We start from the raw sequence: 104135 nt of genomic DNA, 5'->3' as shown, positions 1-104135 counted from the left end.
CTCGCTGGAGCACCTACTGTTACTCTTGATGAAGCTGAAAATAGAATTCGGAGAAAAATAAATGAAAAAATTTCACGTTGAGCTCCTTCCTGCAGCTTATGAGGATCTTGATGAAATCTTTGACTATATTTTATTGGATGACCTTTCAGCTGCAGAGAATATGCTCAATAGAATTATGTTTTCATTACACCACCTTGAACATTTTCCAAACTCTGGTGTCAAGTTAACAACCAAGTCACTAAAATATCATAATTTTCGTATGGTCATAATTGACCCTTACATTGCCTTTTACCGTTATATAGATGATAAGGTTTACATCTACCGCATTCTTCATGGTGCTAGAAATTATACTCAGATTCTAAAACAAATAAAGAATAAATGATTGGCAAACAGACAATTGTGTTTGATTATATGGTCACAAGGAACATTCACCAAAAGAAAAAACTGTCCATATAGATTGCTCCGTTATATGCTCTCCTTAAGGTAGACAGATTAAATAATAAAATCTGTTTACTGAAAGGGAAATATTTTTATGAGATACTTCTACTATGGCTTTTTCAAATCAACGTACCTGTCCCCTTGGTTTCGCAAAAAAGAACCCCTTTGGATTTAGATTTCTCCGCTGAGGTCCTTCTTGTCAGGTCTATTTCTTTATCTTTTCATTATCTCTATTGGTCAATTTTCGACAAAAGTTATTGAAGCAAGGTACCTGTCCCCATATTTTTCAAAAAAAAAGCGATAGGAGATTACCCTATCGCTTAAACTATACTATTTACTATTAATTATCTGCTTTAATCTCGATATAAATTACTTCATTTGAAGACTGACCTAATTGATAATCAATAATATCTCCTGTAGATAATGTTCCGCCAGTAACAACTACATCGGCACTCATATCTAAGGATGTTGTTACACCATCTTCTTTCACTACTAATACAGTACCACTTAGACCAGTAACCTCTGCACCTGTTACACTACCAGAGCCACCGCTAGTTGATGCTGGATCAACTATGAAATATCTGACATATTTTTCTGTGTCTTCTGCATCATAAACAACTTGAACAGTTGTTCCAACTTCTGCACTTCTTAGTTCAGAGAATGTCATTAATTCAATATCAGTAGTATCTGATACATCATAGATGTATCCGTCGGCAACAAGTTTCCAATCTTTAACTTCACGATCTCTAGCAACTACTTCATCTTTAAAGCTACTAGTTACAGTAAAGGATGGACCTTCATAACCTGAACCAACTACATCTTCTATAGCTTTTACATTACCATTGGAGTCAATTATTTCAAGTACTACTGCTTCTCCAGCTTTAAAGTCTTGACTATCTGTCTTAGGGTCGTCAATGTAATATGTTATTTCATCATCGCCCACTAAAGCTTTAATTCTGGTTAATTCTCCATCGCTATTTCTTCTTACTTGAGTAAGAATAGCTAGCTCTGTAGTTGTTTTTTGCATATCTGAATCTGTTAAGACTAGATATAACACTTTGGAACCATCATGGGTAATAGCACCAGATTTAAGATCAACGTCCTCTTCTAATTCACCATAGGTAATAACTTCAACGTCTTCATCATCCCAGTCACTATCAGTCCAAGTACCCCAACCATTTATGACTGCTGTATCTACAATAAATACAGGAACACTACTGCTCATTCTTTTACCTTCGATGTAAGTATCTCCTGATTCATAAGTCTTTGCAAAAGTATTATCTACATCACTAACAAAGAAACCTAATTCTACTATATCACCATTGTCATCAAGGGTAATTTCAATAACGTCACCCATAGTTGGTAAATTGAGATTACCATAAGCATCAGCATCTATGGCAGTATATGGATAAGCACTACCTACTAATGTTAAATCAGCAGCATCATCATTCCATTCCTCGTCACCATCTACTTCAATAGCTTCAAGGTCATTTAAATTAAAATCATATGTTACAACTGTTCCATTTTCATTTACGACCTTTAGTTCTGCATAAACTTTGTTTCTACTATCCTTATAACCTACCATATCTTCATACAATACAGCACCAATGGTAGTCTTGGAAACTTCACCAAGTTCACCGGCTACAAATACTGCATCGCCATTTCTATCAATGAATACTACAACATCTTCTTCTGCTTCTTGCATTTCTTCTGCTGCATCTTTATCAAAATCATCGATGTCGCCATCTTCATTGAAGTATTGAACTGCTTTTCCATCATAAGTTGTGTCATATTCAAATGACTCACCAGCAACTTCGAAATTACTTTCGAATACTTCTTCCATTTCACCTTCAACAGTCATATTGAATACTTCTGCATATTCAGCATCTTCATTATAGAATAAAATGTCGCCTTCTTCTAACTCATCTAGAGTAATAGTCATACCATCTTTTACGATTGTGTAATCTTCTGCATCAAGTTCCTCGTCATAGCCGATTACATCATAACCATCAAGTTCTTCGACTACTAAGAAATTATCCCACTGATAAGCGTCAACAAAAACTACATCGTTGTCTTTGTTTAATACAACTTTTGCATAGTCATATACGTTGCCATCTAATTCATCTACATCTTCTTCTTCGCCATTAATCCAAATAGCAACAACGTCATCTTCATCTGCAAAGTCATAGTCTTTGTCAGCAGCAACAGCTGTTAACTCGTCTTCATCAATGTCTTCTAATGCATCATAAACGATAGTGTTGTCACCATGTAATTTAATGCTTAGAACTTCATCATCATCGTTTACATAAGCTGTAACTTTAGTACCAAAGAACTTCTCATAGTCAACAGCTACTTTTAGGTCATAAGTAGTTCCACCAATTTCAATTTCATCGTCATCTAAATTGCTTGTTCTTGGAATATCTGTTACATAAGCGTTAACTTTTACTAAATCTAAAGCATCTTCTAATAAGGAAACATTTTTGGAGCGGAAACCAAGAGCATATTCATGGTCATACTCAACAACATCTTCATCTAAAGTCTTGCTTAGCATTTGGAATACTTTGCCACGCTCAATAGCTCCACTAGCATCAAAAGCAATCCCACTAGTAATTCCAAGACCTGCAGCCTTAACTAGGTAATTAGTTGGCCATGCACCTGGAAGATTGTCATTGTAACCAAGAACTCTTAAAAGAACAGTTACAACTTCAGAAGCTCTAATTTGATCGTTTGGTCTAAATGTTCCAGCTGGGTCACCCTTAACAAAACCTTGGGAAGCTGCTACATTAATCCAACCTGAGTACCAAACACCACTTTTAACGTCTGAAAACTGTGATGGTGAATTTACAAGTAAATCAGCAGCATCTTCAAAACCTGATGAGATAACTGCAATTTTTGCAAATTCTGCACGTGTAATATTATTTTCTAATCCAAAACTACCATCGGTATATCCTTCAATAAATCCTAGGTCAAACAGTCTATCAGCAGATTCTTCAGCAGAATCAGCAGCAACTGCAAGGCCAGCAAAAGCGAATAGAAGGACAGCGATTGTTAAAACAACAATTAATGATCTCTTCATATCTTTTTATTTCCCCCTTTTGTGTTTTCAAAGAACGTTTTCTCTTGCTCCGGTTTTTCCACTATTGCAACAAGACGGTTATTGAAAAGATAAGTACATTTGAATGTTTCTTATGTGAAACATCACTCCCCTCAATATTAATTATTCTCGCATTCAGCATATTAACCTAAAGGGTATATAGTAGAGCAGAAGTCAGGAGTCAGAATTCAGGAGAACCTGAAATTCTACAAACCTTATTCTGTTAACTATCGTCGTTTGGGTCAAAACACAATCTTTTTAAAACCTAAGTTATGTATTTTGTCCTACACTATTTAATACGCAGGTTGGGTCGGTTATCCCTTCAAAAAACTTCAAAGTTTTTTCATGTTTTTTTAAGTAATTCAGAATACAGAATTCAGAAGAAAACTAAGAAAAATCTTCCAACTTATTGTATTAGACAAACATACAAATAATTCCTGCTTATTATTAAAAAAGAATACAGGAGTCAGTAAAAACTTCTGAAGTCTTAGATCAACCACAGGGACAGTTCCTTGGTCTCCCCTGACGGACCTTCGCTTTGCTACGGTGACGCTTGAACCGTCCCTATGACTTCTGGCTTCTGACTAGTGCTTTTTGCCTTTTAGCCTCACTTGGATGGAGAATTTGGGTAGGGATGTCATTCTGCCTATCCTGTGGGGTTCTTTTATGAGGCGATAGAGCCACTCTAATCCTGCTTTTTGGAAGAAGATGGGTGCTCTTTTAGCTTTGCCTGATATTACATCAAGACTTCCCCCTATTCCTATAGATACGGGAACTTGTAGTTCTTTTTGGTGGTCTTTAATCCAAAACTCTTGTCTGGGTGCTCCCAGGGCTACTAGGAGAATGTCTGGTTTCTTTTCTTTTATATCCTTGAGAAGTTTTTCTTTATCAGTTTCAGATATATACCCATGACATGTACCCACTATTTTTAGACCATTATACCTTTTTTGCAGGTTTTCCGCAGCAGTTTCAGCAACTGTGGGGGCACCTCCATAAAAATAAAAGGTCCATCCCTTTTTTGCTGCTATTTCTGCCAGCTTTAGGGTTAGGTCTATCCCTGTTACCCTTTCTGGTACTGGTGCATTAAGGTAATTAGAAGCCCAAACTACTCCTGAGCCATCTGGTGTAACTAGATCTGCCTCTTTAATAATTTCTTTTAATCTGGGGTCACTTTGTGCTTTATGTATTATTTCAGCATTTAACGTGATTATGTGATGTGGTTTTCCAGATTGGATGAATTCTTCTATCTTTTTAAGAGCTCCATCCATGTCTATCCTATCCACAAGACAACCTAGAATATCTACCTTCATTTATTTCAGCACCTTCTTAGTAGAATATAGAATACAGGAGTCAGAATAAACCTTAAAAGCAAAACCTTTTATAAAAAAGGAGTCAGGAGTCAGAATAAGAGCTTACTTAAGAGCAGAATACAGGAGTCAGCATTCAGAATAAGAGCTTTAAGAGCAAGTCTTTTATTCTTCTGTATTCTGGGTGCTGTCTTCCGGCTCCTTAATAAATATCTCATCCAGTTTTTGGGTCGAGGGTATCCAGTAACTAACTCCACCTATATATTTCGGTTCTCCTGGGATCATTTGGCTGGTTACTTTTTCACTTTCCAGCTCTTTAATAGCCATACCAATGGAAACCATTTCTGCAATACTTAAATTGGTCTTTATACTGCTATTTATTTCCCCTACTAATTCTGGAATTTTAAGTGCATTTTTTAGTTTAAGCTTTTGGTTTATAAACTCCGTTATGAACTTCTGTTGACGTTCAACACGACCAACATCTCCCCTGCCATCACTACGGTAGCGGACATACTGAAGTGCTTTATCACCATTTAGCTTTTGAGCACCTGCTTTTAAATCTATGCTTTCTTCTGGATAATACATTTTGCTTTCAACGGTATATTCTATGCCATCTAGGATATCCACTACTTCTCTAAAGCTGTTAAAGTTAAGCTGGAGGTATTTATCCACCTCTACATCAAGGAATCCAGTAACTGTCTCCGTTAGGAGCCTTGCCCCTCCAAAGGCTTGAGCATGGTTAATCTTATCAGTTCCACGACCCGGTATTGCTACACGAGTATCCCTGGGGATTGATAAAAGCTTCAGCTCATGATTTGTAGTATTTAAAATTGCAAGTATTACTGTATCAGCCCTAGATGCTTCTCCTGGTCTTTCATCAGTACCAATAAGTAATATCTTTTCTATATTATCCTCTTTGTCCTTAGGAGTAAACAGCCCACCTATATCTAGAGGTTTCCCATCATCTCCCTGGGCAATACCCCCTTCGAATAAGTGGTTGGCAAAGAGATATCCACTAAATGAAAAAACAAAGACAGCAAAAACAAGAACAGCTGCAACGGCCAGCTTGTTCTTACGACTTGCTACATTTGTATGATTATCTAGATACTCATCCTCGTAGGCTAGGTCCGAGGGATATATCTTAATGTCTTCTTCCTCATTCTCATATCGAATTGGATTGCCGTCTTCGTCTATGTCTTGCCAGAAGAAGCTTTTTATTTTGTCTAATAAACCCCTTTTTTTGCGTTTCACCAAAGTCGTCACCTCAAATATCGGAAGTCAGAATAAACTTTTTAAACCCTAGATTAAAAACAGCCACGGGGACAGTTCCATCGTCTTCCCTGACGGACCTTCTCTTCGTTCGGTGACGCTTGAACCGTCCCCATGGCTTCTGTTTTCTGTATTCTGTTTCTGTATTGTAGTAATTTATTTACTGGAATTCCTTTGCCACTTCTGGCAGTTTGTTTTCGTCGGCAAGATAATACCATATGCCATCTAACTTTTGGTTTGTTCCTGGTAGTACAAGAGTTTCTATGGGCTTGCTTTTTGCCTTAGCTGCAACAGCACCAAACTTCATCAGCTCAGTTGTTGAAAAATCATGCTCAACATACTCTGTCATTGTCTGGATGATCTGAGGCACTTTTAGAACCATCTTAGGCTTAAGCAGTTCATCAGATAAAAGCTTAATAATTTCCTGCTGTCTCTTTGCCCTTCCGATATCCCCTTCACTAGTACCGCGAAAACGTGCATAACCTAAGGCATCTTTCCCATCTAATTTCTGAACTCCTGGTTGTAAATTAATACCTTCACTAGGAACATTCATGCTCACAGGAACATCTACTTCAATGCCCCCAACTAAATCAATAAGTGTTTCAAAAGCCTCAAAGTTGAATACTATATGATGATCAATCTCTATATCCATAAAGTCTTCTATAGTTTGTCTTGTTAGTTCTGCTCCACCATAAACATAGGCAGCATTTACTTTGTCATAGCCTCCCTTGATCTTTAACCTGGTATCTCTAGGTATTGACATGAGGTATACTTCCTCCCTGTCGGGCCTAAAGCTCATAAGCATTATGGAATCCGTCCTACCCCTGGAACCTTTTTCAACGTCAAGTCCTAGAATAAGTACATTCATAGGATCAATTTCTACATCCTCTTCTATTTCAGGTTCTTCATCATTACCAATATCTATTTTTTGTGTACTGTCATACCAGTAGAACAACAGACCAAACAGCATAAAAATTATAAATATAATAATACCCTTACGCATTTGGGTTAACCTCCAGTAGTTTTTTGCATTCTTTATATTAGACGTAAAATGTTCCTAAATTGTTCACGATATATTATATCATAGTTTATATTCCAATTTACATACCAGTTCTAGGGGATAATAGTTACTTGTTTGGTATTAGGATTCCAATCTACTGAGGCACCTAACTGCTCACTCACCATTCTTACTGGAACAAAAGTTCTTCCATTAGCAAGCGTGGCTGGGACATCTACATTATTTGCTTTTCCATTAATGGTTATTGTTGTGGAACTGATGGGGAACTCTATTTTTGTATCACCTAGAACATAGGAAACAGTCTTGGTAGAAGGTTCCCAATCTACTGCAGCACCTAAAGCTTCTCCTATAAATCTGAAAGGTACCATTGTTCTTCCATCTACTGTAAAAGGTGCAGTATCCAATGAGTGGGACTGCTCACCTACGGATGCTGTTTTATTATTTATTGTAAGTTTAATTGGCTGCTTAAGTCCTTTTTTTAATTCAAAAACTGTTTTCTCCAGCCGAGCAACCGCAATAGACATATTATATACTGTATTTTCAAGGGGAGTTATCCTTTCACTTATATATCTATCTACATAGGACTTAGTTACAAGGGGATCATCTTGGCTACCAGGCTCAGGGTTTGATGAGCCTACTGCGTTTCCAATAAAAGAAACTAACAATACTATTACTATGTATATGGAAAGAGATATTACGATAAAGGGCTTTTTATACAGAGTAAACACCTGCTTTCTGTGAAGCAAAAAACCTTCAGAATTCTGTTTATAATAATTCGACACGATTCTACTGTGTACCTGCAATATATTATACGAAACGCGAATTGAATTTTTAGTGGTAAAATTCTTGTCAAACTAGTATTCTTAAGGCATTATCTTGTTAAAGTATTTATTTTCACAAAGTTAAGTGCTATACTTAGTTCAGAAAGTCGACAGAGAATATTCAATATATTTAATTAGTTTTTAAATATATTTAAAAAATTCAACTCTACTGATGAAAGGAAGTGACAAGGATGACAAAAAGGCCAAATTATCTCGAGTCTAAAAGAAATAATCTTTTGAAGGATTACCATTATGCCAAAAGTACTGATAAGGTGAGAATTCTAGTTGAGATTATGGATTTAGAAGAAGAGCTTAACTATTCAAATAATCACTCACCAAAAAGAGCGGCACTTTAAGGAAAGATAGAATTCAGGAGTCAGAATACAGAATTCAGAATAAGAGCTTTTAAATCTACACAACAAATAAGCCTCAGTTCATTTTTAGCGTGAACTGGGGCTTTCTTATTGGGTGGTGATTTTATAGATTACATCTTTTAAAATATCTTCGGAGATATTTTTATCAAGAATTATTTTTTCTATATCATCCATATTCACTCCCCTAGCTATTCTAAAATGGAGTAAGAGGTTTTCTGGTGTCAAAGGAAAATCTGTATCTATATATCGAGATGATTTAATAACCAGGGCAGGAAGCTTGTAAAAATAGGTTGTTGGTCTGGTGAACTGCTCCATTAGTTGACCTAATACCGCCTGGTCCTGATCAGTTGCAGGCATTTCAAAGATGTCTTCCAGGTTAATTCTTTGGTCATCAACTATTATAGGATCAAGGATTTTATTTGCCTCTTTTAGAACTGCTTTATCCATATGTACATGGTAAGCAATTTCTATTTCAAGTAACTCCTCTAATATATCCACCAGCATATATCCATAGTCCTTTTCTGAATGCTGCTTATAAAGTCCTTGAAGGGTATAGCGTTGTCCATTGTATTCTATATATGTATTGTTGTGGAAAAAAACACTCCCAGATTTAAGGTTCTCCTTTTTATCCTTATAATCTATGCTGTATATTGCTGTCATTAATAACTTGTCCTTGTCAGCACCTATAAATAAGATATTTAGGTTATCTGTTTCCTTGTTTCTTTTGGGAAGCGGTTTCTGTTTTATTGGATCAGCAGGTGGCTTAAATTGGACAGGAAATTTTTGCTTAGGCTCTTTTTCTTGAGCTTCTGGCGAAGCGCTGTCTTCAATTACGTCTACTTCAATTTTTATATCATATTCTTGTAATTTACTTTCTTCCTGATTTTCGGGCAAACTATATTCAGGTAAAATAGACTTTTCTTCATCTATCACGTCATTTCTGTCAGAGTTATAGGGAAACACCTTCTGAAACCAATGCGATTCTGTAAGGAAGGAATGTCCCCTGTTGTACAACGTGCCGGACGTCGTAGGTAAAAGCGCGGGAACAATTAGAAAAATGGCAAGTATAAAGAAAAATTTTCTCATATAATTCTCCTTGGTAATAGACTGTTAGTAGTTAGTATGGGATATTTCGAAGAGATAAATACATCTAAAAAAGCCAGTTATCATGACCGATAACTGACTTAGTCTTTTCTGATATTTTACTAGACTAGACCAATCCTTTTGATACCATTCCGGTATCCTTTAATACATCTAGCATCTGTAAGGCTTTACCTGTACCTAAGGCTACGCAAGTAATGGGGTCATCTGCAAGGTGGATGGGAAGTCCCGTTTCTTCAACTAGAAGTTCATCTAAACCATGAAGCATAGCGCCACCACCGGTCATTACGACACCTTTATTTATAATATCTGAAGAAAGTTCGGGAGGGGTTTTTTCAAGTACTTCTTTAACGCCTGCAACTATACTTTCTACAGGTTCTAAAATTGCCTGGTGCATTTGCTTACCTGTAATGGATAATGTTTTTGGAAGTCCTGTCACTAAATCTCTTCCTCTTACGTCCATTGATGTTTCGTATCTTGGGCTTTTGGAATAGGCAGTACCAATTTGTATTTTAAGCTCTTCTGCACTTCTTTCACCTATCATAAGGTTAAACTCTCTACGTATATAACGAACTATGGCCTCGTCAAACTTGTCGCCACCTACTCGTAGTGACTTAGAACAAACTATACCACCTAGAGATAGTACAGCAACATCTGTGGTGCCACCACCAATGTCTACAACCATAGTGCCATTAGCATCGGATATATCTAGTCCTGCACCTAAAGCAGCAGCCATAGGTTCTTCTATTAGATATGCCTGCCTTGCACCAGCCTGCATTGCTGCCTCTCTAACTGCCCTTTCTTCCACCCCAGTCACTCCTGATGGGATACAAACCATTACCCTTGGTTTGAAGAAAAATCTTTTGCCACATGCCTTTTGAATGAAATACCTTAGCATTCTTTCTGTTGAATCATAATCAGCAATGACTCCTTCTTTTAAGGGTCTAATTGCTACAATGTTACCGGGTGTTCTCCCAAGCATCTTTCGTGCAGCTTCTCCAACGGCAAATATCTGTCCCGTTTTTTTGTCAATTGCCACAACTGAAGGTTCATTTAAAACAATTCCCTGTCCCTTTACAAAAACTAAAACAGTAGCAGTGCCTAAATCTACGCCTATATCAGTACCCCAGCCAAACATATTTATCTCCTTTCTGCCTAAAGCTTGTCCTTTAAGAGAATTATACTTAATTCACTAATATGACCACAATTCTCCAAAAAAAAACAAAACCCTTTAAAAAAATGGCTAGGATACATTATTTTGCTTATATTTTTTTCTAGTGGCTTCTCCGCCTCTAATATGCCTTTCAGCTTTGTTATTTTGTAATACTTTTTTTACCTCTAATGATAATTCTTCATTAATTCTAGGTAATCTCTCTGTAACGTCCTTATGAACTGTACTTTTACTTACTCTAAAAATATTTGCAGTAGTGCGGACAGTTGTGCCCTCCTTTATTATATATTTGGAAATATCCAAAACTCTTTGACGAATGTAATCTTGCATCAAAAGGGCCTCCCTCTTGGTTAGTTTTCTCTTAATCTATATGAGGAATTTGATGCAAAAAGAACAAAGAGTGGTATGAAAGTTTTTGGCTATTATGGAATTACTTAGAATTGAAGTGCGGGAGACAAACTTCAAAGACATAAAACAACCCCCATTATCCGCAGGAGGCTTGTTTCAAATATCCAATTACGCACTTTCGTTCAAAATAAGACAAACGAAAAGCTAAATCTCCAATTGTTTCAAAGACATCCCGATCAGTTTATCTGCATGATCAGCCATAAATAATGGAATATTCAGCAGATCATCATCCAGGCGCAGGTTGTTCAGCGAAAAACGGACACGAAGCTTGACCTTATCACCGTACTTCTCTTTAAACTTCTTAAGACTCTTGCTTTCCACATTGCTCTCCGATTTTACCTCAATGGGCAGAATATCATTTTCCCGCTGTATTAGAAAATCCACTTCATAACGGGGATTATCCATCGTCCAATAACGCGGTATGGCCTCAAACTGGTTTCTTAGTGCTTGCAGTACATAATTCTCGCTAAGTGACCCTTTAAATTCCACAAACAGACGATTGCCTTCGCTGAAGGCAGAGGGTGCCAAAAGGGACAAACGGCGCAGAAGTCCCACGTCCACCAGATAAAGCTTGAAGGCAGTCAGCTCGTCATAGGCCGAAATTGGCAGTCCCGGTGCACTACTGCGGTAAATTTTATAAGTCAGGTTCGCATCACAAAGCCATTGTAGAGCATCCTCATATTCTCTGGCCCGAGCGCCTTCCTTTACTACTTTATAGATAAATTTTTTATTCTCTCTCGCAAGCTGGGACGGAGTTGATTTCCATATGAGTGAAATCTTGGGAAACTCCTTAGGTTCCGGATGTTTGGCAAAATCCCGTTCGTACGCCCCTAATATATTGGAAAGCACCTGCTGCATTAGCTCAACATCACGGTCTTGTGTCCAGGACCGAACGGATTCCGGCATTCCACCTGTGACAAAATACATCTTTATCTTTTCATAAAGCGGATTGAAAAAAGCCTGTGGAATGGCTTCAAGGCTACCTAAGCTGTTCATGTAAGCAACAAGATTGTCATCACCATTAGCCATTAAAAATTCGGTAAAGGTCATCGGTCTAATTTCCAAAAAATCTACCTTGCCAACGGGGAAAGAGGCAGGCTTCGCCAGCGCAATGCCTAAAAGCGAACCTGCGCAGGCTACATGATATTCCGGTTTGTTTTCGCAGAAATATTTGAGAGTATTCAGAGCATTAGGACATTCCTGTATCTCATCGAAAACAATGAGCGTGTCCTCCGGCTTATCCGGCTTAACTGTTTGACTGCTTGCCATCATCAAGTTTTGTAAAATACGCTCAATATCCTTTGTCTTTTCAAAAAACTGCTTATATTCCGGGTGTTCATCAAAGTTAAAATAGGCAACATTTTTATAATAACGTCTACCAAATTCCTTGAGCACCCATGTCTTGCCTACCTGACGAACGCCTTTTAAAATGAGGGGCTTACGGTGCTTAGATTTTTTCCACTGCAGTAAATCCCGCAAAATCAATCTTTCCATAGCGTTACCTCCAAATTATCACATAATTATACATATTTTGCGCTGTTTTATCACGTTTTTATAAATAGTATAACCATTTATCCAATAAAAAGTCAATACATCACATAAATATTAATAATATTTAGCACAAAATTCATACTTTCATGTAGTAGTATATGTGTACATTATAAAAATGCATTGAAACATTCCTTGATAATATTATTTTGTATATTTGGAAATATCCAAAACTTTTTGACGAATGTAATCTTGCATCAAAAGGGCCTCCCTCTTGGTTAGTTTTCTCTTAATCTATCTGAGGAATTTGATGCAAAAAGAACAAAGAATGGCATGAAGGTTTTTGGCTATTATGGAATTACTTAGAATTGAAATGCGGGAGAGAGAATTCAGATAAAGGACTAAAGAGGAGGAGAGTAGATTCAGGAAAATATAAAGAAGGTACAATTGTGGAATTGTTCACAGAAAAAGGCCCGGAAAGAGAGTTTGATTATCTCTCTCCTGGGCCTTTAGTTAGTCAGCGCAGAGTTATTATTATGCAGTCGGATTGCTGTATTCTGTTTTAGGTGCTTTTGTTGTAGTCAATGGTTTTTGACTAGCTGTTGTTTAGAGGAATTCTTTTGTAGTGAGGATTAGGTCTTTTTTGTAGCCAGTTGGAAGGGCTACTCAACTTTCTAAAGGCTGCTTCCATCCAATACGTAGTTCTTCAATCTTTATCCCACTACTCCAAATCACGTACCTGTCCCCTTGATTTTCTTTATATATTTGGAAATATCCAAAACTTTTTGACGAATGTAATCTTGCATAAAAGGGCCTCCCTCTTGGTTAGTTTTCTCTTAATCTATCTGAGGAATTTGATGCAAAAAGAACAAAGAGTGGTATGAAAGTTTTGGCTATTATGGAATTACTTAGAATTGAAATGCACGAGAGAGAATTCAGAAGAAGGGCTAAAGAGGAGGGGAATAGATTCAGGAAAATATAAAGAAGGTACAATTGTGGAAATTATTCACAGAAAAAGGCCCAGGAAAGAGAATTTGATTATCTCTCTCTTGGACCTCTTCTTAGTCTGCTGACTGCAGAGTTATTATTATGCAGTCGGATTGCTGTATTCTGTTTTAGGTGCTTTTGTTGTAGTCATTGGCTTTTTGTTCAGATGATGTTAGAGGAATTCTTTTGTAGTGAGAATTAGTTCCTTTTTGCAGTCAGTTGGTAGGGCTACTCAACTTTCCACAGACCGCTTTCATCCAACTCGTAGTTCTTAAATCTTTATCCCACCACTCCAAATCAACGTACCTGTCCCCTTGATTTTCCTTCCCCTTGATTTCCCATGACATACCTAATCTTTAAAACCTGCTGTGGCATTTGATACTAATGGGAGTTATGTAACTGAAATTCTGGTTCATTCTTTACTCAGTCACACCAGCAGGTTCTCTGGAAAGCACAAGAACCGTCCATTTGGTTTTATATCATTTCTGCAGGGTTATGGATCCCCCTAAATTAACTTTTCACACAATATGCCGTCCATTTGCTTCCTTTATGCTTCTCCATATTAGCAAGCGATAAACCTAAAACTATCCAAAAAATTGGCATTATCATTACTACATCAATGTTAAATTGTCCTTGAATAATGTAGGATAAAATCATTGTGGAAAACATGATTTCTTGCTCACCTTTCCACATTCTCAAGAAAAAACTTAAAAAAGCCATATATGAAAGCATAGCAAAAATACCCATAGTAACTGCCATTTCAAGGAAGATATTATGTGCCTTATCTACAAAAAAGTTTGTTTCATTTTTTACTATTGTTAAGTTCAAATTGTCTGGGCCTATTCCAAACAACCAATGTTCTGATATGAGTTCTACTACCTTTTTCCACACAAGCATTCTATTGGACCCGGCACTATCTTCTAGTGCAATAGCTGATGTTACCTCATTCGAAATACTCAGAATTCTATTTAGTATAATGCCATCAGAAGTTGACAATAGAAAAACAGTAGTGATAAACAATACTAAAGTAACATGTAATATTAATTTTCGCTTATTAAAAATCTTTAAATAATAATATAATAAATAAATAAATGCTATACCAAAGGTTATCCAGGCACCTCGGGTTACACATACAATAAGGCCTGCATATATCATAGCTGTACTTAAAAGATATATTCTTTTGGAATAACGCATATATGAAATGATGGAAGCAGGTAAAATAAAAGCAGTATAAGTTCCCAAAAAATTAGGATTAGCCATTGTTCCAAAACTTGCGTAAGTTGCTCTGACAAGCTCATGTGGTACTATATTTAATCCGAAATGCTGTAAGAGTGCAGTAAATGAAACCAGGGAAGCACATATAATCATACTATCAATTAATCTTTTTAAATTAACATTGTTATTACTGTAGGCAAGAAAAAATAAAATAATGCAGAACAAGTAAGTACTAAACCCAGAATAACGAATACTACCAGTCCATGCCTTCATTGGTTCAATAGCTAAGATAGTTGAAAGAAATGCAAATAATATAAATAATCCTAGAGGTATTAAGGCTCGATGAGTTATTTTTGTTAAATTTTTCGCAATAAACAAAAGAGCAATCATAGAAACAATAACCAATACGATGTACCTAGGAAAGTAGAAGTAATCTATAGGATTAGGTATGACAATTAATGGGTATAAACCTAGCATAGATGCTAATATTACAACCTTACCATTCAAATATTCCACCTTCTATCATTGAGCATTGATGCAACAAAAAAGAAGCTGATTTTTAAGTTACATTTATTAATTCTATAAAAAACACACCTCTGGGTTGTTTTCGACAAAAAGAGATGAGGTGTCTGAGCTTTCTATAAAACAACCTCCCACTATTCACTATAGCAGGAGGCTAATCTTCATCCTATCTATAAAAGTTAACAGATTACCTGCTTAGCACCTTCAATGTCTGTTATAAAAGAATTACCAAGTTATAGGTAAAGAACTATCTATCGCAGCAGCATTTCCAAAAGTATCAGCAGGAATTTCAACAGCTGCCCTATAAGGCGTTGTACTACTACCGTCTCCAACTACTTTATATGTTGTGACTCCAGTTGGACCTGTAGGCCACTCTGCTAAAAATTCGCCAGTTAAATTATCAGAACTAGGCGCTGTCGGGGTAACTATAGTGGCTTGATGTTGCATAATAGCTCCATCAATTGTTCTTAAATTGGCTTCTACTGCACTTATGTTCGCCCTGTTTGTCACACTATTATAAACCGGTATTGCTATCGCCACTAAAATCCCTATAATAACTACAACTACCATCAATTCAACTAGAGTGAAACCTTTTTGACTCTTTAATTGCTTGTTAATCCAATTAAACATAAATATTAACCTCCTTGAATTTGTCCGTAGGATTATTTTCCTATGTAACATAAGTTATACATTAAATTAATTTTTTTAGACACTTAGTCCAAAAAAAATTGTCTTTATTTTAGATACTTCGTTGATACATGTTATTTTTCGCAAAAGGAAAGACCTCTCAAACCTTAATATTACAAGGAATGAGAGGTCTTTTTCTAATTCGTTACTGTTCATTACTGTTCATAGAATAGATATGTTGTGGGATCTTGATTATCTCCTTTGTGGCTAATGCTAAAATGGAGGTAGGAGTCTGGATTATTTATTTTACCTATTACTTGACCCTGCTCTAGAGTGTCACCTCTGGCAATATCCACCTCACATAAATGCTTGTACTGTGTTTGCAGGTATGAGCCATGGTCAATTGTAATAGTATATCCATCTATTTCTGTATAAGATACTGTAACCGCTTTACCAGCTGCTGCAGCTTGTACAGAGGCTCCCTCGGGAACTTCAATATCTATACCGTCATGGAACCTATAGTCTTTATAGGTTTTACTATAATTAAAACCAAATTCTCTAATTATTTCTCCATCAGCAGGAAATGTTAAATTCGGTGATTCATCTACTACATTAATATCCTTAGGTACTTTTTTTTCTTCCTTTGGTAAAGATGGAGTACCAATTACATCTGGAGCTTCAGGGATTACTGATGGAATAGTTTTTTCTTCAGGTTCTTCTTGGATTACTTCTATAGTGGGTCCTTGATCCTTCATAAAACTATCTATAATTCCTGTATAATAGGCAGTACTTCCCAGTACTGCTGTTGCTGCAAGCAGCACAAGCAATAAAGCTACTTTTGGATATTTTTTAGGAGAAAACTCCTTATATCTACTGATAATACTCTTCTTTAAATTAGAAATATTTTCTTTTACCTTAATAATGTAGGATTTTATTTTAAATTTTTTCATAGCACATCACCTCAAGTTTAGTATTACCGATTTTATACCAAACTAAACGTGGGGAAGGTGCACTATAGGGTAATACAGGAGACAGGAGTCAGTAGGGTCAGAATAAGAACCTAAAGCTAGAGCCCATCTTCTGAATTCTGTATTCTGTTTCCTGTCTTCTGGTTACTGGGCTATCGTTTGTAATTCTACTCCTGTATAGTAGTGTTTTAATATCTGCTCAAAATTTGCTCCACTTTTTGCCATAGCATTTGCGCCATACTGACTCATGCCTACTCCATGACCAAAGCCGGTTGTTGTAAAGATTATTTTATCTCCCTGAAGCTGCCATGTGAATTGAGTAGAATTTAATCCCAGAGCACTTCGAATATCGGTACCCATTAGAGTTTTTCCATCAATCTGGAGCTTTCTTACTCTATTTGTTGATGTGTTTTCTAGTACCTTTATGACATTTTGATTGGTACCCTGCATAGTTGATGCAGGAAGCGCTTGTAGATTTGTTCCCAGAGCAGCATCGATATGTCCTAAAGTGAGGGTTTTCCTTTCTTGAAAATGTGGTGATTCCTTGTCTCCTGGGCTCTCTACACTCCGAAGATAAGGAATTTTGTTTAACCATACGTCCTCCGAGTTTTCCGTTCTGCCGGTACTGGTTGAATGATATACAGGTTCTATAAGTCGTCCCTCATATGTTACAACAATATTTTTTGTGGAAGAAACTGCTTCTTCCATCTTACTTTTGTTAATAAAGTAGTTGATCATACCCCATCTTTCTTTCATGTCCTCAGATGATAGATAAGCCTGACAATGATTAGAGTTTGTGCAAACAATTGCCTCAGGATGAATCTCGTTTGCATTACTTAAAGTTAGTCGTCTTAATGCATAGGTTCTAGCTGTTATCGCCTGAGCTTTAAGTGCTTCAAGTTCAAAATCTACTGGCATCTCGGCTGCTAGAACTCCTACCAGATAATCGTCTAATGGCACTACCCTTGTTTCATCTGTTTGGTGAAAATAGACAGTTATGTTTTGTTCACTTGTGTCAATAACTACAGGAGGCTCTTCAGTCTTTTTAAAATTACTTACTATTATTACAGGTAATACAATTACTCCAATTAGAACAAGTAAAAACATTAACGCTATTAGTTTACGCACCTTGTCCCCTCCTAACACAATTTCACCTTACATCTTGAATGCTGGATGTAAGGTGATTATCTCCTCTTTCTTAAGATATATATGTGTAGGTGTGGGGAAATATGAATAAAGGTTTAGTCTGAAACCTTAAATTTCTTAACCGCTTGTTCTAAATGAGTTGCTGTTTCCTTGCTCGTTCTAGCTAATTCAGACAGGGCTTCAAGAGTGGCAGATTGTTCTTGCGCAGATGCAGACACATCTTGACTATAGGATGCAGTTTCTTGCGATAAACTGCCCACACTTTCAATTAGTTTAAGAATTTCCTCGGAGGTGGCTACTTCATCCTGGGTAATTTCTACAATGGTATCAATAATTTTTTCAGCGTGATTAATCCCTTCAATTATTTTTGCAAAGGAGTCTTCGGTTTGTTTAACAACCTGGACACCATTGTCGACAGCTAATTTACCTTGATTAATAGATAGAACGGCATGAGATGTTTTTTTTGTCATTTCATTTATTAATTTGGATATTTCGCTTGCACCCTTATTGGATTCCTCTGCTAACTTTCGAACTTCATCTGCTACTACTGCAAAACCTCTCCCATGTTCTCCTGCCCTAGCCGCTTCTATTGCAGCATTTAAGGCTAGAAGATTTGTTTGTTCTGCAATGTTATTTATAGTTGTACTAATATCGCCAATTGCCTTGGAAACACCATCTAGTTGTTGTATTACCGTAACTGCTTCATTAGTTTTCTCGCTAATTACTGTCATAGATTGTACCGTTTCTTGAACTTTATCTTTGCCTTCAACTGCCTTTTGCCTAGTATGTTCGGAATTTTCATTGGCATCTTTTGCATTAGCCTGGGCTGTTTGAACTAAGTCAGATAAATGTAATAATGCTTTGGAGGTTTCAACTACTGAATTGTTTTGTTCTTCCGTATTGCTGGCAACATCCTGCATTGATTGGCTTATTTGATTAGTTGCTAAGCTTATCTGTTCTGTAGATACAGACATCTCTCCTGATGCTTCTACAACTTGATTAGATTTTTGCCTAACGTCTTTTATGATTTGTGATTGATTAATCAGCATCATGTTGAATAGATCACCTAAAGCCTTTATTTCATCCTTCGACTTGAAATCTACAAAAGAAGTCAAATCGCCTTCGCCTGCTTGTTCCAATTTGTCAGCCAAAACTCTTATGGGTTTTATAACTATTATATTTAAGCATAAAAGGATTATAGCTGAAACAACTATTAGATTAATAGCTGTTGATACATACACAGCTATATTTCCAGAAATTAGACCTGTTCTTTGAACAAGGTTATTTATGAAAACAGCTATTGTTGGGCTAATCAGTAGAGCTACTATTATACATGCTACTATTTTTACTTTTATTCCAACTGGTACTTTATTTAGTGAACTTATATGTAGCTTTGAGTTAATTCTTTTCATAGAAACACCCTCCTTTTATATTTGTCAGAAGCTCAATTAATTATTTACTAAATATTAACCATTACTGCGTATTGTAGTCATTATTCAATTGAAACCTTACTATGCATCTTTAAAATCATTCATAGTTTAATACCACCTTTTATGCCATAATAGAATAATCTTACAAAATCGTATTATGTTAATTTTTTAAAATAATATGTATATAATACTATAAAAATCCTAGTATTCCTTTTAATCGACAATAAACGACATGATATTAGTTTTTTATAGCAGAATTAAATTAAAAACAGCTAGCCTGCATAAATTTGCTAGACTAGCTGTGCTTTGTATTTGCATTTTTTGTTTTAACCAACTAACACTTTTCATCTTCGTCTGGGAAGACTGTGCGTTTTATGTCGGCTCCTATGCCTGTTAATTTTGTTGCTAAATCCTCATAGCCTCTATCAATATGATGAATTGAGCTTATTTCTGTTTTACCTTCGGCAATTAGTCCTGCAAGTATAAGCGCTGCTCCAGCTCTAAGATCACTTGCTTTTACAGGTGCTCCTGTAAGTCTGGACACACCCTTTACAACAGCACTATGCCCTTCTATGACTATACTTCCACCCATTCTTCTTAATTCATTAACATGCATGAATCTATTTTCAAATACAGTTTCTGTAACTACACTAGTTCCTCTTGCTAGCGTTAAATATGACATCATTTGAGCCTGCATGTCCGTTGGAAAACCAGGATAAGGTAAGGTTTTTACATCAATTGCATTACTACGACCCTTGGAGCGAACCCTAATGCCTGTCTCTTCTTCATCTATGGTTACTCCAGCCTCTGCTAGTTTAGCCATAACGGGTTTTAAGTGATCAGATATCACATTTTCAACTAATACGTCGCCTCCAGCAGCGGCAGCCATTATCATATAGGTTCCTGCTTCAATCCTATCAGGTATTACAGTATGATCAGTACCATGTAGCTTTGAAACTCCTTGAATTCTTATGATATTGGTTCCTGCACCATGTACCTTTCCGCCCATGCCATTAATAAAGTTAGCAAGGTCGACTATTTCTGGTTCTTCTGCAGCATTTTCTATTACTGTAGTTCCTTCTGCCCTACTGGCAGCCATCATTATATTTTCAGTAGCTCCAACACTTGGAAAATCAAGATAAACTCTATTTCCAATTAGTTTTTTAGCTGAACATTCGATTACTCCATGAGTCATTTTAATATCTGCACCTAATGCTGTTAAGCCTTTAAGGTGTAAATCAATAGGTCTACTTCCTATATTACAACCTCCTGGCATGGATATTCTAGCATGACCTAGTCTTGCTAATAGAGGTCCCATGACTAAAAATGAAGCCCTCATCTTCCTCACCCAATCTTCAGGGGGTTCACTACTTGTAAGCTGTGATGCATCTAAAAATAATTCCTTATTGCTAGATGAAGAAACCTTTACACCTATAGTACTTAAAACCTGGGTAATTGTGTCTACATCAGCCAATTGAGGTATATCCTGAAGATAACACTCACCTTCCGCTAAAAGGGATGCAGCTATTATGGGTAATACAGCGTTTTTTGCTCCGCTTACTTTGATTTTTCCTTCTAATTGTGTACCTCCGGTGACAACTAGTTTCTCCAACAATTTTTCCTCCCTAGTGCGTTTTGCAAAGATGTCTTGATAATTAATCTAAATTTAATAAATTTTAACAAATCTCTTTCACCTTGCTAATTCGACAACTTTTTAAAAATTCCTTTGTTAATATTGACAATGTATTAATGGAGTTCCCATATATAGATACGTTTTATCATCTAAATTATGGTATCTGGAGGCAATATTTACATTAATTTTTCTTCCTGCCACTTCCACGCTATCCGAAAAGTATGGAGTGAATCCGCTATAACTAACCAGAACCTCGTCCTTTATCCCTTCAATTATTATACCATTTATCTTATCAAAAATGGTATGTACAATTTGTTCCTGCTCTGACACAGTTAGGTATCTGGGAATGTAGTAAATAGCAGTTTCGCTGATATCTGGTGTGACTTCAAAGTAACCGAAGATACCTTCAAGTCTTTTCCTTTGAATTAGACGGTTGTCCATGGATAGATTATCTAAGTTTATTGAAAGATAAGTTTCAGCTTGTGTTGCTGTTAATTTAATATTTATAATTTCCTTATTATCATTTAGATCTAGATTTAAATCTGAATCTCCACTTACAGATTGATAATTCTTATCGTTTTCCCACTGCTTGTTCAATTCAACATTATACTCCTTTTCTAGTAAAAATAGTATATCCTCTAATTGTTTTTTTGTACTAATCTTATTTTTTATTTTCGCCCAAGCGCATATTTTTAATTCGCTAAATTGTACTTCTTCTAGCTGGTAAAGGGTGTCAAATGGGTTGATGTTTTCTTGTTGTGAAAGAGCTGGAAGCTTTATAATAGTTAATAGACATATAATAGCAATTGCAATAATTATGGATTTTTTCATTTTCTACCTCCAAGAATAATGCCTGATGCACAAACCAGTCAGGAGAACCGTCCCCGTGGTTGTTTTTGCTTTCTGGATATATTCTTGCCAGGATTCTTGTTTTTTAAAACATAAAAACGCGAAACCGCAGACTGATAGCCTGCGGTTTCGCTTCCCTTTAGGTTAATCGCTTCTTTCAAAGCAATCTTATATTATATTCGTCAAATTGATCAATAATCCTTTTAAAATCTATGAACAAATTTTGTTAAATTAGCGTAATTTTGCTGCCTGCATCCGAGCTATAGCTCTACGTAATGCCATTTCTGCACGCACAGTATCTATGCCATCTTTCCTCTTAAGTCTATCTCTTGCTCTCTGTTCAGCACGCTTAGCTCTATCCATGTCGATTTCCAAGGCACATTCAGCTGTGTCTGCCATTATGGATACCTTATTATTACTTACTTCCATAAAACCACCACAAAGAGCTACATGTTCCTCTTTTCCATCAGCCTTGTAAGTTATTACTCCAACTCCCAATGAGGTTACTAGAGGAGCGTGGTTTACGAGGATACCTAGATATCCATTTGCCGCTGGAACAACTAAGGACTCCACTTCTACACTAAGCACCTTACGTGCTGGAGTTACTACATCCATGATAAGTTTCTTTGTCATGATATCAACGCCCCTCTACTCCAGTTCTTTTGCCCTCTCGATTGCTTCCTCAATAGTACCAACCATATAAAAGGCCTGCTCAGGCAGATTATCATGCTTTCCATCAACGATTTCTTTAAAGCTCTTGATGCTTTCCTTTAATGGAACGTATTTTCCTGCAATACCAGTAAACTGTTCTGCTACGAAAAATGGTTGTGATAAGAATCTCTGGATCTTACGTGCTCGCGCAACCACTAGTTTATCTTCTTCAGATAATTCATCCATCCCAAGAATTGCAATAATATCTTGCAGTTCCTTGTATTTCTGTAATACCGACTGTACACTTCTTGCTACATTATAATGCTCTTCACCAATGATTCTTGGATCAAGAATTCTGGATGTAGAGTCAAGTGGGTCAACAGCTGGGTAAATACCCAACTCAGAAATAGCACGTGATAAAACTGTTGTTGCATCCAAGTGAGCAAATGCAGTAGCTGGAGCAGGGTCAGTCAAGTCATCAGCAGGTACGTAAATTGCCTGAACTGATGTGATTGAACCTTTGTTAGTTGAAGTAATTCTTTCCTGCAATTGTCCCATTTCAGTTGCAAGGGTCGGCTGGTATCCAACAGCTGATGGCATCCTTCCTAAAAGAGCAGACACCTCAGAACCTGCTTGTGTGAAACGGAATATATTATCTATGAATAACAAAACATCCTGTCCCTGCATATCACGGAAGTACTCAGCGATGGTTAAGCCAGTCAAACCAACACGCAGACGAGCACCAGGCGGCTCATTCATCTGGCCGAAAACCATGGCTGTTTTATCGATAACTCCTGATTCTTTCATTTCTAGATATAAGTCGTTACCTTCTCTTGTTCTTTCCCCAACACCGGCAAATACAGAGTATCCACCGTGTTCGTAGGCGATATTACGAATAAGCTCCATGATCAGAACTGTTTTACCAACACCAGCTCCGCCGAAGAGGCCAATCTTTCCACCCTTAGAATATGGAGCCAAAAGGTCAACTACTTTTATACCTGTTTCCAAGATTTCTGTTGATGGCTCCAAATCCTCAAATCTTGGAGCAGGACGGTGAATCGGTAGGTAGTTATCAACTTTTACCTCTTCTTTTCCGTCTATTGCCTTGCCAAGAACATTAAACATTCTTCCAAGAACTTCATCACCTACGGGAATTTTAATAGCTTCACCAGTATCCACAGCTACCATGCCTCTTTGTAATCCGTCTGTAGAGGACAGGGCCACACAACGAACACTATTATTTCCTAGATGCTGCATAGCTTCCATTGTAATATCAATTTCAAAATCCAAGCCTGTATTTTCAGTTTGGTCCTTTGATGTTATTAAAACAGCATTATATATTTCAGGAAGTTTTCCCTCAGGAAACTGAACGTCAACTACAGGACCAATTACCTGTACAACTTTTCCCCTGTTCATAGTTTGGTCCTCCTTTCGCAACTATTGTAATGCAGCAGCACCGCCAACAATTTCAGAAATTTCCTTGGTAATTGCTGCTTGTCTAGCCCTGTTATATGACAAGACTAGTTTATCAATCAATTCACCCGCATTGTCTGTGGCACTTGCCATAGCTGTCATTGTTGCACCATGTTCACTTGCTTTAGCCTCTAACAATGCCCTGAAAACTATAATTTCCACAGAACGGGGTAAGAGATTTCCTAATACTTCTTCTGAATTTGGCTCATAAATATATTCTATCTCTTCTACCTTTTTTTCTTCCTTGTCAGGAGCTATAGGTAGGAGAGAAACTATTTTAGATTTGTAACTAATAGCTGATCCAAACTCCGTATAGACCAAGTAGAGCTTTTTAAATTCTTTGCTGGTGAACATTGACATGATTTCTCTTGCCAATTCCCGTCCTTGAATATAGTCAGGCAGGTCACCAAGGTCCATATAATCTTCTCTTATATTGTACTTGCGGCGTCTAAAATATTCTTTTGCTTTTCTGCCCACACAGATCACAGATACTTCTTCCCCAAGTGAATCTATTTTTTCCTTAGCAAAGCGAAGAATATTCTGGTTGTATCCACCGCAAAGTCCCCTATCAGCACTTAGTACCACAAAGCCAATCTTTCCTTCTGCTCTCTCCTCTAATAATGGATGAGAGATGGAACTCTGGGTTGAGGATAATCTCCCCATAACATCTGAAAGCTTGTTGCTGTATGGTCTAGCTGCAATGACTGAGGCTTGAGCTTTTCTAAGCTTTGCAGCTGCAACCATTTTCATGGCCTTAGTAATCTGCTGAGTACTTTTTACACTTCGAATGCGCCGTTTAATGTCCTGCATTCCTGCCATGGGTTACTCACCACCTTCTATAGCTGAAGTCCGAGGTCAGAAGTCGGAAGTCAGAAGTTTACGCGAACATCTCTTTAAATTCCTTGACAACTGCTACTAGTGCCTCTTCATTATCCTTTTCTAGCTTTCCTGTTTCAAGTATTTTACTTTGGATTTCAGGCTTACTATTTTTTAGATAAGATAGAAATTCTGTCTCAAATCTTTTTACGTCTCCTACAGGTATATCATCTAAGTGGCCGTTTACAGCTGCATAAACCGCTACAACCTGATCCTCTACTCTCAAGGGTGAATACTGGTCCTGCTTAAGCATTTCCATCATTCTTTCACCTCTAGCAAGGCGTGCTTGAGTAGCTTTATCTAGGTCTGAACCAAACTGGGCAAATGCTGCAAGTTCTCTGTACTGTGCTAAGTCAAGACGCAATCTACCTGCTACCTGTTTCATAGCCTTAATCTGTGCATTACCACCAACCCTTGATACAGAGATACCAACGTTAATCGCTGGGCGGAAGCCTGCATAGAAAAGGTCTGATTCAAGGAATATCTGACCGTCTGTAATGGAAATAACGTTTGTTGGAATGTAGGCTGAAACGTCTCCAGCCTGGGTTTCAATAATTGGCAAAGCGGTTAAAGAACCGCCTCCATTATCGTCACTTAATCTAGCTGCTCTTTCTAATAAGCGAGAATGGAGATAAAATACATCCCCAGGGTAAGCTTCTCTGCCGGGAGGTCTTTTTAACAATAATGATAACTCTCTGTATGCAGCAGCTTGTTTTGAAAGGTCATCATAAATAATCAGAACATCTTTACCCTGCCACATAAATTCTTCGGCCATTGCACAGCCTGAATAGGGTGCAATATATAACATTGGTGCTGGCTCACTAGCTGCAGCAGAAACAACTATTGAATAATCCATTGCTCCTGATTCTTCTAATTTGTGAACAACACCAGCCACAGTTGATGCCTTTTGGCCTATTGCTACATAGATACAAATAACTCCATTGCCTTTTTGGTTGATAATTGTATCCACAGCCACAGCTGTTTTACCAGTCTGGCGGTCTCCAATAATTAACTCTCTCTGCCCCCTACCAATGGGAACCATTGAGTCAATTGATTTCAAACCAGTTTGTAATGGAGTATCAACAGGCTGACGGGCAATTACACCTGGTGCAAGTGCCTCAATTGGCCTAGTTTTGTCTGTTTCTATTGGTCCTTTTCCATCTATAGGTGCGCCAAGGGAATTCACAACTCTGCCAATCAAGGCATCTCCTACTGGAACATCCATGATACGACCAGTTCTTTTAACCTGGTCTCCCTCTTTAATTTTGGTATATGGTCCTAAAATAACACAACCAATGTTGTCTTCTTCTAGGTTAAGAACCATTCCTGCTATGCCACCGGGAAACTCCAAGAGTTCGCCGGCCATTGCTTTTTCCAAGCCGTATATCAGTGCAATACCGTCACCAACTTGAATAACAGTTCCTACATCGGATACATCAACCTGGGCCTGGAAATTTTCTATTTGGTTTTTTAAAATAGAACTTATTTCATCGGGTCTAATGCTCAATTTCCTCACCCCTATTCCTGTTTGAGATAATGCATGACTAGGTTAGTCAAGGCCAACACTTTTGAGATGTTTTTCAAGCATTTTTAGCTTTGTGGAAACACTACCATCAATTATTCTATCTCCAATTCTTACAACTACTCCACCCATCAGCTTTTCATCTATGGTAACTTCGAGTAAAATATTTTTGCCTGTCATTTTTACAAGGCTTTCACGAAGTTCTTCAAGGTGTTCTGGGGAAAGCAAGGTAGCAGATTTTACTTGTGCTTTTACTATTCCCTTTGCTTCATTAGCTAGATTTATGAATTGGTTGACAATCTGCCCCAAAGCTATTTCTCTGCGCTTGTGTAATATCAACAATAGAAAATTCAATGTTGTCGAAGATATATTGTCTGAATAAATCTTACGGAAAATTTCTTGCTTCAGCTCTGCATTCATGAGCTGGTGTTCAACTACTTTTTTCAGCTCATCGCTTTCTTCTATTACTTGCATTACCTCAGTTAGTTCCTTTTCAAGCTGATCGAGGATATTTTTTTCAGAAGCTAACTCAAAGAGTGCCTGGCCATATCTTTTCGCTACGGCTAAATTACTCATTGAACCTCGCCTACCTCATTAATATAGTCTTGAACCAACTCTTGATGTTGTTTCGGATCTAACTGTTTGTTGATAACTTTACCCGCAGCCATTACTGCTAAGACAGCTGCTTCAGTGCGAATTTGTTCCAAGGCTTTTGCTTTTTCCCCTTGTATTTCTCTTTTTGCCTTTTCAAGGGTTTTTGCAGCTTCTACTTGTGCCTCTTTGATGATTTCTTCTCTAGTTTGAGCCCCAACTTTGTTAGCTCGTTCTATAATTGTTTGTGCCTCTTTTTTAGACTCGCTCATTTGCACCTGGTATTTTTCTAGTAACTCTTGGGCTTCCTTTTGGGCATCTGCAGCTCTGGAAAGAGATGATTCGATAGTTTCTTCTCTTTCTTGCAAGATCTTGCCCACAGGGCCAAACAATAAAAGTTTTAATACATATATGACGACACCAACGTTAATAGCTGTTAATACTACTGTCCAAAAATCAAAATGCACTGGAGGTTACCCCCTCTCTTGCCTAAATAGTAGGTGGGCGAATGTTGCCATGATTTTATGACTTCCATTCGCCCTAAATATTATTATTAATTCATCAGAGTTGAAATACACTTAAATCTTAGTCCACATTAGAATGGCGATAACGAAAGAGAATAATGTTAAAGCTTCCATAAATGCTAATGCAATCAATAGTGTAGTTCTAATCTCGCCTGATGCTTCTGGCTGACGAGCAATACCCTCCATAGCACCTGCAGTTGCTCTACCTTGTCCAAGAGCAGATCCTAGTGCTGCTAAACCAATTGCAAGACCAACACCAATATAAGCTATAGATTCCATAGTTGTTTCCCTCCTTTCAATAATTAAAAACTAAAAAAATCTTTATAATGGTTTAATGCCCTTTAATAGATGTTGTCAAATAGGTTACAGTAAGCAATGTGAATACAAATGCTTGGATAACACCCATTAATACACCTAATAGCATTACTGGAACTGGAATAAGCACAGGTAACAGTATAAATAAAATTGTCACAACCACCTTCTCACCAAACATGTTCCCGAATAGACGCAAAGACAATGATACTGGTTTAACTGCCTCTTCAACAATATTTAGAGGCATTAATGCGGCAAAGGGTTGGGCAAAATGATGTAAATATCCCTTCAATCCATTATTGATAACACCAATCAAATTTATTGTGATAATCGTTGTAATTGCTAGACCAAATGTGGTACTTAAATCTGTTGTCGGAGGCATCAATCCTGGAATAAACCATAATAGGTTCATTGTCAAAATGAATAAGAAAAGTGTTCCAACAAGTGGTATATATTTACGACCCTTTTTCCCCAATGCAGGTTCTAGTAAATCCTGGATGAATTGAACCATAAATTCAGCTATCACCTGTTTTTTACCTTGGGGTCTAGATTTAAGTCCTCTTGTTATCCAATAAATAAGGCCAAAAAGAATGAGCATTGCTATCCATTGATTGACAACTGTTGTGTCTATTGATACAGGTCCTAAATTAAAAACATGCTGTGGTTCCATATGATGCATAATGTCTGACAGGGCTTTAGCTTTCTCTTCCATTGTTCTCATCACCCCTTTCCAATAGGTGTTGCACAACCCTGAAATTGCAAAAATAAAAATACATTTAAAACCATCACTATATTCCAATCTATATATTTCAATGTTTTTTTAGACTTTCCTGCACAAAATGCCTTAAAACTTCCAAACTAAATAGTAATTTACTATGATTACGATAAACAGGATTTTTTATTCAGGTGGAGTTTCCCACAGGATTAGTTCAACTAGAGTTCAGGGAAAGTCACCTGAACTAAGTTTCACTGAATGACTCCATCTGAATATTATAGAGCGAAACTTGCCAACTTGTTTGGCGTAGCTGAGCTAATCCTTTAGGGAAAACCGTTATCCAGGGGCTTAGTACCACTTATCTCCCACCTACGCCAGTAGTTCTAGCATTGTGTTCTTTACAATACGTAGAAATACCAGTGCAAAGCAAGAGTGGGAGTCTTAGTGGTAGTTAGCCATCGGATAAACATCATGGAATAATCTGCTAGCCTGATGGCCATATCACCTAAAACCTCATACACGTCGAAAAATACTAAATTAATTATAGCTATTATTGCATATAGTAATGATTATTTCAAATTGATTTTACTGGAGCTTTTTACCTCTTAGTATATTTAAGACATCAATTGAATAAGTACTTAGATGTAAAAACAGACCAATCATAACTCCTAACAGAAAGTAAACTCCCACCTGTAATGCAAGTATAAGGGCTATAATTGATAGTACCAATCTTATCAATGATCTACCAAAAAACATTTTGTTTGCTTCCTTATTTTCTAGGGTCTGACCCTTTTGAACTGCATCCCACATCATCCAGTAATTGAATACACCTAATGGTGTTCCTACCAACACCCCTACAGCCAGTTCATTCATTCCAAATAAATATATTAGTGAAGAAACTATTACTGCCAGGATAATGATAAACTTTAATCTTCTATCCTTGTGAAAAGGTATAGTTTTATTCTTCACTATTTATCATCCTTTATCTCATCTTTACCTTTTTCTTTGGAAATAATCTGCTTTTCCAAGTCTCCCAATACCATAATTTCCTTGATAAAACCGTAAAAAGTAAATCCTATACCAGATAATACACCAGTAATCATTAACCAAGGTTCTGTTCCAAGCCTTGTGTCAAGATTGCTACCTAGAAAATATCCAACAAAACTCCAAAGCGCAAAATTTATTCCTAGAGATATAGCAATCTGTCCCAGACGAAGATTTGTCATGGTATTCTTCTTTTTCTTTGTCATTTTAAAATAACCAAACTCTCATGTTTTAGAATTTGTCATAATCTAAATTAATAGGTGCGATAAGTGAATACTATCACATAGTAGTTATATTCTTCTTAATTTTAGATAACTCCTGCTTAAATAATTTATAAGATTTTTCTCTTTCTGGTAAATTTCGATATTTAATTGAAATACTTTTTAATAATTTCTATTATCCTATCGCTAGCTTTACCATCACCATACGGGTTAACTGCATGGGCCATCTCCTTGTATGCTTGATCATTTTTTAGAAGATCTGCAGCTGCCTGATAAACATCGTCCTTAGCTGTTCCCACCATTTTTACTGTGCCTGCTTGTACTGCTTCTGGTCTTTCTGTTGTTTCTCTTAATACTAAAACAGGTTTGCCTAATGAAGGAGCTTCCTCCTGCATACCTCCTGAATCAGTCAATACAAGGTGGCTTCTACTCATAAGCTTAACAAATGGTAAATAATCCAAAGGTCCAATAAGATGGATTCTATTCATATCGCCCAATAGCTCATGTGCTAATTGTGACACTTTAGGATTTTTATGCACAGGAAATATTAGTTCTGTATCTGGAAAATCAGTAACTATTTCTTTTGCAGCCAAAAATATGTTTTTTAGGGGTTCACCCCAGTTTTCCCTACGGTGAGCAGTCAGCAAAATAATCCTTTTGTTCCAATCTATATCTGGAAGTATGGTTTCCATAGGAAAAGTCTTTTCTACAGTATCTAAAAGAGCATCAATTACAGTATTTCCAGTTACGCTAATTTTTTCCCTTAAAATATTTTCCCCTAGCAAATTATCCATTGAGGTATCTGTAGGTGCAAAATGCAGATCTGTAATTGACCCTGTAAGTCTTCTGTTCATTTCCTCTGGATAGGGGGAGTATTTATTAAAAGTCCTTAGGCCAGCTTCCACATGACCTACAGCTATCTTTTGATAAAATGCTGCTAGTGCTGCAGTAAAAGTAGTAGTGGTATCACCATGAACCAGGACAATATCTGGTTTTTCTGTCGCAAAGATTTCCTCTAAGCCATTTAAGACTCTTGTGGTTACTCCAGTCAGCGTCTGACCCTGCTTCATAATGTCCAGATCATAGTCTGGTTTTATCTCAAAAAGTTCTAAGACCTGATCTAGCATCTCTCTATGCTGGGCAGTCACTATAACTTTGCTTTGGATGTTTTCTTCCACGGAAAGTTTTTTTACCAGGGGTGCCATTTTTATGGCTTCTGGCCTAGTTCCAAAAACACTTATTACTTTTATCATTAGCTTCATCCTTTTCTTTAAGAAGTGCAGAATTCAGTAGTCAGGAGAGCAGTAGTCAGGGGACAGTAGCCCGAATAAAAGCCTAAAAGCTAGACCCTAACCTTCTGAATTCTGTATTCTGTCTCCTATATTCTGTATCATGAGCAATAGCCTTTGGCTTTTAGTTTTTCCAAATGTTTGGATAAAACACTATCCATATCCATCTGATACTTATCCTCCAGCATATAAAGCATTGTAAAGCAGCACTGGGCTATGTCCAAAAGTTCCAATGTGCTGTCTTTAAGTAGGCCGGCAGCATCAAGGTTTTTTGTTTTCTCTCCACTTTTTCCTGCGTTCTTGCCCAAGACCTGGGTAAGCTCGCCAATTTCCTCTTGTATCTTGCAAACGGTTTTTAATAAGGTAACCTGAGGAATCTGCAGCCGTGGCAGGTTTAGGTATTTGTACTGGCCACTAGATTGTACATAGTACCTTATATTTGGATCATATGGATATCCTTTTTTATTAAGCTTGTCCAGATGGATGCCAATCATTTCCCCTGGATCAATTTCATAGATATCTTCCAGGACAAATATCATTGTGACACACGTTTGAGCAACGTCTAATAATTCTTCAGCTACGGGAATGAGCCATTGCTCTTTTTCTACTTCTGCACATTCTAAAAACAACAAAACAGCCCGGGCTAATTCCCCAGACTCCTCCATAATCTTTAGTAATGTTGAATCCATTGTGGGAGTTAATAAACCTAATCTTGGTAGCTTTATGACCTTCTCATTTTGCCTTGACAATATCCGTTGCCTCCTATAAAATCCTTTACACTATACCTAAATAACCTTCCACATTTGTACCCTAAAATTCCTGCCTAATGCTACATAGAGTTTTTATCCATGAGCTAACACTACCAATGCCTATACCATTTTACCTCTAGTTACTTCTCTATATAACCAGAGACGTTTGATTGCTGCCGTGTAATTTTGCAAAATACATGGATGGTATATACTATTTTGCTACTTTTTCAGTCTACAAGAAAGGGTGAAGGTTTTCCAATTAAATAACCCTGGGCATAGTCTATCCCAATTTCCTTTACTATTTGAAGCGTCTCTTCTCTATCCACAAATTCTGCGATGGTCTGAATTCCTAAACCTTGAGCCATCTCGGCTATGGTTTTTACCAGTATCCTATTCCTTTTACTATCTGGTAAGTGACGCACAAATGAGCCATCAATTTTTAAGAAATCAACCTCCATTTCAATAAGCTGGGCAAAGGAGGTATAGCCTACACCAAAGTCATCAAGAGAGAATTTACAACCCATTTCCTTTAATGCTTTCACAAAATATATGGCACGACTCATATTTTGAATCGCTGCTGTTTCGGTGAGTTCAAATACAACACTATTATAGTCCGCTTTTGTTTTACTGATTGTTTCTTGAAGAAAGTCTAGCATATGCTCATCAGCCAAATGCTTTGCAGAAAGGTTCATGCTAAATGAGATCTTTCTACCCTTTTCTTTAAGCTTTGACTGCATATCTAGGCTCTTTTTAGTTATAATTCGATCGATACTGGAAATGAGTCCATACCTCTCAGCAGTTGGTATAAAGTGGTTTGGTGGTACTACTGTACCATCATTTTCCAAAAGTCTGGCAAGGGCTTCATAATGATTTATTTCTCCAGAACGCAAATTTAGAATAGGCTGGAACCATGGTAGAATTCGGTCTTCCTCTAATGCTGTAAGGATACGTCCCTTTTCTTTAATGGTAGAATAGACCTGGTCTAGATATGTGTCTCCCTTGCTGTAGATAAAATAACGGTTCTGCCCCAGCTCCTTTGCGTGGATAATAGCGTCATTACACTGTGCAAACAACTCTCTACTGGTTTTTCCGTGGTTTGGGTATAAGGTAATACCAATGCTTGCCGTTGTTCTAAGGCTCCCATTTAAAAAACGATGTCCCTCAACAGCCTTGCGTATACTTTCGGCAGCACAAATACTTTCCTTTTCATAGCGCGAAGGTAATAATACAGCAAAATCATCTCCTCCCAGCCTACCTACAATGGATTTCTCTTTGGAGCCGAATACAATATCTATCTCATTCACTTTAGTAGTAAGAAATTCTGCAAAGCTTTTTAAGAAATCATCACCTGCATTAGAGCCAAAGGAATCGTTAATAAGTTTGAATCCATCTATATTTATCAGAAGCATAGCTGCACTTTTCCCATTGCAACTTGCTAGGTATCTATCCAGGAGTTCAATAAATGTGGCCCGGTTAATTAAACCTGTAGTTTCATCATAGTTCGATAAATAGTTTAGGCGCTCTTCTGTCACTATTTTATTTGTTATATCTTCTTGAATAGCCAGGAAATTTGTAATTATACCGTTTTCATCTCTAATAGGGGAAACAAACCCATTTGCCCAGTAGAACTTTCCATCCTTTGTTTTATTTTTAAAGATGCCCCGCCAGGTTTTACCTAGTTTAATTTCATCCCAAAAGATCTTGTATTCTGCCAAAGTTCGATCCCCTGAGGCTAAAAAACGTGGGTTTGCACCAATACATTCTTCCTTTTTAAAACCCGTTATTTTTTCAAAGGTTGTATTTACATACTCAATTAAACCATCGTAGTCTGTAATAAACACGATGTTGATACTTTCATCTATGATTTTTGTTAGCTGCTTTAGGTTTGCTTGAGCTTCTCTGTGTTTAGAAATGTCACTACCATAAACAAAAGCAACATTAGTTTCCGATATGGGTACCACAGTAAATGCATAGATTTTTTCACCAATGGTAAACTCCAAGTTGTTTTTTACACCTTTTCCCTTAATAACAGTAATAATAGCTTCCATTAGTGGGGCATCCAACTCAGAGTACACATTTATACATATCTCTTTGCACGCATTATTGCTATATAAAATTGCACCATCAATTGCAACACAAAACACAGGATTAGGATTTTGCTCTGGAAAAGTAGCAAAAAGCCTTTCTTTTTCTTTACTGGACAATCGAACCACACCATGACCTCCTAGTAGCAACAATCACACTTTTGTTACTACATATTTCAGCATTTTCCAACAAAATCCTTCTTAGAAACACATAATAAAAATTGCAAAATCGTCAAGCCGTTTGGGATGGTGTCATGGGGACGTTTCGTCTGTCACCTTTTTTGTGGCTTTTTCTACTACACTTCGCCCTAAGCCTATTACTCTACTTAACTGCCTTATGCTGGCACCTGAATCATGGTATATTTTATTTATAATACTATCCCGTTCTTTTTTCGGTAATTTTATTATGGACTCCAAGTGTGTTATCTTATTAATCATCTTCATTATTTCTACGTCCGTGCATTTTCTTTTGTCCTCATAATCTATAAATTCCTGATCAACTATTTCATTCATATATGAAATAAAACTTTCTTTTGTAGTGAAATAACTTGTGATTAGTTCAGCATCAAGATTTGTTTTTTCCCCTTCATAAACAAGTGTATAGTCATGAAAGCTGCTCCATTGGTATTGTTCAAAATTTTTCACCATTTTGGCCTTTAGGGGATTCTGATGTATGTACCTTAGTACTGCAAATAGGCTGCCTTCATTTTCTACAGGTTCACTTTTATATCTGTTCTGAAAAAGATGCCCTGTCCTGTCATACTTATTATTATGCCATTGCACATAGCTTACTGTTATCCTCTTGATGCCTTTACCGATCTCCTCATGTTCCTTCACAAGTAAATGAACATGGTTATCCATTAAGCAATATCCATAAAACTCGAATGCACCTGTTTCCTTCACTTTGAGTAGAATCATTAGAAATCTTTCCATATCCTCTTTGTCTAGAAAAATATTTCTTCTATCAAGTCCTCTCAACATAACATGATATATGCCTGATTTACTCCTCTTTCTTGGAGCTCTTGACATTCATATCACCCCTGGTCCATTATACCAAATTAATCCAAAAAATGACAAGCGAAACGTCCCCTTGTCTTACCCTTGTCTTAAAGCTTCATAAAAAACTCCAACCACTATGGTTGGAGAAAAAACATTTTTATTTTTTACCTGTCTACTTGACAGGGAGCGGTTCAAAATCAAGGTTTTGCCCCAATGTTTTATATAATAAAAGATGTTAATATGACAAGCAAAACCGATGTAATGGACATAGCAATTAATGGGCGTAATGCTTTTGTTTTTAGTTGTCGAAGACAAACATTTAATCCTAGACCAGTCATTGCCATGGTTAGTAGGAAACTTGTAGCAATAGAAATATCATTCATCAAGACATCGGAATTAGGGATATACGTTCCTAGGGCAAAGGTTCCAAAAAAGCTCATCACTATAAAGCCAATTAAGAACCAAGGAAAAGCAATCTTGCTGTGAGTAGATTGACCATTTTCTTTAAGATTCATCCAGAACATGAGGATAAAGCTTAACGGAATAAGTAACAAAACACGACTTAACTTAGCTAATAGTGCCATGGCCAAAACATCTTGTCCAGCAGGAGCCGCTGCTAAAGCTACATGGGCAATTTCGTGCAAACTGATACCTGCCCAAACACCATACTCGGTAGGGGATAAGTGCAAATATGGCATGATTATCGTATACCCAACAGCAAAGATGGTTCCTACTAAAGCAATTATACCAACACCCATAGCTGTATCTTCCTCTTTTGTTTTGAGTATAGGTGAAACTGCTGCAATTGCTGCTGCACCACAAACTCCTGTGCCAATTCCGAGTAATAATGATAAAGAAAGATCAGCCTTTAGCCATCTAGCTAAGAGCATGGTTATGGAAATTGAGAAAACAATAGTCACGACACCATAGACAAGCAGGCCTAATCCTTGTTCCATAATGATTAGAATATTTAGTTTTAGACCGTATAAAATAATCGCAAGGCGTAATAATTTTTGAGAAGAGAATTGAATTCCGGTGCGAAAATATTCAGGATAGCCAAAAAATTGTCTATACACTACCGCAATTAAGATTGCAGAAGCCATTGGTCCTACTTGTCCAAAAACTGGTAGGGTTGCCAGAGCATATCCCAAGAATGCTACGCAAAGGGTAAAGATGATTCCTCCAAGCCAAGACCAGTTTAGATAACTATTCCTCCCGAAAATAGTTGCTTTACCCATTAGTAATATTTTTTCTGTTTTATAATCCATATAGTCATCTCCCGGTTGTCTAGTAACTAAAGTATAGGGCAATCCTGAATATAAGTAAAATAATTAGTTGAGATTGTGATAATAAGTAAACAGTTATGGTATACTCATAATGAGAGGTGATTTGAATGCAACAACAATTACAAGTCTTTTTAGCAGTAGTAGATAAAAAGAATTTTTCCAGGGCAGCGGAAGCGTTACATATGACTCAGCCAGCAGTTAGTCAGTATATTCAAACCTTGGAAGCTACTATAGGAACTAGACTTTTGGAACGAACAAACAAATATGTGCGGTTAAATAAGGCAGGAGAGATTGTCTATCATCATGCTCAGGAGATCTTGAGCCTTTATACACGGATGCAATCTTTGGTAGACGATTTAACCCACAAAGCTAGTGGCACTTTATCCATCGGAGCCAGCTATACATTTGGTGAATATGTATTGCCGCATTTAATTGCTCAAATGCGGGATCATTACCCCCTCATAAAACCGAGAATAGTCATTAATAATACTAATAGAATTGAAAGATTAGTACTTGGTAATCAGTTAGATGTTGGAATTGTAGAGGGAGAGCAAAAATTTGAAAAACTACATATAGAGCCCTTTGCTAATGATGTAATGTTTGTTGTTGCTTCTGCTAAGCATTGGTCAGCACGGCAGGGTGAGGTAATTTTGGCCGATTTAAGTAATGAAACTTGGATAGTTCGCGAAAAGGGCTCTGGGACTAGGGATGCCATAGAAAAAATGTTTAAAGATATGAGTTTTTTTCCAGAAAATCTAATTGAGTTTGGTAGTACTCAGATAATCAAAGAATCTGTGGAAGCAGGCCTTGGGGTTACGCTTCTATCTGATTGGGCAATAAAAAAGGAGCTCCAACTGGGAACCTTGAATATGCTAAGAATCAAAGGTTTTCCTGTTACCAGGAATTTTTCCTTGGTAACCCAATTGGCCCCTTTTCAAACCAAGGCCTTAGAGCTATTTATAGAAATATTACGTAGGAACTTCCCTGCGGAGCAGTTATCATAAGGTTAAAGAATTGTTTTGCCCAGCATTGACAGCACCAGTTCAACTGCCAGCTCTGCTGTTGCATTTCGTTGATCCAAAATAGGGTTTACTTCTGATATATCAATGGAAGTAAGGATCCCCTCTTCAGCAATAAGCTCCATGGCAAGATGTATTTCCCTATAGCTTAAGCCTCCTCGAACAGGTGTCCCAACTCCTGGAGCAGTTATGGGGTCGATAGCATCCATATCCAAACTAATATGCAACCCGGATGTACCATTCTTCGCTATTACTAAAGCCTGGTTAACAACATCTCTAATACCTATACGATCTACTTCTTTCATGGTAAAAATAGTCATCTTACTCTCAGCCATGAGACGTGCTTCTTCCTCATCCAAACTCCGAATACCAATTAATACAGTATTCTCTTCTGCAACCTTCGGTACAAGTCCACCACAGTTTACAAGGGAATCGGCTCCCCTTCCAGTCGAGACTGCTAATGGCATCCCATGGATATTGCCGCTAGAAGTAGTTTCCGGGGTATTGAAATCCCCATGGCTGTCAAACCAGATTAATCCTGTTTTTTGGCAAGCTTTTGCTGCTCCAGCAACGGCTCCTATTGCTATACTGTGGTCACCACCTATCACCAAAGGCAAACATTTATCTTCGAATGCTTGTAAAACCTCCTGGGCAAGAAGTTCGCTGTACTGACTGATTTCATTTAAGTACTTGCAGTTAGGCTCTCCTTGTTGGCTGCTTTCAGATACTGCAACGGAAATATTTCCTCTGTCTTCAACTTGAATACCTAATTTTTTAATTTTAGATACTATCCCTGCGTAGCGAATTGCACTCGGCCCCATGTCAACGCCTCTTCGGTCTGCCCCTAAATCAACAGGTACGCCAATTATACGAACCTTTTTAACCACAATAACACCTCTTTTAAGTCAAGTTGGGCAATTCTTGTGCCCTCAGAAATTTTCATCCACCAATACACTAACACGCTTTGATAGATATAATCAAGTAGCAAGTTAGAATACAAAAAACACGGATAAACCGTGTTTGTCACCGAATCTTGATAACCTGTATCAAATAATCATGCAACCTCTCAAAAAGGAGACCCACTAGAAACCACAGGGGAGCCATGTCTACTCTAATAAGTCCAGCTATCTGCCATGCAGATTTTGTATAGTCCCAGGGGGGTCTTCCGATGAGTGATTGAATTAGCAATCCTGTACTAGATTCTATAAACCAAATGGTACCCACCCAGACCACACCCCGCATCCACCAGGGCCATTGACGAATATGATCATGAAGAGGCTCCAGAAAAACCGCTAGCCCATAAATGGGAAACATCCACATATATGTGGTGGACATTAGTCGCCAATCCCCAGCGAGGGCAGATAAAGATCCAGTCCACAATATTTCCATAATCCATCCTATTAATCCGTAAATAAAAAATCGCTTCGCCATAGACATATTATGTGTACAGATAAGAATATTATTATTGGTAAAGTTTTGCAAATCGGATAGCGTATAGCAACCACGGGGACGGTTCTGATGGTTGGTTTTTTACAGTTGGTTTTCTATAGTTGTTTTTTATGGTTCTTTAAGCATTTGCTATTATGTATCGCCCAAGTCCTCTGAAACTCCCCATGCCTAAAGTCAGGGGGTTCTAATATAGGCAGACTTTCTTATAAAGACCAAGATCTATATACACTAATCTGTTTCTATTTGATTATGATTTATATATTTCTATACAATCACGTTCTATGTTTTCTCTAAGCTTTTCATTAGTTAAGTTATCCATGATTACCAAGTAGTTTTATATATCCCTGCCTACGAGTTAAAACGATACCCTGCTCCCCATAAGGTTTCAATGTATTCCGGATTGGATGGGTCTTTTTCTATTTTTTTTCTTATTTTCTGGATATGAACAGCTACTGTTGCTGTATCTCCATAGTATTCTTCTCCCCATATGGTATCAAAAATTTGCTCTTTACTAAGAACAATGTTTGGATTAGAAGCAAGATACAATAAAAAATCGTATTCCTTTGTGGTCATTTGAATTTCTTTACCATTAATATAGACTCTATGGGCTGCTGTATTTATTTCTAACCCCTTATGATTTATTATCTCATTAGGCACTTTTTTTCCCATAAGGCGCTCATATCTTTTAATGTGTGATTTTACTCTAGCTGCTAATTCGGCTGGGCTAAAAGGTTTTGTTAGATAATCATCGGCTCCAAAGCCCAATCCCCTTATTTTATCAATATCTTCATTCCTGGCAGAAACAACAATGATTGGAATTTCGAGCTTTTTTCGTATCTCCTGTATGATCTCATATCCATTTGTATTAGGAAGCATTAAATCTACAAGAATAATGTCGTATATGCCAGCAAGGGCTTTCTTGAGTCCCAGTGATCCATCTTGAACAAGATCTACTTTATAACCATTTAATTGAAGATAATCCCGCTCCAATTCTGCAATATTTATATCATCCTCGATAATTAAGATCTGTTTTTGTTTCACTTAGATAAACGACCTCCCTTAATTATTTCGCAGCTGGAAGCATTATAGTAAAACAGGTGCCTTCTTGTTCTATGCTTGAAACTGTAATTTCTCCTCCATGAGCTTCTATCAACTCCTTGGCTATAGCCAAACCCAAGCCTGTACTCATAAAATCTTTTGTACGTTCAACATCCACTCTATAAAATCTATTAAACACATGAGGAAGTTTATCATTTGGGATTCCTGGCCCATTATCTCTTAATTTAATATACGTAAAATTACCCTCTAAGGACAACTCTACCCAGATAGTTAAGCCTTCTCTATTTCCATATTGTACAGAATTTCCAATAATGTTACGCACAGCCTGATGTATTCTCTTTCTGTCCAAATGGACAAGCTGCTCAGATTCCATTTTATCTGTATAGTAAAATTTAACCTGCCTTTCTTCTAGTTCCAGCTGAAACTCTTCCATGAGATCCCTCATATATGAACGTATTTCTATATCCTGGTATTGAAAATCCAGTTTTTCCATGTCAATTTTGGAGAAAAGGAATAGATCATCAATGAGCTTATTTATATATACAGTATTATGATATATGATTTTTAGGTATTTACTGGTTTTTTCCGGTGATATAGCAGCACCATCAAGAACTGCCTCTATATACCCTTGTATAGCGGTAATAGGGGTTTTTAGATCATGTGAAATATTGCCTATTAATGCTTTTCTATTTTCTTCATAGGCAAGCTGTATTTTTTCGCTTTCTTGTAATTTTTCAGCCATCTCATTAAAAGAGTGTATTAAAACTGTAAATTCATTTGATACCTCATAGTCCACTTTCACATTATAATTTCCATTAGCTATCTCATCTACAGCAGTTTTGAGTTTATTCATAGGCTTGAAAATCTTATTCTCTAGTCGCCAAAGGAAAGATAAATGCATGATTTCTTTAATGCTAATAAATACTGCAAAAAGGATGGCAATGGTTTGATTTCCTATCCATCTGAAGAGCAGATAAACTATAAAAAGATGAAACAGAAACACAGCTGGGCGTATCCATTTTAAATACCGATGATATATATGAAAATCTTTGTGGTACATACAAACGTGTTGTCCTTTATGAAAATATCTATGGATTTGTTTCTTTTTCATAAACATATTTGTCTCCATCCATTCATTCATTCATTACAATTACTAGTTCCATTATAACATTTTATTTGCAATGGTTAAAAAATATAAGGGCGTAAACTATTTCCTAAATCTCACGCCCTTATACTGAAAACCTTACTACTTACTTATGCCTTATAATTTCACCTTATTTTTTGAGCGAATTTCTATTCAAAAACTTACCATAGTAGATTTAGTTCTGCTTCAAGATCTATAGCATGGGTTTCATTATTTGTTTGATTTAATTTATTTGATCCATTTAATTCATCTGATGCATTAATTTTATTTTTCTGGTTTCCACTAACTGAAAGTGTAATGTTTTCTATTTCACTATTTTTATTGATGCGAATTTTAATGTCAGCATTTGCATCCTCTGATAAGCAGAAATCTTTCATACAGTGATGGTGCCCTTTTTGGTGCTGGTTCATTTCATGATGCATTTTATGATTGGCCTTATAATTCATCTTTTCTTTGATTGCATTTTTCAGGTCTTCAGGTATTTCATTGATGTTGATAGCTAGTTCTACACCCTTGTCTTCCTGTTCAATTACAGTCATATTATTTAAGACACTTAGCATGAAAGCCATCTTAGAAAGCCTATCCTTTACCCCGCAACATTTCATGTCGGAATGCTTACGGTTTCCATGCATATGTTTGATAAAACCATGATGTTTGACTTTGCAGCCTTCCATGTTAAATTCTGTGCTGCTTTGATGTTTAACTTTATTTCCCTCATAGTCTACCTCTGTGTTAATCATTGCCTTAACCTGACCAGTTATTGTATTTTTTTCAAATTCCTTGTCCAGGCTAAATACTTTAACTCGATCTTTTCTAACTTCTACTTTCAAAGTTCCTTTAAAAATCTCTTTAACTCTCAGAACTTTCACTACATCATACATTAATTTAATTTTAGTCATTTATAATGACCTCCTTTATTAAGTCTAAGGTCATTATAGGTAATGATAATAAACTCATTATAAATCAATTATAAAAATTCTATAAATATTGTTAAATATTTATAGTAGGCTGGCACTTTTACCCGCCAAGGTTTATCCATAATATTCTATATGGCTTAAGACCCCCACTTCTATAAGTGGGCTCTAAATCAGGTGGAGTAGAGTCTCCATCTGATTCCCCGATGTTCGGCTTTGGCTGAACGAGTTCATTTTGTGAACTAGTGAAATAGATACTTCTTTAGATTAAAACAGGATAATATCTGAAAGTGTTGAAATAAATTTAATATGAAATTTTCTGTCAAGTAAGACATTGTATTGGGAGGAATTAAGAATGCTTTTACTCGAGAATGCTATAGATATTTTATTCAATGAATTAGAAAGTTCATTGTTATTACCTGGAAATGTGGAAACAGTACCCTTGTGGGAGGCAGGCGGGAGAGTGTTAGCCAGAGAGGTTGTTGCTACCGAGGATGTCCCCGCCTTTGATCGTTCACCTATTGATGGATTTGCCCTGATAGCATCCGATACACTTGAAGCAACAATAGATCATCCAGTATCCATGAAAATCATAGATACGGTAGCCGCTGGCTCTTATTCAAAAAAAATACTAGTGCCAGGAACTACTATGAAGATTTTTACAGGAGCCCCTTTACCGCAGGGAGCAAATTGTCTTGTAAAGAAAGAAGAGGTTACAGAAACTGCTTCTGAAGCTGAAGGTTCTAAATCGGAGAATGATTCTACTGTTATTATCAAAAGGAAAATTTTTAGTGGGGAATGTATTGCCCCAAAAGGTGAGGATATTTCTAACGGCGAGCCCTTGTTTGCCAGCGGGACAGTTCTTACATGTGCCCATATGGGTGTTTTAGCAACTTTAGGGATTGACCCTGTCCCTGTCTATAAAAAGCCGCAAATCGGGATATTTTCAACGGGAAATGAACTGGTTGATGTACATAGTCAACTGCAACATGGGCAATTAAGAGCTTCTAATATTTATACACTAGCTGAAATCATTCGACAGGCTGGGGGTGTTCCAGTAAGTTTGGGAATAGTCAAAGATCGGATTGAAGATGTGATACAGGTATATGAAAAGGCCTACCGGCTAAGATTGCCTATTGTGATCTCAACTGGAGGTACTGCCTCTGGAGCATATGACGTTATTAAAGAAGCTATGGATATGATATCTGTTTCCAGATTATTTAACAAGGTTGCCATTCGTCCTGGTGCCCCTGTTGTCGCATCCGTAAAAGATGGGCAGCTACTAATTGGCTTATCAGGTAATCCTGCCGGATCAGCTGTTGCCATGCTATTAGTCATGTTCCCGGTCATTTCAAAGCTTGCCGGCACAAATAGGCATTTAGAACAAAGCCAAGCAAAGCTTTCAACAGACGTACATCGCAAGGGTGGACTACGAGGCTTTTTGTGGGGCACTTATTATGAACAGCATGGTTGTTTGTATACAACTCCATTTAATAATCAATTCTGTGGCGCGATCAAAACCCATGCATATAGTAATTGTTTAATTGAGATAGCAGCAGGAAAGGTGAATTCAGCAACAGGCGATTTAGTTAATATTTGGAAACTACCCTAAGGCGCGAACACAACCTCCATTACCACCTCTAACCCCCGCCTACTGGAGGAAATAGGACTAATGTATCGCCTTCATTCAAAACACTATCTAACTCTGAAGAGAACCCATTTATCATAGCAATAGATACTTCCTTGGGTTCGATTTTTATTTTCTTGGCAACATCTAAAACGGTGGCACCCTCAGGAAACTCCATTTGTTCTACTGCAAATCGACCCTCTCTAAACGTGGCAAAGAGCTTCACTTTTATTTCCACACTATCACCCTTTCTTTCCTTTTTAGCAACCATGGGGACGGTTCTGATGGTTGGTTTTTTTACAGTTGGTTTTCTATAATTGTTCTTTTATGGTTCTTTAAGCATTTGCTATTATGTATCGCCCAAGTCCTGTAATTCGTGAAATTTGTCTAACAGTTACACCTTCAAGTGATTTTATTTCTTTTAATATTTCTAGACGTTGTGCCTTTTCCATATGCTTTATTGAAGTAGGCGAAGAACTATTGGTTAAACTCTCTATGATTTTTTGCAATTCTTTATCTGTTAAGGGTTGTTTTTCATCTACTTCTAAGCAATCATCTTTGTTTGGCTCTTGCATGTATTGCTCAAAAACCTCAAAAGATTTTTTATCACTTATGCCCAATAAATCATTAATAAGTTCGGTTTCCACAAGGTCCATAGGGTAAGTTTTTTCTCCTATATATGCTCTGTAACTGGTCCATTGATACGCGTCAATACTTATTACCAATTTTGCTTTTATAGGATTTTGATGAATGTATCGTAAAACTGTTAATAAGTATGCTTCTTCTTCTACTTCTTCACTTTTAAAGCGATCTTGAAAAAGATGCCCTACTCTATTGTATTTCTTATTAAACCATCGAACATAAGCAACACCTATACGTTTCATCACTTGAGCAATATTATTGTCTCCTTCTTGAAGCAACAAATGCACATGGTTATTCATAAGGCAATAACCCAAAATTCTATATGGATCTGTAGCCTGAACATTTTTCAAAATGTACAAATACTTTTGTCTGTCTTCGTCATCACAAAATATGTTTTGCCTATTAACTCCCCTTACCATGACATGGTAAACCCCTGTTGAACTTTTACTCCTCGGCTGTCTTGGCATTGTGGAACTCCTTTTTTCTAAATTATACCATACCTTAGAAAACAGCAATATACGCAAAAATGCTAAATATTAGACTTTCTAGGCCGCATTTAGGTAGAATTAGCCAGGAGAACCGTCCCCGTGGTTGGTTTTAGGGGCAGAAGACTATGCCTCTGGCCCATAGGCAGTCTCCACATGCTGGTGAGTTACCTATGCAATCTAGTTCACTATCAACGACTAAATCACAGCCATCCACTAGGTCGCAGTCAGTACAAGAAGGGTAAAGGTTATTCTGCACCTTATATCTAAACTTCATATATTCAGGTGCTGTCCAGATATCCTCTAATGTTTTTTCTTTAATATTTCCGTAGGACTTTTGGAGTAATTTCTTACTCCTTTTAGAAACAATTTCCTGGCAGGGGTGTAATAGTCTATAGCAAGGGCAAACTTCTCCATCCCAACTTATTATAGCAGAATAATTATTTACAAATCTACAAGCCCTGTCAGTTTTCAAATCTGTTGTAGGAAGTACCACGTTGATACCAGTTGCAAAACCAACATTTACAGCCCTACGAAAGATTGCTCCTACTTCTCTGGTTAATCCCTTTTCATACAAAATTTCTCCTACACTTTCTATATCTACTGGCATCATGTGAGTAACATAAAGTGTTGAAACTCCTAATTCCGCACCTAGTCTTACTACTTGAGGTAAGGTAGTTATATTTGACCTCATGGCAACAAATTCCCAGGATAACCTAGGGTAGATTGTTTTTCTCTTTTGCTTTAAGTCTTTAAGGTATTTTTGCTTTTCCAGAAGTGGAGTAAGTTCTATCTGCCTTATGTCTTTAAAGCCCTCCTCTAGGCTGCTGTCTACTGAAATTATTAACTCTGCAACTTCTTCAGCTACTATTAACTCAGCAACTTCTTTTTCTAGAAGGGTTCCATTTGTGGTTATAGTAAGGGGATATTTACCTTTAAACAACTTTACTATTTCCGCAAATTGTGGATGGTAGGTAGGTTCCCCTATCCCACCTAACACAACCCTTTCTATATTTGGAAAGCTTTCTAATTCTCCTATAATCTTTTCAACCTGCTCAATAGGCATATAGCCCATATCATTTTCCCAAACATGTCTATAGCACATTTTACATTGTAAGTTGCAATGATTGGTTATTTCCAGGTAAAGTTTTCTAATATTATTCTTAGGTTTTAATATAACCTCAAACTCTTCTCCTTGGGCCAACCTATATGACATCTACTGCACCTACCTTTTAGTAAGAGAACTTCCCTATTTATCAGGGAAGTTCTCAGCATTTTCTTGTAGCTAACTCTTAATTTATTCAAGGAAAATTGGCTCCTTGTTAGTCTTAACCTACCTTGAACTTTGGAAGCTTCTCACCTACTAATCCTAATTCGGTTAGCTTCTCCTGTGTAGGTAATCCATCTTCATCCCAACCTCTTACTTCATAGTACTCTGGTAAAAGCTCGGATAAACGGTGAACATGACCCTTAGATGGTCCATCTGAAATTGGATCTTCTAATAATCGTCTTGGTAGTGTATCATCATCTTTTGTATAACCATTTGCAAGGTTAAAGACTCTTTCTACGTTCCAAATTCTATCCCCAATAGCTAGAATATCAGCACCAGTAAGTTCTGTCCCCATTACTGCATTTAATACGTCAGCATAGTCATCTGCGCCCCATGCAAAAGAGGTAAATAAGCAAAGTCCTGCTGCATCAATTGAAGCAGTCAAATCCTGGAATATTTTTGCCCATGTTGCTTTGCCTTCTAAGGCAAAGCGATCTAACTTTTCTGGAACTCCTAAGATTTCTGGAGAGATCAAGTAACCTCTTACGTGACAGCCTCCCCTATTTGAAGTTGCGTACTGAAGTCCATGCCCTTGAATACCTCTAGGGTCATAGGCTGGAAGTTCTAACTTTTTAACAGACATTGAATATTCAGGTACCCCATAGAAATCAGCCAATCTATAGCTACCTTCAGCCATTTTAGCACCTAGGCCTTCTCCCCAACCTATTGCACTGGTATAATGCAAAACAGCCTCTGAACTACCAAACTTCAATGCTGGACCACCAGCTAAAGCTTCATCTTTGATATATCCCCTTTGATATAGTTCCATCGCTGCTGCAATTGTAGCACCTACGGAAATTGTATCTATCCCAAGCTCATTACATAGATTATTTGCCTTAATAACTGTTTCAAGGTTATCTACTCCCACATCAGCACCAAATGCCCAGATGGTTTCATATTCTGGTCCGCCTCCGCCTACTCCATCTACTTCACAGTATCTACCGCAGGCTATTGGACAGCGATAGCATGGATCCTTCTTCTTTAAATATTTCTCGGCAAGAGTTTCTCCACTTGTGGCTTCAGCAGTTGAGAAAAAGGACTCCTGAAAGTTATTAGTGGGGTAAACGCCACTTTCGTTAACAACATTTACAAGTATAGCTGTACCATAGGCAGGTAAGCCCTGTCCAGTTACTCCGTGCTCTCTAATCTTCTTGGAAGCAACCTTAAGTACTTCTCTTAATTTATCAGGATTTGCAACATCGACTTTTCCGCTACCCTTAACTACTACTGCCTTCAGGTTCTTTGAACCCATTACAGCTCCGACACCACTTCTACCAGCTGCTCTGAAACGGTCATTCATTACAGCAGCGATTAATGATAGTTTTTCTCCCCCAGGGCCTATACACATTACTTTAGCTTTAGGATCGCCAAACTCCTCTGTTAATGTGTCAGTAGTCTCACTTACAATCTTGCCCCAAACATTTTCTGCGGAGCGAAGTTCCACTTTGTCATCATTTATGAAAATATTTGTTGGCTTGTCTGCTTTTCCTTCAACGATAAGCATATCATATCCAGCAAACTTTAGTTCTGCTCCCCAGTATCCACCTGAATTTGAAGAAGCAATAGCGTTGTTCAAAGGGGATTTAGTTACTACCATGAATCTGCCACCTGTTGGTACGGATGAACCAGTAAGAGGTCCTGTAACAAAGAAAACCTTATTATCTGGGCTCAATGGATCTACATCTGACGCTATTTCTTCCGACAACATCATTGCACCTAAACCACGTCCACCTATAAATTTCTTTGCTTTAGCTAAATCCAGCTCGTCTTTTATGATTTCACCAGTAGTTAAGTTAACTCTTAGAATTTTTCCTGTGTAGCCACCCAAATCAAATACCTCCCTAAAATTTGTTATTTCATCTTAATCATATATTCTTTTTTTACATCTAGATTCCTCCCTAAGGAGATGTATATTTTTTGAAGTTCCTGTGATTTTATAGAATAAAATAAGCCAGAAGGGAGAAAGGGGTTATCCCTTTCCTTTCTGGCTTATTGCGCTAATAATAAACAAGATTCTTGACTTCAGGTGGAGTTTCCCACAGGATTAGTTCAACTATAGTTCAGGAAAAAGCACCTGAACTAAGTTTCACTAACCATCTGAAAGTTATAGAGCGAAAATTGCCAACTTGTTGGCATAGCTGAACCCATGCAAGACTAGCGTTGATAGTCATCGTAAATTTGTTAATTTAGATGACAAACGAAACGTCCCCGTGTCACGCATTTTTTGAAAACAAAAACCAACCAGGAGAACCGTCCCCGTGGTTGGTTTTGAAGGTTGGTTTATGCGAAAATGATGTATGAGAATGTTAGCAAGAAGACAACAATGCTCATTAATACAGTCATCCCCACTGGGAAGCGGTAGTGGTCCTCGTCATATGCTACAAGGGAAGCTTCTACTGCTTGTGGGGCAAATTTAACTGGGTTAGCGAAAAAGGGTACTGTGCTCTTTAGGGCCAACAGTAACTTTGCTGCTGAATATTCACGAATGTAACAGACCACATTAACGACACCGTGGATTAGAACTTTTAATGGTTTTCTGTAAAACCAATCAGTATCTACAGAAATCATAAGCTTGGTCGCCATGTAAGGCAGGAAAATCCAGAAAACAATCAGAGTCGCTGCCAAGAGCTGTACTGTATCTATTATATGGTACAAGCCATATGGATGATAATCTACTGGGTATGGAAGAATGTTATATAATAGGTTAGGTGCTAATCCATACATGGTACACAAGAATGCCCCTCCAGCCATGGCAATATACATATTAGTAGGTAGCTTTTTCGTCTCTAAACCCTTGTCTTCACCAAAGAACATGAAATAAAGTAATTTTAAAGCAATAGAGAGAAAGGTACCAATGCTAGCTAAATACAGCAGTAGTTCTACCGATGGCATATGGCTATACCCTGCTGCTGAAATAATCATGGATTTACTGATAAATCCATTGAATAAAGGGATACCAGAGATTGAGAAGGCAGCTACTGCAAAGAACAAGGTGACCCAAGGCATTTGCTTATATAAGCCCCCTAAATCCGACAGCTTACGTTTGCCAGTAGCGTATATTACTGCACCGGCTCCCATGAAAAGCAAGGATTTATATAGAATATGACTATAGGCATGAGCGGTAGAACCATTTAAGGCCAGCTCTGTACCCATTCCTACTCCAGCTACCATGAAACCAACCTGACTGACTATGTGATAGGCCAAAAGGCGACGAACATCATTTTCTAGTATGGCAAAAACAACACCATATAGTGCCATTATTACCCCTGCCCATATTAATAATTCAGTACCAGGGAAAATCCTGATTAAGGAGTATACGGCAACCTTAGTAGTAAAGGAGCTTAGGAATACACTTCCGGTAATAGTTCCTTCGGGATAAGCATCAGTTAACCAAGAATGCAAAGGTGGAATAGCAGCATTAATTGCAACTCCAGCTAAAATCAACCAAAAGGCTGCATCAGTTGTACCGGTTAGGCTCATAACCTCCGGCTGACCGGCAGAGATTTTTAAGAATATCCCTGCTAAGAGCAGGTTTCCACCAAACATATGCACTAGAATGTATCTAAACCCAGCCTTTCGAGATTGTGCAGTACCTCGATACCAGATCAGGAATACTGAGGAAACAGCCATTAGCTCCCAGAAGAAAATAAGTGTCAGCCAATCACCGGCCAATACTACACCTAAAGAGCCACCGGTATATAATAGACTAGATGTTGCTTCTCCCCAGTTTTTATTATGCAAAGCATAAATATTTCCCAAAAGAGCCATAATCGTAAAAATCAAAGAGAATACCCATGATAGTCGATCAACTTTTAAAACCATAAGATCTAAATTATTAATAAAGGGGATAGTCCATACCGTACCTATTTCTAAATTAAACACGGCAAAGATTGCTAGAGCGGGAGCCGCAACCATACTGAACTGACGCAATCGTCCCGGTAGAATTCCAGCTAGTACAGCGCCTATTATTAAAATCAATCCCGGATGCATACTAGTCATGGTCTTCTTCACCTCCAGCATAATAATCTTCTGACCGCTGTAAAAATTCTTTACCTAAGGTTTTTGCCCCAACAATCAAGAGCAGACATCCTAAGAAGCCAAAAATAACATCAAAACCGATTAACTCATGCCACCAGAATTCAGCATGGATATCTACAAACAGTACTTCAACAATTATTGAGAGTATAATTACAAGAGAAGCAATAGTTATAACTTTTTTTGTACTCATCCTACCACCCTCCCCCTATTAACTCAATACTGTGCACAATGCTTTGAGCCGACATGGTTGCCAAGTCATAAAAATGAGCACCAAAGTTAGGCAAAATACCTAATACTACAGAAATGGTAGCCGTAATAACAATAGGAATTAACATATCCTTACGGGCTTCGCCGTATTTAGTAAATTTATCCGACTTCTTAAAGAAGCCCATATAAGCTACAGGTAACAAATAAGTGGACGCAAGCATCGCACTACCAATTAGAACAACTATATAAAGCCACTGCCCGCCCTGTAAGGCTCCAAGGGCTATGTTCCATTTACTGATAAAGCCTACAATAAAGGGAACACCGGCAATACCTAAGGAAGCTATTGTAAAAGCGCCAATTGTTATAGGCATCTTTTTTCCTATACCATGCATCTCGCTAATATTTTCCTTATGAGCAGTCACCAAAATAGCTCCCGCACAGAAGAAAAGTGTAATCTTCATAAAAGCATGGGCAATAATATGAAACATCCCACCTAAGAGACCAAGTGGCGTCATTAAGGATACTCCTAAGACTACATATGATAATTGACCCACAGTAGAGAAAGCCAATCTCCTTTTCAGATTATCCTGATTCATAGCAATTAACGAAGACACTATAATGGTAAAAGCAGCAAACCAAGCTAAAACATCCGCTGCACCAATTTCCCCTAAAAGTTCTGGTCCAAATACATAACCTACAACCCTTAAAATACCAAAGGCGCCAGCTTTAACAACGGCCACAGCGTGTAAAAGCGCACTAACAGGCGTAGGAGCTACCATGGCGTCTGGTAGCCAACCGTGGAAAGGCATAACACCTGCCTTAACAGCAGCACCAATACTCATAAAGAAGAACATCACCTGCAGCATACGAGTGGAACCATGCTCTAGAGTTAAAAATCCTCCAGCTTGGAAATCACCGGTGCCAGCGGCAATATAGGTCCATATAATTGCTACTAAAAAAAGCTGTCCAGAAATCAACGTATATGCTAGGTATTTACGACCTGATCTAATAGCTTCAGCATCACGTTTATGAATAACCAAAGGATAGGTTGCAATAGTCAAGAGTTCATAAAACACGAAAAATGTTAAAAGGTTTGCTGAAAAAGCGATACCCATGGTTGCTGCTAAACAAACGGCAAAGGAAGCAAAGTAGCCCGTTTGATGTTTTTCATTGTGACCACGCATATAGCCAATGGAATAAAACGAGGTAACTATCCATAAGAAAGAGGCTAAGCCGGCAAATAACATCCCAGCAGTATCAACTCTTAATTGAAGAATAATCCCATAAGCCACATGGATAGGCGCACTTTCTATGACCTTCCCTCCCAAGACTAAGGGCAACATGGAAAATACAATGGCTGCTTTGCCAAAGGCTGCTAAAATAGTCCAAGTTTCTCGAAGGTTTCGGTTCTTTTCACCTGTCATCAGGATCAGTATTGCTGCCACAAGGGATATCAAGACTGCCCATAAGGGTCTATAGTCTAATAAAATTTCTGGTGTCATTATTGTCCACCCCCTGGAATAGCAAACTGTATTATTTGTGAAACAAGTGGTTCATTAAAGATACCTAAGATTAAAATGCCTAAACCTAAAACAATAATGGGCACTAGCATTTGTAAAGGTAACTCAAACTTTCCATCACTATTTATATCTTTAACTTCTTGATCGGATTTTTTCATATAGACATTTTCAAGGATCCTAAAAAAGTAAATTGCATTTAATAAACTACTGAGAATAATAATTACCACATAAAACCACATGCCTTCTTCAATGGCGCCTAAAACTAGGTACCATTTACTAAAGAAGCCAGCAGTAGGCGGTAAGCCTACCATGGATAGTGCGGCAATGATCAGCACTCCCATAGTTAAAGGTAACTTTTTATTAAGTTCCTTATACTTCTCAACCAAATGTTCACCTATACGCCATTTTACTCCACCGGCCACCAAGAACAAACAACTTTTCATAATTGCGTGGTTAATAATGTGCAAAACTGCTCCGATTAAGGCTAGGGAGTTACCAATTGCCAAACCGACAATAATATAGCCAATTTGAGCCACACTAGAATAAGCCAGCATTCGTCTGAAGTCCTTCTGAGCTATAGCCATAATAGAACCAATAATTATCCCAGCGGCTGCCAGCAAACCCATCACCTGCAGGGCTTTGTGTACTGGACCAGCACTAGCTACCATTACAAAGAAGAAAAATCTTAACGCTGCATAAGCCGGTACTTTGGCCATTACTCCTGCAATAAGAGCTGTAGCTGCAGGGTGAGAATAAGTGTAAGCGTCAGGCTGCCAACCATGAAGTGGGAACATAGCCATCTTAATCCCCAAACCTATCACAATCATAACAATAGCAACAATTACTGCCGAGGAATCCATTAAAGGCACAAGTATTTCTGCTAAATCAGCCATATTTAAGGTTCCTGTTGCTCCATAAAGATAACCAACACCTAAAAGGTAAAAAGAAGCACCAATTGTACCGATTAATAGATAACGGAAAGCGGCCACCGTTGCTCTGTTGCCACCGGCAGCTATCAGCGCATAACCGGCTAGTGAAGAAATTTCTAGGAATACATACAGGTTAAAAACATCACCAGTTACCATCATCCCTAGAAGCCCTACAGATAATAATAAGAAGAGTGAATAGAAAATTCCCGTTTTAAACTTGGCATCCTTTTCTAGAAAAGGCCCGGCATAGATAGCTACAACCAAAGCCACAAAGGCAATTAAGACTGCCATAATACTAGATAATGGATCATAGACATATTCGATACCCCAAGGCGGTGCCCAGCCGCCAAAGTGATAGTTCAATGTGCCTTCGTTGAGAACTTGGATTAAAACTGTTACTGCACTTATATTGGCTACCAAGAGAGCCATTATCGTCAATAACTTTACCATAGTTTTTGAAAAATAGGCTACTAAAGGAGCAAGAAGAGCAGCCGCTAGGGGCACAACAACAATCAAAGCTGGAAGTTGCTCTCTCATTTGTTCATCCTCCGTAGAATCACATCTTCCTCTATTTCTCCGTAGTGCTTTTGAATCCTCATTAAAAGAGCCAAAGCAACACCGGTAGTACTCAAGCTAACAACAATAGCTGTCAGCATTAAGGCATGCGGAAGTGGATTGATATAGTGTTCAACTGTAGTATCGGCACCCCATAAAACAGGCAGAGTTGCACCTAGCTTCTGGCCTAAGATCAAGAAAAAGATGATAACCGCAACCTGCATGATATTCATGGCCATCAATTTTTTCACATAATTATTATTAGCTAGAATTCCAAAAAAGCCCAACAAGAAAAGTATGGCCACCAGCCAATAAATTAAAGAATTAGTAAGAAATTCATACATTATTAAATGGCCCCTCCTCTCCAGTTAAAACAGAAAAAATAGCTATAATCGTAGTCATAACGCACATGGTTACTCCAATCTCTATCCATAAAATACCCCATACATGAAATTCAGCTAGTTCATGCAGCATCAAGGGCAAACTTTCATATTCTAAAAACTTACCACTAAAGAGCATGGTTGTAAAACCTGCGGCAGCGTAGATAAAGGTACCAATGCCAGCTAGGATTAGGGCCTTACTACCTCCAATATTAAATATTGCTTTTTTTCCTTGAATCATTTTGGACAAGAGCACTCCTACAGCTAAGAGAGCACCTGCCTGGAAACCCCCTCCGGGCCCATACTCCCCGAAAACTAGAACATATACACCATAAACAATAGTAAAGGGTACGAGGACTCTAAAAGCTGTATCTAAAACGATACTAGAAAAAGGATGTTTCATTCTTCATCCCCGCCTTCCTTCATGCCACGTAATATCATCGCTGCTGCAATTCCAGCAACAAAAATAACTGTTGTTTCACCTAATGTATCAAAGCTACGATAATCAGCCAACACGGCAGTTACTAGGTTAGGAGAACCTGTCTCTTTTTTAGCATTCTCAATGTATCTTGGAGATACATGAGTAGATGCCGGAGAATTTATATCACCTATCTGAGGCAAATCTGAGGCAGCATAAAATAATACAAAGGCTAAAGCAATTGTTAATAAAGCTGCTGTTTTTTTCATCTAGCTGCACCTCCGCTTTAAATTGTTGAGGGCCGACACAAAGAATACTGTTGAAACTACACCAATAACAGCTTCAGTAAAAGCCACGTCTGCTGCACCTACAATCAAATAGATAAGAGCAACAAAATAACTAAAGGCGCTAAAGAGGATAACGGAAGCTAAAAGGTCTTTAGCACTCAAAGCCACAATGCCTGTAACAATTGCTAAAATCAAAAGTACTATCTCTATAATAAATACATGCATTTTCCTAATCCCCCTTCATCCATGGTTTAAGACCACATCTATAAGCCTCGCGACATATAATATGGGTACCAATGGGATTAGCAAATAGAATAAAAAATGCAATAATAAGAAATTTTATACCCGTAATGTTAAATCCCTCATAAATAGCCAACCCCGTAAAACTAAGAATCATCCCTAGAGTCTCACTTTTACCCGAGGCATGCAAACGTGTATAAAAATCGGGAAGACGGAGAACTCCAATAGCAGCTACAGTAATAAAGAAAAAGCCAGATAAAAGAAATAAGATAGCTAGTATTTTCACTTTTTCAGATCTCCTTTCCTCCTACATATTTAGCAATAACGACTAAACCTATAAAGCCTAGGATAGCATAGGAAAGGGAAATGTCTACGTACATGTCAGGGCGTTTGTCAATATAACCAATCAAAATTAATAAGAGTATTGTATCAGCTCCAATCACGCCTAGACCATTTAAACGGTCATAGACACTAGGACCCTGAAAAACGCGGAACATCATGGCAAAAACCATAATTCCAATTCCCACAATCAAACCCATAAAAAAAATATCCATGGTCACTTGGCTTGTCCCCCCTTCTGGTTAGCTACCATCTCTTCCTCGTTCTCACAAAAAACATTGCTAATTCGCCTCATCATTTCCCCTTGTCCATTTTCCAAACCGTCTGCAGCACCTAAAGTTAGAGCATGGATTGAATAGACACCTTCTTCACTAATATTCATAGTAATAGTTCCTGGGGTCAGAGTAATAGAGTTAGCTAGTGTCGCATGGGCTAATGGGTTCAACATAGGACGTTTAAATTTTACAACATGAGGGTCAATAGGCATTTTAGGATCTAAAACTATCTTGGCTACATCAATACTGGCTTTAACAATTTCCTTAAGAAGGAAAACCCAATAGAATGCATATTTAGCATAAGGAAAGTCAAAGGCATAAAAATATCTCTTACCATCTTCAGAAGGCAGACGCAATAGCGGCATTGTTACCCAGACAGTAACTAGTACTGTACCCAGACCCATTAACAAATACTTAACTTCAGTCTTTCCAGACATAAGAATCCAGAAAATAAATAAAATTGCTGTTAAACTAATAAAATGTTTTGTTTGCGATGTTCCAATTGTATTGACATTTTTTTTCATCCACATTACCACCTAAAATAAAGTAGTTTACATTGTAACATACAAATTTAAATTCCTTTATAGGATATCAAAAAACTTTATATTCAGTCAATGTTTTAAAATATTATTATCCTAAAGAAAGTTCATCATCAGAAAAGTTCATCATCTTAATCACAAAATTAATTACAGAATTAACTACAAAGGGTTTGTCATGGATAGTATTGCTTTCTTTCACCTGCACTAGTTAAGTATACCACCCTTTTGATCATTGCATTTGTTATCATTCGTCTACACATGAGACAGGGTTCCCCTGAAGCATCTGTGCCATCAAAATTAAAACCTGCTATGTAAATTGTGGAATCTTTCATTTTTACAGGGTCACCATTGATAATTGCATTTTGTTCAGCGTGGACCGCTACACATAATTCATATCGTTCTCCCTTTGGGACTTTAAGCTTATCTCTAACGCACTGTCCCACATCCACACAATTAGCCTCTCCTCTTGCGGAGCCATTAAATCCTGTGCTTATAAGTATTTTATCCTTGACTATGACAGCACCATAAAATCGTCTTAGACAGGTAGATCGTTTAGCAACAACTTGAGCAATTTCTATAAAATATTCATCCCATGTAGGTCTTTTAATTATACTCATTGGTTTTCCCCCAAAATGCTACAATTATATGATTTATTTATCATTATCATACCATAGCAAGGGCAATCTGTGAAAAAAAATATAGACTTTCTGAAACAACAAAAGCCCGGCGAAAAACGCCGAGCTCAAAAAGAAAGACTTCTATATCCTACTTTTACTTTACCACGCAGCTAAGCGTCCGTAGGTAGCTTTGTCTAAACGGGCGCTAACTTCCTGATTAGTTCAGCAGGCCAATGAATTGGCAAGTTTCACTTTACTTCCATGTCAGGATAAAGGGGGTATTTTGTAGTTAATTCTGCTACTTTTTTCTTTACTTCTGTTCTTTCAGAGTCTGTTCCTGTTAATGCTTTGTTTATGCACCATGCTACTACTTTCATGTCTTCTTCTTTTAGTCCTCTGGTAGTTACAGCTGGTGCACCTATCCTGATGCCACTTGTTATTGTAGGTTTCTCTGGGTCATTTGGAATTGCATTTTTGTTTACTGTAATTTTGTACTCATCAAGGGTTTCTTCTGCTTCTTTTCCAGTTAGATTCTTGGGCCTTAAGTCTACTAACATTAGATGGGTATCTGTTCCACCAGACACTATTCTAAATCCTTCTTCAGTTAGCGCCCCAGCAAGGGCAGCTGCATTTTTAATAACCTGCTTCTGGTAATCTTTAAACTCAGGCTTAAGAGCTTCCTTGAAAGCTACTGCTTTAGCCGCTATGACATGCATTAACGGACCACCTTGCATACCAGGGAAAACTGCTTTATCAATTGCTTTTGCATATTTTTCTTTGCAGAGGATCAGTCCACCCCTAGGTCCTCTTAATGTTTTATGGGTAGTACTAGTCACAAAGTCTGCATAGAGTACTGGGTTTGGATGTAAGCCTGCTGCTACTAGACCAGCAATATGTGCCATGTCTACCATGAACATTGCCCCTACTTCATCGGCAATTTCTTTAAATTTATCAAAGTGAATAGTTCTTGGATATGCACTTGCGCCAGCTACTATTAGTTTTGGTTTAACTTCTCTTGCCAACTTGGCAAGATTGTCATAATCAATTTGCTCAGTTTCAGGATCAACACCATAAGGATGAAAGTCATAATATTTACCTGACATATTCACTTTACTTCCATGGGTAAGGTGTCCTCCATGAGCAAGGTTCATGCCTAAAACTTTATCACCTGGATCTAGAATTGAAAAGTAAACAGCCATATTAGCCTGGGCACCTGAATGAGGTTGAACATTAGCATGATCTGCCCCAAATATTTCCTTAACTCTATCTCTTGCCAAATTCTCCACAATATCAACATACTGACAACCACCATAGTATCTCTTCCCAGGATATCCTTCGGCATACTTGTTGGTTAATACAGTTCCTTGGGCAGCCATTACTGCTTGGCTTGTAAAGTTTTCTGAAGCTATCAATTCTAGGTGACTGTTTTGCCTTTCTAGTTCTAGAAGAATCGCTTCTACTGCTTCTGGATCTACTTTTTTAATTATTTCTAAATTCATCAGTTTTCCCTCCTATTAATTAAGAATTCCTTTTAAATTCTGAATTCTGATTCCACTTCTGCTTAGGTGACAAACGAAACGTCCCTGTGTCACCTGTTGTATTTTCTCTCAATCTCTGTAACCTTGTCTACTCTTTTTGAATGTCTACCGCCTGCAAAGTCAGTTTTTAGCCATATATCTATAATATCCATTGCCAAACCAGGGCCAATAACTCTTTCTCCTAAGCAAAGTATATTAGTATCATTATGTTCTCTTGCAGCCCTTGCGGAAAAAGTGTCGTGACACAAGGCTGCTCGGATACCTGGAACTTTATTAGCAGCAATTCCAATACCTATTCCAGTCCCACATACACAGATCCCTCTGTCGAAGCCTCCCTGTGAAACAGCCAAGGCTACCTTTTCTCCAAACTCAGGATAGTCCACTGATTCACAATTATATGTACCCATATCTGAATGCTCTATTCCCTTTTCCTTTAGAAATTCTATAACTTTCCCCTTCAGCACAAAACCACCATGGTCACTAGCTATTGCTACCTTCATAGTTTCACCTCTTCCTACTATTTATTTAAACTATTAATAACTTGTCCAAAAATTATTCTGAGGTTTTCTTCTAATTCATCTGCACATTCCTCATAAACCTGAATAGGCTGTCCAATTGGGTCGTAAACATCTATATCAAGCATTTGTTCTTCCAACCTTTTTAAATCTTCTCTCTCTCTTTTGGTTGATGCATGAAACCTAATGTGCCAATCTTGGATTTTTTTCTCAACATTTAGAAGCTGTTCTTTGAGCTGCTTTTGCTGTTTTTTTAGAGAATCAATTTCGTTTTTGTTTTCTTTATAGAATTCAACTTCTTTATCCTCTAATCTGCCAGCTAGGTCTATAAGTTGTTCTTCCACTTCCTCTTGAGAATCCAAATTGCGAACGTATTCTTTTAAAGTAAAGACCTTTTCTTGTGCCTTTGGAACCATTGTCAAAACATGCTGTTTATGGTTTCTGGTCATTGTTAGAACTAGGTCAGCCTCTTCAATTAATTCTGGTGTTAATTGCTTTGCTGTATGTTTTTTTAAATCTAAACCTCTTTCTTCCATGACATTAACTGCACACTCTGGCGCTTTACTATCAGGTATTACTGAAGTTCCTGCCGAAACAACCTTTACTCTTTTTTCGGCATCTTTTTCCTTGATGATACCCTTTGCTATTGCTCGAGCCATTGAACTTCTACAGGTATTTCCTGTACAGACAAATAATATTGTAAACACTTGGTTTTCCCCTCCTAGAAAAAGAACATCCTAATACCAATAGCAACTAATATAGCTCCACCAATTATTTGAGCTTTATCTCCAAACCATCCACCTAATTTTTTCCCAAATATAAAACCTGCAGCTGTCATAATGCCTGCAACTAAACCTAATGTAAGCACAGTTAGAATTAGATTAAACTGTAATGCTCCAAGACCAAACCCTACTGTTAGGGCATCTAGGCTTACACTACTAGCAAGAACAATAATTCCCCAAAAACCTGCTGCAACTCTAATATTATTTCCTTTTTCATTAAGAAATCCGAGTGGCTTTAGTGCCATAGGAACTCCATCTCCTTGACCACCCTTAATTCCCCCTCGTATCATTAATATTCCTATAAAGGCTAAAACTAAGGAACCCACAATTGCAGCTAGTCTGCCAATGGCCCTACCTAGTAGTACTCCTAAAGATAAGCCTACAAGAGGCATTATAACATGAAATACAAGAACAACGAGGGAGATAATGATAATTTGTCTATTTCTTATTCCATAAGTTCCAATACCTATTGCCATGGAAAATGCATCTGTTCCTAGAGCTACTGCAATGATTAATACAGTTATAAACTCCATTATTTACCTCCCTCTGCTCAATTACGATGTTTTTTCATTAACTCATCTGCTCCTTATTATTCCTTAAAACTTCGTATTTAAATCTATAATTCAGAAGACAGAAGACAGAAGACAGAATAAAATCTAAAGAACTTAGTGCTCTTATTCTGACTACTGGCTACCGACTCCTGACTCCTAGCTTTAGATTATCCATGAATAATAGTCAAAACTATAATAACACCAAATCCTATAATTGCTCCTAATCTCGCATAGTTTGGATGTCTCTGACGCGCTTCTGGGATAAGTTCAAAAAATACTATGTAACTCATTGCTCCTCCAGCAAGTGCAAGTAAAAACGAAATTTTTTCAGGTGAGATGCTTATTATAAAAAGGCCAATTAAAGTACCAATTGGTGTAAAAAGGCTTACGAAACCAATAACAATTAAAATTGTTACTGGTTTCATTCCTCCCATTCTTAATGGTGCCGCTGTTGCCATTCCTTCGGGTATATTATGAAGTCCTATTGCTAGGGCAATTAACCAACCGAGATTTTCCTTGGCAGCATACCCTACTGCTATTGCAATACCTTCAGGCAGGTCATGTAGGGCTATTCCAATGGCAATAAGATAGCCCATATTTAAGAGATATCTCATATCCCTCTGAGCCGGAGTTGTAGGTGAGATTATATTTAGCAGTTGATCCATGAGGAGTAAAAACAGTATTCCAAAAATAAAGCCATAAAACGTGGTTAAAATTGTCCCATATGTATAGGCAGATGGCAACAAGTCTAAAACCACTACCCCCAGCATAATTCCAATTGCCAATCCGAGAAAAACCGCCAGAGACTTCTCTGTTGGCTTCCCCAGAATTAAAACAGATAATCCCCCCAAAAAAGTTGCAAAGCCTGCTAATAAGCTTAGCAATAAAACCTGTAGCATAGATTTTCTCCCCTCTAAACAAAATCAAAACCCTGCTACAAGTTTATTCAACTAAAAACTCCAGTATTACTCAGCTTTTATAACTCTATTTCCACTCGCCTTTAATAGACGATTCATGATTGCTACACCGAGTCCTTTTTCAGATAAGCCTTCTGTCAAAATAACATCCATATTAAATTTATCACAATTACGAAGCAAATGGTAGATTCTCGATGCAATTAATTCCTGCTCATGTTTTGAACCTAGGCTTGCCTTATAGTCCGGTTGTTTGCTGTCAATAATTTTGAGGATTTCATCAGTAGCGATAAGGGCTACCCTATTGCCATTGCTTTTATATTTTTTAACAAGCTCATTTAGCTTGGATGCAACCATTGTAGGATCATCACCTTGTACTAAATACATATCTCCCCTAGGTGCATAATGAATATATTTTACACCTGGTGATTTAGGAGCTATTCTATTATCACTTAAACCAGGATCATAATGAACTTGTCCAACTACACTTTCAAGCATTTCCTTGGTAATCGCACCTGGTCTTAGAATAGTTGGAGTGTCACCTGTAAAGTCTACTACTGATGATTCTATACCCCAACGACTAGGCCCACCATCCACAATCATCTCAATTTTGCCCTTTAGATCTTTTAGAACATGAAAACCTGTAGTGGTACTAGGCCTACCTGACAGATTGGCACTAGGTGCTGCAACAGGTACCCTGGCAAGCTTAATTAGCTTCAATGCTATAGGATGGGAAGGTATCCTAACAGCTACTGTTGGTAAACCAGCAGTAGCCTCATAAGGAACTTGAGGGTTCTTAGGCAAGACTAAGGTTAATGGTCCTGGGCAAAAGGCATTTATGGCCTTTTTAGCTTTCGCAGAAACATAACTAGCTATATCCATAACATCTTTTGTAGAAGCAACATGTAATATTAATGGATTATCCATTGGTCGGCCCTTAGCAATAAATATTTTTTCAAGGGCGTCTTCATTAAAACCATCTGCTCCAAGACCATAGACTGTTTCAGTTGGAAAAGCAACAAGCCCTCCGTCTCTAATAGTCTCGGCTGCTTCTTTTAAAATCATTATGTTAGGATAAAGTGGATCCACTTTTCGGTATTTTGTAATCATAATTTGCTCCTTTGGCATGAAACTAGTTTTCTAAGTATTAGCTATCGAACGAATAACCTTATCAAAGGTGGGGATAAAATTGTTGTAATAATTGCCATTATTACCATAACAGTAAAAATCTCAGGGCTTATTAAAGCTGTATCATTACCAAACTTGGCAACAATTAGAGCTACTTCGCCCCTGGCAACCATGCCTGCACCCACTATAAGTGATGCTCTTTTAGGCAAGCCTCCTATGAATGCACCAAATGCACACCCAAAAAACTTACTTACTACTGCTACCATAGTGATTATTATTGTAAAGAATATGAGGTCTGTTGAGATAGCTCCTAATTCTACTTCAAGTCCTATCCCAGCAAAGAAAAATGGGATAAAGAATGAATACCCTACAGTTTCTATAGATCTAAGGAGGCTTCCTCCCTGATTAACAGTTCTAACCATTAACCCAGCAAGATATGCCCCTATTATTCCCGCTAAACCCATATACTGGGCAGCAACGGCGTAAATTAGAGCTATAATTATACAAGTAGTCACTAGTGGAACGGAAACCTGCATTTTACCTGTTATTTTAAATAGAAATGGAAAAAAGAATTTACCTATAAATAGTGCAGTTCCAAAAAATAGCATTACTTTAAGCAATATTGTACCTACATGCAGGGTGCTTAATCCGCCTATAGAAATACCCACAACTAGACTTAAAATTACAAGACCTATTATATCATCTAAAACAGCTGCTCCGAGAATTGTGAACCCTTCTTTTGATTGTAGCTTTCCCAATTCTCTTAACACTTGTACAGATATACTTACAGACGTTGCAACTAGAACCACACCTATAAATGCTGATGTTCCACTTCCATATCCAAAGAGCAAACCTATCATAAACCCAGCCACTAGGGGAAATGTAACCCCTAATAAGGCAGAGTAGGTTGCTGGACGTAAGCTTCTCAAGAGCCTATTGGTATTGGTCTCAAGACCTGCCAGAAACATTAGTAAGATGACACCTATTTCCGCTAGTCCTTTTATAAGCGGGCCTTGGGTTACTAGCCCCAAAATGGAGGGCCCAATGATTATGCCTGCTAGTATTTTACCAAATACAGAGGGTTGACCAAGGGTCTTACTAATATGACCAAATACCTTTATGACCGCAAGTACTATTATTACATCAATGATACTCTGATTATTTTGGAAAAAGTTCCCTGCATATACCATTATATTTGAAGAAAAAAACCAATCCATTATCTATCTCCTAACATTTTTTAGAACTTTAGAACTAAGTTCCCTCTATATAAGAATATGTTAAGAAGAGTAATATAGACTTTATATGACTATCAAGTTAACTCAAAATATCTAATCTACCAACCTGTATATATGAGACGTAGTATACAGGAGAATTCTGCCTTTTAAGAAGTCTTCAGAATTAGTCAGTTTTACTTTATACCAATAACCACCCTATCATGTTGCTGGTAATCTTTTATTATTTCTATATCTCTAAAGCCCTCTTTTGTGCAAATACTACTTACAGAAGCACTTTGATCGTACCCTATTTCAAGGGCTATGTATCCATCTTTAGTAAGTATTGAGTATGCTTGGGGAATAAGTCTTCTATAAACATCCAAGCCATCTTGTCCTCCATTTAGAGCAAGGCCTGGTTCAAATTGAACCTCTTTCATTAAGGTTTCAACTTCACCTGAGGGTATATAAGGAGGATTTGAGACAATTAGATTGGGCTTGAGTTGAATATTTTCTAGGGGTTCTAATAAATCTCCTTGGAGAAAAGTTATACTTACCTTGTGTCTATTACAGTTGTTCTCAGCCACCTCAATGGCTCTTTCACTTATATCTATCGCATAAATATCCCAAGCTGGTCTAAACTTTGCCAAAGAAACAGCAATTGCGCCACTACCAGTGCCAACATCTACTGCTATTGTACCCGGGGGCAGATCTTTTTTTAAGATACTTTCTACAAGTACTTCTGTGTCATATCTAGGTATTAAAACACAAGGGTTTACATTAAGCTCTAAACCCATAAAATCCTGAGTTTCAGTTATGTATTGTAATGGATAGCCAGTTCTTCTCAATTCAATTAGCTCGAAAAATCTTTTAGCTTCTGTCTGCAATAATTCCTCTTGCATATTCATCAACATAGTATGCTTCTGCCACTTAAGGGTGAAACCTAATAAAAGGGTGGCCTCAAACCTGGCATTGCCCACCCCTGATCCTTCTAGAATTTTAACCCCTTCATTTATTAGATTAGAAATTTTCGTATCCATAATTAATCTTCTTCCTATCCTCTTACTCTACCCCTTTTAATTGCTGAGATTGGTCATGTGTTATAAGGGCATCAATTATGTCCTGAATGTCTCCCAGCAGTATCATGTCAAGCTTGTGGAGTGTTAATCCTATTCTATGGTCAGTTACTCTACCTTGTGGATAATTAAAGGTACGAATCCTTTCACTCCTGTCACCTGTTCCTACCTGGCTCTTTCTATCACCTGCCATGGCCTGGTGCTGTTCTTCTTGCGCTTTATCATAAATCTTGGCTCTTAAAACCTTTAGAGCCTTGTCCTTATTTTTTAACTGTGACTTTTCATCTTGACAGGAAACAACTATTCCAGTAGGAATATGTGTAACCCTAACAGCTGATTGCGTTGTATTTACAGATTGGCCACCAGGGCCACTTGAGCAAAACACGTCAATCTTTAAATCATTTTGATCAATTGCAATATCCACTTCCTCTGCTTCAGGTAAAACTGCAACTGTAGCGGTTGAAGTATGAATCCTTCCCCCAGACTCTGTTGAAGGAATTCTTTGAACCCTATGGACGCCACTTTCGTATTTCAATAAGCTGTATGCACCGTGACCTTCTATCAAGAAAGCCACTTCTTTAAAACCTCCAATATCAGTTTCATGGGAGTTTAAAACTTCTACCTTCCAGCCTTTACTTTCAGCATATTTTACATAGAGTCTAAAGAGGTCTCCTGCAAAGAGGGCTGCTTCATCTCCACCCGCTCCACCTCTAATCTCCATAATAACGTTTTTGCTGTCATTTGGATCCTTCGGCAAAAGAAGTAATCTAAGCTTTTCAGCAAGTCGTTCCTTGGTTTCTGTAGCTTTATCCTTTTCCATCTCTACCATTTCTTTAAAATCAGCTTCAAGTCCCCCTTCTCTAAGAAGTCCTTCAGCCTCATTGTAATCTTCTACCGCCTTCTTATAGGCTCGATAGGCGGTAACTACATCCTGTAGATCTGAATGAGCCTTTGCTACCCTTTGTAGTTCCTTTTGATTTGTTAAAACCTTTGTATCTGTCATCATTAGATTTAGCTCTTCATATTTTTTATCAAGGCTTTCTAACTTATCAAACATTTATTTCACCTCTATTGTAAGTTTCAGGATAATTAGGCTCTTCTTTTGAAACGAGCGCTTTTAATGCAGTAATTGCAACCTCTAATTGGGAATCATCAGGTTCTTTAGTTGTTAACTTTTGTAACCATAATCCTGGTGTAATCAAAAATTTAACCCAGCCTCTATTAGAGTTCTTTCCAGTATATTTTATTAGTTCATAGGCTGTGCCTGCCACTATAGGCATTAATAATAGCCTAGAAGAAAATCTCCACCAAATATTTTCGGTATCTATAAAAGAGAAAAGCAAAAGTGCCAGCACCATAACTATCAATAGAAAACTAGTACCACATCTAGGATGAAGCGGTCCATATTCACGACAGTTCTCAACTGTAAGCGGTTTTCTAGCTTCATATGCATGTATTACCTTGTGCTCTGCACCATGGTATTGAAATACCCTTTGAATATCATTCATTCTAGATATAGCTACGATATATCCTAAAAAAATTGCTATTCTTAGTATGCCCTCAATAAAGTTTTGCCAAAAGTAATTCATATTTCCCTGTAAAAGATAAGCTAATCCTGTCGGTATTACCACAAAGAGTACTACTGCTAGAATAAATGCTAAAGAAATTGTAAAAAACATTTCTTTTGAAGTTATCTCTTCATCGTCCTGGTCAGCTGCTTGGTTTGCAGAATAGGTTAACACCTTTATCCCTAGGACCAATGATTCTATTAATGCTAGAACCCCTCGAAGTAGAGGTAGCTTAAATATGGGATATTTATTTGATAACGACTTTATATGACGCCGATCAAGGATGATTTCATCTGTACCCTTGCGCAAAGCAACGGCTATTTCATCCTGACCCCTCATCATTACCCCTTCTATGACTGCCTGACCACCATAGGAGAATTTTTCCTTAGACATACTTACCACAACCTTTACTTTCAGAAGTCGGAAGTCAGGAGTCAGGAGTCAGAATAACCTTAAAACCTTGCCTCTTGCCTCTTGAACATTATATCAGAACATATATGATTTAACTAGCAACTGAAATGCAAAAATGCAGAAGTCAGAAGTTATACTAACTTGATAGTCATGTAGCTACACAGCAAAAAACGGAGCAAATGCTCCGTTATTGTTAACCATCCATACCATATTTCTTTTTAAATCTTTCAACCCGGCCACCTTTTTCAACCAAACGTGATTTTGAACCGGTATAGAAAGGATGGCATTTCGAGCATACTTCAACCCTAATTTCTTTACTCGTAGACTTGGTCTCAAATGTAGTACCACATGCACAAGTTACTGTTGTAGCCTCATATTTTGGGTGAGTATCTTTTTTCATCTGAAGCACACCCCTTTCCCTTAAAATTATGTGTTTTTAGTATGTTATAACTATAGTTATAAACAGGATTCTTGCTTCATATGGAGTCATTAATCCATGAAGCTTAGAAACCGTTATCCAGGGACGTAGCACCGCTTATATCCCACTTATATTTAGCGATGGTAGTCATCGGATAAAACTGTTACACAAACTGTTGACATTATAGCATAGAAAAAGAGGCTTTGCAAATAAAATAACAACTATAACTATCTTAGAAATCTTATGGGATCTACTCTGTTTCCATCCATTATTATCTCAAAATGCACATGAGGACCTGTAGCATTACCAGTAGTTCCTATTGTAGCAATTGCTTGTCCTGCTACCACTTGTTGTCCTTCTTTTACAAGGAGTTGGTTGCTATGAGCGTATAGTGTTTGATTTCCATTGCCATGATTTACAATAACTGTTCTTCCATAGACATTTAACCAACCTGCAAATTCTACCTGACCACTACGAGTTGCTTTAATCTTTGTACCCCTAGATGCTGCTATATCAAGTCCATGGTGAAAACCACTACTTCTAGGCCCATATGGGGAAGTTATCTGTCCTGTACACGGCCACAAAAAATTAGATATTGTACCACGATTTGCTGTTGATACACTTCTCAGTCTGGTATTACTGCTACCAGTATTACTCACAGGAACTGTGTTTTGGACTCCTGGAATAATAAGCTCCTGACCTATTGCTAGTAGATTAGGATTTACTATTCCATTTACCTTTGCTATTTCATTAACAGTTACATTAAATTGATGGGCTATCCTATTTAAGAAATCGCCCCTTTGAACTGTGTAAACTACTTCCTTTTCAACTGGAAGAACTAGTATCTGTCCCGGCCTAACAGCATTTTGAGACAAGTTATTCATAGCTACAACCATTTCTACATCAGTTCCATAGTTATAAGCTATGTCCCATAAAGTATCCCCTGGCTTAACCTGATACAAAGCTGTATGGGAGTTAACCCTTGCCGCTATCTCAGAACTTACCTGTCCTGATAACAACAACTGCTGTGTCATAGCATTAATATCATTAGCAGCTACATCAGTTGCTGTAAAAGCTATAACCATAAATACTACCAGCAGAAGGCTAAGTATCGATTTTAATTTTTGGTGATACATTTATTTCACCTCTTCTTATTTCATTATTAATTTAACTTTCACTTGATTTCTTGTTACCTTTTCTAAAGAAATTGGTATCTTTTTCTATTTGGGCCGTTCACAGGTTATTTTAGCCCCGTTTCTACAAAATTATACATTTTTAGGTCAAATCAAACTATATTTTATGGAATTTTATACTAATAAGGTAATATTTGGCTCTAAGAAAGGTCTACCTACGGCTGCTAAAGTGAATAAAAGATAGTAAAAGACCCTCTAAGCTTGGATACTTGAACTGCCCCTGTCAAGTAGACAGTAGGCAGTTCATATGCTCCCTTTGAAGCAGCTTAAAAGGTCTTATGTTTTTACTTTTTACTTTTACTTACTTAAGCCTTAATGTTGCTGTCTTTTCCAGATGGTGGTGCGGACAATGCTTTAACTGCCATGACTATTAATACTATGGCTAGTACAAATAATGCGGCACCAATGCCTACTAGCAGGAAGTTGCCTGCTACTAAATTACTCTGGAGAAGAAGAACAGTAGCAATCAAGGTAGCTGCAAACATAAATATTGTTGGTATAGTTAGCATTTTATTATTTTTACCTGATTTTTTCAACCAAACTGCTACCGTAATAAGAGATAGTGCAGCCAAAAGTTGATTGGCAGTCCCAAACATTGGCCAAATTAATGCCCATCCACGAAATGCCAGAAGACCCCCAATAAATACTGTAATACCAGTTGCTACAAAGCGATTTCCTAATACTGCCTTTTCATTGCCATCAGCTATAAAGTATTCTTGGAAAATGAAACGGCCTAAACGTGTTGCAGTATCTAAGCTAGTTAAAGCAAAAGCCGATAAAGCAAGTGCACCAAATTGCTTGCCAATTTCAAATTTTATTCCAAAAACTACTAGAAAATTACCTATTCCATCTGCAAAAACATTAATTGGCCCCCCTGCTAAAAGCTCAGTAAGCTTTGGACCAAGCAAATAAGCAGCTGTTATTAATGCTACGAGGGCAAGAACCCCTTCTATAAGCATAGAACCATAACCTACTAATTTTGCATCTTTCTCATTATTTAACTGTTTAGAGGTAGTTCCTGAGCCTACAAGGGAGTGAAAGCCAGATATAGCTCCACAGGCTACAATAACAAAGAGCATCGGGAAAAGATAAGTGTTATTTACACTAAATCCATTATACGTAGCCATTTCTAATTGAGGGTTTAACATCACTATTCCTATGACAGCTCCGCCTAAAATTGCGTATAGCAGGAATGAGTTTAAGTAGTCCCTAGGTTGCAGTAGAAGCCACACAGGTAAAACTGAGGCAACAAAAATATACACAATAAGCAGATACATCCAAGTGCTTGCGGAAAGTGCTAATGGTAATAATTGTCCAAGATAAATGCAAAGCAATAATAGTCCTATACCTAAAACAGTTGTAACAACAAGTCCCATTTTCTTTACATTTAGGGCGTAACCAAAGGCCATTGCCAAGAAAATAAATAGAATAGATGCAGTCCCAGCAGACGGAGTTGAAACAAAAGTATTTGCAGTAATATTAAGAAAAGCAGCAACGACTAAAATCAGGGTTAACCAGGCAAATATTGCAAAAAGCTTTTTACCTGTTTTTCCAATATTTGTCTCTATGACTTCACCAATTGACTTACCTCCATGTCGGACAGAGGCTAACAGAGACCCAAAGTCGTGAACTCCACCAACAAATATCGAACCAACTATAATCCATAAAGCTACGGGAACCCAGCCAAATATACTGGCAGCTATTGGCCCAACTATGGGACCAGCTCCTGAAATAGATGAAAAATGATGTCCTAGAAGTACTGGAGATTTAGCAGGGCAATAATCTACATTATCACATTGACTATGTGCTGGGGTAGGTTTAGTTGGATCTATACCCCATTGTTTTGCTAGCCAAGCACCATACGTTACATACGCAATTAAGAAACATACTATTCCAATTACTAGTACTAGTATAGCACTCATTTTTAATACCTCCTTCGTTACCTCCTATTTTTTATCACGCACTAACCGTCCATAATACCCCCTCTTCTTCAAGTAGGGGATAACGGACCCTAAGTTCCTGATTAGTTCAACTAACAATCAATGAAGATACTGATTGAAGTTTCACTTTATCTACCATCACTAAACAGGCCCTCATAGAATTTTTTTACCTCCTTTCCTGCAGAATTACAAATTACCTGTTTAGATGATAAATCTATAAGCAAAAATCTTATCTCACTCCAGCCATGTAGGTAAAACATATATGGCTTTTTGTAGCTGAACTTTTTGGCATGTGAAACTAATTCAGCTCCTGGTGGCTTTTCTGTGATTGCTACACCTGTTATTGCTGTTTTCATATGATCTGGATTGGGAGTTACCAGCTTGACAACTGCCTTTTTAAGTGTCATTATCATTTCATCAAAAATCAGGTTGTCGACCTTTTCATAGTACTTAACAAAACAATGTTCTTCATTATTAACACGCCATAAGGAAACATTCCTACTGCCAAAATATTTTTGGTTGCTTTGGTAAAAGTGTGCATAGATATCTAGTGGAAATGGAGCAAGATTTGGAACAGTTTTAACATCATGATAATAACTGTACAGGTCTGTCAGGCGATTTAAGTAGTAATTTTTATCCATATTACCTCAACACCTTGTTTCCATTTGTTGTCTTTGATGGTACTATTCTCCATATATTTATATTTTCCTGCTTTTTACACTCTATTTTAAGTTAGCTCTATATATGCTTCTCACTAATGAAATAAAACAAAATCCTCCCAGCTTCATGATAAGCTAGGAGGATCTTTTTTTATCAGAAATTAATGAAATTATTCTCTTTCATCAAAAACTCTTTTTGTCTTCTTTTCACTTCTAGGCAGCAAACCACAATCTACCACTTCTACATTAACTGTAATTCCAATTTTATTTTTAAAGTCAGCTTCAATTATTTTTTCCAGGTTAATGCAGCTAGTGTGCTTTTCTTTCTCCACCTTAATAAGCAGCTTGTCTCTGCCTTCTTTCCTAGATATAAATATCTGATATTCACTACTTAAGCCTTGAATTTCCTTTAATAGATTATCAACTTGACCAGGATAGATATTAACTCCCTTGACTTTAATCATATCATCAGTTCTACCTAATATTCTATCCAGGCGTGGATGTGGGCAGCCACACAAACAAGGCTCATTAATTATGCGAGTCAAATCCCTGGTTCTATAACGAATTAAAGGCATAGCTTCTTTAGTAAGTGTTGTAATTACCAGTTCTCCTAATTCTCCAGGTGGCAGGGGATCTCCTGTTATGGGGTCAATAATTTCCATGAAAAGGTGATCTGACCAGTAATGCATCCCCTGATGATACTTGCAATCAAGGGCAATTCCAGGTCCGTATACTTCGGTCAATCCATATATGTCAAATGCTTCTATGCCGAGAAGCTCCTCAATTTTGCGGCGCATTTTTTCTCCCCAGCGTTCTGATCCAAAAATTCCTGTTTTAAGATGTATTTTATCCTTGATACCCCTGCTGTGAATTTCCTCAGCTAATAAAAGTCCATAGGAGGAAGTTCCAATTAATACAGAGCTTTTAAGATCTATCATCATTTCCAACTGTTTATCAGTATTCCCAGGGCCCATTGGTACAGCCATTGCCCCAAGCTTTTCTACTCCAGCCTGGAAGCCTATTCCCGCAGTCCATAAACCATAGCCTGGTGTAATATGCACCCTATCTCTTTTAGTAACCCCAGCAAGTTCATAACAACGTTTCATCATTTGGGCCCACTGATCTACATCTTGTTGAGTATAGGGGATAACTACAGGTTTTCCCGTTGTTCCTGAGGAAGAATGAATTCTAATAACATCTTCTTCTGGTACTGCTAACATAGAAAGGGGCCCCCCTTCTCTAAGCTCATGCTTTTCAGTAAATGGAAGGTTGGAGAATTCATCAAAAGTGATGTCTAAAACAGGGCTATATCCTGTCTTGGCAAGTTTTTTCTTATAAACCTCAGAATTAAAATAAAGCCTATTTAACAGTTCAGTAACTTTTCTGCTTGGAAATTGATTTTTAAATTCATGTCTTTTCTCAACTAGCTCAGCTTGAATAGCCATTCTCATCTCACCTCAACTTTCAGTTATCAGAAGTCAGAAGTCTGAAGTCAGAAGTCTGAAGTCAGAATAATACTTCAAATTTTTATCTCCTGCTGTTACTAACTCATATAGATACACACCTGTTAGTGCAATTATCTGCTAACTCTGGTTAGCTAACAATGTTCCTTCTATCTCATATAAACCGCCAGCACCAGTATGGATAACATTAGTACCATGGCAGCTATATCCTTTATTTCTATTTTCCACTCTTTTAAATAGGTTCTTGGAACTCCTGATCCATAGGCTCGTGTTTCCATAGCTAGGGCTAAACGTTCTCCCTTAGCAAGAGATATTAATACTAGGGGCAGAGCAATTGGCACATAAGCTTTGATTTTCTTTAGAGGATTAGCTCCTTCAAGCCTGTAACCCCTTGCTTTTTGTGCTTCTTGAATTGCTTTCACCTCACTCATAAAAGTTGGAATAAACCTCAGGGAAGTCACAAACATAAAAGCATAGTCATAAGGAACCTTTAGCTTTTCCACTAAGACCATCATCATGTCCCTTGTTTGGGTGGTAGATAGAAAAATAATAAAGCTAAGTAAGATAATCATCATTCTTAACCCTATAGAAATTCCAAAGTAAATACCCTCCATCGTGACTGGAAGCCAATTTACTACAGGTATCATATAAAAAACAACAGTCCCCCATTTATAAAATACAATTTGAATAAGAAAAATAATAATTGCAAAAACAGTTATTGCCTTAAGAGATTTTAAGACTTCAATGGAAATTCTTGCAATAAAGCCACAGAAAATTACCATGGCTAAGATGATCATTAGATGTATAGGTGTGCTTACCATGATACTTAATGTCAAAAACCAGAGAGAACCAATAATTTTAGTCAATGGATGTAAATTATGAACTAACGAATTTCTAGTAATGTAGCTAGCTACAGAGGACATTTAGGTTGGCCTCCTTTGCAGCAAGGATCTCTTGAAAAAGTTCTGTATCATTTAATGTAGTTTTTTTTGATAGTTTTAATATTCTTGCAAGCTGTGTTACTGCAGGAATCTTTAGATGTGCTTTCTCTATTACTTGATCCAGATTAAAAACTTTCCTAGGAGTATTGTCAGCTATTATTTCCCCTTCTGAGACTACAATCATCCTCTTAGCATAATCAGCAACTAATCCCATATCATGAGTGATGAATATTATGGTATGCCCTTTTAAGTTTAGTTTCTTAAGGAGTTCCATTATTTCCAATCCTTCTTTATAATCAAGACCGGTGGTAGGTTCATCTAAAACCATTATGTCACTTTCCATTGCGATGACTGATGCCAAGGCCAGTCTTTGTCTTTGACCCTTGGACAATCGATATGGATATAGATTTGCATCTTCCATTAAACCAACTGCTGCGAGAGAATTTAACACAAGTTCTTCAAGCTTTTTGCCTGTTATTCCTTGATTTTTTGGTCCAAAGGCAACCTCGTCAAAGACAGTATCATTAAATATTTGATGGTCAGGATTTTGGAAAACATAGCCTACTGTTTGAGCTAATTCAGATACTGTCCGCTTTGCAGTATCCTTTCCATCAATTAGCACCTTACCTGAGCTTGGTTTAAGTAAGCCATTAAAATGCTTGGCCAGGGTTGTCTTACCAGATCCATTTTTCCCTGTGAATGCTATTATCTCGCCCCTTGCAATCTTAATATTAATATTTCTCAAGACATGGCTGGACTTTTCGTATGCATAGTCTAATTCTTCAACTTCTATTAGCATTTTCTCCAACTCATTTACCTCCCAACATAATTCCTTACCATAGCTTCAGCATCTAAAAGGTCTAATGGAACATCTTCCTTTAACCCTAACCTATATGCGAGGTTTACTAGCTGGGGTAGCTTTACTCCTGCTGATTTCAGCAAGGCATCCTTTGTGAGCACCTTAGCTGGTTCACCTTCTATAACTATTTCTCCTTGCTGCATTATCACAAGTCTCGTAGCAAAGGAAATTGCTTCTTCAATTTTTTGTTCCACAAGGACTATGGTAATTTTCTTTTCTTTGTTTAGCCGGTGAAGTAATTCAATTACTTGTGATGTACCAAAGGGATCAAGCTCTGACGTAGGTTCATCCAAGACCAAGATTGTAGGTTCCATTGCTAAAACTGCTGCAATAGCTACCCTTTGTTTTTGGCCACCAGATAGAGCATTTGTTGGTCTATATTTTAATTCCTCTATTCCCACTAGCTCTAACACATTACCAATTCTTTTAGTAATTTCTCTAGAAGGAACCCCTAGGTTCTCTAATCCAAATGCAATTTCTTCATCAACTCGTGCACATACGATTTGTGCTTCTGGATCTTGAAATACACTTCCCACCATTTTGGCAATGCTGCCAGTAGTAAGTTGTTTGCTGTTTTGACCTTCAAGAAATATATCTCCCTGCATCATCCCCCTCTGAAAATGAGGAATAACGCCGTTGATACAATATGCCATAGTAGACTTTCCGGCCCCAGCAGGACCGGTAAGTACCACAAATTCTCCAGGATTAATTGTTAAGCTTATATCTTTAATGGCATATTCATCTGCTTTTTCATATCTAAAACTGACGCGTTCTAAAGCAATTTGTGCCACTTTTTTTACCTCCAAACATTCGGTCCTTCTGGAACTAGCTGTTCAGAAACTTCTTAGCTGGGTAATATAAAAGTTGGGTAATAGTTGAGTTCAAAATCGCTACAGGAATTACTACAGTAATAAGAGCCACCCTTACCGCTTCTGTTGGTAAACTAAGTATTACCATATTTAATCCTAGGTAACAGATGCCACTTGCTAGTGTAGCCATAAATGCTATTATAAATGGTTTTAAGGAATATCCTTTAATTGATAGCTTTGGTAGTAATAAAATAAACATTAGTGCAACAACTGCTCCTACAGGTTCAGTAATCAGGTTAAGATAGGGAATAGGTGATTTTGATGTAACCATACTGATAGCACCTGCTGCGAAACCTATTCCTACTGCTGCAAATATATTTGGTCTTACAAGAATTATTGCTAAACAATACATGGCTATTACCCAGTTTGGAGTAATCCCCGCAATCGAAGGGGAAACAATTCTCAGTACTGCACCTATGGCTATCAAAACTGCTACTATAGCAATTTGTCTTGTATTGGTATTTTGTCCGGTTAATACAGCACCACCAGATCCAAGATTTATATCCATTGTTTCATTGGGTTTATTAGGTTCAATTACTTCATTAGTTTTAATTACTTCATTATGGTCACTATGATTTTTATTTAATTCACTTCTCATTTGTTTTTTCTCCTCCTTCAATGAAAGGGGACACACCTCTTTCTAGGCTGTTAATGTACATGCTCCTTCGCCGAGGAATGTCCCCAACTTATAGCTCTTTTTCCATTTAACACCTCTGCAACAAAACCAAAAAACCAGACCCATGAAATGAGTCTGGCTAATAAACATAATTAGACAGTCTAAGCTAAAGCTAATCTCTACTCGACTCAACTCATCTCTACTCATCTCCCCTCTATTCACTTTTCTTGCCTCAGCTAAACTCTTATCTCAACTAAACTCTTAAGCAAGCACTATTGCTGCTTAAAAAACATTATAGCATGGCAATAAGACAATGTCACGAAAAAAATTACTGGCTATCCATGTAGCTCAGAAGGCTGTGACTCTTTAATCCTTTCGCTCCATTGCCAACCTTCCAGCCAGGTGATCAATAAATTGTTTTGCAGTCCTTCCTGATCGAGAATTTTGCATTAATTCCCATTGAAGTGCCATTCTGTCCAGCAGTCTTTCTTCCATTTCTATGCCTCTTTGTTTTGCAAGGAAACGAACTATTTCGAGATATTCTTTTTGGGCTGGAGAAGTAAAATAGATTGTCATGCCAAACCTATCTGAAAGCGATAGCTTTTCCTGTAAGGAATCCTGCCCTCTAACCTCTTCATTTTCTGTCGAATAGTAATTCATGTCCTTGTCACTAAACTTTTCTTTTACTAGATGTCTCCTATTGGAGGTGGCATAGATTAGTACATTGTCTGGTTGTACCTCTACTCCACCCTCTAAGACCGCTTTTAATTCTTTGTATTGAGTTTCATACTCTTCAAAGGAAAGGTCATCTATAAATATTATAAACCGTTGAGGTTTTTCTGATAATTTTCTAAGCAAATTTGGAAGTTTTACAAGTCCATTTAGTGACACATCAATTAACCTTAAACCCTTTTCCCCAAACTCATAGATGAGCCCTTTGACTGTAGAGGATTTTCCTGTACCCCTATCTCCATAGAGTAATGTATTATTTGCAGTATGTCCATTTACAAACTGCTGGGTATTATCTATGATCTGATTTCGTTGACTATCCCAGCCTAACAGCTCTTTTAAGCGAATTGGATCTGGTTTACTGATTCCTTCTAGATATTCTCCATTATATTTAAATACCCAATACTGGGCAATTTCCCCAGTACCCCATTTCTTGAAAAAGAGAATAATATCTGATAGCAAATTTTCCCACTCATGGTTCTTGTGCAGAGTCTTTTTCAATAGATGCTTTTCTTGCTGATAGATTTTTGGGAAAACCCTTTGAGATCTTGACATAGTTCCTTCTATTTTAAAAATTGACTGCTCTAGAGGACCTCCAAAAACATTTTCCTCTACTTTTTGCCAATCAATGCTGTACAAGGTTTTTAGCTGTCTCAGATCTTCATTCACTACAGTTCCTATTAATGAGGAGATCTCTTCTTGTGACTCAGCTTGTCTTGTGAAAATATTATCTGAAATAAGTATTTGTTCAAGTATATAGTTTTGCCAAAGAGAACCTACTGGATATATGGCTTCTTCGCTTTCTACCAGCAGAGAATTTACAAGCTTGTAATAGGCTTCAACTTTTTCTATTTCTGAACAGTCTTTGAGAAGTAACTGCAGTAATATCCTCAGACTATCTAAACAGTTATGGTTTCTCATTTCGTGAAATATGCTTAATTTAGCAATTGCTAATGTATATTCCATAAAACTAATCTCTTTATTGTTATTATTTTCATGCATAGCAGCGCCCCCTGTTTACTTTCCTCATAATCTTATCACATATATATTACAATATATAACTAGAAAACAAAACTTTTATAAAAAGGTATTTTCTGAAGGCATAGAGAAAATTATAAACATGTCTCAAAAAATATTTGGAGGTTAGATAATGGAAAACCAACTAGCTAAGAAAACCTGTGCCTATTTTCAAGAGGGCTTCAATTGTTCAGAATCAATGTTAAAGGCATATCTAGATGTATATAAAAAAGACCCCAAATTGGGGGCTGCTGCTTCTGGATTTGGAGGCGGAATTGCCGGAAAGGGTTTTACCTGTGGAGCAGTTTCAGGAGCAATAATAGCAATAGGACTAGATTATGATAGACAAAGTAGTGAAGATAAAGAACTTTATGGAAAAGTTAGGGATAATTCCCGTGAACTTATAGAACAGTTTACAGAAATCCATGGCTCATCAAATTGCAAGGATTTACAGCCCTATGACCTAACAACAATGGAGGGTCGAGAAAAGCTTCATGCTGATCCAGAGGTAATGGTTAAATGTAAATCTTATTTAAGTTCAGCAGCTAAGCTTCTAGAAAAAGCTTTAAAATAAAATTGCGCGTGCGAGCCTCTAAGTATAGTTAAATCTGATACGCTCATAGACTGGCTGTAGCAAGGCAAAGATTATTGATGCAAGTGCAATAGGGTCAACAGATATTCCCCAAAAGAATACCCTCTCTAGGCCGGTTAATGCCAGGAAATCAATCAGCAAGGTCAACGATAGATAAATACCACCAGCAAAAGCTATAAGCTCAACTATTGACTCTGATAAGGTTCCTTCTTTAGGATCTATTGTCTTATATTGAGGTCTTCTTTTTTTATTTGACTTTCTTAAAACACCAGCACAATAGTAACAAACAAATATAAATAGCAATAAAATATAATCCATCAAAAATACCCCCTTTTGGTATAGTGTATGTTCTTACACAAAATGCGTACCAACTGGAGGGTATTAACGTACAGACATTCCTGAATTTTAACCAAAATATTTAAGGAAAAGGGACACACCTGTGAGTAGAACCAGGAATGTCCCCCATATGACTAAATCAGGTGGAGCAGAGTCTCCATCTGATTCCCCGATGTTCAGTGTTCAGCTTTGACTGAACGAGTTCACTTTGGAAATAGCTGGGGTAGGGCCCTTACTAAATCTGCATTGGTTTTAGTCTTTTTAAGAGCTTCTACTAGCATTTCAGTTACTTCAACTGTACCCATATTATTAGTAACCTTTCGGAAATTCCAGATAAGCTCTAATTCTTCTTTTGAAAGCAGCAGTTCTTCCCTTCTTGTGCCTGAACGCTTAACATCAATGCTAGGGAATAGCCTTCTATCAGACAATTTTCTGTCTAGAATTAGTTCCATATTACCTGTCCCTTTGAACTCCTCGAAAATTACTTCATCCATCCTACTGCCTGTTTCAATTAAAGCCGTGGCTAATATTGTCAGACTGCCCCCTTCTTCTATCTTTCTTGCAGCACCAAAAAATCTCTTAGGTTTATGAAGAGAAGATGGATCTACACCTCCCGACAAAGTTCTGCCGCTTGGAGGTACAACCAAATTCTGTGCTCGTGCAAGCCTTGTAAGGCTGTCCATTAAAATGATAACGTCTTTACCATGCTCCACAAGTCGTTTGGCTCTTTCCAAAACCATATCAGCTGCTTTAACATGGCTTTCAGGGGGTTCGTCAAAGGTAGATGCGATTACATCACCATGTACAGATCTTTCTATATCAGTTACTTCTTCAGGCCTTTCGTCTATCAATAGGACCATTAACTCCAAATCTGGGTAATTTGCATAGATGGAATTGGCGATTTTTTTAAGAAGTACTGTTTTACCTGCTTTTGGAGGGGCAACAATTAACCCTCTTTGTCCTTTACCAACAGGTGATATTAAATCAATAATCCTTGAAGATATATCTTGTAAATTACTTTCCAATGTTAGTCTTTCCATAGGGTAAACGGGAGTTAATGCATCGAAGTGGAGCCTTTTTGGGGATAATTCAGGGTCTAAACTATTAATGGATTCAACTCTCAAAAGAGCAAAATACCTTTCTCCATCCTTTGGGGGCCTAACTAGACCTGCCACTCTATCACCGGTTCTCATATCAAATCTGCGTATTTGAGATGTGGATACGTAAATGTCATCCTTGCTTGGCAAGTAAGAAAAAGGTCTTAAAAAACCATATCCATCAGGTAGAATATCTAAAATACCTTGGGCAAAAAGTTGACCATCCTTTTCGACTTTAGCCTTTAGGATCTCAAATATTAACTCTTTTTTACGCAACTTTGAATAGCCAGTAAGCTGGATTTGCCTTGCCATAGCATACAACTCTGCCATGGTCTTGTTTTCTAACTCAGCTATATTCACTTATAAACCTCCGATCAAGTATGTATTCTTTTCTTAATAATATAATTCTTAATGTTTAATTAGAATTAAGGAAACCAAAGAAAAATTAATTGGGTAATTATTTGGCGGGTAAGTAAGAGGACTTACAAACCTTCTTAATCATTAAGAAGATTTTACTAATAATAGTATAGCACTGGAAGTATATTCTAGTCAATTTGATCTATTCTTCCCCAGTTATGTAAGAATACAGGAGCCAACTGCTATGGAATGCAGAATATATCTTTTGTCTCCTGTATTCTGAATTCTAGTTTTCCATTAACTTAGCCTCGGATTTTATCCATCAATGGCTTTTTATCAAATCTATGCCATGCCTCTATAAATCTAACTGTTCCTGTGCGAGAACGCATTACAAGTGTGTGAGTAGATGCTCCTCGAGCGTTATACCTCACACCTCTAAGCGAACTACTATCTGTAATACCTGTAGCTGCAAAAATCACATCACCCTTTACTAAATCTTCAAGCTTTAACAGTTTAGTTTCGTCCGCTATTCCCATTTGGTGAATTCTTTCTATTTCTTTTTTATTTTCAGGTACCAGTCTTGCTTGCATATCTCCTCCTAGACAAGCTAAAGCAGCTGCTGCTAATACTCCCTCAGGTGCTCCTCCAATACCCATCATCATATCAACACCAGAATCCTCAAAGGCTGTAGCTACGGCAGGTGATACATCTCCATCTGTTATTAATCTTATTCTAGCTCCCGCTTTTCTAACATCATCAATTAGTTTTTTATGCCTTTCTCTATCAAGAATAACAATAGTAAGCTCTTCAACGCTCCTATTTAAAGCTTTAGATACTGCTAGTAAATTCTCCTCCACAGGTGCATCTAGACTAACTTTACCCTTTGCTAGGGGACCTACTGCAATTTTATCCATATACATGTCAGGGGCGTGTAAAAAACATCCTTTAGGAGCTACAGCTAGAACTGCTATTGCGCCAGTTAGACCCTTAGATACAATTGTAGTGCCTTCTAATGGGTCTACTGCAACATCCACACAAGGAAGTTTTCCTGTCCCAAGCTTTTCACCTATATATAGCATTGGAGCTTCATCCATTTCTCCTTCACCAATAACTACTGTACCATCAATATTCACAGTATCAAAGACTGCCCTCATGGCCCTAACAGCTGCGTCATCTGCAGCCATCTTATCTCCTCTCCCCATCCACCGAGCTGAAGCCAAAGCTGCTGCCTCAGTAACACGGGCAAACTCCAAAGCCAATTCTCTTTCCAAAACACTCAACTCCTTAAAATTTTCTAACCTTTTGTAAAGTATATGCATGACTTATATAGTTTAAACAGTTAAATTAAGAAAATCAATAGCCTCATCATTATCAGGAAATATCTCAAATATTTTATCCAGTCGGGTTAGTTTGAAAATCTCTTCTACATTAGGTTGTAGCTTGGTTACGCAAATCACTCCATCTCTTTTTTTAATTTTTTTCAACGAAGCAATAAGAACACCTAATGTACTACTATCCAAAAAATTCACTTCATGAAGATTGACTATGACTTTTTTTGCTCCTTTGTCAATGATTTCATTTAAGCTGTCTTTCAATTTAATAGACTGGTAGGCATCAATTTTTCCTGATACCGTTGCAATTTCTACTCCCTTTATCTGCTCCACTCTAACCTCCATGCTCCCCCCCCTTTAAAGAAAACTTAGCTTGCGACAGTAGTTCTAGCATTGTGTTCTTTGCAATGCATATGCCGAACAGGACGTTCTAATATCGGCTATGCAGCAGGACGCTGTGTTTTAGACGACAAAATACCAGCCCTGTGGGGCGCCAACCCTTTTAACAGCGCCGGTGGAAGCTTTACATAGTTTCTCTTTAATCTATGGATTTTGTTATTGTGATACTATTACCTTTTTCACCAAAATACATATCATCCACGTAGCTCTTAATTAGGAACAAACCTCTTCCTTCTTCGACAAATAAGTCATCTGGAATTTTATCAAAATACAGCTTTTTGTAATCAAAGCCTTTTCCAGAATCCGTTACCGTTACCTTGATGTTTCTATCCTCTAACCAGACTTCTACATCAATTGTTTTATTTGGATCCTTATTTGAACCATGTAAAATTGCATTTGACAAGATTTCACTTAGTGAAACCCTTAAAGCTGTAGCCCCCTTATTTCTCATGCCCTGTTGCTGTGCAATAAAAACAACTTCTTCTGTAATCTTACCAATCATAGAAAGATGAGCAGGCACAGTATACTTACCATAAGGAGTATTTAGTATTTCAAGACCAACAAGAATAAAGTCTTCTTGAAGATCATTGTCCTTCTTATTAAGATTATTGATCTCTTTTTCCACGCCATCTAGTAAAACATCTATATCACTTTCACAGTATTTAGAAACAATATCCAACAAACTGGCAGATTCCTTTGTGTTAAACAATGGAGTATACATAACTATTTTATCTCCCTTTGTTAGATAGACTTCCTTCTCCTCAAATTGAGCATTTTGGTTGGTCCCTAGAACAAGACCATCAGCTTCCAACAGGCTTATTCTCTTATTAAGCTTATTATAATATATTGGAGGTTCATGACCCCCATGAGCATACTTAAGGACCCCTTTTCTTTGATCTATATAACCATAAAAAGCTGTAGTACAAAAATCTTCTTGATGTTTTTGGTTTTCGCTAATAAAACTATTCACACGCTTTAATATTTTACTGGGAGATATAACTGTACCTGCAGCCTGTTCAACGGCTCCTAAGACCTGAGTAATCATCAATGTTGCTGGAAGACCCGTTAGGTTCATATCTCCTATAATAAATCCACCTTCATTTTTTGCCAAATGACACAGGGAGCCACCACAGGGTTCAATACATCTTCTACACCTATCGGGGTTTTTTTCTATAGGGACTAAAGCAAAGAAGTCCCCCCCAATCTCAGAATCAGAAACGAATTTTATGGAAACTTTTACTCCGTGAAGATTATGATTGATGGCTAAATTTCTTTCCTTGACCCTATGTGCTAACTGTAATTCCTCACTTCTAGTTTTTGAACATCTGCTCAGTTCATTTACCAACTCTTGGTTTTTATTTTGAAGTTTCTTTTCAGAACTTTTGTATTTAAATGAAAACCATATTAATATTAAAATAAAAACAATACTAAGAAACATATATCCAAAGATATGATACAAACTGCATCGCTCCCAATCATGTTAGCTATGGAAGTTACTTTGACATATGAAGCTTTGTTTCCTGCTTTTAGTACGTTTAATTTTATCTATCCATTTTACTCCAATCGTCAAGGAATTTTTTAATACCTATATCTGTTAAAGGATGCTTAATCATCTGCAATATTATTTTGTAGGGAATCGTTGCAATATCTGCTCCTAAAAGGGCTGCATCCTTTGCATGAATTGGATTACGTATGCTTGCTGCAATAATTTCTGTGCTAAGACCATGTTGTGCAAAGATCCGGGCTATTTCTGATATTATTTCCATCCCATTATGGCTGATATCATCTAATCTGCCCACGAAAGGACTTACATAGGTAGCTCCTGCTCTAGCAGCAAGCAATGCTTGATTTGCACTAAAAATGAGAGTGACATTTGTTTTTATACCTTCATTACTTATTACTTTTACAGCCTTTAGGCCCTCAGCACACATGGGTATCTTGATTACTATATTAGTATGTATTTTTACCAATTTCCTAGCTTCTTGTATCATTCCATCTGCCTGCATACTTATAACTTCAGCACTTATAGGGCCATCTACTATCTGGCATATTTCATTGACAACTTCTTCAAAATTCCTACCTTCCTTGGCAATTAATGAAGGATTTGTGGTAACACCACTAATCACTCCTAAATCATTTGCTTCTTTAATTTCTTCAATGTTAGCTGTATCAATAAATATTTTCATGTACATCCCTCCAATACTTTAAATATGACTCTTTTTATTTTTATTCAGCTTTGGCTGAACGAGTTCACTAGTTTGCAAAAAATCATACTTAAAAAAATACCCCTTTTTTTCAAGGGGGCATTCCTATAGTATCTATGCTTTACCGCTACTCCCAAAGAGTCGGATTTTTTCCATTATTACTTCTTTCATTGCTTGCCTCGCTGGACCCAAAATTTTTCTTGGATCTATTTCCTTTGGTTTTTCTTCCATGATTTGTCTGGCCTTTTTCACAAAAGCTTCTCTTATGTTAGTATCTATGTTAACCTTTCTAACTCCAAGGTCAATGGCACGTTTAATTGCCTCATCTGGTACACCTGAAGATCCATGCAAAACTATTGGTACATCTATCAATGAGGAAATCTTTTCTAGTCTTTCAAAGTCAAGTTTTGGCTCCCCCTTATATACACCATGAGCTGTACCTATTGCGATTGCAATAGCATCAACTCCAGTAGCTTCTACAAATTGTCTCGCTTCCTCTGGATCTGTAAAAGTAGCCTCCCTTTCACTAACTGTTATATCATCCTCTGTTCCGCCTATTTTGCCAAGTTCAGCTTCAACACTAACCCCTACAGCTCTAGCTATCTCAATAACTTTATTAGTTAATGCTATATTTTCGGGCAATGGATGAGCTGAGCCATCAATCATTACAGAAGTAAAGCCATGTCTTATACATCTCACAACCTGCTCAAAACTTGTTCCATGATCCAAATGTAATGCTACTGGTACCTTAGTCTGCTCAGCTGCTAATTTAGTCAGGGTTGTGATATATTCTAAACCTGCGTATTTAATTGCACCCTGGCTAGCCTGCACAATAACTGGAGAATTCTCCTCCTCAGCAGCTTGAACTATTGCTTGAATAATTTCCATGCTATTACAGTTAAAAGCACCTATAGCATATTTACCCCTCTCGGCTCCATCCAACAGTTCCTTAACAGTAACTAGTGGCATTTTAACCCCTCCAAATAATTTATTCAGACAGCAGAAGACTTCCTTAGAATTCAGGCTTCTGTATTCTATAAACAGGATTCTTGACTTCAGGTGGAGTTTTTACTCCATCTGAAGGTTAGAAACCGTTATCCAGGGACATAGCACCGCTTCTCTCCCACTTACGACAGTAGTTCTAGCATTGTGTTTTAGCAATGCGTAGAAATACTAGTGCAAGGCTAGAAGATGGGAGTCTTAGCGGTGATAGTCATCGGATAAAAAGGAATTCTAGCTTCTGTAATCTGCAATCTAAGGTTAGTATTTACGGTTATAATCTTCTGTTTTATTAAACAGAAATCCATTTCTAGTTAGCTTTAGTTCCCAAGCTTTTTTAACCACTTGGATGTCTTCTTCTTTATCGGCCATTATCTTTCCACTTGCTTTACACTTCTCACAACTAAGTTCAATGTATTCCGGGTATATCTCCACCTCAATATCTTGATTGCCACAATTGCAATAAAGTTTACCTCTTTCGGCAATATCATATACATGCTCCAAAACCTCATACATAACAGAGGAATTATTAAAAAACTCAGTAAAACCAAGCTTATCTGCCATCTCAGCCAATGACTGGTCTTGATTTTTCACCTTTTCTTTGACCTTTTCCCTGGAGCCTAAATAACCTACCTCTATGCCAGTTTCATCACATAACAAATCAAGAGGTATTTCATTAGCCCACATTTGGGACCTGGTCACCTTTAGTAAGTGCCTTCCTTCACACATAGCACAAATATATTGTATCCAGAAATCCCGTCTTTTTTTGGTAGTTATCTTTACAATTTCATAACCACAGGAACACTTTAGCGTAACATTATTAGAACCGCTAAAGGAAAACAGGGATACTGACATATATTCCATTTTTCCACATTCATAACAACGAATAGCTATAACTGTACTGGTAGGGATCATCTATATACCCTCCTTTCCTTTAAATAATTCTAGCTAAAAGTATAAAATCCTTCTGTCTAGGACAAACGCTTTTCTTCTCTAGTATTAAGCAGTTGATGTAGCATCTCTATAGCTTCATCAATGTCAAATGGCTTGCTTAATATATAATCCACCTCTAAATCAACATCTCTTTTTTCCATACCTGTCATAATAACAACAGGCCCCTGATAACCTAAATTCCTTAGCTCATAATAAACGAAATTTCCATCCCTTTTTGGCATTTTCATATCTAAAAATATAATATCAGGATAGCTTGTTTTCAGCAGTTCCAATGCTTCTTCTCCATTAGCTGCAGTTGTTACTAGAAAATCTTCGTTTTTGAAAGCTTCCGAAAGAAGCATCCTAACACCTAATTGGTCATCTATAATTAGAACATGTGGTCTTCTCTTATTATTCACAGAAGTTCCCTCCATTTATCCAATCATTCCATTCCTTTGATATATTTCTTCTAAGTTTAGGTAATTCCTTCTAAGTTATAAATTTACGTTATGAAAAAATTTTGATAAACTGGGAAAAACATAGCAAACATTAGAAAAACAGACACAAACATTAGTATTCCAAAAACAAGTATGGGAGTGAGGGCTATAAAAAAAGAAATGCCTGTAGATAAGCCTTGCGTCGTTCTAACGGAAACCATCTGCAGATAAAGTATCCAAATAAACGATAGTACAACAATTATCGTGTTAATGACATTTGGTAACCTCAACAAGTTAATGATTGTTTGTAATACTTCTGAAAACACACTTGGTAGCATTGCAAATCCAAAACATGCGAATAGGCCTTTTGCATTACCTTTACTGCCAAGTAGGGATGCCCATAGGTTTAAAGTTCCTGAAACAATAAACCAAGTTAAAAACAAAAGAATCAACCCATAAATCCCCATTAAGATAAAGATGTTACTTAATAGTTCTGTCGAAATCTCCCCAAACTCTTCCATGATTACATTTCCAAATTGAGCATTTTTTAAGTCAGATAAATTAAGGAGCCATGTAAACAGATAGATTGCTAATACAGTAAGAATACTATAAGCAATTCGTGGTCTCTTGGCTAACTTAGCAAAAGTATTATTTGGAGCTGTAACTGTTCCATATAAGATCTCTACTAAAGATAGTTCTTCTTCACTACCTATAGTATCTTGGTCACTTTCTATTTCTTCCCCTAAAATCTCATTTCTAGTCTCACTTGTAGTTTCTTCTGTAATTCTTTTCTCCTCGGTCAAACTACTCTCCCCCTAAATTAACTGAAGTTAATTGAAGTTACTTGAAGTTACTTGGATTTACTACTAAGGGATTCCCAGATTGTGTTGAGATACCTTTCCAGAGATTCAGTAAACTTTGGCTACTAAATATGTAATCTAAAGGGCCTGGTTTATAGTAACTCTTAACTCGTGGCTCTCCAGTTATACCAGCCATATCAGCTGCAACATCAATAGCGTCATAATAGTTACCTAATTGGTCAACAAGTCCTAGTTCCTTAGCCTGATTACCTGTATAAATCCTACCATCGGCTAATTCCTTTACTCTTTCTCGGGACATGCTTCTACCCTCTGCAATAGTTCCTACAAATTCCTCGTAGATATCATCTACCATTGCCTGTAAAATTTCCTCTTCTTCTGGACGCATGTCTCTATTATTTGCACCCATATCTTTATACTCTCCACTTTTTATGTAGTAATATTCTATTCCTAATTTTTCATATAATTCTTCAAAATTAGCTACCTGCATATAAACACCAAGGCTTCCAGTTATAGTTCCAGGATTAGCTACTATCACGTCAGCAATGGATGCTAAGTAATAGCCTGCAGATGCAGAAGTATCTCCCATTGATGCTATAATAGGTTTTCCGGTTTCCTTTAATCGTTTGATTTCTGTAGCTATTTCCTGTGAAGCTGGCACACTACCCCCTGGTGTATTAAATCTTAGTATTACAGCACTTACTGATGGGTCGTCGGCTGCTTTTCGTAAGTGTTCCATTACCGTCATAGAACCTGCTGATACTCCTGATAAAAAGTCACCACCTGAGCGGCCACCCATGATAGTACCCTCTATGAATACTACAGCTATCTGGCCTCCTTCTTCACTACTCGTGCCAGGCCCCGAAGTATCTATCAGAAAGGATGCTATAAGGACAAAAACTAAGAGTACAATAACTATCCCCACTAAAACAGTTTTACGCATTACATTTCCCCTTTCTCCAAAAGGCTGATTTCCCTTTCAGGATAAGCAATTTTATATGGCTTCTTGTCTTTAAGGTATACTCTAGGAAGGTGTAACGGTGCATTTATTCTTCTAAGTGAAAAGTTAACAGTATCATTTTCTTGAATAGCACTGCCAGTAAAATCAACCATCGTTAGCTGCATACCTATCCTTCCCACTACTGGATAGATACTATTCTCAAATTCTACACCTCTAGCCTTAGGCCCTTTTCCATAATATGATAATATTTCTTTGACAATAACTTTTAATAAATCTATAAATCCCTTAGCCCTAATTTTTGGACTTACATTATAACCATCTGCAAATCCTATTGGAACAATTCCTATTTTACTCTCCCTGCGGGTTGTATACTCACCCCCATAGCCAATCGGCCAGTTGCCGGGAACGGTTCTTATGTTTATAATTTTGGCCCTTGCTTTCCATGGGTCCTTGATGTTTCTGAATTTTGTTTCTATGGGAGTTTGTCCAAACAGTAGAGTTCCAACCCTTACCATGTCTAGATGCATATGTGGATAGTTTATAACCCCTGCGCTATTAACTATATGCCTAATCTGAATGTCTATTCCCCTTAACTGAAATAATTTGCACCCTTCTTTAAAAGCAGAAAACTGTTTCTCAGAAAATTCTTTGTCGGATCCTGCCTTAGCTAGATGAGTATAGATACCTTCTACCTCTATGTTTGAACATGAGAGCAGCTCTTCAATGAATGAGGAAATATCAGTTAACCATATGCCGGTTCTTCCCATCCCAGTTTCAAGCTCTATATGTATTTTGACCCTCTTTTTTAGATCTGAAGCAACTTTTTGCACTTCCTGGAGCTGCGCTTTGCTACTAACAGTAGGAATTATCCCATATTCTAGCGCTGCTTCAATCTGTTGCGGTAAAAGAGGTGCAAACAAAACAATAGGGGAGTGTATTCCCCCATTTCTAAGATTTATTGCCTCTGATAAGTTGGTAACACCAAAGCAATATACGCCAGCCCTTTGGAGAATTTCAGCAACCTCATTCTGTCCAAGACCATAAGCATTTGCTTTTACAACAGCTAATATTTTCGTAGCAGGTTTAATAGTTTTCTTTATTCTTTCAAGATTGTGTACAATAGCATCTGAGTCAACTTCAATCCATGCGGAAACTTCACTTGGAAGCTTATATTCCAACATCTTTACTTTCCCCTCAATTTTTTCTTTATTTTACTAAACTGTTTAATACCTTTACTGTATAACGGTTCTCCAAGCAACCAAGCCTTATAATAAAAAGGTGAGTATACTAGGTCAAATTCACCTATAAATTCTGTGTACTCTGCATCAAAACCTTTTTTAAAACGATAAAGTCCATAAATCGGACTATCTTCAGTTAGGTTTCCGGGAACTCCCCTAAAGTCATACAAGGTGCAACCATTGCTTTTTGCCCACTTAATCATTGTCCATTGTAATAGATAATTGGGCATCTTATTTCTATGTTCATTGGCTGACGCGCCATATATGTACCACGCCTTTTCTCCCATTATAAAGGCAAGGGTACCTGCAATAGGTTCCCCTTTATAATATGCCATAAAAAGCTTTGCTAAGTTATTTTTTACCAATTGTTCCCACATGATATCAAAGTACTCATAGGAACGGATAAGGAACTGATCCCTTTTGGCAGTGGCTACTAGTATCTTATAAAATACAGGCAAATCTTCTTTGGTACACTCATCTTTGATAACAACTTCTTTCTTCCGCGCTAAGCGTATATTATAGCGTGTCTTTTGATGAAAATTTGCCATTAATTCGTCTTCAGATGGCTCTATATTTAATCGAAAGACAAATTTGGGCTGCAGCCCCTCAAAGTTTCCACTCTTTTCAGCAGAAACAAAGCCTGTCTTTTTTAATAGGTCTCTAAGATTATCATTACTGGTGGGAACATCAGGATCCATTTTCAAAAAAATAACATTTTCCTTAAGGGCAAGTTTTTTAACCTCATCCATAAGGAACATAAAAAGTGAATGGTCTTTAAGGTCTTGAACAGGACCTCTAGTGGCATAGAAAATACTCTTTTTGATACCAGGCACATCTCTTTTTAGAAGGCTTATTGCAGCCACTATTTTCCCATCTTCTTCAACAACAAGTCTAAAGGGTTTCCATCCTGTGAGGGATTTTACTTGTCCCCATTCATAGGATTGAAGTATATGCCCTTTAGAGCAATTTGCCACAAAATCGTTATATATATGTTTTTCATCTTCTTTAATTAATCTAGCTACCCGGGTCACAGTTTTCCTCCTTGCTTTAAATCAATAGTCAGTAGTCAGTAGTCAGGAGCCAGAATTCAGAATTCAGAATAAAACCTGAAGAGTTAAGAATCCTGTTTATAAGAATGACTCTTCCTTCTTGCTTGCTTCTTGCTTCTTGTTTCTAGCTTCTTGTAGTGCTGCCCCAATGAAATCTCTAAATAGTGGATGAGGTCTATTAGGACGAGATTTAAATTCAGGGTGGAACTGGGTTGCAACAAACCACGGATGATCTTTTACTTCAATTATTTCTACTAACCTATCATCAGGTGATATTCCACTAATGACTAAATCCCTGGACAAGAATTCTTGTTTATAGGTATTGTTAAACTCATATCGATGTCTATGCCTTTCATAGATTAATTCATCTTTATATGCTTCCCAAGTTTTAGTTCCTTCAAGAAGCTTACATGGATAAAGACCTAGACGCATTGTTCCACCTTTGTCATCAATTTCTTTTTGCTCTGGAAGAAGATCAATAACTGGGTGTACAGTTTCGGGAGCAAATTCAGCGCTATTAGCAAGAGGGTAGCCAAGAACATTTCTTCCATACTCAACTACTGAAAGTTGCATTCCTAGACATATGCCAAGGAAAGGTATCTTACACTCTCTGGCATATTTAATTGCAACTATTTTACCTTCAATTGCCCTATCTCCAAAGCCACCGGGCACAAGAATTCCATCCATGTCCTTAAGAATTTCTCGAACATTGTTTTCATCTACATGACCTGCATTTATCCACTCGATATCCACCTTACTCAGATGATGAATTCCTGCATGGCATAGTGACTCTGCAACACTTAAGTAAGCATCCTGTAGCTCAACATATTTTCCTACTAGTGCTATTTTTACCCTATCGCGAGGATTTTTAACCTTATTCACAATTTCTATCCACTCTGTTAATTCAGTTGGTCCACATTCTAGGTGTAGCCTGTCAACCACAATATCATCTAGCCCCTGTTGCTCTAGCAGTAAGGGTACTTCATATATTGACTCAGCATCTACTGCTTGAATTACTGCTTCTGGAGAAACATCAGTAAATAAAGCAATTTTGTCCTCAATCTCTTTGGTCAATGGTCTGTGAGATCGACAAACAATAACATCAGGTTGTATACCAAGACCTCTTAATTCTTTAACACTATGCTGGGTTGGTTTAGTCTTTGCCTCTCCCGCAGCTTCCAAAAATGGAACTAGGGTCACATGTAAATACATAACATTCTCTCTGCCAATATCACTTCTTATTTGGCGAATTGCTTCTAAAAAGGGCAGAGATTCAATATCCCCTACAGTACCGCCTATTTCAGTAATTACTACATCAAAATAGTCTTTTTCCTTGGCTACTCTGAATATCCTATCCTTTATTTCATTGGTTATGTGAGGAATAACCTGTACTGTACCACCTAAATATTCTCCTTTGCGCTCCTTATTGATAACAGACCAGTAAATTATTCCTGTAGTTACACTACTGCTTTTGCTGAGGCTTATATCAACAAACCTTTCATAGTGTCCTAGATCCAAATCAGTCTCTCCCCCATCATCAGTAACAAACACTTCTCCATGTTGATAGGGACTCATTGTACCAGGATCAATATTGATATACGGATCAAACTTTTGCAAAGCAACTTTCAAACCCCTACTTTTTAACAAACGTCCTAAAGATGCTGCTGTTATACCCTTACCTAATGATGAAGTAACTCCACCAGTTACAAATATATACTTTGTCATAATTAACCTCCTACATTCTTTCTGGTGCTTTAATGCCGATGATCTTTAACACATTTCTCAAGGTTATTCTTACAGAATTTACAAGAGCAAGCCTCGCTTGCACCAAATCCTCATCAGTATTTAAGACTCTGCACTGGGTATAAAAGCTATGAAAACTGCTGGCCAGTTCATGAGCATACTTTGTGAGTCTATGGGGTTCTAATGCTTTAGCTGCACCCACTACAAGTTCGGGATACTCCATAATTTTACGAATAAGAGCAAGCTCCACTTCTTCAGTCAACAAGCTATAATTTATTTTATCTGCAGGTATCAAATTAATTTTTCCTTCTTGGGCTTGTCTTATGATACTGCAGATACGGGCATGGGCATATTGAACATAATACACTGGATTCTCTTGGGATTGAGACTTGGCCAAATCAAGGTCAAAATCTAAATGACTATCGGCACTTCTCATAACAAAAAAGTATCTAGCGGCGTCCGCTCCCACTTCTTCAATAAGCTCTTGAAGTGTGACATATTGACCAGATCTTTTTGACATTCTAACTATTTCTCCACCTCTGAAAAGTCTTACAAGCTGCATTAGTATCACATGAAGCTGTTCTTGCTTGTAGCCTATGGCCTCCATTGCACCCTTCATTCTATTTACATGACCATGATGGTCAGCACCCCAGACGTTAATTGCCCAATCAAAACCTCTTTCAAACTTGTTTTTATGATAGGCAATGTCTGCTGCAAAGTAAGTTGGAATACCATTTGAGCGAACTAAAACTTCGTCCTTTTCATCGCCAAAACGGGTACTCTCAAACCAAAGTGCTCCTTCCTTTTCATAGACATATCCATTGTCCTTTAGTATTGAGATTGTTTTTTCTAGTTCTCCAGAGTCATGAAGTATTTGCTCACTAAACCAAACATCGTAATTTACTCCAAAATTCTCCAGACCTTTTCTTATCAGAGTTAACTTCTCTTCCAACGCATATTCTATTAATCGTTCTCTGCGCAAATCTGCTGCTGTATCAACATACTTCTTACTATACTTTTCGATAAACTTATCTACTGTAACTTTAAGGTCTTCTCCATGATAGCCTTCCTCAGGGAATGGAGCATTAATACCATGTTTCTCTAAATAAATTGATTCTAATGACTTCCCCAGGTTCTCAATTTGATTTCCTGTATCATTTATGTAGTATTCCTTACTAACCTGGTAACCAGCAGTTTTTAAAAGGTTTGCCGAGGAGTCACCAAGAGCTGCACCTCTCGCATTTCCCATATGTAGTAATCCAGTAGGATTTGCACTAACAAACTCAACTTGAACTTTCCTTCCGCTACCATAGTGGCTTGTACCATATTCTGTATCCATTTCTGCTACTATAGGAAGAATTTGATGCAGCCAAGCAGTACTCAAGTAAAAATTTATAAAACCTGCTCCTGCTATTTCTACCTTTTCAACACCAGTATCCTCTAAATCCAAGGTTTCCACAATAATTTCAGCTATTTGCCTTGGTGCCTTTCTAGCTTCCTTTGCCATTAGCATTGCTATGTTAGTTGCAAAGTCTCCATGATTCTTTTCTCTCGGAACTTCGACAACAAATGCAGGAATAGATTCATAGTTTATTTTACCTTCACTTTTTGCCCTTTCTAAAGAGTCCTCCAAAGATGCGCAGATTTTATTTACAAACTGTTCAACAAGGTTCAAAATGAAACACCTTCCTTCCATTGAATCAACAAAACTAATTCTAAAATGTGATGATACTCTTTAAATGAATTCAACTTATTCTACCATATTTTATCTCTATTTTACCCTGTCAGGCGAAATTTACATAGAGTTAAGTCGAAATATAGTATTTTTTTATTTAAACACAAAACAAGACAGAGGGTTGGTTCCTCTGTCTTGTTTTATTTTATCTACTTTATTCTATAAATGGATCAATACGCGCTCATGGATTTAGGTAATGTAGCTATCCATATAGATTTTTGATTACTTCCTGATATAGGTTGTTCAAGAAGAACTTGATTAGAGTTTCTAGACCATTCAATGTTGGCATTACTCATTTGACCACCCATGGGTGTAATCTGTATCATATTAGCATTTGCCTGGGCAGATTTCCAAACTAAGATATGGAACACTCCTATAGAGTCACTAAATGCCATCTTTTGGCCATCAGGTGACCATTTTATAGTCTTTCCACCGCCTTTTGTTGTTAAACGACGATCCCAGCTATCTCCATCAGTACTAGCCACCCATACCCCTTGCTGGTCGCCTGCAACATTTACAGCGAGTAGTTTCCCATCGGGAGACCATGTTGCCGACATATTAGTTGCTTTAATAGTAGGTGTAACACTTTTGGAACTCTCTCCATCAGCAGATACTACAATTATCTCTCCAACCCTTACATTCTTGTCATCCCAAGCTCTATAATAAGCAATTTGTTTGCCATCTGGGGACCAGGTTATGGAGTCTTTTCTATCCCCTGAGGTAGTAATTCTGCGAGAATTGCCTTCCATATCAACTACCATTATTTCAGTTCCGCCAAATCTATCTGTAAGAAAAGCAATTTCATTTTGATTTGACCATACTGGATTATAAGCCCATTTTGCTCCTTCACCCTTTGATCCTGTTTCTTCAGGAGTAAGGTTTTTCTTATCTTTTCTGCCTTCAACCCAAATGGTACTCTTCCCATTAACTGTCTGTGTATATACAATGTAATCTTTATTGGGAGACCATTCGCCTACAGCACTATATTTACCAATGGAGTTTTTGTTTTCCCCGCTTATCTGACTCTCATAAACCCGGAAATCTCCATCATCTTCCATCATATATATTGGTAAAGATCCATCGGAATTCCATGTTGCACCATTTACTTTTTCTGCCAGGGGAGTAAGTGTTACCGTACCCGTAGCATTAGCAATAACAATAGGCTCTCTTATTTCAGTAGTCTCTTCCTTTTCATCAGGAAGATTAGATGCCATGACATGTGAGGGTTCATCCGTGTTGGGTGTCTTTGGATCTTCATTGTCTTTACCTTCGTTATTATTGTTGCCTTGAGTAGATTCACTATCCGGTGTGCTATTATCTGCCACCATGTTATTGCCTGGATCTACAGAAGGATTTTCATCTGTTTCATTATTTTGCTTAGCACCTGTGTCATCAACAACTGAATTTTGTCCTTCTGGCTCCTCAGAATCTTGTGCCTTATCAATATGCTCTGCTATTAATACGTCTGCTTCTTTAGGTGTAATAGCAACGAAAAATCCATCCTCTGCCTTTGGATCTATGGCTATATTAGCCACTTGATTTAGACTAGCGATTGCAAGGATTGTAAAGGCTATTCCTGCTACAAGTCCAATCCAACGGCTTTTAAATTTAAAGACCTTTTTAGTTTCTTTAACACTTTCTTCAGCAGCACTTTCTTCTTTATAGAAATCAAATTCAGAAGCCTGACCATTTTTGTCTATGCCTGTACTTGGAGGTAGGTTTGCCATAACTCTATCAGCAAATCCGCGGGGAGGTTCTACGTGCTTTATGGTATTTTCTAATAGATGATGAATGCTTCTTGCACGATTCATGTCAAGCTGACAGGAATCACACGCAGCCATATGACTGTATAAATTGCGTTCTTCATATGTAGATAATTCTCCATCCAAATATGTGTGGATCATCTGTCTATTTTCTTGACACTTCATAATACTCCCCTCCTTCCATCACTTTATTTAATCTTTTTTGTAAAAGAATTTTTCCTCTATATAATCGAGTTTCTATGGTTGTTACTGGTAAATCCAATATTTCGGCAATTGCTTTATAAGAAAGTTCCTCTAAATACTTTAAGACTAGTGGTACTTTGTATTTTTCAGGTAGTTCAACTATTGCTTGTTGGACTAACCTTTGGGTTTCTCTTGTTATAGAATACTCCTCTGGATGGGTTTCTTTATTTGGTATCAAAGGTGAAAAGTCAATTACCTTTTCCAGAGATATTTCCTGGTTCCTATTTTTTTGACTCCTTAGATGACTGTAAATTATATTATTTGCTACCTTATACATCCAAGGGAAAAAGGGCCTACCAGGGTCATATTTTTCAAGGACAAGATAAATCTTGCTAAATGCTTCCTGGGCTAAGTCCTGAGCATCCTCAACGTTATTGGTTAACCTGTATGCAAGGCTATATATTTGTTTTTCATAACGCCTTATAAGTTCACAAAAGGCGTTTTTGTCTCCTTGAATTGTCAAGTTGACAAGAATTTCATCGGCTACCCGCTCCACATATTCACTTCCCTTTGACCCATCACTAGGTTCTTTATGATTATTTTTTTCTGTCACTATATACTACTACTCCTTTTGGGTAAATCTTGCATCTTTTTTGAAATTTTGTAACATTCTTTTGCAAAACCTTGCCTACACACCTTGATGATACCAAATTTTCAGGTAAATTAATACGGAATTTTCTATCTAAAAAGATGAAGTTTTTGGGAAAACTATATTAAAGGAATTGATTATGTTATTAAAAACGGATACTATTAAGGATAATAAAACAAATGGACTTTACTGACAGAAAGCCTATTTCCCAGTCAAAACAACCAAAACCCTACATCCTGATTTGCCAGTTTTTTCTGCATTCTGAATTCTGTCTTCTGTCCCATGAGCTAAATAGAAGTACAATAACAAATCAATCGGTTATAATTTGGAGGAGAACCTAAATGATGTTAAACAGAGAAGAAGTTCAAGGTCTGGATCAACTAGAAAAATATTTTAGTCAATCAACCACCCCAAGAGATAAATGGAGAACAGGCCTAGAATGTGAGATTTTTGCTGTAAATGCTGACACCTTACATTCAGTCCCTTACACAGGCAAACAAGGGATTGAGGGAATACTAGGTGATCTCATTGATAAATATAATTGGAAACCTGTATACGAGAATGAAAAATTGCTTGGCCTGAAGAATGGCACTTCAAATATTACCTTAGAACCTGGCGGCCAAATAGAATTGAGTGGCATGCCACAGAGTAGAACACAAAGCTGCATAGATGAGTATAACAGATTTTATCAAAACCTTATTTATGTTTGTAGTCCAAAAAATATTCGTTTACTGCCCATGGGCTATCAACCTGTTAGTTCTCTTGATAATATTGAATGGCTTCCAAAGACTCGTTATAATATAATGTCCAAATATTTTTTAGATAAGGGAACGCTGGCTCATCATATGATGAAGCTTTCTACTAGTGTTCAAATAAATATTGACTATGCAGATGAAAATGATTTTAGTGAAAAATTTAGATTGAGCAGCTACTTGGCACCAATTCTCCAATCTATCTATGCAAATTCTCCATTTAAACAGGGTACATATAGTAATTATCTAGATTTTCGGGGACACATCTGGGAACATACTGATAATGATAGATGCGGAATAGTCAAGGAAAGCTTTAAAGAGGACTTTTCGTTCATGGACTATGTGAATGTATTATTGGATATGCCCATCATACTCCTACAGAAGGATAGTAAATCTATCCCCATGAATGGAATAACCATGAGAGATTATATGGAAAAAGAAAAAGTTTATATGGATGACTTTGCAACACATCTATCTTTTGCATTCTTTGAAACAAGGCTTAAACAAAAATATATTGAGATGCGTGTTATAGATGCACAACTACCAAACCTTGTTCCAAGTGTTCCATCTTTAATAAGAGGTCTATTTTACCATAATGATACTCGCCGAAGCTTGCTAGATTATTTTTCTAGATGGTCTGGTGATACTATCCTTGACTTGCATTATCGTTGTCATAAAACCGGACTTGCCACAAGCTTTGAAAAAGGCAGATTACTGGATTTATGCCAGGAGGTATTTTTAGCTGGTAAAAATGGCTTAAAAGGGTTGGTTAAAGAGGGAATTCTTGCTGAAGAAGTTGATCTTAGGAACATTGAGCCCGTCGAAGAAATGCTTATAGAGCGGGGAACATGTCCTGCTGAAATCCTGCTAGCTGCATGGGAAAACAATGGGCGAAATTTGTTTAGGCTAAAGGATATGATTACAATTCAGGGGGATTAAAAGTGCCTATTATCTATCGAGAAGATATTAGAAAAAAGATACTAAATGATTTATCTACTTTAAATCTTAAAAGTAGTCATAGCGTATATTTTAATAAACTAGACGAGAGTTCCGCCAAGATTCAAGGTAATACAATTAGAAGTATATTCCACCCTTATGTATTAACTAATGAAGAATATGTTTGGATAAAGAATAAGTCTGAAAGGCTCTGGAATATCCTTGAAAAAACTGCTCGGCTGCTTGTTACTGATAAGAAGGTTGCCGAATTTTTTGATTTTCCTAAGGAGCTTTTAGGATTATTAAGAATTACTCCAGGCTATGATACAAACATACCTATAACCCGCTTTGATGCTTTTTATAATCCAAAGGGTAGTATTTATTTTTGTGAGTTTAACACAGATGGCACTAGTGGAATGAATGAAACAAATACTATGGAAGAATGTTTTTTAAGTACTAAGGTAGGCAGAGAATTGCGGGAAACATATTCATTAGAGCAATTTGAATTAAGAAGAAGCTTATTGGCTACTCTGGTTGAGTCCTACGAATCCTTTAATGGAACTAAGATGCCTACTAAGAAACCTAATATCGCAATAGTCGATTTTATGGATAAAGCAACTATCGCAGAATTTGAAGCTTTACGGGATGTTTTCATAGCAGAAGGATATAATACTATAATTGCTGATCCCAGAGATTTAACCTATCATGAGGATGCTTTATGGATGGAAGATTTTAAGATTGACTTGATATATAGAAGGGCAGTAACTACTGAATTACTGGAAAGATTTGATGCAGTTCAAGCTTTTATTGAGGCATACAAAAATAAAGCCTTTTGTATGGTAGGTTCCTTTCGATCTGAAGCAGCTCATAGTAAGCTTGTCTTTACCTTTCTTACCTCATCTACTGCAGAAGAGTATTTCTCAAAAGAAGAGATTACATTTATCAGAAATCATTTGCCTTTTACCATCAGGTTAACTTCAAGTAATAAACTGCTCCTTAACCAAGTACTAAAGGAGAAAGATAATCATATAATAAAACCCCATAATTCCTATGGTAGCCAGGGTTTGTATATGGGAAAAGATTATTCTACCAGCCAGTGGCAACAGTTAATTAGTGATAATCTGGATAAGAACTATATTGCTCAGGAATTAATAGCCATTCCAACAGAAGATTTTCTTGCCTCTCCTAGCAAGGTAGAAAGTCTAAAGGTTAATTTAAGCCCCTTTTTATATGGTGGTAAACTTAAGGGCTTTTACACTAGAATATCCAATTTGGAAGTTATAACAACCTCAAGAGGGGGCGCCTTGATACCTACTTTTTTAGCGAGATAACAATACAGGCCTTTACTCTAGGGTAATATTGCAGCAATAGCAGTTTCAATTGCTATTGCCGCAATTAAAATGTCAATTTGTCAAGCCTGACCCTAAAGAACTATAAAAACCCTTCAGCTTTGAAAGGCTGAAGGGATTTTTTGCTTTTCAAATTTTTTAGAATGGTAGTGCAAAGAAGTTGCCACTAAAGAATACGTAAGCTGCAATTAATGTTAGAACAAGGTTAAATGTTTGACCAACAATGTATAGGTTTAATGGCTTACCACCCTTAACAAGTTTAGCCATATCACCAAAGTTAGATTCAAGTCCAATACTCACAAAGGCTAATGTAAAGAAAAACTTTCTATATCCATTAACCACACCAAGAGTATCACTTACAAGTGCGTCTGGTAAGAAGAAGGAGAAAATTATTGAAGCACCAATGAAACCAAGTATGAACTTAGGCATACGGAACCAGATTTCAGATGCCCCAACATTAGCATCAGATACTGATTTTCCTTCATATCTAACTACCCAGAATACTGCTATAACGAAAGCAGAAAGTCCAATCAATATGTTCTGAATCATTTTAATAACAGAGGCAATTTCCATTGCTTCGTCACCTAGCATAGTTCCAGCTGCAACAACCGCACCAGTTGCATCAATTGTACCACCCATCCAAGCTGCTCCTATATATGGATCCATACCAATTGCCACTACTAAAGCGGGCATAGCAACCATCATAATAACTGTGAATATTAAGGAAATACCAATTGCTAATGATATTTCTTCTTTTTTAGCTTTTGCTGCAGTACCAGCAGCAATTGCAGCGGATACACCACAAACGGAAGTTGCGGCTGCAATAGTAATCGCTAAACCTCTATTCTCCTGCATTTTAAGATAGCTTTGAGAATACCAATACATGAAAATAATTACAACAGGAGTTACCAGCCAAGCAACACCTATGCCGAGGACACCTAATGTCAACATACGATCAAACAGAATAGAAGCTCCTAATAAAACTAAACCAGTTTTAATATACAATTCTGTTTTAACCCCAGGCTTCAATAGATCGGGGGTTTTAATGGTATTACTAATTAATAAACCTAAAACTAATGCCCAAACAACACTATTCAATCCATAATGGCTCAATGGGGCAAATTTTCCCAAGATTTCTGCAAGAATAGCAATTATAAAAATCATAGGAAATGCTACTGCAAATTTTCCAACCAATGGTTTGTTGGTAAAGAACATAGAAAATGCAAAAAGTATTAAACATAAGATGCCAGTTACAATAATTCCTGTTAGAGAACTGCCTGGAATAGAAGCAAAAAATCCAAGTCCATCTACTCCCCATTTTGCTGGCATGACAACTTTTGGCCATGCACCTGCAGCTCCTAAAACTATAACAATAGCGCCTAACCATACCGTAAACCAATCTTCTTTTGAAAACACTCCTTCAAAAATAGGTCTTTTTTGAGTGCTCTGACTCATAGGTCTCAACCTCCTTAATTTTTTTCATAATAATTGCAATCTTAAGTTATTTTCTGTTCACCTCCCATGCGCTCATTTGTTACAAATAACACAAAGTACTATAAACAGGATTCTTATACTCAGGTGGAGTTTCGGATTAGTTCAACTACAGTTCAGAAAAAAACACCTGAACTAAGTTTCACTGATGACTCCATCTGAGTTTTAGAAACCGCTATCCAGGGACGTAGCGCCACTTATCTCCTACTTGCACCGTTAGTTTTAGCGTTGTGATTTTTGCGGATGCGTAGAAATACCAGTACAAGGCTAGAAGATAGGAGTGTTGGAGTGAAACTTGTCAACTTGCACTATCGTTGAACAATAATTTTCATAGGTAGATAGTATTAACTCAACTAAAGTTTCCGCCCTAAACAATAGCTTTGGTGTAAACTAAGTTTTGTTTTATTGGCATAGCTGAACCCATGCAAGGCTAGTGGCGATAGTCATCGGATAAATAAATCTTATCGCTTCCATTATATCCCTTGCTTTATAATTTGAATAATTCTAGTTTGAGCAATTTAAGGTAAATTTCGGCTTGTTCTACTGTAAAATATGCCTTTTTGGACTACTTAAGCATATTTATGTGTTCTTTCTTTGATTCTTAAAGCATGTTCCATTTTACTCAGATATCCTCTTGAATACTAGCAATTTTTAGCACACATTATGTCGATTTACTAGGTTTTTTAGGGATTTAAGTCAAATAGTATACAAAAAATAACCCCTATTTTTAGGGGTTATTCGCTAAGTGAAACTATTTTAAATTGATCTACATCCACTAGACCTTTATCTGTCAGCCTCAGGTGTGGAATAACCGGTAATGATAAAAAGGCCAGTGTCATAAAAGGGTTTAAATCGTACGGAACACCTATTTGGTGGGCTGCCACCTCTAAACTTTCCAGCTGGTTAACTACTGTCTTCAGGTCACTTTGGGACATTAGGCCGCCAATGGGTAAGGCTAATGATCCTAGAACTTGCCCCTCCCTAACTACTGCCAGCCCACCTTTTGTTTTAATAAACCTTTCTATGGCAATTAAAATATCATCATCGTTGTCCCCTACAGCTACAATATTATGACTATCATGGGCTACTGTAGAAGCGATTGCTCCCTTTATAATATTAAACCCCTGAACCAACCCAACACCAACATTGCCGGTTCCTTTGTGCCTTTCAACTACTACCAGCTTCACTATATCTTCTGTTTGCTGGTAAATTTTTTCTACAGGAATTGTAAGACACTCGGTCAAAAGTTGGCTTGGAATAATCCCTATTACTTTTATCATGTCTCCTGAAAGGTCCAGATTAAGATCGCTTTTTGAAATCTGTCTTACATTTAGATCAGCTGCTAATCTTGCCTCTGGATTTTGTTCCACAACTGGATATGCTGTTTTTTCCTTTTCAGCAATTAACAATCCCTTTTTATATACTTTGTCTATTATCATTGAGGATAGGTCTGAAATGATTACAAGGTCGGCTTGACAACCAGGGGCTACAGCTCCTAAGTGTTTTAATCCAAAGTACCTTGCTGGGTTTATGGTAACCATCTGTATAGCCTCAATAGGACTTAGACCTTCATTTATGCACAGTTTTATTAAATAATCCAAATGACCTTCAGAAACTAAGTCAGTAGGATGCCTGTCATCTGTCACAAGCATGCAATGTGGTATTGTATGTTGATTTACTACTGGCAATAAATCCTTTAAATTCTTTGCCGCAGAGCCCTCCCTAATCATAAGCCTCATCCCCATTCTCAGGGTATCTAGAGCTTCTTCAACTGTGGTACACTCATGATTGGAGCCAATGCCTCCCAATACATAGGCACTCAGTTGTTTACCGCTTATAGATTGAATGTGCCCATCAATAATCATTTTGTGGTTGTTAAATAAATCCAGCTTATCCCATACTGATGGGTCTCCATAAATAACACCTGGATAATTCATCATTTCACCTAGGCCAAGAACCATTGGGTGTCCAATAAATTGTTCAAGGTCTCTGTGGGTTAGTGTTGCACCAGAAGTTTCTAAATCTGTTGCAGGGACACATGATGGGAGCATTAAATAGATATCTAGGGGTATCTGTTCATCTGCTTTAAGGAAATACTCAATTGCAGCTGTTCCATGAACATTAGCTAGTTCATGGGGGTCAGCAATTATAGTAGTAGTCCCCCTAGGCAATATTGCCGCAGCAAACTGCCCAGGAGTAACCATAGAGCTTTCAATATGCACATGACCATCTATAAAGCCAGGAGCGACAAATCTGCCCCCAATATCAATCTGCTCTGTTCCAGAATATTCACCAATACCCACTATATAACCGTCAACTATGGCAATATCACCATTATAGTGACTCCCAGTAAATACATCTATGATATTACAGTTCTTTAGTACTAGGTCTGCTAGGTAATCACCTCTTGCCATACCTAGTGCCCTATCTTTAAGCTCAGCCATAAAATATCTCTCCTATCAGATACATAGTTAGCAACCGTCATCAGATTTCCTTACCTTCTCGTTTACCAAAGAAATAATGCAACCATTACATACAATAGTAGGGTTTGGTATCTGAAAATCTATTATTCCTTACTAGGCTAAATATTCTCTTAGAACTAGGCCCGTATGCTTAACAGAAATCTTGGTTGCCTGTTCTATTTGCAATTTACATGTGCCACAATCTGTAATGACTAAGTTGGCCCCCGAAGCTTTGACAGCATTAAAAAGAGGACTTCCAATCGCCTTGGATAGTTGATACTTTTCCTTTTTAAACCCATAGGTCCCTGAAATACCACAGCAGTAGCTATCCTCTAAGATTAGTTTATTTACTGCATACTTTTTTAGAATGCTTGCCGCAGGATACCCCATCCCCTGTGCTCTTAGATGACAGGGAACATGATAAAAGGCTTTATCTATTTTACTCCTATCCTCCTTGAAATAGAGGTTTTTTTCCTCTTCAAGAAGCTCAAAAAGATCCCACACATTTTGGGCTAGTAGCTCTGCCTTTTCTCCAGGGACAAGATCCCTGTACTCATCCTTTATTGCAAGGCCGCAGCTCGGGCATGTGGTTACTATTTTATAGCCCTTTTCAATATATTTGAGAAAAACATCTATATTCTTTTTAGCTAGGCTCCTTGTTTCATCTAGAAGTCCGTTACTAAAAATGGGGGTTCCACAGCAGGATACTGGGGCTATTTCAACATAGTAGCCGTGTCTTTCAAGGATATCTATAGTTGCTTGAATAATCTCTGGTTCATTAAAACTAGCATAACATCCAGGATAGTATAAAATCTTTTTATTTACTTGCCCTATATCATTATTAATATTTATTTTCTTAAATCTAAGCTTTTGCTTGTGGTATTTCGGAAAATCTCGGGGAGCTATACCCATCATATTCATGGCAAATTTAGTAACTGGCAGCGTTAAAGTAAAGTTGCTTAAGGCCGGCACTTTACTGGCTACTTTTCCCCACCAAACATTGTGTGCTAAAATCCAATCTCTAAGTCTTTCTGATGGGTTGGCCTTCACTTTTGCTTTATTTTTCAGGTTATAAAAAGATGGTTTAACACCGTGTGGGCAGGCAACATCACATCTCTTACAGTTAGTACAATAGGCCAGACTAGCATCAATAGTTAAAGGTTCCTTTTCTCCCCTAGCTAAACGTAGTCTTTCAAGCTCAGGTCCTAAATATTTGGGGCCAGGATATTTCATATAATTTGCAACTACTGGGCACTGGGTATGGCAGGTACTACATTTCAAACAGTAGTCAAGGTTTCCTTCACGGACATTACTCATTGTATCCATCCTCCCTACCTGCCACAGCCATTAGTCCAGCCTTATATCCACTAGCTAAGGCAACTCCATTACCGCTTTTTTCTATAAAAGGATCATAGCCCGCCAGGGTAGCTCCTGCTACAAAAATATTTTCATATAGCACTTGTTGTGTACCTGGCTTGACAGGCTGGAGCTTTGTATTTGTCAGAACACCAGCATGGGAAATGGCTACCTGCTCCATATCGAAAAAATCTTCATGGGTAGTTTGGGGTACAAGGGCGACTGGCAGCCCAAATACTGTTTCTTTTATTTCATGAGGATATACAAAGAGACCTTCACTTAAGATGCCACCTGTTGCTAGGATAAAGTTATCTCCATTAATAATCTTTACTCTACCGCTTCCTGTTGTAAT

At 37.4% G+C, this 104135-nt stretch carries 99 protein-coding genes (1 of these 99 running past the window's edge); 6 read left to right on the top strand and 93 right to left on the bottom strand.

The window, feature by feature from the left end:
• Nucleotides 1-61: 61 nt before the first annotated feature.
• Complete coding sequence (locus APF76_17715; GenBank protein KUO51315.1) at nucleotides 62-382, top strand: hypothetical protein; 321 nt, start codon at nucleotides 62-64, stop codon at nucleotides 380-382.
• 396 nt (nucleotides 383-778) lie between these two features.
• Here the strand turns inward: APF76_17715 and APF76_17710 are convergent, their stop codons facing one another.
• The 31 genes from APF76_17710 to APF76_17560 form a co-directional block, all read right to left on the bottom strand.
• Complete coding sequence (locus tag APF76_17710; protein KUO51314.1) at nucleotides 779-3514, bottom strand: hypothetical protein; 2736 nt, start codon at nucleotides 3512-3514, stop codon at nucleotides 779-781.
• A 602-nt stretch (nucleotides 3515-4116) separates the two neighbouring features.
• Nucleotides 4117-4842, bottom strand: coding sequence for an N-acetylmannosaminyltransferase (locus tag APF76_17705; protein ID KUO51313.1), 726 nt, complete (start codon nucleotides 4840-4842; stop codon nucleotides 4117-4119).
• Nucleotides 4843-5004: 162 nt separating this feature from the next.
• Nucleotides 5005-6090 carry a hypothetical protein gene (locus tag APF76_17700; GenBank protein KUO51312.1) on the bottom strand — a complete coding sequence of 362 codons (1086 nt, stop codon included), beginning with the start codon at nucleotides 6088-6090 and terminating at the stop codon, nucleotides 5005-5007.
• 178 nt (nucleotides 6091-6268) lie between these two features.
• A complete protein-coding gene (locus tag APF76_17695; protein KUO51311.1) occupies nucleotides 6269-7111 on the bottom strand; it encodes a hypothetical protein in 843 nt (280 codons plus the stop codon).
• Nucleotides 7112-7221: 110 nt separating this feature from the next.
• Nucleotides 7222-7530, bottom strand: coding sequence for a hypothetical protein (locus tag APF76_17690; GenBank protein KUO51337.1), 309 nt, complete (start codon nucleotides 7528-7530; stop codon nucleotides 7222-7224).
• 878 nt (nucleotides 7531-8408) lie between these two features.
• Nucleotides 8409-9407 (bottom strand): hypothetical protein, encoded by a 999-nt coding sequence (locus tag APF76_17685; GenBank protein ID KUO51310.1) that lies wholly within the window; start codon nucleotides 9405-9407, stop codon nucleotides 8409-8411.
• A 124-nt stretch (nucleotides 9408-9531) separates the two neighbouring features.
• A complete protein-coding gene (locus APF76_17680) occupies nucleotides 9532-10560 on the bottom strand; it encodes a rod-share determining protein MreBH (protein ID KUO51309.1) in 1029 nt (342 codons plus the stop codon).
• Nucleotides 10561-10665: 105 nt separating this feature from the next.
• The gene (locus APF76_17675) at nucleotides 10666-10923 is read right to left on the bottom strand and encodes a stage III sporulation protein D (protein KUO51308.1); all 258 of its coding nucleotides are present in this window, start codon (nucleotides 10921-10923) and stop codon (nucleotides 10666-10668) included.
• A gap of 222 nt (nucleotides 10924-11145) precedes the next feature.
• A complete protein-coding gene (locus APF76_17670) occupies nucleotides 11146-12495 on the bottom strand; it encodes an ATPase (GenBank protein ID KUO51307.1) in 1350 nt (449 codons plus the stop codon).
• A 1491-nt stretch (nucleotides 12496-13986) separates the two neighbouring features.
• Entirely contained in the window at nucleotides 13987-15198 is a 1212-nt protein-coding gene (locus APF76_17665) for a hypothetical protein (GenBank protein ID KUO51306.1), read from the bottom strand.
• Between the two features lie 240 nt (nucleotides 15199-15438).
• The gene (locus tag APF76_17660) at nucleotides 15439-15843 is read right to left on the bottom strand and encodes a hypothetical protein (protein ID KUO51305.1); all 405 of its coding nucleotides are present in this window, start codon (nucleotides 15841-15843) and stop codon (nucleotides 15439-15441) included.
• Between the two features lie 212 nt (nucleotides 15844-16055).
• Nucleotides 16056-16790 carry a hypothetical protein gene (locus tag APF76_17655; protein ID KUO51304.1) on the bottom strand — a complete coding sequence of 245 codons (735 nt, stop codon included), beginning with the start codon at nucleotides 16788-16790 and terminating at the stop codon, nucleotides 16056-16058.
• A gap of 162 nt (nucleotides 16791-16952) precedes the next feature.
• The gene (locus tag APF76_17650) at nucleotides 16953-17936 is read right to left on the bottom strand and encodes a hypothetical protein (GenBank protein KUO51303.1); all 984 of its coding nucleotides are present in this window, start codon (nucleotides 17934-17936) and stop codon (nucleotides 16953-16955) included.
• A gap of 113 nt (nucleotides 17937-18049) precedes the next feature.
• On the bottom strand, nucleotides 18050-19366 hold the full coding sequence (locus APF76_17645; protein ID KUO51302.1) for a hypothetical protein: 1317 nt from the start codon (nucleotides 19364-19366) through the stop codon (nucleotides 18050-18052).
• Between the two features lie 352 nt (nucleotides 19367-19718).
• Nucleotides 19719-20996, bottom strand: coding sequence for a UDP-N-acetylglucosamine 1-carboxyvinyltransferase (locus APF76_17640; protein KUO51301.1), 1278 nt, complete (start codon nucleotides 20994-20996; stop codon nucleotides 19719-19721).
• 117 nt (nucleotides 20997-21113) lie between these two features.
• Nucleotides 21114-21848, bottom strand: coding sequence for a hypothetical protein (locus tag APF76_17635; protein ID KUO51300.1), 735 nt, complete (start codon nucleotides 21846-21848; stop codon nucleotides 21114-21116).
• Between the two features lie 249 nt (nucleotides 21849-22097).
• On the bottom strand, nucleotides 22098-22499 hold the full coding sequence (gene atpC / locus APF76_17630; protein ID KUO51299.1) for an ATP synthase F0F1 subunit epsilon: 402 nt from the start codon (nucleotides 22497-22499) through the stop codon (nucleotides 22098-22100).
• A gap of 15 nt (nucleotides 22500-22514) precedes the next feature.
• Entirely contained in the window at nucleotides 22515-23933 is a 1419-nt protein-coding gene (locus tag APF76_17625; protein KUO51298.1) for an ATP synthase subunit beta, read from the bottom strand.
• A 21-nt stretch (nucleotides 23934-23954) separates the two neighbouring features.
• Nucleotides 23955-24809 carry an ATP F0F1 synthase subunit gamma gene (locus APF76_17620; GenBank protein ID KUO51297.1) on the bottom strand — a complete coding sequence of 285 codons (855 nt, stop codon included), beginning with the start codon at nucleotides 24807-24809 and terminating at the stop codon, nucleotides 23955-23957.
• Nucleotides 24810-24867: 58 nt separating this feature from the next.
• The gene (locus tag APF76_17615; protein ID KUO51296.1) at nucleotides 24868-26373 is read right to left on the bottom strand and encodes an ATP synthase subunit alpha; all 1506 of its coding nucleotides are present in this window, start codon (nucleotides 26371-26373) and stop codon (nucleotides 24868-24870) included.
• A gap of 42 nt (nucleotides 26374-26415) precedes the next feature.
• Complete coding sequence (locus tag APF76_17610; GenBank protein ID KUO51295.1) at nucleotides 26416-26964, bottom strand: hypothetical protein; 549 nt, start codon at nucleotides 26962-26964, stop codon at nucleotides 26416-26418.
• A complete protein-coding gene (locus APF76_17605) occupies nucleotides 26961-27446 on the bottom strand; it encodes a hypothetical protein (GenBank protein KUO51294.1) in 486 nt (161 codons plus the stop codon). The genes APF76_17610 and APF76_17605 overlap by 4 nt, the downstream gene beginning before the upstream one ends.
• A 111-nt stretch (nucleotides 27447-27557) precedes the next feature.
• Entirely contained in the window at nucleotides 27558-27782 is a 225-nt protein-coding gene (locus APF76_17600) for an ATP synthase F0 subunit C (protein ID KUO51293.1), read from the bottom strand.
• A 52-nt stretch (nucleotides 27783-27834) separates the two neighbouring features.
• Nucleotides 27835-28527, bottom strand: a complete 693-nt coding sequence (locus APF76_17595; GenBank protein ID KUO51292.1) for a hypothetical protein — start codon at nucleotides 28525-28527, stop codon at nucleotides 27835-27837.
• A gap of 588 nt (nucleotides 28528-29115) precedes the next feature.
• Nucleotides 29116-29499 carry a hypothetical protein gene (locus APF76_17590; protein ID KUO51291.1) on the bottom strand — a complete coding sequence of 128 codons (384 nt, stop codon included), beginning with the start codon at nucleotides 29497-29499 and terminating at the stop codon, nucleotides 29116-29118.
• Nucleotides 29499-29756 carry a hypothetical protein gene (locus APF76_17585; GenBank protein KUO51290.1) on the bottom strand — a complete coding sequence of 86 codons (258 nt, stop codon included), beginning with the start codon at nucleotides 29754-29756 and terminating at the stop codon, nucleotides 29499-29501. Before APF76_17585 ends, APF76_17590 begins: the two co-directional genes overlap by 1 nt.
• 185 nt (nucleotides 29757-29941) lie before the next feature.
• The gene (locus tag APF76_17580) at nucleotides 29942-31057 is read right to left on the bottom strand and encodes a UDP-N-acetyl glucosamine 2-epimerase (protein KUO51289.1); all 1116 of its coding nucleotides are present in this window, start codon (nucleotides 31055-31057) and stop codon (nucleotides 29942-29944) included.
• 128 nt (nucleotides 31058-31185) lie between these two features.
• Nucleotides 31186-31773: a hypothetical protein gene (locus tag APF76_17575; protein KUO51336.1), complete on the bottom strand. Its 588-nt coding sequence runs from the start codon at nucleotides 31771-31773 to the stop codon at nucleotides 31186-31188.
• Between the two features lie 287 nt (nucleotides 31774-32060).
• Nucleotides 32061-34046 (bottom strand): hypothetical protein, encoded by a 1986-nt coding sequence (locus APF76_17570; protein ID KUO51288.1) that lies wholly within the window; start codon nucleotides 34044-34046, stop codon nucleotides 32061-32063.
• A 123-nt stretch (nucleotides 34047-34169) separates the two neighbouring features.
• On the bottom strand, nucleotides 34170-34946 hold the full coding sequence (locus APF76_17565; GenBank protein ID KUO51287.1) for a transposase: 777 nt from the start codon (nucleotides 34944-34946) through the stop codon (nucleotides 34170-34172).
• 188 nt (nucleotides 34947-35134) lie between these two features.
• Nucleotides 35135-36184: a hypothetical protein gene (locus tag APF76_17560; GenBank protein ID KUO51286.1), complete on the bottom strand. Its 1050-nt coding sequence runs from the start codon at nucleotides 36182-36184 to the stop codon at nucleotides 35135-35137.
• A 125-nt stretch (nucleotides 36185-36309) separates the two neighbouring features.
• Here APF76_17560 and APF76_17555 point away from each other — a divergent pair, with 125 nt between their 5' ends.
• The gene (locus APF76_17555; GenBank protein ID KUO51285.1) at nucleotides 36310-37206 is read left to right on the top strand and encodes a transcriptional regulator; all 897 of its coding nucleotides are present in this window, start codon (nucleotides 36310-36312) and stop codon (nucleotides 37204-37206) included.
• A gap of 2 nt (nucleotides 37207-37208) precedes the next feature.
• On the opposite strand, the gene APF76_17550 is transcribed toward APF76_17555, so the two are convergent.
• The 5 genes from APF76_17550 to APF76_17530 all read right to left on the bottom strand — a co-directional run bounded on the left by APF76_17550 (nucleotide 37209) and on the right by APF76_17530 (nucleotide 41772).
• Entirely contained in the window at nucleotides 37209-38111 is a 903-nt protein-coding gene (locus tag APF76_17550; protein KUO51284.1) for an arginase, read from the bottom strand.
• A 133-nt stretch (nucleotides 38112-38244) separates the two neighbouring features.
• Nucleotides 38245-38652, bottom strand: a complete 408-nt coding sequence (locus APF76_17545) for a hypothetical protein (protein ID KUO51335.1) — start codon at nucleotides 38650-38652, stop codon at nucleotides 38245-38247.
• 366 nt (nucleotides 38653-39018) lie between these two features.
• Nucleotides 39019-39711, bottom strand: coding sequence for a two-component system response regulator (locus APF76_17540; GenBank protein ID KUO51283.1), 693 nt, complete (start codon nucleotides 39709-39711; stop codon nucleotides 39019-39021).
• Nucleotides 39712-39733: 22 nt separating this feature from the next.
• Nucleotides 39734-40858 carry a histidine kinase gene (locus APF76_17535; GenBank protein ID KUO51282.1) on the bottom strand — a complete coding sequence of 375 codons (1125 nt, stop codon included), beginning with the start codon at nucleotides 40856-40858 and terminating at the stop codon, nucleotides 39734-39736.
• Nucleotides 40859-41034: 176 nt separating this feature from the next.
• The gene (locus tag APF76_17530; GenBank protein ID KUO51281.1) at nucleotides 41035-41772 is read right to left on the bottom strand and encodes a hypothetical protein; all 738 of its coding nucleotides are present in this window, start codon (nucleotides 41770-41772) and stop codon (nucleotides 41035-41037) included.
• A gap of 370 nt (nucleotides 41773-42142) precedes the next feature.
• Here APF76_17530 and APF76_17525 point away from each other — a divergent pair, with 370 nt between their 5' ends.
• The gene (locus APF76_17525; protein KUO51280.1) at nucleotides 42143-43399 is read left to right on the top strand and encodes a hypothetical protein; all 1257 of its coding nucleotides are present in this window, start codon (nucleotides 42143-42145) and stop codon (nucleotides 43397-43399) included.
• Nucleotides 43400-43427: 28 nt separating this feature from the next.
• On the opposite strand, the gene APF76_17520 is transcribed toward APF76_17525, so the two are convergent.
• The 36 genes from APF76_17520 to APF76_17345 all read right to left on the bottom strand — a co-directional run bounded on the left by APF76_17520 (nucleotide 43428) and on the right by APF76_17345 (nucleotide 76598).
• Nucleotides 43428-43652, bottom strand: a complete 225-nt coding sequence (locus APF76_17520; GenBank protein ID KUO51334.1) for a molybdopterin synthase sulfur carrier subunit — start codon at nucleotides 43650-43652, stop codon at nucleotides 43428-43430.
• 97 nt (nucleotides 43653-43749) lie between these two features.
• On the bottom strand, nucleotides 43750-44523 hold the full coding sequence (locus APF76_17515) for a hypothetical protein (GenBank protein ID KUO51279.1): 774 nt from the start codon (nucleotides 44521-44523) through the stop codon (nucleotides 43750-43752).
• 130 nt (nucleotides 44524-44653) lie between these two features.
• Nucleotides 44654-45757, bottom strand: a complete 1104-nt coding sequence (locus APF76_17510; protein ID KUO51278.1) for a hypothetical protein — start codon at nucleotides 45755-45757, stop codon at nucleotides 44654-44656.
• 112 nt (nucleotides 45758-45869) lie between these two features.
• Complete coding sequence (locus APF76_17505; protein KUO51277.1) at nucleotides 45870-47699, bottom strand: aldehyde ferredoxin oxidoreductase; 1830 nt, start codon at nucleotides 47697-47699, stop codon at nucleotides 45870-45872.
• Between the two features lie 452 nt (nucleotides 47700-48151).
• Complete coding sequence (locus tag APF76_17500; GenBank protein KUO51276.1) at nucleotides 48152-49870, bottom strand: cation:proton antiporter; 1719 nt, start codon at nucleotides 49868-49870, stop codon at nucleotides 48152-48154.
• Nucleotides 49863-50099 carry a hypothetical protein gene (locus tag APF76_17495; protein KUO51275.1) on the bottom strand — a complete coding sequence of 79 codons (237 nt, stop codon included), beginning with the start codon at nucleotides 50097-50099 and terminating at the stop codon, nucleotides 49863-49865. Before APF76_17495 ends, APF76_17500 begins: the two co-directional genes overlap by 8 nt.
• Before the next feature lies 1 nt (nucleotide 50100).
• Nucleotides 50101-51618 (bottom strand): cation:proton antiporter, encoded by a 1518-nt coding sequence (locus APF76_17490; protein KUO51274.1) that lies wholly within the window; start codon nucleotides 51616-51618, stop codon nucleotides 50101-50103.
• The gene (locus APF76_17485) at nucleotides 51618-53102 is read right to left on the bottom strand and encodes a hypothetical protein (GenBank protein KUO51273.1); all 1485 of its coding nucleotides are present in this window, start codon (nucleotides 53100-53102) and stop codon (nucleotides 51618-51620) included. Before APF76_17485 ends, APF76_17490 begins: the two co-directional genes overlap by 1 nt.
• Nucleotides 53099-53464, bottom strand: coding sequence for an NADH-quinone oxidoreductase subunit J (locus tag APF76_17480; GenBank protein KUO51272.1), 366 nt, complete (start codon nucleotides 53462-53464; stop codon nucleotides 53099-53101). The genes APF76_17485 and APF76_17480 overlap by 4 nt, the downstream gene beginning before the upstream one ends.
• Nucleotides 53457-53903, bottom strand: a complete 447-nt coding sequence (locus tag APF76_17475; protein ID KUO51271.1) for a hypothetical protein — start codon at nucleotides 53901-53903, stop codon at nucleotides 53457-53459. The genes APF76_17480 and APF76_17475 overlap by 8 nt, the downstream gene beginning before the upstream one ends.
• Complete coding sequence (locus tag APF76_17470) at nucleotides 53900-54187, bottom strand: hypothetical protein (GenBank protein KUO51270.1); 288 nt, start codon at nucleotides 54185-54187, stop codon at nucleotides 53900-53902. Before APF76_17470 ends, APF76_17475 begins: the two co-directional genes overlap by 4 nt.
• Complete coding sequence (locus APF76_17465; GenBank protein ID KUO51269.1) at nucleotides 54188-54430, bottom strand: cation:proton antiporter; 243 nt, start codon at nucleotides 54428-54430, stop codon at nucleotides 54188-54190.
• A 4-nt stretch (nucleotides 54431-54434) separates the two neighbouring features.
• The gene (locus APF76_17460; protein ID KUO51268.1) at nucleotides 54435-54731 is read right to left on the bottom strand and encodes a cation:proton antiporter; all 297 of its coding nucleotides are present in this window, start codon (nucleotides 54729-54731) and stop codon (nucleotides 54435-54437) included.
• 4 nt (nucleotides 54732-54735) lie between these two features.
• Entirely contained in the window at nucleotides 54736-54999 is a 264-nt protein-coding gene (locus tag APF76_17455; protein ID KUO51333.1) for a pH regulation protein F, read from the bottom strand.
• Between the two features lie 2 nt (nucleotides 55000-55001).
• Complete coding sequence (locus APF76_17450; GenBank protein ID KUO51267.1) at nucleotides 55002-55583, bottom strand: hypothetical protein; 582 nt, start codon at nucleotides 55581-55583, stop codon at nucleotides 55002-55004.
• A 188-nt stretch (nucleotides 55584-55771) separates the two neighbouring features.
• On the bottom strand, nucleotides 55772-56215 hold the full coding sequence (locus APF76_17445) for a cytidine deaminase (GenBank protein KUO51266.1): 444 nt from the start codon (nucleotides 56213-56215) through the stop codon (nucleotides 55772-55774).
• Nucleotides 56216-56463: 248 nt separating this feature from the next.
• Complete coding sequence (locus APF76_17440; protein ID KUO51265.1) at nucleotides 56464-57714, bottom strand: serine hydroxymethyltransferase; 1251 nt, start codon at nucleotides 57712-57714, stop codon at nucleotides 56464-56466.
• Between the two features lie 89 nt (nucleotides 57715-57803).
• Nucleotides 57804-58253 (bottom strand): ribose-5-phosphate isomerase, encoded by a 450-nt coding sequence (locus APF76_17435; protein ID KUO51264.1) that lies wholly within the window; start codon nucleotides 58251-58253, stop codon nucleotides 57804-57806.
• Between the two features lie 17 nt (nucleotides 58254-58270).
• Nucleotides 58271-58975 carry a hypothetical protein gene (locus APF76_17430; GenBank protein ID KUO51263.1) on the bottom strand — a complete coding sequence of 235 codons (705 nt, stop codon included), beginning with the start codon at nucleotides 58973-58975 and terminating at the stop codon, nucleotides 58271-58273.
• A gap of 14 nt (nucleotides 58976-58989) precedes the next feature.
• A complete protein-coding gene (locus APF76_17425) occupies nucleotides 58990-59583 on the bottom strand; it encodes a hypothetical protein (GenBank protein KUO51262.1) in 594 nt (197 codons plus the stop codon).
• 185 nt (nucleotides 59584-59768) lie between these two features.
• Nucleotides 59769-60500: a hypothetical protein gene (locus APF76_17420; GenBank protein KUO51261.1), complete on the bottom strand. Its 732-nt coding sequence runs from the start codon at nucleotides 60498-60500 to the stop codon at nucleotides 59769-59771.
• A gap of 66 nt (nucleotides 60501-60566) precedes the next feature.
• The gene (locus tag APF76_17415; protein KUO51260.1) at nucleotides 60567-61625 is read right to left on the bottom strand and encodes a tRNA threonylcarbamoyladenosine biosynthesis protein; all 1059 of its coding nucleotides are present in this window, start codon (nucleotides 61623-61625) and stop codon (nucleotides 60567-60569) included.
• 41 nt (nucleotides 61626-61666) lie between these two features.
• Nucleotides 61667-62833, bottom strand: a complete 1167-nt coding sequence (locus tag APF76_17410) for a hypothetical protein (protein ID KUO51332.1) — start codon at nucleotides 62831-62833, stop codon at nucleotides 61667-61669.
• 218 nt (nucleotides 62834-63051) lie between these two features.
• Nucleotides 63052-63894 (bottom strand): hypothetical protein, encoded by an 843-nt coding sequence (locus APF76_17405; protein KUO51259.1) that lies wholly within the window; start codon nucleotides 63892-63894, stop codon nucleotides 63052-63054.
• 22 nt (nucleotides 63895-63916) lie between these two features.
• The gene (locus tag APF76_17400; protein ID KUO51258.1) at nucleotides 63917-64987 is read right to left on the bottom strand and encodes a peptide chain release factor 1; all 1071 of its coding nucleotides are present in this window, start codon (nucleotides 64985-64987) and stop codon (nucleotides 63917-63919) included.
• Nucleotides 64980-65891 (bottom strand): hypothetical protein, encoded by a 912-nt coding sequence (locus APF76_17395; GenBank protein ID KUO51257.1) that lies wholly within the window; start codon nucleotides 65889-65891, stop codon nucleotides 64980-64982. Before APF76_17395 ends, APF76_17400 begins: the two co-directional genes overlap by 8 nt.
• A 211-nt stretch (nucleotides 65892-66102) precedes the next feature.
• Complete coding sequence (locus APF76_17390; GenBank protein KUO51256.1) at nucleotides 66103-66309, bottom strand: 50S ribosomal protein L31; 207 nt, start codon at nucleotides 66307-66309, stop codon at nucleotides 66103-66105.
• 245 nt (nucleotides 66310-66554) lie between these two features.
• The gene (locus APF76_17385) at nucleotides 66555-67463 is read right to left on the bottom strand and encodes a hypothetical protein (protein KUO51255.1); all 909 of its coding nucleotides are present in this window, start codon (nucleotides 67461-67463) and stop codon (nucleotides 66555-66557) included.
• Nucleotides 67464-67825: 362 nt separating this feature from the next.
• Nucleotides 67826-69442 (bottom strand): carbon starvation protein CstA, encoded by a 1617-nt coding sequence (locus APF76_17380; GenBank protein ID KUO51254.1) that lies wholly within the window; start codon nucleotides 69440-69442, stop codon nucleotides 67826-67828.
• A 146-nt stretch (nucleotides 69443-69588) separates the two neighbouring features.
• A complete protein-coding gene (locus tag APF76_17375) occupies nucleotides 69589-70101 on the bottom strand; it encodes a hypothetical protein (GenBank protein KUO51253.1) in 513 nt (170 codons plus the stop codon).
• 188 nt (nucleotides 70102-70289) lie between these two features.
• The gene (locus APF76_17370; protein ID KUO51252.1) at nucleotides 70290-71564 is read right to left on the bottom strand and encodes a phenylacetate--CoA ligase; all 1275 of its coding nucleotides are present in this window, start codon (nucleotides 71562-71564) and stop codon (nucleotides 70290-70292) included.
• Between the two features lie 167 nt (nucleotides 71565-71731).
• Nucleotides 71732-72505, bottom strand: a complete 774-nt coding sequence (locus tag APF76_17365; GenBank protein KUO51251.1) for a hypothetical protein — start codon at nucleotides 72503-72505, stop codon at nucleotides 71732-71734.
• Nucleotides 72489-73331: a hypothetical protein gene (locus tag APF76_17360; GenBank protein KUO51250.1), complete on the bottom strand. Its 843-nt coding sequence runs from the start codon at nucleotides 73329-73331 to the stop codon at nucleotides 72489-72491. The genes APF76_17365 and APF76_17360 overlap by 17 nt, the downstream gene beginning before the upstream one ends.
• Nucleotides 73332-73336: 5 nt before the next feature.
• On the bottom strand, nucleotides 73337-74173 hold the full coding sequence (locus APF76_17355; protein KUO51249.1) for a hypothetical protein: 837 nt from the start codon (nucleotides 74171-74173) through the stop codon (nucleotides 73337-73339).
• A 34-nt stretch (nucleotides 74174-74207) separates the two neighbouring features.
• A complete protein-coding gene (locus tag APF76_17350; protein KUO51331.1) occupies nucleotides 74208-74759 on the bottom strand; it encodes a hypothetical protein in 552 nt (183 codons plus the stop codon).
• 474 nt (nucleotides 74760-75233) lie between these two features.
• On the bottom strand, nucleotides 75234-76598 hold the full coding sequence (locus APF76_17345; GenBank protein KUO51248.1) for a hypothetical protein: 1365 nt from the start codon (nucleotides 76596-76598) through the stop codon (nucleotides 75234-75236).
• A gap of 148 nt (nucleotides 76599-76746) precedes the next feature.
• Between APF76_17345 and APF76_17340 the strand changes: the two genes are divergently transcribed.
• A complete protein-coding gene (locus APF76_17340; protein ID KUO51247.1) occupies nucleotides 76747-77187 on the top strand; it encodes a hypothetical protein in 441 nt (146 codons plus the stop codon).
• A gap of 18 nt (nucleotides 77188-77205) precedes the next feature.
• On the opposite strand, the gene APF76_17335 is transcribed toward APF76_17340, so the two are convergent.
• The 17 genes from APF76_17335 to APF76_17255 form a co-directional block, all read right to left on the bottom strand.
• A complete protein-coding gene (locus APF76_17335; GenBank protein ID KUO51246.1) occupies nucleotides 77206-77523 on the bottom strand; it encodes a hypothetical protein in 318 nt (105 codons plus the stop codon).
• A 221-nt stretch (nucleotides 77524-77744) separates the two neighbouring features.
• Nucleotides 77745-78968, bottom strand: coding sequence for a transcription termination factor Rho (locus APF76_17330; GenBank protein ID KUO51330.1), 1224 nt, complete (start codon nucleotides 78966-78968; stop codon nucleotides 77745-77747).
• Between the two features lie 329 nt (nucleotides 78969-79297).
• Complete coding sequence (gene glpX, locus APF76_17325; GenBank protein ID KUO51245.1) at nucleotides 79298-80266, bottom strand: fructose 1,6-bisphosphatase; 969 nt, start codon at nucleotides 80264-80266, stop codon at nucleotides 79298-79300.
• A gap of 60 nt (nucleotides 80267-80326) precedes the next feature.
• The gene (locus APF76_17320; protein ID KUO51244.1) at nucleotides 80327-80671 is read right to left on the bottom strand and encodes a hypothetical protein; all 345 of its coding nucleotides are present in this window, start codon (nucleotides 80669-80671) and stop codon (nucleotides 80327-80329) included.
• A gap of 193 nt (nucleotides 80672-80864) precedes the next feature.
• The gene (locus APF76_17315; protein KUO51243.1) at nucleotides 80865-82184 is read right to left on the bottom strand and encodes a hypothetical protein; all 1320 of its coding nucleotides are present in this window, start codon (nucleotides 82182-82184) and stop codon (nucleotides 80865-80867) included.
• Nucleotides 82185-82266: 82 nt separating this feature from the next.
• Nucleotides 82267-82911, bottom strand: coding sequence for a fructose-6-phosphate aldolase (locus APF76_17310; GenBank protein KUO51242.1), 645 nt, complete (start codon nucleotides 82909-82911; stop codon nucleotides 82267-82269).
• A gap of 132 nt (nucleotides 82912-83043) precedes the next feature.
• Nucleotides 83044-83898: a tagatose-bisphosphate aldolase gene (gene kbaY, locus APF76_17305; protein ID KUO51241.1), complete on the bottom strand. Its 855-nt coding sequence runs from the start codon at nucleotides 83896-83898 to the stop codon at nucleotides 83044-83046.
• A 291-nt stretch (nucleotides 83899-84189) separates the two neighbouring features.
• Nucleotides 84190-84843 (bottom strand): hypothetical protein, encoded by a 654-nt coding sequence (locus APF76_17300; GenBank protein ID KUO51240.1) that lies wholly within the window; start codon nucleotides 84841-84843, stop codon nucleotides 84190-84192.
• Nucleotides 84844-84899: 56 nt separating this feature from the next.
• Nucleotides 84900-85280, bottom strand: a complete 381-nt coding sequence (locus APF76_17295; GenBank protein KUO51239.1) for a hypothetical protein — start codon at nucleotides 85278-85280, stop codon at nucleotides 84900-84902.
• Between the two features lie 83 nt (nucleotides 85281-85363).
• The gene (locus tag APF76_17290) at nucleotides 85364-86101 is read right to left on the bottom strand and encodes a hypothetical protein (GenBank protein ID KUO51238.1); all 738 of its coding nucleotides are present in this window, start codon (nucleotides 86099-86101) and stop codon (nucleotides 85364-85366) included.
• Nucleotides 86102-86138: 37 nt separating this feature from the next.
• Complete coding sequence (locus APF76_17285; protein KUO51237.1) at nucleotides 86139-87059, bottom strand: hypothetical protein; 921 nt, start codon at nucleotides 87057-87059, stop codon at nucleotides 86139-86141.
• Nucleotides 87059-88258 (bottom strand): hypothetical protein, encoded by a 1200-nt coding sequence (locus tag APF76_17280; GenBank protein KUO51236.1) that lies wholly within the window; start codon nucleotides 88256-88258, stop codon nucleotides 87059-87061. Before APF76_17280 ends, APF76_17285 begins: the two co-directional genes overlap by 1 nt.
• Nucleotides 88259-88260: 2 nt before the next feature.
• Nucleotides 88261-89346 (bottom strand): methicillin resistance protein, encoded by a 1086-nt coding sequence (locus APF76_17275; GenBank protein ID KUO51235.1) that lies wholly within the window; start codon nucleotides 89344-89346, stop codon nucleotides 88261-88263.
• Nucleotides 89347-89442: 96 nt separating this feature from the next.
• Nucleotides 89443-91089 (bottom strand): CTP synthetase, encoded by a 1647-nt coding sequence (locus APF76_17270; GenBank protein KUO51234.1) that lies wholly within the window; start codon nucleotides 91087-91089, stop codon nucleotides 89443-89445.
• 10 nt (nucleotides 91090-91099) lie between these two features.
• Nucleotides 91100-92803 carry an arginine--tRNA ligase gene (gene argS, locus APF76_17265; GenBank protein ID KUO51233.1) on the bottom strand — a complete coding sequence of 568 codons (1704 nt, stop codon included), beginning with the start codon at nucleotides 92801-92803 and terminating at the stop codon, nucleotides 91100-91102.
• Nucleotides 92804-93012: 209 nt separating this feature from the next.
• Nucleotides 93013-94770, bottom strand: coding sequence for a hypothetical protein (locus APF76_17260; protein KUO51232.1), 1758 nt, complete (start codon nucleotides 94768-94770; stop codon nucleotides 93013-93015).
• Nucleotides 94751-95401, bottom strand: a complete 651-nt coding sequence (locus tag APF76_17255; protein ID KUO51231.1) for a hypothetical protein — start codon at nucleotides 95399-95401, stop codon at nucleotides 94751-94753. The genes APF76_17260 and APF76_17255 overlap by 20 nt, the downstream gene beginning before the upstream one ends.
• 377 nt (nucleotides 95402-95778) lie before the next feature.
• Here APF76_17255 and APF76_17250 point away from each other — a divergent pair, with 377 nt between their 5' ends.
• Together APF76_17250 and APF76_17245 are read left to right on the top strand one after the other, a co-directional pair.
• Complete coding sequence (locus APF76_17250) at nucleotides 95779-97128, top strand: hypothetical protein (GenBank protein ID KUO51230.1); 1350 nt, start codon at nucleotides 95779-95781, stop codon at nucleotides 97126-97128.
• Nucleotides 97129-97130: 2 nt separating this feature from the next.
• On the top strand, nucleotides 97131-98456 hold the full coding sequence (locus APF76_17245) for a hypothetical protein (protein KUO51229.1): 1326 nt from the start codon (nucleotides 97131-97133) through the stop codon (nucleotides 98454-98456).
• Nucleotides 98457-98612: 156 nt separating this feature from the next.
• On the opposite strand, the gene APF76_17240 is transcribed toward APF76_17245, so the two are convergent.
• The 4 genes from APF76_17240 to APF76_17225 form a co-directional block, all read right to left on the bottom strand.
• A complete protein-coding gene (locus APF76_17240) occupies nucleotides 98613-99929 on the bottom strand; it encodes a hypothetical protein (GenBank protein ID KUO51228.1) in 1317 nt (438 codons plus the stop codon).
• 770 nt (nucleotides 99930-100699) lie between these two features.
• On the bottom strand, nucleotides 100700-102409 hold the full coding sequence (locus APF76_17235) for an adenosine deaminase (protein KUO51227.1): 1710 nt from the start codon (nucleotides 102407-102409) through the stop codon (nucleotides 100700-100702).
• 132 nt (nucleotides 102410-102541) lie between these two features.
• A complete protein-coding gene (locus APF76_17230) occupies nucleotides 102542-103744 on the bottom strand; it encodes a hypothetical protein (protein ID KUO51226.1) in 1203 nt (400 codons plus the stop codon).
• A protein-coding gene (locus APF76_17225; GenBank protein KUO51225.1) for a hypothetical protein crosses the window boundary here: on the bottom strand, nucleotides 103737-104135 show its final stretch. 882 nt of this gene lie beyond the right edge of the window; the window shows 399 of its 1281 coding nt (coding positions 883-1281); its start codon lies off the right edge, out of view — the gene reads right to left on this strand; it ends in the stop codon at nucleotides 103737-103739. Before APF76_17225 ends, APF76_17230 begins: the two co-directional genes overlap by 8 nt.

The organism is Desulfitibacter sp. BRH_c19, from assembly GCA_001515945.1.
Lineage (GTDB): Bacteria > Bacillota > DSM-16504 > Desulfitibacterales > Desulfitibacteraceae > Desulfitibacter.
Note: the sequence above shows the minus strand (reverse complement) of the source record. Positions and strands in the feature narration are given on the sequence as shown.

Coding starts and splice junctions, on each gene's coding strand:
- APF76_17715 (KUO51315.1), top strand. CDS start 62: ATGAAAAAATTTCACGTTGAGCTCCTTCCTGCAGCTTATGAGGATCTT.
- APF76_17710 (KUO51314.1), bottom strand. CDS start 3,514: ATGAAGAGATCATTAATTGTTGTTTTAACAATCGCTGTCCTTCTATTC.
- APF76_17705 (KUO51313.1), bottom strand. CDS start 4,842: ATGAAGGTAGATATTCTAGGTTGTCTTGTGGATAGGATAGACATGGAT.
- APF76_17695 (KUO51311.1), bottom strand. CDS start 7,111: ATGCGTAAGGGTATTATTATATTTATAATTTTTATGCTGTTTGGTCTG.
- APF76_17685 (KUO51310.1), bottom strand. CDS start 9,407: ATGAGAAAATTTTTCTTTATACTTGCCATTTTTCTAATTGTTCCCGCG.
- APF76_17680 (KUO51309.1), bottom strand. CDS start 10,560: ATGTTTGGCTGGGGTACTGATATAGGCGTAGATTTAGGCACTGCTACT.
- APF76_17675 (KUO51308.1), bottom strand. CDS start 10,923: ATGCAAGATTACATTCGTCAAAGAGTTTTGGATATTTCCAAATATATA.
- APF76_17670 (KUO51307.1), bottom strand. CDS start 12,495: ATGGAAAGATTGATTTTGCGGGATTTACTGCAGTGGAAAAAATCTAAG.
- APF76_17660 (KUO51305.1), bottom strand. CDS start 15,843: ATGTTTAATTGGATTAACAAGCAATTAAAGAGTCAAAAAGGTTTCACT.
- APF76_17655 (KUO51304.1), bottom strand. CDS start 16,790: ATGAAAAAATTTAAAATAAAATCCTACATTATTAAGGTAAAAGAAAAT.
- APF76_17645 (KUO51302.1), bottom strand. CDS start 19,366: ATGAAAAGAATTAACTCAAAGCTACATATAAGTTCACTAAATAAAGTA.
- APF76_17635 (KUO51300.1), bottom strand. CDS start 21,848: ATGAAAAAATCCATAATTATTGCAATTGCTATTATATGTCTATTAACT.
- atpC (KUO51299.1), bottom strand. CDS start 22,499: ATGACAAAGAAACTTATCATGGATGTAGTAACTCCAGCACGTAAGGTG.
- APF76_17625 (KUO51298.1), bottom strand. CDS start 23,933: ATGAACAGGGGAAAAGTTGTACAGGTAATTGGTCCTGTAGTTGACGTT.
- APF76_17620 (KUO51297.1), bottom strand. CDS start 24,809: ATGGCAGGAATGCAGGACATTAAACGGCGCATTCGAAGTGTAAAAAGT.
- APF76_17610 (KUO51295.1), bottom strand. CDS start 26,964: ATGAGTAATTTAGCCGTAGCGAAAAGATATGGCCAGGCACTCTTTGAG.
- APF76_17600 (KUO51293.1), bottom strand. CDS start 27,782: ATGGAATCTATAGCTTATATTGGTGTTGGTCTTGCAATTGGTTTAGCA.
- APF76_17595 (KUO51292.1), bottom strand. CDS start 28,527: ATGGAAGAGAAAGCTAAAGCCCTGTCAGACATTATGCATCATATGGAA.
- APF76_17585 (KUO51290.1), bottom strand. CDS start 29,756: ATGACAAATCTTCGTCTGGGACAGATTGCTATATCTCTAGGAATAAAT.
- APF76_17580 (KUO51289.1), bottom strand. CDS start 31,057: ATGAAGCTAATGATAAAAGTAATAAGTGTTTTTGGAACTAGGCCAGAA.
- APF76_17575 (KUO51336.1), bottom strand. CDS start 31,773: ATGGATTCAACATTACTAAAGATTATGGAGGAGTCTGGGGAATTAGCC.
- APF76_17565 (KUO51287.1), bottom strand. CDS start 34,946: ATGTCAAGAGCTCCAAGAAAGAGGAGTAAATCAGGCATATATCATGTT.
- APF76_17560 (KUO51286.1), bottom strand. CDS start 36,184: ATGGATTATAAAACAGAAAAAATATTACTAATGGGTAAAGCAACTATT.
- APF76_17555 (KUO51285.1), top strand. CDS start 36,310: ATGCAACAACAATTACAAGTCTTTTTAGCAGTAGTAGATAAAAAGAAT.
- APF76_17545 (KUO51335.1), bottom strand. CDS start 38,652: ATGGCGAAGCGATTTTTTATTTACGGATTAATAGGATGGATTATGGAA.
- APF76_17535 (KUO51282.1), bottom strand. CDS start 40,858: ATGGAGACAAATATGTTTATGAAAAAGAAACAAATCCATAGATATTTT.
- APF76_17530 (KUO51281.1), bottom strand. CDS start 41,772: ATGACTAAAATTAAATTAATGTATGATGTAGTGAAAGTTCTGAGAGTT.
- APF76_17525 (KUO51280.1), top strand. CDS start 42,143: ATGCTTTTACTCGAGAATGCTATAGATATTTTATTCAATGAATTAGAA.
- APF76_17515 (KUO51279.1), bottom strand. CDS start 44,523: ATGCCAAGACAGCCGAGGAGTAAAAGTTCAACAGGGGTTTACCATGTC.
- APF76_17510 (KUO51278.1), bottom strand. CDS start 45,757: ATGTCATATAGGTTGGCCCAAGGAGAAGAGTTTGAGGTTATATTAAAA.
- APF76_17500 (KUO51276.1), bottom strand. CDS start 49,870: ATGACTAGTATGCATCCGGGATTGATTTTAATAATAGGCGCTGTACTA.
- APF76_17495 (KUO51275.1), bottom strand. CDS start 50,099: ATGAGTACAAAAAAAGTTATAACTATTGCTTCTCTTGTAATTATACTC.
- APF76_17490 (KUO51274.1), bottom strand. CDS start 51,618: ATGACACCAGAAATTTTATTAGACTATAGACCCTTATGGGCAGTCTTG.
- APF76_17485 (KUO51273.1), bottom strand. CDS start 53,102: ATGAGAGAGCAACTTCCAGCTTTGATTGTTGTTGTGCCCCTAGCGGCT.
- APF76_17480 (KUO51272.1), bottom strand. CDS start 53,464: ATGTATGAATTTCTTACTAATTCTTTAATTTATTGGCTGGTGGCCATA.
- APF76_17475 (KUO51271.1), bottom strand. CDS start 53,903: ATGAAACATCCTTTTTCTAGTATCGTTTTAGATACAGCTTTTAGAGTC.
- APF76_17470 (KUO51270.1), bottom strand. CDS start 54,187: ATGAAAAAAACAGCAGCTTTATTAACAATTGCTTTAGCCTTTGTATTA.
- APF76_17465 (KUO51269.1), bottom strand. CDS start 54,430: ATGCATGTATTTATTATAGAGATAGTACTTTTGATTTTAGCAATTGTT.
- APF76_17455 (KUO51333.1), bottom strand. CDS start 54,999: ATGGATATTTTTTTTATGGGTTTGATTGTGGGAATTGGAATTATGGTT.
- APF76_17450 (KUO51267.1), bottom strand. CDS start 55,583: ATGAAAAAAAATGTCAATACAATTGGAACATCGCAAACAAAACATTTT.
- APF76_17445 (KUO51266.1), bottom strand. CDS start 56,215: ATGAGTATAATTAAAAGACCTACATGGGATGAATATTTTATAGAAATT.
- APF76_17440 (KUO51265.1), bottom strand. CDS start 57,714: ATGAATTTAGAAATAATTAAAAAAGTAGATCCAGAAGCAGTAGAAGCG.
- APF76_17435 (KUO51264.1), bottom strand. CDS start 58,253: ATGAAGGTAGCAATAGCTAGTGACCATGGTGGTTTTGTGCTGAAGGGG.
- APF76_17425 (KUO51262.1), bottom strand. CDS start 59,583: ATGGAGTTTATAACTGTATTAATCATTGCAGTAGCTCTAGGAACAGAT.
- APF76_17420 (KUO51261.1), bottom strand. CDS start 60,500: ATGCTACAGGTTTTATTGCTAAGCTTATTAGCAGGCTTTGCAACTTTT.
- APF76_17415 (KUO51260.1), bottom strand. CDS start 61,625: ATGATTACAAAATACCGAAAAGTGGATCCACTTTATCCTAACATAATG.
- APF76_17410 (KUO51332.1), bottom strand. CDS start 62,833: ATGGTATATGCAGGGAACTTTTTCCAAAATAATCAGAGTATCATTGAT.
- APF76_17405 (KUO51259.1), bottom strand. CDS start 63,894: ATGGATACGAAAATTTCTAATCTAATAAATGAAGGGGTTAAAATTCTA.
- APF76_17400 (KUO51258.1), bottom strand. CDS start 64,987: ATGTTTGATAAGTTAGAAAGCCTTGATAAAAAATATGAAGAGCTAAAT.
- APF76_17395 (KUO51257.1), bottom strand. CDS start 65,891: ATGTCTAAGGAAAAATTCTCCTATGGTGGTCAGGCAGTCATAGAAGGG.
- APF76_17390 (KUO51256.1), bottom strand. CDS start 66,309: ATGAAAAAAGATACTCACCCAAAATATGAGGCTACAACAGTAACTTGT.
- APF76_17385 (KUO51255.1), bottom strand. CDS start 67,463: ATGTATCACCAAAAATTAAAATCGATACTTAGCCTTCTGCTGGTAGTA.
- APF76_17380 (KUO51254.1), bottom strand. CDS start 69,442: ATGAGTGCTATACTAGTACTAGTAATTGGAATAGTATGTTTCTTAATT.
- APF76_17375 (KUO51253.1), bottom strand. CDS start 70,101: ATGGATAAAAATTACTACTTAAATCGCCTGACAGACCTGTACAGTTAT.
- APF76_17370 (KUO51252.1), bottom strand. CDS start 71,564: ATGGCTATTCAAGCTGAGCTAGTTGAGAAAAGACATGAATTTAAAAAT.
- APF76_17365 (KUO51251.1), bottom strand. CDS start 72,505: ATGTCCTCTGTAGCTAGCTACATTACTAGAAATTCGTTAGTTCATAAT.
- APF76_17350 (KUO51331.1), bottom strand. CDS start 74,759: ATGGATATAAATCTTGGATCTGGTGGTGCTGTATTAACCGGACAAAAT.
- APF76_17345 (KUO51248.1), bottom strand. CDS start 76,598: ATGCATGAAAATAATAACAATAAAGAGATTAGTTTTATGGAATATACA.
- APF76_17340 (KUO51247.1), top strand. CDS start 76,747: ATGGAAAACCAACTAGCTAAGAAAACCTGTGCCTATTTTCAAGAGGGC.
- APF76_17335 (KUO51246.1), bottom strand. CDS start 77,523: ATGGATTATATTTTATTGCTATTTATATTTGTTTGTTACTATTGTGCT.
- APF76_17330 (KUO51330.1), bottom strand. CDS start 78,968: ATGGCAGAGTTGTATGCTATGGCAAGGCAAATCCAGCTTACTGGCTAT.
- APF76_17320 (KUO51244.1), bottom strand. CDS start 80,671: ATGGAGGTTAGAGTGGAGCAGATAAAGGGAGTAGAAATTGCAACGGTA.
- APF76_17310 (KUO51242.1), bottom strand. CDS start 82,911: ATGAAAATATTTATTGATACAGCTAACATTGAAGAAATTAAAGAAGCA.
- kbaY (KUO51241.1), bottom strand. CDS start 83,898: ATGCCACTAGTTACTGTTAAGGAACTGTTGGATGGAGCCGAGAGGGGT.
- APF76_17300 (KUO51240.1), bottom strand. CDS start 84,843: ATGATCCCTACCAGTACAGTTATAGCTATTCGTTGTTATGAATGTGGA.
- APF76_17285 (KUO51237.1), bottom strand. CDS start 87,059: ATGCGTAAAACTGTTTTAGTGGGGATAGTTATTGTACTCTTAGTTTTT.
- APF76_17280 (KUO51236.1), bottom strand. CDS start 88,258: ATGTTGGAATATAAGCTTCCAAGTGAAGTTTCCGCATGGATTGAAGTT.
- APF76_17270 (KUO51234.1), bottom strand. CDS start 91,089: ATGACAAAGTATATATTTGTAACTGGTGGAGTTACTTCATCATTAGGT.
- argS (KUO51233.1), bottom strand. CDS start 92,803: ATGGAAGGAAGGTGTTTCATTTTGAACCTTGTTGAACAGTTTGTAAAT.
- APF76_17260 (KUO51232.1), bottom strand. CDS start 94,770: ATGAAGTGTCAAGAAAATAGACAGATGATCCACACATATTTGGATGGA.
- APF76_17250 (KUO51230.1), top strand. CDS start 95,779: ATGATGTTAAACAGAGAAGAAGTTCAAGGTCTGGATCAACTAGAAAAA.
- APF76_17240 (KUO51228.1), bottom strand. CDS start 99,929: ATGAGTCAGAGCACTCAAAAAAGACCTATTTTTGAAGGAGTGTTTTCA.
- APF76_17235 (KUO51227.1), bottom strand. CDS start 102,409: ATGGCTGAGCTTAAAGATAGGGCACTAGGTATGGCAAGAGGTGATTAC.
- APF76_17230 (KUO51226.1), bottom strand. CDS start 103,744: ATGAGTAATGTCCGTGAAGGAAACCTTGACTACTGTTTGAAATGTAGT.